Origin of the sequence: Microbacterium meiriae (assembly GCF_040686935.1) — a bacterium.
Taxonomy (GTDB): domain Bacteria; phylum Actinomycetota; class Actinomycetes; order Actinomycetales; family Microbacteriaceae; genus Microbacterium; species Microbacterium meiriae.
On the sequence record NZ_JBFBMF010000004.1, the window covers coordinates 1 to 112230 of the forward strand.

109 protein-coding genes and 1 tRNA gene (1 of these 110 only partly in view) are annotated in these 112230 nt (G+C 70.1%); 58 read left to right on the forward strand and 52 right to left on the reverse strand.

Annotated elements, in window-relative coordinates:
• The first annotated feature begins 101 nt into the window (after nt 1–101).
• Nucleotides 102–875 (forward strand): CHAT domain-containing protein, encoded by a 774-nt coding sequence (locus AB0P08_RS13230; protein WP_363590155.1) that lies wholly within the window; start codon nt 102–104, stop codon nt 873–875.
• A 256-nt stretch (nt 876–1131) separates the two neighbouring features.
• Here AB0P08_RS13230 and AB0P08_RS13235 read toward each other — a convergent pair whose 3' ends face one another.
• From AB0P08_RS13235 to AB0P08_RS13255, 5 genes are read right to left on the reverse strand one after another with little or no spacing between them, the layout of a single operon-like run.
• Nucleotides 1132–1908, reverse strand: coding sequence for a DeoR/GlpR family DNA-binding transcription regulator (locus AB0P08_RS13235; protein WP_259951723.1), 777 nt, complete (start codon nt 1906–1908; stop codon nt 1132–1134).
• Nucleotides 1905–2837, reverse strand: a complete 933-nt coding sequence (locus AB0P08_RS13240; protein ID WP_363590156.1) for a class II fructose-bisphosphate aldolase — start codon at nt 2835–2837, stop codon at nt 1905–1907. The genes AB0P08_RS13235 and AB0P08_RS13240 overlap by 4 nt, the downstream gene beginning before the upstream one ends.
• Complete coding sequence (locus tag AB0P08_RS13245) at nt 2834–3778, reverse strand: 1-phosphofructokinase family hexose kinase (RefSeq protein ID WP_268777545.1); 945 nt, start codon at nt 3776–3778, stop codon at nt 2834–2836. Before AB0P08_RS13245 ends, AB0P08_RS13240 begins: the two co-directional genes overlap by 4 nt.
• Nucleotides 3775–4767: an ROK family protein gene (locus AB0P08_RS13250; RefSeq protein WP_363590157.1), complete on the reverse strand. Its 993-nt coding sequence runs from the start codon at nt 4765–4767 to the stop codon at nt 3775–3777. Before AB0P08_RS13250 ends, AB0P08_RS13245 begins: the two co-directional genes overlap by 4 nt.
• A gap of 25 nt (nt 4768–4792) precedes the next feature.
• Nucleotides 4793–5692, reverse strand: coding sequence for an SIS domain-containing protein (locus AB0P08_RS13255; RefSeq protein ID WP_363590158.1), 900 nt, complete (start codon nt 5690–5692; stop codon nt 4793–4795).
• 276 nt (nt 5693–5968) lie between these two features.
• On the opposite strand from AB0P08_RS13255, the gene AB0P08_RS13260 reads away from it, so the two are divergent.
• From AB0P08_RS13260 to AB0P08_RS13270, 3 genes are read left to right on the forward strand one after another with little or no spacing between them, the layout of a single operon-like run.
• Nucleotides 5969–7216, forward strand: coding sequence for an extracellular solute-binding protein (locus AB0P08_RS13260; protein WP_363590159.1), 1248 nt, complete (start codon nt 5969–5971; stop codon nt 7214–7216).
• A 31-nt stretch (nt 7217–7247) separates the two neighbouring features.
• Nucleotides 7248–8219 carry a carbohydrate ABC transporter permease gene (locus tag AB0P08_RS13265; RefSeq protein ID WP_363590160.1) on the forward strand — a complete coding sequence of 324 codons (972 nt, stop codon included), beginning with the start codon at nt 7248–7250 and terminating at the stop codon, nt 8217–8219.
• Between the two features lie 2 nt (nt 8220–8221).
• On the forward strand, nt 8222–9148 hold the full coding sequence (locus AB0P08_RS13270) for a carbohydrate ABC transporter permease (protein WP_025104200.1): 927 nt from the start codon (nt 8222–8224) through the stop codon (nt 9146–9148).
• Nucleotides 9149–9296: 148 nt separating this feature from the next.
• Here AB0P08_RS13270 and AB0P08_RS13275 read toward each other — a convergent pair whose 3' ends face one another.
• Nucleotides 9297–10460: an ROK family protein gene (locus AB0P08_RS13275; RefSeq protein WP_363590161.1), complete on the reverse strand. Its 1164-nt coding sequence runs from the start codon at nt 10458–10460 to the stop codon at nt 9297–9299.
• Between the two features lie 122 nt (nt 10461–10582).
• Between AB0P08_RS13275 and AB0P08_RS13280 the strand changes: the two genes are divergently transcribed.
• The 4 genes from AB0P08_RS13280 (at nt 10583) to AB0P08_RS13295 (ending at nt 15513) form a co-directional block, all read left to right on the forward strand.
• Entirely contained in the window at nt 10583–11680 is a 1098-nt protein-coding gene (locus AB0P08_RS13280) for an ROK family transcriptional regulator (protein WP_363590162.1), read from the forward strand.
• A 924-nt stretch (nt 11681–12604) separates the two neighbouring features.
• Nucleotides 12605–13198: a short chain dehydrogenase gene (locus AB0P08_RS13285; RefSeq protein ID WP_363590163.1), complete on the forward strand. Its 594-nt coding sequence runs from the start codon at nt 12605–12607 to the stop codon at nt 13196–13198.
• Nucleotides 13198–13740, forward strand: coding sequence for a GNAT family N-acetyltransferase (locus AB0P08_RS13290; RefSeq protein WP_363590164.1), 543 nt, complete (start codon nt 13198–13200; stop codon nt 13738–13740). The genes AB0P08_RS13285 and AB0P08_RS13290 overlap by 1 nt, the downstream gene beginning before the upstream one ends.
• A 66-nt stretch (nt 13741–13806) precedes the next feature.
• Nucleotides 13807–15513 (forward strand): long-chain-fatty-acid--CoA ligase, encoded by a 1707-nt coding sequence (locus AB0P08_RS13295; RefSeq protein ID WP_363590165.1) that lies wholly within the window; start codon nt 13807–13809, stop codon nt 15511–15513.
• Nucleotides 15514–15522: 9 nt separating this feature from the next.
• Here AB0P08_RS13295 and AB0P08_RS13300 read toward each other — a convergent pair whose 3' ends face one another.
• Nucleotides 15523–15822, reverse strand: a complete 300-nt coding sequence (locus tag AB0P08_RS13300) for a chorismate mutase (RefSeq protein WP_025104206.1) — start codon at nt 15820–15822, stop codon at nt 15523–15525.
• A gap of 62 nt (nt 15823–15884) precedes the next feature.
• On the opposite strand from AB0P08_RS13300, the gene AB0P08_RS13305 reads away from it, so the two are divergent.
• Complete coding sequence (locus tag AB0P08_RS13305) at nt 15885–17111, forward strand: AI-2E family transporter (protein WP_363590166.1); 1227 nt, start codon at nt 15885–15887, stop codon at nt 17109–17111.
• A gap of 65 nt (nt 17112–17176) precedes the next feature.
• Here the strand turns inward: AB0P08_RS13305 and AB0P08_RS13310 are convergent, their stop codons facing one another.
• The 12 genes from AB0P08_RS13310 to AB0P08_RS13365 all read right to left on the reverse strand — a co-directional run bounded on the left by AB0P08_RS13310 (nt 17177) and on the right by AB0P08_RS13365 (nt 27158).
• Nucleotides 17177–18097: an ABC transporter substrate-binding protein gene (locus AB0P08_RS13310; protein ID WP_268777556.1), complete on the reverse strand. Its 921-nt coding sequence runs from the start codon at nt 18095–18097 to the stop codon at nt 17177–17179.
• A 34-nt stretch (nt 18098–18131) separates the two neighbouring features.
• Entirely contained in the window at nt 18132–18851 is a 720-nt protein-coding gene (locus AB0P08_RS13315) for an ABC transporter permease (RefSeq protein WP_025104209.1), read from the reverse strand.
• Nucleotides 18848–19531, reverse strand: coding sequence for an ABC transporter permease (locus AB0P08_RS13320; RefSeq protein ID WP_025104210.1), 684 nt, complete (start codon nt 19529–19531; stop codon nt 18848–18850). The genes AB0P08_RS13315 and AB0P08_RS13320 overlap by 4 nt, the downstream gene beginning before the upstream one ends.
• A complete protein-coding gene (locus tag AB0P08_RS13325) occupies nt 19528–20388 on the reverse strand; it encodes an ABC transporter ATP-binding protein (protein ID WP_259954095.1) in 861 nt (286 codons plus the stop codon). The genes AB0P08_RS13320 and AB0P08_RS13325 overlap by 4 nt, the downstream gene beginning before the upstream one ends.
• A gap of 52 nt (nt 20389–20440) precedes the next feature.
• Nucleotides 20441–20743: a DUF427 domain-containing protein gene (locus tag AB0P08_RS13330; RefSeq protein ID WP_060922325.1), complete on the reverse strand. Its 303-nt coding sequence runs from the start codon at nt 20741–20743 to the stop codon at nt 20441–20443.
• 135 nt (nt 20744–20878) lie between these two features.
• Nucleotides 20879–22315, reverse strand: a complete 1437-nt coding sequence (locus AB0P08_RS13335) for a dihydrolipoyl dehydrogenase family protein (RefSeq protein WP_363590167.1) — start codon at nt 22313–22315, stop codon at nt 20879–20881.
• 460 nt (nt 22316–22775) lie between these two features.
• Nucleotides 22776–23354 (reverse strand): biotin transporter BioY, encoded by a 579-nt coding sequence (locus AB0P08_RS13340; protein WP_363590168.1) that lies wholly within the window; start codon nt 23352–23354, stop codon nt 22776–22778.
• 75 nt (nt 23355–23429) lie between these two features.
• On the reverse strand, nt 23430–23618 hold the full coding sequence (locus AB0P08_RS13345; RefSeq protein WP_363590169.1) for a hypothetical protein: 189 nt from the start codon (nt 23616–23618) through the stop codon (nt 23430–23432).
• Between the two features lie 79 nt (nt 23619–23697).
• A complete protein-coding gene (locus AB0P08_RS13350; RefSeq protein WP_363590170.1) occupies nt 23698–24801 on the reverse strand; it encodes a lactonase family protein in 1104 nt (367 codons plus the stop codon).
• 5 nt (nt 24802–24806) lie between these two features.
• Complete coding sequence (locus AB0P08_RS13355) at nt 24807–26093, reverse strand: adenylosuccinate synthase (RefSeq protein WP_060922320.1); 1287 nt, start codon at nt 26091–26093, stop codon at nt 24807–24809.
• A gap of 220 nt (nt 26094–26313) precedes the next feature.
• Complete coding sequence (locus tag AB0P08_RS13360; protein ID WP_363590171.1) at nt 26314–26832, reverse strand: hypothetical protein; 519 nt, start codon at nt 26830–26832, stop codon at nt 26314–26316.
• Nucleotides 26829–27158 carry a hypothetical protein gene (locus AB0P08_RS13365; RefSeq protein ID WP_363590172.1) on the reverse strand — a complete coding sequence of 110 codons (330 nt, stop codon included), beginning with the start codon at nt 27156–27158 and terminating at the stop codon, nt 26829–26831. The genes AB0P08_RS13360 and AB0P08_RS13365 overlap by 4 nt, the downstream gene beginning before the upstream one ends.
• Nucleotides 27159–28499: 1341 nt before the next feature.
• Here AB0P08_RS13365 and AB0P08_RS13370 point away from each other — a divergent pair.
• A complete protein-coding gene (locus AB0P08_RS13370; RefSeq protein WP_363590173.1) occupies nt 28500–29183 on the forward strand; it encodes a Pr6Pr family membrane protein in 684 nt (227 codons plus the stop codon).
• Nucleotides 29184–29262: 79 nt separating this feature from the next.
• On the opposite strand, the gene AB0P08_RS13375 is transcribed toward AB0P08_RS13370, so the two are convergent.
• Entirely contained in the window at nt 29263–30624 is a 1362-nt protein-coding gene (locus AB0P08_RS13375; protein ID WP_363590174.1) for a trimethylamine monooxygenase, read from the reverse strand.
• 214 nt (nt 30625–30838) lie between these two features.
• On the opposite strand from AB0P08_RS13375, the gene AB0P08_RS13380 reads away from it, so the two are divergent.
• Complete coding sequence (locus AB0P08_RS13380; RefSeq protein WP_363590175.1) at nt 30839–31813, forward strand: DMT family transporter; 975 nt, start codon at nt 30839–30841, stop codon at nt 31811–31813.
• Here the strand turns inward: AB0P08_RS13380 and AB0P08_RS13385 are convergent.
• Nucleotides 31740–33005, reverse strand: a complete 1266-nt coding sequence (locus AB0P08_RS13385; RefSeq protein WP_105948988.1) for an MFS transporter — start codon at nt 33003–33005, stop codon at nt 31740–31742. The genes AB0P08_RS13380 and AB0P08_RS13385 overlap by 74 nt on opposite strands.
• Nucleotides 33002–34120: a HesA/MoeB/ThiF family protein gene (locus AB0P08_RS13390; RefSeq protein WP_363590176.1), complete on the reverse strand. Its 1119-nt coding sequence runs from the start codon at nt 34118–34120 to the stop codon at nt 33002–33004. The genes AB0P08_RS13385 and AB0P08_RS13390 overlap by 4 nt, the downstream gene beginning before the upstream one ends.
• A 319-nt stretch (nt 34121–34439) precedes the next feature.
• Here AB0P08_RS13390 and AB0P08_RS13395 point away from each other — a divergent pair, with 319 nt between their 5' ends.
• The 10 genes from AB0P08_RS13395 (at nt 34440) to AB0P08_RS13440 (ending at nt 45868) form a co-directional block, all read left to right on the forward strand.
• Nucleotides 34440–35528, forward strand: coding sequence for an AAA family ATPase (locus tag AB0P08_RS13395; RefSeq protein ID WP_363590177.1), 1089 nt, complete (start codon nt 34440–34442; stop codon nt 35526–35528).
• Between the two features lie 31 nt (nt 35529–35559).
• Nucleotides 35560–36447 carry a DUF58 domain-containing protein gene (locus AB0P08_RS13400; RefSeq protein WP_363590178.1) on the forward strand — a complete coding sequence of 296 codons (888 nt, stop codon included), beginning with the start codon at nt 35560–35562 and terminating at the stop codon, nt 36445–36447.
• Nucleotides 36434–36922, forward strand: a complete 489-nt coding sequence (locus AB0P08_RS13405; RefSeq protein WP_259954116.1) for a hypothetical protein — start codon at nt 36434–36436, stop codon at nt 36920–36922. The genes AB0P08_RS13400 and AB0P08_RS13405 overlap by 14 nt, the downstream gene beginning before the upstream one ends.
• The gene (locus AB0P08_RS13410; RefSeq protein WP_232089139.1) at nt 36913–37899 is read left to right on the forward strand and encodes a VWA domain-containing protein; all 987 of its coding nucleotides are present in this window, start codon (nt 36913–36915) and stop codon (nt 37897–37899) included. Before AB0P08_RS13405 ends, AB0P08_RS13410 begins: the two co-directional genes overlap by 10 nt.
• Nucleotides 37896–38948, forward strand: a complete 1053-nt coding sequence (locus AB0P08_RS13415) for a vWA domain-containing protein (protein WP_363590179.1) — start codon at nt 37896–37898, stop codon at nt 38946–38948. Before AB0P08_RS13410 ends, AB0P08_RS13415 begins: the two co-directional genes overlap by 4 nt.
• 216 nt (nt 38949–39164) lie before the next feature.
• Nucleotides 39165–42674, forward strand: coding sequence for a PKD domain-containing protein (locus AB0P08_RS13420; RefSeq protein WP_363590180.1), 3510 nt, complete (start codon nt 39165–39167; stop codon nt 42672–42674).
• Between the two features lie 129 nt (nt 42675–42803).
• Nucleotides 42804–43553 carry a hypothetical protein gene (locus AB0P08_RS13425; protein ID WP_187664061.1) on the forward strand — a complete coding sequence of 250 codons (750 nt, stop codon included), beginning with the start codon at nt 42804–42806 and terminating at the stop codon, nt 43551–43553.
• Nucleotides 43547–44650: a DUF4064 domain-containing protein gene (locus AB0P08_RS13430; RefSeq protein ID WP_363590181.1), complete on the forward strand. Its 1104-nt coding sequence runs from the start codon at nt 43547–43549 to the stop codon at nt 44648–44650. Before AB0P08_RS13425 ends, AB0P08_RS13430 begins: the two co-directional genes overlap by 7 nt.
• A gap of 24 nt (nt 44651–44674) precedes the next feature.
• Nucleotides 44675–45373 (forward strand): phosphotransferase family protein, encoded by a 699-nt coding sequence (locus tag AB0P08_RS13435; protein WP_363590182.1) that lies wholly within the window; start codon nt 44675–44677, stop codon nt 45371–45373.
• A gap of 87 nt (nt 45374–45460) precedes the next feature.
• Nucleotides 45461–45868 (forward strand): pyridoxamine 5'-phosphate oxidase family protein, encoded by a 408-nt coding sequence (locus tag AB0P08_RS13440; RefSeq protein ID WP_187662849.1) that lies wholly within the window; start codon nt 45461–45463, stop codon nt 45866–45868.
• An 18-nt stretch (nt 45869–45886) separates the two neighbouring features.
• Here the strand turns inward: AB0P08_RS13440 and AB0P08_RS13445 are convergent, their stop codons facing one another.
• Nucleotides 45887–46594, reverse strand: coding sequence for a ZIP family metal transporter (locus AB0P08_RS13445; RefSeq protein WP_363590183.1), 708 nt, complete (start codon nt 46592–46594; stop codon nt 45887–45889).
• A 115-nt stretch (nt 46595–46709) separates the two neighbouring features.
• On the opposite strand from AB0P08_RS13445, the gene argG reads away from it, so the two are divergent.
• Nucleotides 46710–48155: an argininosuccinate synthase gene (gene argG / locus AB0P08_RS13450; protein WP_363590184.1), complete on the forward strand. Its 1446-nt coding sequence runs from the start codon at nt 46710–46712 to the stop codon at nt 48153–48155.
• A gap of 42 nt (nt 48156–48197) precedes the next feature.
• Here argG and AB0P08_RS13455 read toward each other — a convergent pair whose 3' ends face one another.
• Entirely contained in the window at nt 48198–48926 is a 729-nt protein-coding gene (locus AB0P08_RS13455; protein WP_363590185.1) for a GntR family transcriptional regulator, read from the reverse strand.
• 181 nt (nt 48927–49107) lie between these two features.
• On the opposite strand from AB0P08_RS13455, the gene AB0P08_RS13460 reads away from it, so the two are divergent.
• The 5 genes from AB0P08_RS13460 (at nt 49108) to AB0P08_RS13480 (ending at nt 55896) form a co-directional block, all read left to right on the forward strand.
• Nucleotides 49108–49734 carry a TetR/AcrR family transcriptional regulator gene (locus tag AB0P08_RS13460; RefSeq protein WP_363590186.1) on the forward strand — a complete coding sequence of 209 codons (627 nt, stop codon included), beginning with the start codon at nt 49108–49110 and terminating at the stop codon, nt 49732–49734.
• Entirely contained in the window at nt 49731–50492 is a 762-nt protein-coding gene (locus AB0P08_RS13465; protein ID WP_363590187.1) for a hypothetical protein, read from the forward strand. The genes AB0P08_RS13460 and AB0P08_RS13465 overlap by 4 nt, the downstream gene beginning before the upstream one ends.
• Nucleotides 50489–52324, forward strand: a complete 1836-nt coding sequence (locus AB0P08_RS13470) for a YhgE/Pip family protein (protein ID WP_363590188.1) — start codon at nt 50489–50491, stop codon at nt 52322–52324. Before AB0P08_RS13465 ends, AB0P08_RS13470 begins: the two co-directional genes overlap by 4 nt.
• Nucleotides 52325–52459: 135 nt before the next feature.
• On the forward strand, nt 52460–55099 hold the full coding sequence (locus tag AB0P08_RS13475) for a penicillin acylase family protein (RefSeq protein WP_522727318.1): 2640 nt from the start codon (nt 52460–52462) through the stop codon (nt 55097–55099).
• A gap of 35 nt (nt 55100–55134) precedes the next feature.
• Entirely contained in the window at nt 55135–55896 is a 762-nt protein-coding gene (locus tag AB0P08_RS13480; protein ID WP_363590190.1) for an alpha/beta fold hydrolase, read from the forward strand.
• A 43-nt stretch (nt 55897–55939) separates the two neighbouring features.
• Here the strand turns inward: AB0P08_RS13480 and AB0P08_RS13485 are convergent, their stop codons facing one another.
• The 7 genes from AB0P08_RS13485 to AB0P08_RS13515 all read right to left on the reverse strand — a co-directional run bounded on the left by AB0P08_RS13485 (nt 55940) and on the right by AB0P08_RS13515 (nt 63476).
• The gene (locus AB0P08_RS13485) at nt 55940–56461 is read right to left on the reverse strand and encodes an endonuclease domain-containing protein (protein ID WP_363590191.1); all 522 of its coding nucleotides are present in this window, start codon (nt 56459–56461) and stop codon (nt 55940–55942) included.
• A gap of 660 nt (nt 56462–57121) precedes the next feature.
• Nucleotides 57122–57511 carry a monovalent cation/H(+) antiporter subunit G gene (gene mnhG / locus AB0P08_RS13490; RefSeq protein WP_071328007.1) on the reverse strand — a complete coding sequence of 130 codons (390 nt, stop codon included), beginning with the start codon at nt 57509–57511 and terminating at the stop codon, nt 57122–57124.
• Nucleotides 57508–57777 carry an MrpF/PhaF family protein gene (locus AB0P08_RS13495; RefSeq protein WP_187662839.1) on the reverse strand — a complete coding sequence of 90 codons (270 nt, stop codon included), beginning with the start codon at nt 57775–57777 and terminating at the stop codon, nt 57508–57510. The genes mnhG and AB0P08_RS13495 overlap by 4 nt, the downstream gene beginning before the upstream one ends.
• Nucleotides 57774–58367, reverse strand: a complete 594-nt coding sequence (locus tag AB0P08_RS13500; RefSeq protein WP_363590192.1) for a Na+/H+ antiporter subunit E — start codon at nt 58365–58367, stop codon at nt 57774–57776. The genes AB0P08_RS13495 and AB0P08_RS13500 overlap by 4 nt, the downstream gene beginning before the upstream one ends.
• Complete coding sequence (locus AB0P08_RS13505) at nt 58364–59917, reverse strand: Na+/H+ antiporter subunit D (RefSeq protein WP_259954137.1); 1554 nt, start codon at nt 59915–59917, stop codon at nt 58364–58366. The genes AB0P08_RS13500 and AB0P08_RS13505 overlap by 4 nt, the downstream gene beginning before the upstream one ends.
• Nucleotides 59914–60504: a Na(+)/H(+) antiporter subunit C gene (locus tag AB0P08_RS13510; protein ID WP_232089137.1), complete on the reverse strand. Its 591-nt coding sequence runs from the start codon at nt 60502–60504 to the stop codon at nt 59914–59916. Before AB0P08_RS13510 ends, AB0P08_RS13505 begins: the two co-directional genes overlap by 4 nt.
• The gene (locus tag AB0P08_RS13515; protein ID WP_363590193.1) at nt 60504–63476 is read right to left on the reverse strand and encodes a Na+/H+ antiporter subunit A; all 2973 of its coding nucleotides are present in this window, start codon (nt 63474–63476) and stop codon (nt 60504–60506) included. Before AB0P08_RS13515 ends, AB0P08_RS13510 begins: the two co-directional genes overlap by 1 nt.
• Nucleotides 63477–63596: 120 nt before the next feature.
• On the opposite strand from AB0P08_RS13515, the gene AB0P08_RS13520 reads away from it, so the two are divergent.
• Nucleotides 63597–65099 carry a hypothetical protein gene (locus AB0P08_RS13520; RefSeq protein WP_363590194.1) on the forward strand — a complete coding sequence of 501 codons (1503 nt, stop codon included), beginning with the start codon at nt 63597–63599 and terminating at the stop codon, nt 65097–65099.
• A gap of 13 nt (nt 65100–65112) precedes the next feature.
• Here AB0P08_RS13520 and AB0P08_RS13525 read toward each other — a convergent pair whose 3' ends face one another.
• Nucleotides 65113–66174, reverse strand: coding sequence for a LacI family DNA-binding transcriptional regulator (locus AB0P08_RS13525; protein WP_259954141.1), 1062 nt, complete (start codon nt 66172–66174; stop codon nt 65113–65115).
• 60 nt (nt 66175–66234) lie between these two features.
• Between AB0P08_RS13525 and AB0P08_RS13530 the strand changes: the two genes are divergently transcribed.
• Nucleotides 66235–67473, forward strand: a complete 1239-nt coding sequence (locus AB0P08_RS13530; RefSeq protein WP_363590195.1) for an MFS transporter — start codon at nt 66235–66237, stop codon at nt 67471–67473.
• A gap of 301 nt (nt 67474–67774) precedes the next feature.
• Here the strand turns inward: AB0P08_RS13530 and AB0P08_RS13535 are convergent, their stop codons facing one another.
• A complete protein-coding gene (locus tag AB0P08_RS13535) occupies nt 67775–68158 on the reverse strand; it encodes a hypothetical protein (RefSeq protein WP_363590196.1) in 384 nt (127 codons plus the stop codon).
• Nucleotides 68159–68639: 481 nt separating this feature from the next.
• On the opposite strand from AB0P08_RS13535, the gene AB0P08_RS13540 reads away from it, so the two are divergent.
• Both AB0P08_RS13540 and AB0P08_RS13545 read left to right on the forward strand, forming a co-directional pair.
• Nucleotides 68640–68999 (forward strand): hypothetical protein, encoded by a 360-nt coding sequence (locus AB0P08_RS13540; RefSeq protein WP_363590197.1) that lies wholly within the window; start codon nt 68640–68642, stop codon nt 68997–68999.
• 57 nt (nt 69000–69056) lie between these two features.
• Nucleotides 69057–69185, forward strand: a complete 129-nt coding sequence (locus AB0P08_RS13545) for a hypothetical protein (RefSeq protein ID WP_363590198.1) — start codon at nt 69057–69059, stop codon at nt 69183–69185.
• Nucleotides 69186–69187: 2 nt separating this feature from the next.
• Here AB0P08_RS13545 and AB0P08_RS13550 read toward each other — a convergent pair whose 3' ends face one another.
• Both AB0P08_RS13550 and AB0P08_RS13555 read right to left on the reverse strand, forming a co-directional pair.
• Nucleotides 69188–69832 carry a response regulator gene (locus AB0P08_RS13550; RefSeq protein ID WP_363590199.1) on the reverse strand — a complete coding sequence of 215 codons (645 nt, stop codon included), beginning with the start codon at nt 69830–69832 and terminating at the stop codon, nt 69188–69190.
• Complete coding sequence (locus AB0P08_RS13555; RefSeq protein WP_363590200.1) at nt 69829–71025, reverse strand: sensor histidine kinase; 1197 nt, start codon at nt 71023–71025, stop codon at nt 69829–69831. The genes AB0P08_RS13550 and AB0P08_RS13555 overlap by 4 nt, the downstream gene beginning before the upstream one ends.
• A 117-nt stretch (nt 71026–71142) precedes the next feature.
• Between AB0P08_RS13555 and AB0P08_RS13560 the strand changes: the two genes are divergently transcribed.
• Nucleotides 71143–71994 carry a GAP family protein gene (locus AB0P08_RS13560; protein WP_363590201.1) on the forward strand — a complete coding sequence of 284 codons (852 nt, stop codon included), beginning with the start codon at nt 71143–71145 and terminating at the stop codon, nt 71992–71994.
• Between the two features lie 35 nt (nt 71995–72029).
• On the forward strand, nt 72030–72725 hold the full coding sequence (gene nucS, locus AB0P08_RS13565) for an endonuclease NucS (RefSeq protein WP_187662827.1): 696 nt from the start codon (nt 72030–72032) through the stop codon (nt 72723–72725).
• A gap of 2 nt (nt 72726–72727) precedes the next feature.
• On the opposite strand, the gene AB0P08_RS13570 is transcribed toward nucS, so the two are convergent.
• Nucleotides 72728–72976 (reverse strand): response regulator, encoded by a 249-nt coding sequence (locus tag AB0P08_RS13570; protein ID WP_363590202.1) that lies wholly within the window; start codon nt 72974–72976, stop codon nt 72728–72730.
• A gap of 144 nt (nt 72977–73120) precedes the next feature.
• On the opposite strand from AB0P08_RS13570, the gene AB0P08_RS13575 reads away from it, so the two are divergent.
• On the forward strand, nt 73121–73786 hold the full coding sequence (locus tag AB0P08_RS13575; RefSeq protein ID WP_363590203.1) for an HAD hydrolase-like protein: 666 nt from the start codon (nt 73121–73123) through the stop codon (nt 73784–73786).
• A gap of 91 nt (nt 73787–73877) precedes the next feature.
• Here the strand turns inward: AB0P08_RS13575 and AB0P08_RS13580 are convergent, their stop codons facing one another.
• Nucleotides 73878–74084, reverse strand: a complete 207-nt coding sequence (locus AB0P08_RS13580; protein WP_017203899.1) for a cold-shock protein — start codon at nt 74082–74084, stop codon at nt 73878–73880.
• A 487-nt stretch (nt 74085–74571) separates the two neighbouring features.
• On the opposite strand from AB0P08_RS13580, the gene AB0P08_RS13585 reads away from it, so the two are divergent.
• Nucleotides 74572–75387 (forward strand): shikimate 5-dehydrogenase, encoded by an 816-nt coding sequence (locus tag AB0P08_RS13585; protein WP_522727319.1) that lies wholly within the window; start codon nt 74572–74574, stop codon nt 75385–75387.
• Nucleotides 75388–75402: 15 nt separating this feature from the next.
• On the opposite strand, the gene AB0P08_RS13590 is transcribed toward AB0P08_RS13585, so the two are convergent.
• Entirely contained in the window at nt 75403–75840 is a 438-nt protein-coding gene (locus tag AB0P08_RS13590) for an SRPBCC family protein (protein ID WP_363590205.1), read from the reverse strand.
• A 149-nt stretch (nt 75841–75989) separates the two neighbouring features.
• Here AB0P08_RS13590 and AB0P08_RS13595 point away from each other — a divergent pair, with 149 nt between their 5' ends.
• The 4 genes from AB0P08_RS13595 (at nt 75990) to AB0P08_RS13610 (ending at nt 79895) form a co-directional block, all read left to right on the forward strand.
• The gene (locus tag AB0P08_RS13595; RefSeq protein ID WP_363590206.1) at nt 75990–77318 is read left to right on the forward strand and encodes a cytochrome P450; all 1329 of its coding nucleotides are present in this window, start codon (nt 75990–75992) and stop codon (nt 77316–77318) included.
• A 103-nt stretch (nt 77319–77421) separates the two neighbouring features.
• Entirely contained in the window at nt 77422–78606 is a 1185-nt protein-coding gene (locus AB0P08_RS13600; protein WP_268777599.1) for a zinc-dependent alcohol dehydrogenase, read from the forward strand.
• A 69-nt stretch (nt 78607–78675) separates the two neighbouring features.
• Nucleotides 78676–78921 (forward strand): hypothetical protein, encoded by a 246-nt coding sequence (locus AB0P08_RS13605; RefSeq protein ID WP_259954159.1) that lies wholly within the window; start codon nt 78676–78678, stop codon nt 78919–78921.
• Nucleotides 78918–79895 (forward strand): SRPBCC family protein, encoded by a 978-nt coding sequence (locus tag AB0P08_RS13610; protein WP_259954160.1) that lies wholly within the window; start codon nt 78918–78920, stop codon nt 79893–79895. Before AB0P08_RS13605 ends, AB0P08_RS13610 begins: the two co-directional genes overlap by 4 nt.
• Before the next feature lie 8 nt (nt 79896–79903).
• On the opposite strand, the gene AB0P08_RS13615 is transcribed toward AB0P08_RS13610, so the two are convergent.
• Both AB0P08_RS13615 and AB0P08_RS13620 read right to left on the reverse strand, forming a co-directional pair.
• On the reverse strand, nt 79904–80215 hold the full coding sequence (locus tag AB0P08_RS13615) for a hypothetical protein (RefSeq protein WP_187662820.1): 312 nt from the start codon (nt 80213–80215) through the stop codon (nt 79904–79906).
• 149 nt (nt 80216–80364) lie between these two features.
• Nucleotides 80365–80499 (reverse strand): hypothetical protein, encoded by a 135-nt coding sequence (locus tag AB0P08_RS13620; RefSeq protein ID WP_255218720.1) that lies wholly within the window; start codon nt 80497–80499, stop codon nt 80365–80367.
• Nucleotides 80500–80859: 360 nt separating this feature from the next.
• On the opposite strand from AB0P08_RS13620, the gene AB0P08_RS13625 reads away from it, so the two are divergent.
• The 5 genes from AB0P08_RS13625 to AB0P08_RS13645 all read left to right on the forward strand — a co-directional run bounded on the left by AB0P08_RS13625 (nt 80860) and on the right by AB0P08_RS13645 (nt 83997).
• On the forward strand, nt 80860–81126 hold the full coding sequence (locus tag AB0P08_RS13625; protein ID WP_187662819.1) for a hypothetical protein: 267 nt from the start codon (nt 80860–80862) through the stop codon (nt 81124–81126).
• Nucleotides 81123–81437 (forward strand): hypothetical protein, encoded by a 315-nt coding sequence (locus AB0P08_RS13630; RefSeq protein ID WP_187662818.1) that lies wholly within the window; start codon nt 81123–81125, stop codon nt 81435–81437. Before AB0P08_RS13625 ends, AB0P08_RS13630 begins: the two co-directional genes overlap by 4 nt.
• 27 nt (nt 81438–81464) lie before the next feature.
• On the forward strand, nt 81465–81938 hold the full coding sequence (locus tag AB0P08_RS13635; RefSeq protein ID WP_187662817.1) for a MarR family winged helix-turn-helix transcriptional regulator: 474 nt from the start codon (nt 81465–81467) through the stop codon (nt 81936–81938).
• Nucleotides 81935–82738: an SDR family oxidoreductase gene (locus AB0P08_RS13640; protein WP_268777591.1), complete on the forward strand. Its 804-nt coding sequence runs from the start codon at nt 81935–81937 to the stop codon at nt 82736–82738. The genes AB0P08_RS13635 and AB0P08_RS13640 overlap by 4 nt, the downstream gene beginning before the upstream one ends.
• Nucleotides 82739–82860: 122 nt before the next feature.
• Entirely contained in the window at nt 82861–83997 is a 1137-nt protein-coding gene (locus AB0P08_RS13645; protein ID WP_363590207.1) for a calcium:cation antiporter, read from the forward strand.
• A gap of 6 nt (nt 83998–84003) precedes the next feature.
• Here the strand turns inward: AB0P08_RS13645 and uriT are convergent, their stop codons facing one another.
• Nucleotides 84004–85368: a uridine transporter UriT gene (gene uriT / locus AB0P08_RS13650; protein ID WP_363590208.1), complete on the reverse strand. Its 1365-nt coding sequence runs from the start codon at nt 85366–85368 to the stop codon at nt 84004–84006.
• Nucleotides 85369–85543: 175 nt separating this feature from the next.
• Between uriT and AB0P08_RS13655 the strand changes: the two genes are divergently transcribed.
• Nucleotides 85544–86545 carry a LacI family DNA-binding transcriptional regulator gene (locus AB0P08_RS13655; RefSeq protein ID WP_363590209.1) on the forward strand — a complete coding sequence of 334 codons (1002 nt, stop codon included), beginning with the start codon at nt 85544–85546 and terminating at the stop codon, nt 86543–86545.
• 3 nt (nt 86546–86548) lie between these two features.
• Here AB0P08_RS13655 and AB0P08_RS13660 read toward each other — a convergent pair whose 3' ends face one another.
• Entirely contained in the window at nt 86549–87481 is a 933-nt protein-coding gene (locus AB0P08_RS13660) for a nucleoside hydrolase (RefSeq protein ID WP_187662812.1), read from the reverse strand.
• A gap of 49 nt (nt 87482–87530) precedes the next feature.
• On the opposite strand from AB0P08_RS13660, the gene AB0P08_RS13665 reads away from it, so the two are divergent.
• On the forward strand, nt 87531–88391 hold the full coding sequence (locus AB0P08_RS13665; protein WP_363590210.1) for a ribokinase: 861 nt from the start codon (nt 87531–87533) through the stop codon (nt 88389–88391).
• A 24-nt stretch (nt 88392–88415) separates the two neighbouring features.
• Here the strand turns inward: AB0P08_RS13665 and AB0P08_RS13670 are convergent, their stop codons facing one another.
• The 4 genes from AB0P08_RS13670 to AB0P08_RS13685 form a co-directional block, all read right to left on the reverse strand.
• Entirely contained in the window at nt 88416–88883 is a 468-nt protein-coding gene (locus AB0P08_RS13670; protein WP_363590211.1) for a hypothetical protein, read from the reverse strand.
• A 65-nt stretch (nt 88884–88948) separates the two neighbouring features.
• Nucleotides 88949–95677: a CLIPPER-2 domain-containing protein gene (locus tag AB0P08_RS13675; protein WP_363590212.1), complete on the reverse strand. Its 6729-nt coding sequence runs from the start codon at nt 95675–95677 to the stop codon at nt 88949–88951.
• A 120-nt stretch (nt 95678–95797) separates the two neighbouring features.
• Nucleotides 95798–96247: a hypothetical protein gene (locus tag AB0P08_RS13680; protein ID WP_363590213.1), complete on the reverse strand. Its 450-nt coding sequence runs from the start codon at nt 96245–96247 to the stop codon at nt 95798–95800.
• A gap of 99 nt (nt 96248–96346) precedes the next feature.
• Nucleotides 96347–96429: transfer RNA gene (locus tag AB0P08_RS13685), tRNA-Leu, on the reverse strand.
• A 145-nt stretch (nt 96430–96574) separates the two neighbouring features.
• Between AB0P08_RS13685 and AB0P08_RS13690 the strand changes: the two genes are divergently transcribed.
• Genes AB0P08_RS13690 through pknB form a run of 7 tightly spaced genes read left to right on the forward strand, consistent with a single transcriptional unit; the run spans nt 96575 to nt 105450 of the window.
• Nucleotides 96575–97300, forward strand: a complete 726-nt coding sequence (locus tag AB0P08_RS13690; protein WP_363590214.1) for an FHA domain-containing protein — start codon at nt 96575–96577, stop codon at nt 97298–97300.
• On the forward strand, nt 97297–97815 hold the full coding sequence (locus tag AB0P08_RS13695; RefSeq protein WP_315636787.1) for an FHA domain-containing protein FhaB/FipA: 519 nt from the start codon (nt 97297–97299) through the stop codon (nt 97813–97815). The genes AB0P08_RS13690 and AB0P08_RS13695 overlap by 4 nt, the downstream gene beginning before the upstream one ends.
• 7 nt (nt 97816–97822) lie before the next feature.
• Nucleotides 97823–99127, forward strand: a complete 1305-nt coding sequence (locus tag AB0P08_RS13700) for a PP2C family protein-serine/threonine phosphatase (protein WP_060922719.1) — start codon at nt 97823–97825, stop codon at nt 99125–99127.
• Nucleotides 99124–100509: an FtsW/RodA/SpoVE family cell cycle protein gene (locus AB0P08_RS13705; protein WP_187662805.1), complete on the forward strand. Its 1386-nt coding sequence runs from the start codon at nt 99124–99126 to the stop codon at nt 100507–100509. The genes AB0P08_RS13700 and AB0P08_RS13705 overlap by 4 nt, the downstream gene beginning before the upstream one ends.
• Nucleotide 100510: 1 nt before the next feature.
• Complete coding sequence (locus AB0P08_RS13710) at nt 100511–101965, forward strand: peptidoglycan D,D-transpeptidase FtsI family protein (RefSeq protein WP_363590215.1); 1455 nt, start codon at nt 100511–100513, stop codon at nt 101963–101965.
• Nucleotides 101962–103713: a serine/threonine-protein kinase gene (locus tag AB0P08_RS13715; protein ID WP_363590216.1), complete on the forward strand. Its 1752-nt coding sequence runs from the start codon at nt 101962–101964 to the stop codon at nt 103711–103713. Before AB0P08_RS13710 ends, AB0P08_RS13715 begins: the two co-directional genes overlap by 4 nt.
• 45 nt (nt 103714–103758) lie before the next feature.
• On the forward strand, nt 103759–105450 hold the full coding sequence (gene pknB, locus AB0P08_RS13720) for a Stk1 family PASTA domain-containing Ser/Thr kinase (RefSeq protein ID WP_187662803.1): 1692 nt from the start codon (nt 103759–103761) through the stop codon (nt 105448–105450).
• A 19-nt stretch (nt 105451–105469) separates the two neighbouring features.
• Here pknB and AB0P08_RS13725 read toward each other — a convergent pair whose 3' ends face one another.
• Genes AB0P08_RS13725 through AB0P08_RS13735 form a run of 3 tightly spaced genes read right to left on the reverse strand, consistent with a single transcriptional unit; the run spans nt 105470 to nt 107074 of the window.
• Nucleotides 105470–106102: an anthranilate synthase component II gene (locus tag AB0P08_RS13725; RefSeq protein WP_363590217.1), complete on the reverse strand. Its 633-nt coding sequence runs from the start codon at nt 106100–106102 to the stop codon at nt 105470–105472.
• Nucleotides 106099–106254, reverse strand: a complete 156-nt coding sequence (locus tag AB0P08_RS13730) for a DUF4175 domain-containing protein (RefSeq protein WP_136051341.1) — start codon at nt 106252–106254, stop codon at nt 106099–106101. Before AB0P08_RS13730 ends, AB0P08_RS13725 begins: the two co-directional genes overlap by 4 nt.
• A 25-nt stretch (nt 106255–106279) precedes the next feature.
• Nucleotides 106280–107074 carry a class E sortase gene (locus AB0P08_RS13735; protein ID WP_187662801.1) on the reverse strand — a complete coding sequence of 265 codons (795 nt, stop codon included), beginning with the start codon at nt 107072–107074 and terminating at the stop codon, nt 106280–106282.
• 104 nt (nt 107075–107178) lie between these two features.
• Between AB0P08_RS13735 and AB0P08_RS13740 the strand changes: the two genes are divergently transcribed.
• On the forward strand, nt 107179–107418 hold the full coding sequence (locus AB0P08_RS13740; protein WP_363590218.1) for a cell division protein CrgA: 240 nt from the start codon (nt 107179–107181) through the stop codon (nt 107416–107418).
• Nucleotides 107419–107569: 151 nt separating this feature from the next.
• On the opposite strand, the gene AB0P08_RS13745 is transcribed toward AB0P08_RS13740, so the two are convergent.
• On the reverse strand, nt 107570–108463 hold the full coding sequence (locus AB0P08_RS13745) for a rhomboid family intramembrane serine protease (RefSeq protein WP_363590219.1): 894 nt from the start codon (nt 108461–108463) through the stop codon (nt 107570–107572).
• A 21-nt stretch (nt 108464–108484) separates the two neighbouring features.
• Complete coding sequence (locus tag AB0P08_RS13750; RefSeq protein WP_187662799.1) at nt 108485–109042, reverse strand: peptidylprolyl isomerase; 558 nt, start codon at nt 109040–109042, stop codon at nt 108485–108487.
• A 146-nt stretch (nt 109043–109188) separates the two neighbouring features.
• On the opposite strand from AB0P08_RS13750, the gene AB0P08_RS13755 reads away from it, so the two are divergent.
• Nucleotides 109189–109686, forward strand: a complete 498-nt coding sequence (locus tag AB0P08_RS13755) for a hypothetical protein (RefSeq protein ID WP_025102885.1) — start codon at nt 109189–109191, stop codon at nt 109684–109686.
• Nucleotides 109683–110165: an aminoacyl-tRNA deacylase gene (locus tag AB0P08_RS13760; RefSeq protein ID WP_232089133.1), complete on the forward strand. Its 483-nt coding sequence runs from the start codon at nt 109683–109685 to the stop codon at nt 110163–110165. Before AB0P08_RS13755 ends, AB0P08_RS13760 begins: the two co-directional genes overlap by 4 nt.
• Before the next feature lie 10 nt (nt 110166–110175).
• Here AB0P08_RS13760 and AB0P08_RS13765 read toward each other — a convergent pair whose 3' ends face one another.
• Entirely contained in the window at nt 110176–110598 is a 423-nt protein-coding gene (locus tag AB0P08_RS13765) for an NUDIX hydrolase (protein WP_187662798.1), read from the reverse strand.
• A gap of 136 nt (nt 110599–110734) precedes the next feature.
• Here AB0P08_RS13765 and AB0P08_RS13770 point away from each other — a divergent pair, with 136 nt between their 5' ends.
• Both AB0P08_RS13770 and AB0P08_RS13775 read left to right on the forward strand, forming a co-directional pair.
• Entirely contained in the window at nt 110735–111181 is a 447-nt protein-coding gene (locus AB0P08_RS13770; protein ID WP_363446022.1) for a hypothetical protein, read from the forward strand.
• A gap of 50 nt (nt 111182–111231) precedes the next feature.
• Nucleotides 111232–112230, forward strand: partial view of a M24 family metallopeptidase gene (locus AB0P08_RS13775; protein ID WP_363590220.1) — the 5' portion only. Its footprint extends 123 nt past the window's final position; 999 of the gene's 1122 nt are visible here — the first part of the coding sequence; the start codon lies at nt 111232–111234; its stop codon lies beyond the right edge, outside the window.

The following is a 112230-nucleotide window of genomic DNA, read 5'->3' on the forward strand; positions in this document are numbered from 1 at the left end:
GCCTTCTGGCCCGTCGTGATCTACTCGGCCGTCATCGCCGTGGTCGGGGTGATCGCGACGCTCTCGGCATCGATCATCCCCGACGTCGAAGGGGCGGCGCGATGGGGCCGGTGACCGCGCGCGCTCTGACGGCACGCCTCGCAGTCCTGGACGACGAGCTGCTCGGGCCGATGCACCGGGCGGCCGCGGGCGCCGAGCGGTTGGTCGTCACCGTTCCCGGAATCCTCGGCGGGGTGCCGTGGGCCATGCTCCCCGGCATGCACGGCGTGCCGTTCACCCTCGCGACCTCGGTCTCGCGCTGGTTTCACGGCACGACGGCCGCCGCCTCGACCCCGAGCGTGGGCTTCGCGGCGGGACCACGGGTACCGCGGGCGGCGGAAGAGGTCCGGCGCGCGGCGGATTCATGGACGACGCGGGGGGCGACCCGCCTGCTGCAGGGCACCGAGGCGACCGTGACCGCCGCCACGGCACTGGCCGCTTCCGTCGATGTGCTCCACATCGCCGCGCACGGACGCCATGCGGTCGACAATCCTCTGTTCTCCGGCTTCGAGCTCGCCGACGGGGTGCTCTTCGGCTACGACGTCGACCTCATCCCCCGGGTGCCGCGGACCGTGATCCTCTCGGCGTGCGAGCTGGGGCGCTCCTCCGTGCGCTGGGGAGAGGAGGCCCTGGGCATGACGCGGGTCTGGCTGCACGCGGGCGCGGACTCGGTGATCGCGGCCCCGGTCACGGTGCCGGACGACGACGCCTGCGAGCTCCTCACCGCGGTCCACGACGGCCTCTCGACCGGCGCTTCTCCCGCCGACGCCCTGGCGAGCGCCGCGCTGACGACGGGGGTTTCCGCCCCATTCCAGTGTCACGGCAACGGATTCTGACTTTTTTGCCGGACCGAGGTATCAGAATCGCACCCACCCTCTCCTGTTCTTCGGAAGGTGTCGAGCGACAGGCCTCGAAGGGAGAGGCCCGAGGGAGGCGCCGTCGGTTCTGGGGAAACGCCGCTGGGGAGCGGGAAGACGAGACGGACACCATCTGCTCGGGAGCGTCGCGGTATGCAGCCGCGACGCTCCCGCAGGGCCTCGGCGATCTGGGGACGCCGAGGCCCTCGGGGTGTCCGCGGGCGGCCGGAGCGCCTCAGGCGAGGAGGACGCTGTACCCCGCGGCGCGCAGCGCATCGACCGCGGCGCCGTCGGCTCCTCGATCCGTGATGACGGTGGCGAAGAGCTCCGGCCCGCCGACCGTGGAGAACGCCTCGACCCCGAGCTTGCTGCCGTCGGTCACGACGACGGCGCGCCGCGCACGCTCCGCCATCATCCGGTTCACCGCCGCCTCGCGCTCGTCCTGCGTGGTCGCCCCGGCTGCCGCGTCCATCCCGTTCACACCGATGAAGGCGAGGTCCAGCCGCACCCCGCGGAGCAGCTGCTCGACGAACGGGCCCACGAGCTCGTACGTCCGCGAGTGGATGACACCGCCCGTGACGACCACCTTGATCTCCGGCCGGGTGGCGAGCTGAGCGGCGATGTTCACGGCGTTCGTGACCACCGTGATCCCGCCCTCCGCTGCCAGGTCCTCGCGGGCGGCGAGCGCGGCCGCGATGGCCGTGGTCGTCGTGCCGCCGGAGAGGCCGACCACCATACCGGGGGTGACGAGCGCCGCCGCGGTCTGTGCGATGCTCTCCTTCTCGTGCGTGCGGAGATGGCTCTTGTAGCGGAGGGGCAGTTCGTAGGCGACGGTCTGGGCAACGGCGCCGCCGTGCGTGCGGGTGAGCAGCCGCTGCTCGGCGAGGGAGTCGAGGTCGCGGCGGGTGGTGGCCGGAGAGGCTCCGAACCGCTCCACCAGCTCCTCCACCGTCACCTCCCCGTCCGCCGCGAGGAGGTCGAGGATCGCGTGCAGTCGGGCCGCGCGCTTCACCGGTCGTCGTTTCGCGTTGAGGTCGCAGCCGTGCCGGGAACCTCTGCGACCGGAGCGGGATTCTGCGACGGCAGCAGGGCGAACAGTCGCAGCATCCGGGCGGCTTCGTCCGCGAGGGCGGCGCGGGCGGGGGCGAGGTACTTGCGGGAGTCGACGAGACGCTCGTCGGCGGCGAGCACCTCACGGACCGCGCGCGTGAAGAAGCCGTTGAGGTGGGTGGAGACGTTGACCTTCGTCATCCCGGCGCGCACGGCGTCGGCGATCACGGCGTCGGCAACCCCGGAGGAGCCGTGCAGCACCAGAGGCACGTCGGTCCCGTCGGAGGCGGCACCGCGGAGGGCCGCACGCAGTCGGGCGATGAGGTCGAGGTCGAGGGAGGCGGTGCGGTCGGTCATGGCGTGCGACGACCCCACGGCCACGGCGAGGGCGTCCACGCCGGTGGCGGCCACGAACGCCTGCGCCTCGACCGGATCGGTGCGCACGCCGGGGGCATGGGCGCCGTCCTTCCCGCCCACCTCGCCGAGCTCGCCCTCCACGTAGACCCCTGCCGCACGCGCCCGGGCGGCGACCTCGGCGGTCACCGCCACGTTCTCGTCGTAGGGCAGCGCGCCGCCGTCGAACATGACCGAGCCGAAGCCGAGGGCCACCGCCTCGTCGACGAGCTCCGGTCGCTCCGCGTGGTCGAGGTGCACCGCCACCGGGGTCTCCGCGCGTCGTGCCGCGGCGAGCGTCGCGAGGGCGATCGGCTCCAGACCGCCGTGATAGTCGGCGCAGTTCTGCGAGATCTGCAGGATCACGGGGAGCTGTGCGAGTGCGGAGGCCCGCACGAGGCCCTCCGCGGTCTCCAGGTGGATGACGTTGAAGGCACCGATGCCGGTGCCGGCGGTGGCAGCTGCGGAGACGAGCTCCCGGGCGGAGACGAGGGTCACGAAGGGTCCTTCCGGAAGGAGGCGGGGTCGGGGCGGGACACGCGGAGCTGCTCCTCGAGCGCGCGCCAGCGGGGAGAGATGTCGCCGGCGAGCGGCATGAGCACGGCGGCCGCCGACCACGCGGTCGCGCGGCGGAGGATGACCTCGGGATCACGCTCGCCCTCCGCGGAGAGCACGGCGCAGGCCGCGACCGCGGCGTCTCCCGCACCGGTCGGGTTGCCGGAGAGCGGCTCGTCGAGTCGGGCGTGCAGGAGATCGGTCGCGGTCACCGCGAGCATGCCGTCGGCCCCGAGCGACAGGAGCACGAGCTCGGCGCCCCGGGCCAGCAGCGACCGGGCCCCCTCGACGGGGTCGTCGATGCCGGTGGCCTCGGCGAGCTCCGCGGCATTGGGCTTGAGCACGGTGGCTCCGGCGTCGGCGGCGCGCAGGAGGGCCGGGCCCGAGGTGTCCACGATCACCGGGACCCGGGCGTCGGCGCCCACCGCGACGAGCATCGGCACGAGCGATTCCGGCGCTCCCGGGGGGAGGCTCCCGGAGACGACGAGGACCCCGGCGCCGGGAAGCCGGTCGACGATCTCCGCGAGAAGCCCGCCCCACTCGGCATCGGTGGGGTTCACCCCTCGTTCGTTGACGATCGTGGTGTCGCCCGCGGCCTCGTCGACGAGGGCGATGCTGCGACGGGTGTCGGCCGCGACGGGCACGAGCACATGGGGCACGCCGCTGGCCGTGAGCTCCGCGGCGAACTCCGCGCCGACCGGACCGCCGGCCGTGGTCAGCGCGAGGACGGACGCCCCCTCGGCGTGCGCGACCCTGGCGACGTTGAGGCCCTTGCCGCCGGCGCGGGACGCCCCGGTGTCCGTGCGGTGCGTCCCGCCTGCGACGAGGCGATCGACCCGCCAGGTGAGGTCCAGGGCCGGGTTCGGGGTGACGGTGAGGATCATGCGAGCTCCCTGGCGCGGAGGGCGGCGCCGATCAGGCCCGCGTTGCCGGACAGCTCGGCGGGGACGAGCGCGGGGAGGCGGTGGAAGCTGAGGCGGGCGGCGAGACGGGACCGCAACTCGTCGAAGAGCGCGCCGCCCGCCCGCGACAGTCCGCCGCCGATCACCACGGCCTCGGGGGCGACCACGGCGGTCAGCTGCGCGAGCGACAGGGTGAGCGCGTCCAGCGCCGAGTCCCAGATGTCGGCGGCGACCCGGTCCCCGGCGGCCGCGCGGGCGATGACGTCCTTGGCACCGTCCGGGGTCGTCCCCGTGGCCTCCCGGTAGCGGCGCGCGATGGCGCCCGCCGAGGCCACGGCCTCCAGACAGCCACGGGCACCGCACGGGCACACCGGTCCGTCGGCGATCGGGGAGTGCCCGATCTCGCCGGCGTAGCCTCCGGCCGTGTAGGGGTGGCCGCCGACGAGCAGGGCCCCGGCGATGCCGGTGCCGATCACGAGGATCACCGCGTCGTCGTAGGCCCGCGCGCCGCCCAGCTCGTGCTCGGCCCAACTCGCGGCGCGCACGTCGTGGTCGAACGCGACGGGGAGGCCGAGACGCTCGGCGGCGAGCGCGCGCAGCGGTGCGTCCCGCCACCCCATGTTGCTCGCGAACACGCCGATCCCGGCGGCCGCGTCGACGATCCCCGGCACCACGAGCCCGGCGGCGCGCGGCGTCACGTCGGGATGCTCGTCGCGGAGCTGGGTGGCGAGCACCTGCAGCCGGTCGAGCAGCGCGGGGGTGCGGTCCCCGTCGGCCGTGGGGGTGGGCGTGCGGCGGAGGCCGAGCGCCCGCCCTTCCGCGTCGAACAGCGCCGACTTGATGTCCGTCCCTCCGACGTCGAAGGCGAGGACGGGCGACCCGGCGCCGAGCGTGCGTACCGCGGCGAGCTTCTCGCCGGCCTCGTCCCTCGCGACGTCGGGGATCGCCTCCGCCGCGTCGTTCGGGGTCATCGCTCGGCTCCGGGGATCGCTGACGTCATGCATCCAGGATGACGGATCGCGTGAGGTTGCGCGGCTGGTCGGGGTCGAGGCCGCGGGCCACGGCACGGTCGAGGGCTGTCCGGTGCAGGCGCACGAGGTCGGCGAGCGGGTCGATCGCGCGGTGCTCGAAACGGGCGCCCGTGGCGCGCACCTCGGCGGCCAGTCCTTCCGGTGCCTCTCCGAACTGCCACGTCACCCGGCCCGGGGCGGCGATGGCGATCGGACCGTGACGGTAGTCCATCGACGGGTACGCCTCGGTCCACGACTGCGACGACTCACGCAGCTTCAGGGCGGCCTCGTGGGCGAGGCCGATCGTCCAGCCCCGCCCGAGGAACGTGTACTGCTCGGCGTCGCGCAGCTCGGCGTCGTCGCCCTCCTCGGTGAGCACGGCCGTCGCGTCGGCGATGGCTCCGGAGAGGTCCTCGCCCAGCGACGCCCGGAAGAGGGCGAGCGCGGTCGTGGCGAAGCGCGTCTGGACCACCGACTGCTCGTCGGCGAACGGCAGCAGCACGGCGTCGTCGACGAGCGAGACGAGCGGGGAGTCGGGGTCGCCGATCACGCCGATCGTGCGGGTACGCCCCTTGATGCGGTCGACGAGCTCCAGCACCTCGGTCGTGGTGCCGGAGCGGGTGAGGGCGACGACGGCGTCGTAGCCGCGGTCGACGAAGGCCTCGGACGCCGCGAACGCGTCGGTCTCGCCGTGACCGGACGACTCGCGCAGCGCGGCGTAGGACTGCGCCATGAACCACGAGGTGCCGCAGCCGACGACCGCGACGCGCGCACCCCGGGCCGGCAGCAGGGCCTGCTCGGCGGTGAGTTCGGCGGCGGTGGCCCACATCTCCGGCTGGGAGCGGAGCTCTGCGCGCATGTGTGCGCCGGGCAGCGAAGCGGTCATGATGAGGCCTTTCAGACGAGATGTTGCGTACTTGTGATTGTTTCGGGCGTGATCCGATCATAGTATTTCGTCCCAAGAGAGCAACATCTTGATTTGTTTGTTTGCCTGACAAATAATCAGGACGAGTTCCCCCGAGCCCCCGCTCGGACGATCGCGACCACCACGGCGGCGCGATCATCACGCACCGTCGCGTGGAGTGTTCTGCGACTGTGCACCACCCCCCTCTCCGGAGAGCGGACCCCGCCCGCTGGAGCAGCACCCACAGTGAGGAATGCAATGCCCATGAACAAGTCACGGCGATACGGGGCCGCAGCGGTCGCGGCCGTCGCCACGCTGTCGCTCGCATCCTGCGGTTTCGGTGGATCGGGAGGAGACAGCGGCGGCGACGACGCCAGCACGCTCGACCTGCTCGTCCCCAGCTACTCCGACGCCACGAAGGGCCTCTGGGAAGACGTCATCGACGGTTTCAGGAAGGACAACCCCGACATCAAGGTCAACCTCGAGGTGCAGTCGTGGGACAACCTCGAGAAGGTCATCTCCACCAAGGTCCAGGCCGGGGAAGCGCCTGACATCTACAACGGCGGCCCCTTCGCAGGCTTCGTCGAGGACGAACTGCTCTACCCGGTCGAGGAGGTCGTGTCCGACGACGTCTACTCCGACTTCCAGGACTCCTTCCTCGCCAACGCCGAGGTCGACGGCACCGCCTACGCCCTCCCGATGATCGCCTCCGCGCGCGCCCTCTTCGTCAACAACGACCTCCTGTCCCAGGCAGGCGCCGAGGCGCCGACCGACTGGGACTCCCTGCTCGACGCGGCGACCAAGGTGTCCGCCCTCGGCGGCGGCGTCGCGGGCTACGGCATGCCCCTCGGCTCGGAGGAGGCGCAGGCCGAGGCCGCCGTCTGGCTCTGGGGCGGCGGTGGATCCTTCGGCGACGCGTCGGAGATCACCATCGACACCCCGGAGAACCTCGTCGGCGCCGAGCAGATCAAGAAGATGATCGACGCCGGGGCGACCCAGGCCGACCCCGGCTCCACGCAGCGCTCCCCGCTGATGGACATCTTCATCCAGGGCAAGATCGGCATGCAGGTCGGCCTGCCGCCGACGGTCGGCCAGATCGCCGAGAACAACCCGGAGCTCGACTACTCCATCGTCCCGATCCCGACGAAGGACGGCTCGCCGTTCACCCTCGGCGTCATGGACCAGCTGATGGCGTTCGAGAACGACGGCGACAAGCAGGAGGCGATCACGAAGTTCCTCGACTACTTCTACTCGCCCGAGGTCTACGTGCCGTGGGTCCAGGCGGAGGGCTTCCTCCCCGTCACGAAGTCCGGCGCCGAGGAGCTGTCCGGCGAGGAGGCCCTCAAGCCGTTCCTCGACGTGCTGCCCGACGCCCAGTTCTATCCGTCCACGAACCCGAAGTGGTCGGCCGCGGACGGCGCGTTCAAGTCGCTGTTCGGACAGATCCAGGACCAGCCGGCGGCCGACGTGCTGAAGCAGATCCAGGACCAGGTGGACGCGGGCTGACCCGCGGAACGGAGAGGTTCGGGAATCCCCCATGAGCCAGACGACAGAATCCTCGAACCTCGCGGGGGCGGCCACCGGCCGCCCCCGCACCCCGGACGCCGGGAGGGCCGTGCGCGGTCGCCCCGGCGGGCGGGACCTCCTCCAGGCGCTGCCCTGGATCGCCCCCGCACTGGTGCTCATCATCGGCGTGGTGCTGTTCCCCGCCGGCGTCATGTTCTTCAACTCCACGCGGGACATCTCGCTCTCGGGTCTGGACAAGGGCTCGGTCGGCTTCGACAACTTCGTGACCGTCTTCACGTTCCCGGAGTTCTGGCCGATCTTCGTCCGCACGATCGTCTGGGTCGTGTCGGTGGTGCTCTTCACGGTCGTCATCTCGCTCGGCCTCGCACAGATCCTCAACAAGGCGTTCCCGGGTCGCCAGCTCGTGCGGATGGCGGTCATCGTGCCGTGGGCCGCGTCGGTGGTGATGACCACGATGGTCTTCTACTACAGCCTCGAACCGTACTTCGGGGTGTTCAACAAGTTCCTCTACGACATCGGGCTCTCCGACGACGCGGTGGGCTACGGCTGGACGAAGAACCCGACGACGGCGTTCGCCTGGTCCATCGTCATCGCGGTGTTCGTGTCGCTGCCCTTCACGACCTACACGATCCTCGCGGGGCTCCAGGCGGTCCCCGCCGACGCGATCGAGGCCGCGAAGATGGACGGCGCCGGCGCCGCCAGGACCTACTGGTCGATCGTCCTGCCGCAGCTGCGCAGCGCGCTCGCCGTGGCGATCCTCATCAACATCATCAACGTCTTCAACTCGCTGCCGATCCTCAAGGTGATGACCGGGTCCATCCCGGGCTACGGCGCCGACACGATCATGACCCTGATCTTCAAGTACATCGAGCTGCAGAAGAAGGTCGACGTCGCGAGCGCGCTGTCGGTCGTCGCCTTCCTCATCGTGATCGCGATCGTCGCGGCCTACGTCAAGATCGTCAAGCCCATGAAGGAGGTCTGATCATGACCGTGACCGAGACCGCCCTCGTGACCACCGCCGACTCCCGCGGACGACGCACCCCGCCGATCCCCGGCCGTCGGCGCCGCTACACCGCCGACCAGGTGACTCTGCCCCGGGTGATCCTGCGCACCGCCGCCGGATTCCTCGTCCTCGCGATCTTCGTGCTGCCGTACCTCATCATGTTCTTCGGTTCGGTGAAGACGAAGGCGCAGATCCGCTCGGTCGACCCGACCTACCTCCCGGTGGAGTGGCACTGGGAGAACTACCTCACGATGTGGTCGACTCCCGAGACGCCGCTGCCGTACAACCTCGTCTCGACCATCGTCATCTCCGTGTTCGCGACGCTCCTGGTGCTGCTCGTGTCGCTCCCCGCGGCCTACTACACGGCCCGCTTCCGGTTCCCCGGCCGCATGGTGTTCCTGTTCCTCGTGATCGTGACGCAGATGCTGCAGCCGGCCGTGCTCACCTCGGGCCTGTTCCGGCAGTTCACCGTCCTCGGCCTCGGCGACACCTGGACCGCCATGATCTTCATCAACGCGGCCTTCAACCTCTCGTTCGCCGTGTGGATCATGCACTCGTTCTTCGCCGGCATCCCCAAGGAGGTCGACGAGGCGGCGCAGATCGACGGAGCCGGACGCCTGACGGTCCTGTTCCGGATCAACCTCCCGCTCGTCTGGCCGGGCATCGTCACCGCGATCGTGTTCACGTTCGTCGCCTGCTGGAACGAGTTCGCCGCCTCGCTGGTGATCCTGTCGACGGACAAGAACCAGCCGCTGTCGGTCGCGCTCACGAAGTTCGTCGGTCAGTACGAGACGAGCTGGCAGTACGTGTTCGGCGTCTCGATCGTCGCGATCCTCCCCGTCATCATCCTGTTCATGCTCATCGAGAAGCGTCTCGTCGGCGGCCTCACCGCCGGCAGCGTGAAGTAGACCACCCGGCTTCCGGTCCACCCCCGGGTTCCCGTCCGGCACACCTGCACGACCGCGGCGCGCGTGCAGGGGCTCCGGACGGATCCGGTCGTGCGAACGTACCCGGGTCGTGCAGCCGGAACATCCGCCGGCAGAGGTCAGGGGGGGTTCAGGGGCGGGGGCCGCCGGCGCGGAGCTGCTCCGGGCTCCATCGCACGCCGAGGACCGCGGTGAGGGCGGCCTGCGCGGCCCCGGCGGAAGGAGCGACGCGGGGATCGGCATACCGGATCGGCACGTCGGCGGTGCCGCGGGCGGGATAGCCGCTCTCGGCGCGGACACGCTCCAGGAACCGGGGACCGAGCTCCGTCGCGGGACCGCCGATGACGACCTCGATGGGATCGAGCAGCGCCCCGATGAGCTTGATGGCACGGGCCAGGGCCCGCGCGCCGTCGTCGATCAGCGTCTGATCCGCACGGGAGACGAGGGTGCGGACGGCCGGCACGTCCAGCGCGTCCGAGAACTCCTCCCCCAGCATCGGTCCCATCGCGGCCGCCGATTCCAGACAGCCGCGGCGTCCGCAGCGGCACGGACGCGCGGCCTCGCCGAACACCACCTGCACATGCCCGATCTCCCCCGCACGGTCGCGGGGCCCCGGCGCGAGCTCCCCGTCGAGGGTGACCGCGGCGCCGATGCCCCCGCCGCTGTGGATGAACAGCCGGTAGCCCGAAGGAGCGGCGTCGAGACCGGCCTCCGCGATGGCCTCGGCGTCGACGTCGTTGACGAGGAGGACAGGGACGCCGGTGATGCTCTCGAAGCGGTCCGCGAGCGGGACCTCGTGCCACTCCAGCTGCACGCTCTCCAGCACGGTGCGGCCGTCCGTCGTCCCCGGGATCTGCACGCCGACCGCGAGCAGCCGCGCCCCGTAGGTGGCCATCACCTCCGCGACGGTCTCGTCCAGCACGCGGTCCCGGGTCTGCGTCGTGTAGGAGATGCTGCGGCGGGCGACCTCGGAGCCGTCGAGAGCGACCAGGGCCAGGTAGGCACTGGTCGGCTGCACGACGAGCACGAGGATCAGATGGTGCTCCGCATCGATGCTGAGCGTCGTGGCGCGCTTGCCCCCGGTGCTCACCGCCTGCTCGCCCTCCGCGATGAGCCGGTTGTCGATGAGCTCCGCGACGAGGGACGACGCGGTCGCCGCCGTCAGACCGGTCGCCCGCGCGATGCCTGCGCGCGTCTGCGAGCCGGGAGCCTGGAAGACGAGCTGGAGCGCCCGTCGCAGGTTCGCGCGCCGAACCGCCGCCTGGGTGTCCAGCGCGTCGTCGTGGGTGAACATCTGCGAGTTCCTTCTCGGGGCCGAGGTCCGTCGATTGACAGCGCGCGTACTGCTCCGTACGCTCGGTCCGTTAGTTTATTCATTGAACTTAGTCGGCCCGAGCGTCGATCGGGAGGAGCATCGTGCGCTACCCCCAGATCCTAGAGCGCCCCGCCGATCGGGCACGAGCCGCGCAGGCGTCGTCCAACGGCCACGCCCGCGGCATCCGGGAACGCAACCGCGCCCTCGTCCTGCGCACCCTCATGGAGCAGTCGGCTCTCAGCCGCGCCGATCTGTCCCGGCTCACCGGCCTCGCCCGCCCCACCGTGTCGGAGGTCGTGCGCGATCTGCTCGTCGACGGCGTGATCCGGGAGAGCGGACCCAGTCAGGAGTCCCGGCCGGGAAAGCCCGCCGTGATGCTCGAGTTCGACCAGCGCGCCGTGCAGGTCATCGCGCTCGACCTCTCCGTGCCCGGTGAGGTCATCGGGGCGCTGGCCTCGCCCGACGGCCGCCTCTCGCACCGCCTCCACCGGCCGCGCACCCCGGACGCCGCGGAAGCGGTCGACGGGCTCGTCGCGGAGCTGCGGAGCCTCGCCGACGGTCCCGCGCTCGGCATCGGCATCGGTGTGCCCACCGGCTCCTCCGCGCTGCTCGGTCTAGGGCCACGACTCGCGGAGATCCTCGACGCCCCCGTGCACCTCTTCGACGACGCCGATCTCGTGGCCGATGCCGAGCAGCGGTTCGGCTCCGTCGGCACCGACTTCCTCCTCGTCCGCCTCGGCACCCGCATCGGCACCGCGATCCGCGTCGTCGGCGACGACGGCGCTCCGGTCGAACGATCCATCGGTGCCCGCGAGCTCGCGCACGTCGGTGCCGGCGGCGACCCCGGCGAGGCCTGCCTGTGCGGCCGCGAGGGCTGCGTCCACGCGTGGGCCGCGGCTCCCGCCATCGCCCGGCGCCTGGACGCCTCGGGAGCGGACCGCCCGCAGGTGCTCGCCGCCGCGGGTGCGCGGCTCGGCACGTCGCTCTCGGTCATCGCCGCCGCCGTCGACCTGCCGACGATCGTGCTGAGCGGTCCCGACGAGATCGTCGGAGCCGCACTGGTCGACGCGACGGCCACCGCGGTCCGAGCCGCCTCGCACCCCTCTCTCGGGCCCGCCGTGGTGCCGAGCGCGGTCGACGACGCCGTCCTGCTGGGCGCGGCGACCCGCGTGGTGGCCGCCGAGTTCAGCCCGCGCTGACCCTCTCCCCAGGGCGTGGTCAGAACCTGGTGGCAAGCAGCGATAGCGCAATCGTCGCGCACAGCACTGCGCCGGAGCTCGCGATCGCTGCCAGGAGCTTTCGTTTCACGCCGTGAGTCACGACCGCTAGGACAGCACTAGTGACGCTTAGTGCGATTCCGATGGGGAGGGCGAGAACCGCTGAGATCAACGTGAGGATTCCGCCGGCGGCGATCGCAAGGAAGATGACCCCTTCTCGCCTGCTCCGGTCGATGGTCGCTTCATGAGACATGAACGGTCCCCCTTCTAGTAGATGGAGCAGACTACGCTTTGCGACTTGCTGCCGCCCCCGCCACCGTTCAGACGGAGGCAGGGTTGCATCGTCTGAATGTCCCAGCCGCCCGTACCAAAGATCATTTTCCGCTGCGCCCAGATGCGCGCTTGTCCGCTCACAACTCCGGCCCCCTTGCCGATCTGCCCAGCATCACGCCACCCGATCGTTCCGATCGTTGTCCACGACCGCGAGAACGAGGCCGACGTTGCCGTCTTGCCGTTCCCGCACCACTTTCCCTCGGTGTACATGTCCCAGAGCGCAATGTTCACGGAGGAGTAGGCCGTTCTTCGGACGTAACCCCCGAAGCAGCCGCTAGCTCTAGCGACGGCCGCGCTGGCGCTTTCCAGTGACCCGTACCTCGACTGCACGGAACCTGCGTCGATGGCAGCCGCGGCTTCATATGTTCGCCTTGCTTCGGAGGTCGAACATATATTCATACCGATCGGGAAATATGGCAGCATCCTCGTCGCGGGTCAGGGGCATGGTGCTTGAGGACGGTGGCCATCCGTTCCGTCCGTGAGCATCCGCTCCCTCCCGCCCGGAAGGGATGGGAGACTCGATCCCGGGGGCGGCGACCCGTCGCCTCGATCCGTCCTGGGAGAGGAATCCGCATGAAGGCACTCGTGATCGGCGCGACCGGCAGCATCGGCGGGGTCGTCGCCGCCACCCTCGACGTCCGCGGACACGAGGTCGTGCGCGCCTCCCGCTCCGGCGAGCAGAGCGTGGACGTGACCGATCCCGCCTCCATCCGCAGCCTCTTCGAGCGGGTCGGCCCGGTCGACGCCGTCGTGGTCGCGGTCGGCTCGGTGCCCTTCAAGCCGCTTCTCGACCTCGACCGCGACGACTACCTGGCAGGCTTCACGGGGAAGACCCTCGCGCAGCTCGACGTCGTGCGGGAAGCCCTCACCCACGTCACCGACGGCGGATCCCTCACCCTCACCAGCGGCGTGCTCGCGCGAGAGCCGATCGCGACCGGAGCGGCGGCGGCGATGGCCAACGGCGCCCTGGAGTCGTTCGTGATCACGGCGGCAGCCGAGGCGCCGCGGGGCATCCGCATCAACGCGGTCTCGCCCGACGTGCTGGCGAACTCCCCCGGGTACTTCTCGACCTTCCCCGGGCACCGCCCGGTCACCGACGACGAGGTCGGTCAGGCGTACGTGCGCGCGGTCGAGGGCATCGTCACGGGGCGGGTGCTCACCGTCTGATGGCGCTCTCCCTCACTCCCGTCCCCACCCTGACCACCGAGCGGCTGGAGCTCGTCCCCCTCGGACCGACTCATCTCGACGGCACCTGGGCGGCTCTGCAGGAGCCGGAGGTGCTCCGGTTGACCGGCACCCACGCGCGCTTCACGCGCGAGGGCGTGGAGACCTGGCTCCGGTCGCTCGCCGACCGGGAGGACCGGGCGGATTGGGCGATCCTCCGTCGCGACGACGGCGCGCACATCGGCGAGGTGGTCCTCAGCGACCTGGACGAGGAGAACCTCTCCGCAGGGTTCCGCATCGCGCTCGCGGGTCCGCGGTGGTTCGGCGCCGGATACGGGACGGAGGCCACGCGCGCGGTGCTCCGTCACGCCTTCGACACGGTGGGGCTGCATCGTGTGGAGCTCGAGGTGTACGCGTTCAACCCGCGGGCACAGCGCGCCTACGAGAAGGCCGGGTTCGTCGTCGAAGGCCGGCGCCGGGAGGCGCTGCGCTGGGACGGCGAATGGGTCGACGCGATCGTCATGGGCATGCTCGCGGACGGGTGACTGCCGCCGAACGGCGGTGAGCGCAAGGGGGAGGCGGAGCACAGGTCCGTGTCGGAGGATGAGGGTATGACCGACGCGCCGCTGTCCTCCCGTCCCTGGCTCCGCTCCTATGCCGAGGGCGTGCCGGCCGACATCGAGGAACCGACGCAGACGCTGCCGGAGATGCTGGCCGCCGGCATCCGGCAGTACGCGCGACGGCCCGCCCTCGAGTTCTTCGGCGCCGTCACGAGCTACCGGGACCTCGGTGAGCAGATCGACCGCGCCGCGGAAGGACTCCGCCACCTCGGGGTCACGAAGGGCGACCGGGTGGCGCTGGTGCTGCCGAACTGCCCGCAGCATGTCGTCGCCTTCTACGCGGTCCTGCGTCTCGGCGCGATCGTCGTCGAGCACAACCCGCTCTACACGGCGCGAGAGCTGCGCCACCAGTTCGAGGACCACGGGGCCCGGGTCGCGATCGTGTGGGACAAGGTCGCCGACACCGTGGCGGGATTCCCGGACGATCTCCGGGTCGACCACATCGTGAGCGTCGACCTCACGGCGGCGATGCCCCTGTCGAAGCGCCTCCTGCTGCGACTCCCGGTCCCGAAGGCCCGGACGTCCCGGGCGAAGCTGACCGGCACGCCGCGCGCGCGGCACCTGACGCCGTGGAAGAAGCTCGTGTCCCACCGGCGGCTTCCCCGACGGACGCCCGCGCCGTCGCTCGGCGACACCGCCGTCCTGCAGTACACGAGCGGCACGACAGGGATTCCCAAGGGGGCCATCCTCACCCATGCGAACCTGCGGGCCAACGCGATGCAGGGGCGGGCCTGGGTGCCCGGGCTCCGCGACGGCGAGGAGACCTTCTACGCCGTGCTTCCGCTCTTCCACGCGTACGGCCTCACCCTGTGCCTCACGTTCGCCCTGAGCATCGGGGCCAAGGTCGTGCTGTTCCCGACGTTCGACCTGGGCCTCGTGACCGACGCCGCCCGCACGAGCCCGCCGACCTTCCTCCCCGCCGTCCCGCCGATCTACGATCAGCTGGCGCGGGCGGCGGGACGCGGCACCGTCGACCTCTCGAGCGTCCGGTTCGCGATCTCCGGGGCCATGAGCCTCCCCGTCGAGACCGTGCGGCGCTGGGAGGAGGCGACCGGAGGGCTGCTCGTCGAAGGCTACGGGATGACCGAGGCCTCCCCCGTCGCGCTCGGCAACCCGATGGGTCCGACCCGGCGGCCCGGCACGGTGGGAGTGCCGTTCCCGAGCACCGAGATCCGCGTCGTCGATCCCGACGACCCCGACGCCGACGTGCCCACGGGCGAGCCCGGCGAGCTGCTGCTGCGCGGACCGCAGGTTTTCCAGGGCTACTGGGGTCGGCCGGGGGAGACAGCCGAGGCCCTGTTGCCGGACGGCTGGCTCCGTACCGGCGACATCGCGGAGGTCTCACCGGACGGATTCGTCACCATCGTCGACCGCCGGAAGGAGCTCATCATCACCGGCGGCTTCAACGTCGCGCCCAGCGAGGTGGAGAACGCGCTCGAAGCCCACCCGGACGTCGTGGCGGCGGCCGTCGTCGGGCTGCCCCGGTCGAGCGGCGGCGAAGAGGTCGCGGCGGCCGTGGTGCTCCGTGAGGGCGCCGCCAAGGACATGGAGGGGCTCCGCGACTTCTGCCGTACGCGGCTGACCGCCTACAAGGTGCCGCGGCGCATCACCGCCGTCGACGACCTCCCGCGGTCGCTCATCGGCAAGGTGCTGCGGCGCGAGGTGCGCGATCGGCTGCTCGCGGCGCGCGGGGCCTGACGAGCGGAGTCAGCGTCCCTCGGCGGCCTCGGTGTGGTGCCGGATGACCTCGGCGACGACGAAGTTGAACCACTTCTCCGCGAACTCCGGGTCGAGGTGGGCGTCTTCGGCGAGCGCCCGGAGCCGGGCGACCTGCTGCTCCTCGCGGTTCGGGTCGGACGGCGGCATCGCGTGCTCGGCCTTCAGGTGTCCCACCTGCTGTGTGGCGCGGAACCGCTCCGCGAGCAGGAAGATCAGGGCCGCGTCGATGTTGTCGATGCTCGCACGCAGCCGGAGCAGTTCGGCCTTCGGATCCTCAGCGGCAGTCATGCCCCTACTCTAGAGCCGCAGATCACCCTGCCCCCGACGAGGGGCACCGCTATCGTGTGCTCATGAGCAACGACCAGTCGCCGGCCTCCGCTCCGCAGGACGACCAGGGCAGCCGCGCCCCGGAACCCGCCCCCGTCGATGCCGCGCTCGTCGGCGCCGCGGGGGAGGCGCCGGGAAACTCGCCAGTGACCGGGCCGCCCCGGCCCGTGGTGATCGAGCCGACCACGCCGAGCCGCTCGTTCTGGACGCGGATCGATCGGCCGTTCGTCTTCGGGTTCCTCGTGACGCTCGGCGGCCTCGGGGCGATCGTGATCGGCAGCGCGCTCTACAACCTCTCCACCGTGCTCATCTATATCGCGCTCGCGCTGTTCGCCGCGCTCGGCCTCGACCCGGCCGTCCGCTTCCTGGAGCGCCGCGGGCTGTCCCGCGCGCTCTCCGTCGTGGTGACGATCCTCGCCCTCATCGTCGTCGTCGCCCTCATCCTCTGGATGATCGTTCCCATCGTCGTCGAGCAGATCGCGGGCTTCGTGAAGTCGGTCCCCGGCATGATCCAGGACTTCACGAAGTCCGACATCTACGCCACCCTCAACGACCAGTTCGGCGACCAGTTCCAGGACCTCGTATCGGAGGTGGAGAAGTTCCTGTCGGACTTCGGCAACCTCGCGACGATCGGCGGAGGCGCGCTGCAGGTCGGTGCGTCCATCGCGAGCGGCATCTCGGGCGCGATCGTGGTGCTCGTACTGACCCTGTACTTCGTCGCGACGCTCCCGGCCATGCGCCAGGGGCTGCTGCGCCTCGTCCCGGCCCGCGACCGCGGCCGCGCGGACGACATCTCCCAGCAGATCACCGACTCCGTGGGTGGTTACGTGATGGGGATGGTGGTCCTCGCCTTCTGCAACGCGACCCTCGCCCTCATCCTCTACACGGTCCTCGGTCTGCCGTTCCCGCCGCTCATGGCCGCCATCGCCTTCTGCGTCACGCTCATCCCGCTGGTCGGCTCGGTGCTGTTCTGGATGATCGGCACCATCCTCGCGCTGTTCACGAACCCGATCGCCGCCCTGATCTTCGCCGCGATCTACCTCGTCTACATGCAGATCGAGGCGTATGTGCTCACGCCGCGGGTCATGAACAAGGCCGTCGCGGTGCCGGGCTCGCTCGTCGTCATCGGCGCTCTCGCCGGCGGCACGCTCCTCGGACTGCTCGGCGCTCTGGTGGCGGTGCCCGTCACCGCCTCGATCCTCATCATCGTCAAGCAGGTGGTCGTGCCGAAGCAGGACTCTCGCACCTGACACCGGCGGGCGAGAACGACGAAGCGCCCGGACCCTGAGGGCCGGGCGCTTCGCGGGAAGACGACTCAGATGAGGTCGTTGTCCGTGAGCCACTGCTTCGCGATGTCCTCCGCCGACTTCTGGTCGACCGTGCTCTGCACGTTGAGGGCGACGAGCTCCTCGGCGGTCAGCTTGGCGCTGATGCCGTTGATGACGTCGGCGATCTCGTCGGCCACGTCGCTGGACGCGATCGGCACGACGTTGGAGGCCAGGATGATGTTCTCCGGGTCCTCCAGCGCCACGATGTCCTCGGTCTGAAATGCGGGGTCGGCGGAGTAGATGTCCGCCACCTGGATCTCGCCGGCGAGCAGCGACTCCAGCGTCGTGGGACCGGTGGCCGAGAACGCCAGGTCGACGCCGTAGACCTCCTTGGCCGCAGCCGGACCGTACGGGCGCTGCTCGAACTCGGGTGCCGCACCGATCGTGACCGGGGTGGTCACGTCCGCGAGGTCGGCGATCGAGGTGAGGTCGTTCTCCTCGGCGAAGCTCTTGAGCACCGTGTAGGTGTCCTGGTCGGACGCCTCGGCGTAGTCGAGCGCGGTGAGACCGTCCGGGAGCGCGTCCTTCAGCGCGGCGTAGACGTCGTCCGGGCTCGTGGCGGTCGCATCCTTGTCCAGGTACTCGAGCAGGTTGCCCGTGTACTCCGGGAACAGGTCGATCGCCCCGGACTCGACGTCCGGCATGTAGGCGTCGCGCTGGCCGATGCTGAACTGACGGTCGACGTCGAAGTCGGCGGCCTCGAGCGCCTGCGCGTAGATCTCGGCGATGATCTCGTTCGAGTAGTAGGCCTGCGAGCCGATGACGATGGTGTCGCTGCCCCCACCGTCGCCGGAGTCGTCGGTGGGCGCGTCCAGGGGGTTGCTGTTGGCGCAGCCGGAGAGGGCGAGGGCGGCGGCGAGCGCGACGCCGCCGGCAAGGGCGAGGCGGGACTTTCGTGCGGTGAACATGGACTTCCTCTTCTCTGGGGGACGATGCTGTGGGTCAGGCGGGTGCGGCCGCGGGGGCGGTCGCCCGAGCGCGGCGGCGTTGCGGACGGGTGCGCACACCGCGGGGCACCGCGGCGTGCTGGGCGAGCGCGAGCAGGAGGTCGACGAGGAGCGCGAGCACCGCGACGAGGATCGCGCCGCCGAGCACCTGGTCGAAACGGCGGAGCGGGATGCCCTGGATGATCGGCCAGCCGAGGCCGCCGAGGTTCACGTAGGCCGCGATCGTCACCGTGGCGATGACCTGCAGCAGCGCCGAACGGAGGCCGCCGACGAGCAGCGGCATGCCGAGCGGCACCTCGACCTTCCAGAACACCTGCCAGCCGGTCATCCCCATCGCCCGTGCCGCATCGATGGTTCGGCGATCGACTGCCTCCAGGCCTGTGTAGGCGCCGGCCAGCAGGGACGGGATCGCCAGGACGACGAAGGTGATGATCGCCGCCAGCGGCGTGCGCAGCACGCCCAGCAGAAGCACCAGGAGGACCATGAGTCCGAAGGACGGGATGGCGCGGGCCGCTCCGGAGACGGCGACCGCGATCTCCCGCCCCTTCCCGGTGTGCCCGATGAGCCAGCCGAGCGGTACGGCGATCACCGCGGCGATCAGCACGGAGACCACCGTGTAGAAGACATGCTGGCCGAACAGGACGGGGAGGGAGTACGTCCCGACCCAGCGGTCGGGAGAGAACAGCCAGGCGAAGGCCTCGGTGAACACGTTCATGCGGCCGTCCTCAACGTGATCGTCCGACGCGCGGCGGCGGGGGTGGCCGCCGCCCGCGTCCACGGCATGAGGGCACGCCCGAGGAGCACGAGTAGGAGGTCGATGACCAGAGCGATGACGACGACGGCGACGATGCCGGTGAAGACCTCGGCGAGGATGCGGCGCTGGAGGCCGTTCGTGAACAGGTAGCCGAGGTTCGTGACGCCGACGAGGATGCCGACCGTCGCGAGCGAGATGGTGCTCACCGCCGCCACGCGGAGGCCCGCGAGGATGACCGGCCCGGCGAGCGGGAAGTCGACCGTCCAGAAGCGGCGGAACCCGCCGTAGCCCATCGCGACCGCGGACTGCCGGATCGCGGGGTCGACCGAGTCCAGGCCGTCGGACACCGCGCGGACGAGGATCGCGATCGCGTAGATCGTCAGGCCGATGACGAGGTTGGCCGGGCTGCGCGCCGGGTAGCCCGCCACAGACGGCAGCAGGATCAGGAGGGCGAGGGAGGGGATCGTGTAGAGCAGCCCTGTCAGGACGATGACCGGACCCTTCACGAGTTGATAGCGCCAGGCCACCCACCCCAGTGGGAGCGCCAGCACGAAACCGAGCACGATCGCGATCGCGCTCTGCTGCAGGTGCACCGCGGTGAGCTCGAGGATCAGCCCGAGGTTGTCGCCGACCCAGTTCACGGGGCCGCCTTCATCGCATCTGCTCCGTCGACCACGCCCTCCGGCGCATCGACGATCGCTCCCTGCGTGCGGCCCTCGGAGTCGACGACCACGGTCCCGCGCGGGGTCTGCTTGAGATGCAGCGCGCGGCGGCCGCGGTCGGCTCCGATGAACGAGGAGACGAAGTCGTCGGCCGGGTTCTCGATGATCTCGCTCGGGCTGCCGACCTGCACGATCCGGGCGCCCTTGTCGAGGATGACGACCTGGTCGCCGAGGAGGAACGCCTCGTCGATGTCGTGCGTGACGAACACGACCGTCTTGTCGAGCTCGTGCTGCAGCCGCAGGGTCTCCTGCTGGAGGTCGGCGCGGACGATGGGGTCGACCGCTCCGAACGGCTCGTCCATGAGGAGAATGTTCGGATCGGCGGCGAGCCCGCGGGCCACCCCGACGCGCTGCTGCTGACCGCCTGACAACTGGCTCGGGTACCGCTCGGCGAGCGCCTGGTCGAGGCCGACGGTCGTGAGCAGCTCGCGAGCACGCTCATGCGCCTGTGTGCGCTTCACCCCGTTCAACCGCAGCACGGTGGCCACGTTGTCGATGACGGTGAAGTGCGGCATGAGCCCGGAGTTCTGCATCACATAGCCGATGCGCCGGCGCAGGGCGACCGGGTCGCCCGAGAGCACGCTCTCCCCGTCGATCTCGACCTCCCCCGACGTCGGCTCGACCATGCGGTTGATCATCCGCAGCAGGGTGGTCTTCCCGCAGCCGGAGGATCCGACGAACACGGTGGTCTTGCGGGAGGGCAGCACGAGGCTGAAGTCGTCCACGGCGAGCGTCCCGTCGGGGAAGCGCTTCGTGACGTTGCGGAACTCGATCATGAGGATGTCTCTCCGACGGTCGTTCGGACGTGCGGTCGTGCGTCGTGCGGGACTAGGCCGAGACCTCGACGCCAGGGGCGAAGGCGACGTAGCCGGAGAAGTCCTTGCCGACCCGGTCGAACGCCGACGGGTACGGATGCGGGTACGACCACGCGAGATCCTTGTGCAGCTCTCCGTCGACCTGGACGGAGTAGTACTGGCACTCGCCCTTCCACGGACACGTGTACGGGGTGGGGCTCTCGACGAGGGCGTCCGGCGCGACGGATGCCGGCGGGAAGTACCAGTTCCCCTCGATGCGGATGAGGTCGTCCTGGTCGGCCTCGGCGATGACGTTTCCTGCGAGTACAGCCTTCATGGTCCTGCCTCCTCGGATGTGGGTTCGAGCGTATAAGACGGGTGCGACATCCGGCACCGGGTTGCGCGCGGGGTCGTCAATCTGGGACATACTGCGCGTTCTGTTCGTCACGCGTCCGGAATCGGATTGCCCGGATCAGGCCGTGTCGCGGCCGTAGCCCTCCAGCAGCCGCAGCCAGATCTCGCTGATCGTGGGGTAGGAGGGCACCGCGTGCCAGAGTCGGGCGATCGGGACCTCCCCGACGATCGCGATGGTCGCGGCGTGGACGAGCTCGGCGACCTCCGGGCCGACGAAGGTCGCCCCGATCACGACGTCGCGGTCGGTGTCGACGACCAGGCGCGCCTGCCCGGCGAAGCCGTCCTCGTACAGGCTCGCGCCCGCCACCCAGCCGAGGTCGTAGTCGACGGCCCGGACGGCGGTGCCGGCCTCGCGCGCCGCCGCCTCGGTGAGTCCGACCGATCCGACCTCCGGGATCGAGAAGGTGACCTGGGGCACCGCGGCATGATCGGCCGTGGCGGCGTGACGCCCCCAGGGGGCGTCGTCGACGGCGTCGCCCTTCGCGCGGGCGGCGATGACGTCGCCCGCCGCGCGCGCTTGGTACTTGCCCTGGTGGGTCAGCAGCACGCGGCCGTTGACGTCGCCCACGGCGTAGAGCCAGTCGTGTCCGGGGACGCGGAGGGTGTCGTCGGTCTCGATCCAGCGGCCCGGCTCGAGACCGACCACGTCGAGGCCGATGTCGGCGCTGCGCGGGGAGCGTCCGGTCGCCACGAGCACCTCGGCGGCGGCCACGGTCTCCCCGCCGTCGAGCGTGATCGTCACCCGGTCGCCGTCGCGGTGCACCGCGGTCGTGCCGGTGTCGGTGCGGACGTCGACGCCGAGCTCACGCAGGCCGTCGGCCACCCGCTCCCCGGCGAAGGGCTCCATCCCGCCCAGCAGCCCGCTGCGCGCGAGGAGCGTCACCGACGAGCCGAGCGCGGCGTACGCGGTGGCCATCTCGACCGCGACCACGCCACCGCCGATCACCGCGAGGCTCTCGGGCAGCTCCTCGACACTGGTCGCCTCGCGACTCGTCCACGGCGAAGCCTCCCGCAGACCCTCGATCGGCGGGATGACCACGTCCGAGCCGGTGCTGATGGCGACCGCGTGACGGGCGCGCAGCACGCGGGTGCCGCCGTCCTGGTCGGTCACGGTCACCTCGCGCTCCCCGGTCAGCCGGCCGTGGCCTCGGGCGAGGTCGATGTGGGCGGACTCGAGCCACTTCACCTGTCCGTCGTCGGACCAGTTGCTCGTGAAGGAGTCGCGGCGCTCGAACACGGCGCGCACATCGAGGGCCCCGGTCACGGCCTGCGCGGCGCCCGCGACGTGCTGCGCGGCACGGAGCGCCTGGGCCGAGCGGAGCAGCGCCTTCGACGGCATGCACGCCCAGTAGGAGCACTCCCCGCCGACGAGCTCGCTCTCCACGATGATCGCGGTGAGACCGCCCTGCACGGCACGGTCCGCCACGTTCTCCCCGACCGGACCACCGCCCAGCACGATGAGGTCGTATTCGTCGGTCTTGTCGGCAGCAGTCATGCTCGCCCCTCTCGTGGCCGCGGCGGCCCGTGGCCCAGTCTCGCTCATGAGGAACGTCGAGTCACGGGTGAGTTGTTCCCGTCGGCCGATATGCCCGTCTTCCCCGGGGGGTTCCCGTCCCGGGATGCACGACGTTCCTTCCGACGACGTTCCGGGTGCACGACCCGAGTGCGGCTGCACGGCTCGGACGGGACCGATCCGCCGGCAGACGTGACCTGGTCGTGCATCCGGACCAGGTCACGGACTCGTCTCGGCGGGGTACGGGTCCGGGTCCGGGTCAGCGAGCCGGGTCCGAGGTTCCGAATGCACGACGTGGGGACGGTCGCACGATCCGGACGGGGCGATCCGCCGGCAGACGTGCCACGGTCGTGCATACGGAACGGGACCGCGGGACCGACGGAACCGGACGGAGTCGACGGGACGGACGGAGTCGACGGGACCGGAAAGGACGGTCCGAGAGTCAGGCGACGACGGAGGGGACGCGGCGGGTGTCGGCGAAGGCCCGGGGATAGGCGCGACGGAGGGCCACGACGATGAGGGTGGCCCCGGTCACCTTGATGAGGTCGCCGGGAAGGAAGACCAGGGTCGAGAGGGCCGTGAGGTCGAGCGGGACGCCGGTGACGAGGGCCTGCACGGGGATGCCGAAGGCGTAGACGACGAGGACGCCGCCGACGAATGCCGCGATCGCGGCGCGCCACCAGGTCGGGCGGCCGGTGCGCATCAGGAGTCCGATGACGACGACACCGGCGACCCACCCGAGCAGATATCCCGCCGTGGGGCCGACGAAGACCCCGAGTCCGCCGCGCCCGCCCGCGAGCACCGGGAGGCCGATCGCCGCGAGCACGAGGACGAGTGCGACCGACCACGGCGCGACACGCGGTCCGAGGACGAGACCCGCCAGCATGACGGCGAGTGTCTGTCCGGTGATGGGCACCCCGCCGGGCAGCGGGACGACGACCGTGCCGAGCACGATGATGAGCGCGGCGAAGACGGCGACGCGGCCGAAGGTCGCCGAGGTGTCGCGGGTCGTGGGGGTCATCGGTCCATCCTTCCTGAACGGTGTTCACCTGAACACCGTTCATCAGGCTAGAGGGCGGGCCACGCGGGGCGCAAATCACCCCGCGGCGGCCGGGTCGACACCCCTCGTCCGCGGAGCGAGGACGGCCGCTCCCGCCCCGACCACGGCGGCGAGGGCGAACACCCCGGCGAACGGATCCACCCCTGCCGCAGCCCCGAGGGCGACGAAGAGCGAGCCCGCGACGGCGAGGGCGAGCGCACAGTGCGAGCACGACGAGGACCACAACCCCGAGGAAGACCCAGTGCCAGCTCCACACCAAGAATGGTTGAGGTCAAGCCCGGGGTACGCGGAGCCCCGCACAGGCTCAGCGGAGCGGGAGGATGCTCGTCGGTGCGGGAGCCTGCGCCTCGTGCCGAACTCCGAGCGGGGCTCCCGTGCGGTCATCGAGGTCGAGCAGCGTCACGGTGTCGGAACGTTGCCCGGCGACGAGGAGCTTGCCCTGGTAGACGAGGTGATGCCGCGGCCAGTCGACACCGGAATCGGCGAGCGCGACCGGCTCCAGAGCCTCGCCGCTGCCACGCACCCGCAGCGCCGCGATGGTGTTGCTGCCGCGCAGAGCGGTGTAGAGGAACTGACCGTCCTTGGTGCGGGCGAGCTCGGCGGGGAAGTCCACGCCGACCTGTGCGATGGGGCTCGCCGGAGCCGAGGAGACGACGCTCCAGGTGCCGTCGGCGGCCGCTGCGAGCGTGAAGACCTCGCACGAGTACTCCGTGACGATGTGCAGGTGGCCACTCGGATGCATGACCATGTGCCGCGGGCCGGTGCCGCGCGGGAGCACGACCTCATGATCGAGGGCGAGCCCACCACCCTGCAGGCGCCAGAACCGGACGAGATCGAACCCGAGATCGGTCGTCACCACGCGGCCGTCCGGGAGGAAGGCGGCGGCGTGCGCGTGGGATGCGCGGTCCGCGGCGCCGTACGGATCGACCGCGGCGATACCATCACCGGCGGGAGTGACGGGAGCCGCATCCGGGTCGCCGTCGCCGAACAGGGCGGCACGCAGGGCCGCGGCTGCATCCTCCTTCGCCGGGACAAGCTGGCCATCGGCGGCGAGCCCGAAGCGGACGACCCGCCCGTCGCCGTAACAGCTGGCGACGAGCGTCTGGCCGTTCGGCGACACCGCGAGATGGCAGACGCCGTCCCCCGTCGGCACCGGATCGCCCAGCGGGGACAGCGCCATCTCGCCCGTGCGCACGAACGCCTGCACGGCTGCATCGCCCTCCAGCGCCGCGTACACGACGTCGAGGGACGGATGCGCCGCCAACCACGACGGCGACGGCGTCTGCGTCACGGGTCCGCGGTAGGCGAGCGTCGTGGCCTCACGGCCCTCGTCACCGGCCAGCACGCCGATCCCCTCGGCGGAGCCTTCCATCGCCGGGCCGTAGCCCCCGAGCCAGAACCGTGTCATGCCGATCAGTCGAGCAGGTCGTGGCGCACGATCACCTGATCGCGCTCCGGGCCGACGCCGATCACCGAGATACGGGTGTTGCTCATCTCCTCCAGCGCGAGCACGTAGTCCTGCGCCGTCTGCGGAAGATCCTCGAAGGTGCGCGCGGTCGAGATGTCCTCGCTCCACCCGGGGAAGTACTCCAGGATCGGCTTCGCGTGGTGGAAGTCGGTCTGGTTCACCGGCACCTCGTCGAAGCGCTCCCCGTCGACGTCGTAGGCCACGCACACCGGGATCTTCTCGAGCCCGGTGAGGATGTCGAGCTTGGTCAGCACGAGGTCGGTGATGCCGTTGATGCGCGTGGCGTAGCGGGTGATGGGTGCGTCGTACCAGCCGACGCGGCGCGGGCGCCCGGTCGTGGTGCCGAACTCGAAGCCCTGCTTGCGCAGCCAGTCGCCCTGCTCGTCGAACAGCTCGGTCGGGAACGGGCCGGAGCCGACGCGGGTCGTGTAGGCCTTGACGATGCCGACGATGCGGTCGAGTGCGCCGGGGCCGACCCCGGACCCGGTCGAGGCGCCGCCGGCCGTGGCCGAGGACGACGTGACGAACGGGTAGGTGCCGTGGTCGATGTCGAGCATCGTGGCCTGGCCACCCTCGAACACGACGACCTCGCCGCGGCTCAGGGCCTGGTCGATGAGGTAGCCGGTGTCGGCGACCATCGGACGCAGACGCTCGGCGTAGGAGAGCAGGTCGTCGACGATCTCGTCGCAGGTGACGGCGCGGCGGTTGAAGACCTTCACCAGGAGGTGGTTCTTCTGGTCGAGGGCGCCCTCGACCTTCTGGCGCAGGATGTTCTCGTCGAAGAGGTCCTGAACGCGGATGCCGACGCGGTTGATCTTGTCGGCGTAGGCCGGACCGATGCCGCGGCCGGTCGTGCCGATGTTGCGCTTGCCGAGGAAGCGCTCGGTGACCTTGTCGAGCGTGCGGTGGTACTGGGTGATGATGTGCGCGTTGGCGCTGACCTTGAGCCGCGAGACGTCGATGCCGCGGGCGGACAGGGCCTCCAGCTCGGAGAAGAGGACTTCGAGGTCGATGACCACGCCGTTGCCGATGACCGGGTTCACGCCGGGCGACAGGATGCCGGAGGGCAGCAGGTGCAGGGCGTACTTCTCGTCGCCGACGACGACGGTGTGCCCGGCGTTGTTGCCGCCGTTGAACTTCACCACCCAGTCGGTGCGCTCACCGAGCAGATCGGTGGCCTTGCCCTTTCCTTCGTCGCCCCACTGCACGCCGACGATCACGATTCCTGGCATGGGTAACCCCCTGGATGATGCCTCTCGCCGGGATTCCACCGGCGGATGAGCTGGCCCGATCGGGCTCTCCCATCCTATCGGCAGGCCTCCGACAGCCTTCGGAAGCGCGATACGGGACGGAATACACACCGGCCCGAGGCCCTGGAGGCGCGGTTTCGATCCCGTATCGGGCGGTGGCGCGCGTTCGTCGACGAAGGCTCACCGGGGACCGGCCCCCCGTTCACGAGGAAGGGACTCGTAGCGATTCCGGCACGACCTTCGCCTGTGCGATCCCACGGGGACCGCCTGGTGTGGTGTGGACCGAGCCCACGAGATCGGGTGGCGGCCACGTGGTGCTGAGCCCCCGGCGTATCGTGTCTGCCCTTGCCGGTGTGGTGGACCATCGGTGCATGAGCCCCTCCGGGAACTCCTGGATCTCGCCACCTCGGAGACGGGGCCGGACCAGCGCGGAGTACTCCGCGTCGTACCAGGTGGCCCACTGAGGGTCGACCGGCAGCCCTCCCCACGCTCCGTCGAAACCGCGCGGACGCGCCGTCGCGAACCGAGTGTCGTTGAGCTCGGCGAAGGCGAAGAAGCTGCCGACGCGACGTGCCACATCCACGAGGAACCCCTCGACTGCGCCTAACGCGTCCGACTCCACCAAGTGGTCGAGCTCGAAATCGATCGAGATCGTCTGATAGTCGCCACCGATCGCGGTCCATGGAGAGATGCTCGCCGAGAGGAAGTCCTTGCTCGTCATGGCAAGGCTGTCGGCGACCCGAAGCGAACAGGCACAGCGAGCGGGAAGCTCTCCCGGACCGCTTGGAGGTACCGTTCGGCAAGCGCAGTGGCGTCCGCGAGTTCGCCAAACCTTCGGAACCACCGGAGGTGAACGTAGAGCTTCTCCGCCGTCCGCTGTGAACGGTCGGCTTCCTCGTCCTCAGGTGAGGAGACCACCTGAGGATCGACCACCTGCCCGCCGACCGCTGTGGCGAGATCCTCCGCATACTCCTTCGCCGCGCCAAGATGGTGATCGTTGGGCTCGGCACGGAACTCGTCGCCCACGGACTTCACGTCGTACGGCACGCGAACGTGATAGACGCACGCCGATCCGTATGACACCTGTCTTCTCCCCTCGCACTGGCCAGGAAGCTTGACCTCCGAGCGGCCCCACCGACGCTATCGTGCGAGTAGTCGCAGTCACCGGACCTTGACGAAGTAGTCCGATGACAAGAGCGCGACTGGCATCTCGCTCGCGCGAGCCGTCGATTTGCGGTGATTGTCAGGATCCGCCTGAACAGGAACGAACTCGGAGGGGCCCCAGGCCCCCGGCTCCGTCCATGAAGCGCTGACGCTCGTCGCAGGCATGTTCGAGCGATAGAGCATGCCGCCACTCAGCTCGCGATGCGCACCCGCGGTCAGATGCGGGCGGACGAGGTCGGCGTACTCCGTGGAGAACCAGCTCAGCCACGGAGGGCTCTGCGGCAGGCCTGGCCACTCACCCCGTTGCGGCAGCGCCATCGTCGGGGAGAAGCGGGACTGCGTGACCTCGGCGAATGAGAAGAAGCTGCTCGAACGCTGTGCGAGATCGACGAAGAAGCTCTCGAAGGCGCTGACGAACCGAGGCTTGGAGAGCGCGACGCGTCGAAGACGAGCCGGACGCGCTGCTGTTCAGCGATGGACTGATCGGACCACCCACTGACAAATCCCGAGATGAGCGGCTTCCGCCCTCGGAGGACCAGTCTGCTGCGGTCACCATCTTCGCGGTAGATGCGGTCGGCCCCTTCCACCCCGTCCTCGGCGAGCTTTCCTCGTAGTGGCTCGCTGACCCCGAACACGGTGGGCAGTGCGGCCGGAAGATGCTCCTTCGCCGACTCGAGATACATCTGGGCACACGAAGGGCTTTCCTCGTCGAAGCGCCGGAACCACTCGAGGTGCAGGAACTTCTCGCGGCTGGGCCCGGTCCTCCGTGACACGTATCGAGGGTCGGACGTCTCCTCACGACGACCTGTGGGTCGTGCACGACCCCTCCCACCACCCCGGCCAGATCATCCGCGAAACGCAGCGCATGTCCGATATGGGGCTGCGCAGAGCCTTCGACGACGACTGCGCGCCAGCGATCGCGCTCGCTGTGACTGAACCCGTCCCGGTCTGTACCTCGGACGGTGCGAGCCGGAGCTTTCCATACACTTCGATGTCGTACGACATGACTACCTCCGGCGGGTCCGTGGCCTTCGTGACGCCATCTCGACCATCATTGCCGAAGCTTGTCCGCCGGGGAAGCGCGATACGGGACGGAATACGCTCCTCCCGGGGTCGCCGGAGGCACGATTTCGATCGCACACCCGGGCGGAGGCGCGTTCTCGGTCCCGCACCGCGCCGGGAGGGCGCGGTTTCGTGCCCGCTACAGTGGCGACGGAGGTGGCGATGACGCGGTGGTGGCCCTACATCCGACTCGCGGCGGCGGCGCTCGCGGCGGCGGCGATCGTCGCGCAGCTCGTGCGCACCCTGGAGATCGCCCTCGCCGCAGACACCGCGTGGGGCGCGCATTTGCCCACCGTCGTCGTGAACTTCTTCAGCTTCTTCACGATCCTCTCCAACGTCCTGGCCGCGGTCGTGCTGGCCGTCGGCGGGATCTGGGGGCTGACGCATCGCGACGCGAGAGTCGAGCCGCGGTGGCTGGCGACGCTGCTCGTGTGCGCGAGCACCTACATGATCGTCACGGGCATCGTCTACAACACGCTGCTCCGGGGGATCGCCCTGCCGCAGGGAGCCACGGTCGCCTGGTCGAACGAGGTGCTGCACGTCGTCATCCCGCTCGTCCTGCTCGCCGACGTGCTGTTCGCGCCGCGTCGTCGGGCACTCGGATGGGGCACCGTGGGGATCGCCGCGATCTTCCCGATCGTGTGGGTCGTCTACACGCTGCTCCGCGCGAACCTCGTCGTCGCTCCCGCGACCGGCAACGCCTGGTGGTACCCGTACCCCTTCCTCGATCCCGCGCTGAACGGCGGCTACGGCGGTGTCGCACTCTGGGTGCTCCTCATCGCCGCGATCATCCTCGCCACCGCCGCGCTCGTCGTGGGGGTCGGGCGGCGTCGGGCCCGGCCGTGACCCACCCCTTCCCGTGCGCCCCACCCCCTTGCGAACGTACGAAAAGGGGTGGGACGGCCGGAAGGGGGTGGGTCGGCGATCAGACGAGGAGCGCGTCGGCCTCGAGGTAGCGCTCGAGGGAGTCGTCGAGCTCGTGCAGCCACGGCGTGTGGTGCGCGGCGGCGAGCGTCCCGGTCATGACCGAGGGGTACACGCGGTCGCGGTAGCCCATGATGTCGGCCTTCTTGTCGTTCTTCCAGGCGAGGAAGATCTCCACGACGCGATCGAGGTCGAACGCCGGATAGTCAGTGCACTCCAGCAGGTCGCGGATGTAGTCGGCCTGGAAGCGGATCTCCGTCGCCGCCGAGTCGATCTCCGCGAACCGCTTCCGCCACGCGGCGATGGACGCGGCACGCTCGGCCTCGTCGGGGAGGGCGATCCGGCCGAGGATGACGTCGCGCACGGACCAGGCCTGCGCGTCGAACATGTTGAACGTGAACCACTGGTCCTGCGCGCCGAGGTAGGCCAGGCGCGGGTTGCCCTGCCAGAGCACGCCCCGGTACAGCCCGTCGGGGTAGACGTTGTTCGGCGAGGACAGGGCGAGCTTAGCGGGCAGGAACGGGTACTTGTGCAGGTAGCCGGTGCAGAGGATGACCGCGTCGACCTCCTTCGAGGTGCCGTCGGCGAAGTGCACGATGCGGCCCTCGAAGCGCTCGACGCACGGACGCTCCTCGAAGCCCTCCGGCCAGTCGTAGCCCATCGGCGCGGTCCGGTAGCTCGCGGTGACCGAACGGGCACCCATCTTGAAGGCCTGGCTGCCGATGTCCTCCGCCGAGTAGCTCGACCCGATCACGAGCACGTCCCGCCCGGCGAGGGCCTCCGCGCCCCGGAAGTCGTGCGCGTGGGCGACGGATCCGGGGAAGGTCTCGATGCCGTCGAAGTGCGGCACGTTCGGGAAGGAGAAGTGTCCGCTGGCCACGACCACGCGGTCGAACTCCTCCGTGGTCGTGCGCCCGGTCGGCAGGTGCTCGCTGGTGAGGCGGAACACCTCACGCTCCTCGTCGAACTCCACCCAGCGCACCGCCGTCTCGAAGCGGATGAGGTCGCGCACCTGCGTCTTCGCGAGACGCCCGGCGATGTAGTCCCACAGCACCGGACGCGGCGGGTACGACGAGATCGGCCGTCCGAAGTGCTCGTCGAAGGTGTAGTCGGCGAACTCCAGCGCCTCCTTCGGCCCGTTCGACCACAGGTTGCGGTACATGCTGGAGTGCACGGGCTCGCCGTACTCGTCCAGCCCGGTGCGCCAGGTGTAGTTCCACTGGCCACCCCAGTCGGCCTGCTTCTCGAAGCAGACCAGTTCGGGGATCTCCGCCCCCGCACGGGCTGCGGACTCGAAGGCCCGCAGCTGCGCCATCCCCGAGGGGCCGGCGCCGATGATCGCTACTCGTTCACTGTTCGTCACGTATCGTCCTCAAACTCTTCCGTCATGTATCGGGCGCAGCCGTATCCGGGAGAGGAGGACAGTTCTTCCCCGGTGGGAGCGGAACGCTCGACCCGCCCGGACAGTGGCTGCTCTTCGACGTTAGCAGTGCCCCGCGGCGACGCTGGCGGGAATGCGACGACGGCTGTCGCTTCCCCGCATCGCCGATGTCGGCGGCCGGTGCCAGGATCGAACGGTGCGACAGGACATCAGGGCGTCAGAGCGGCTCGACCCACAGGGCTCGCCGGCGCGATCGCGCGGCGCCCTCGTGCTGCTCGCAGCCGGCGTGACCGTCGTACTCTGGGCGTCTGCTTTCATCGGGATCCGTGGCGCGGGGCCGCACTACGACCCCGGGGCCTTGGCGCTGCTGCGCATGGCCGTGGGCACCCTCGTGCTGACGATCATCGCGCTGCGGCACGGCATCAGGCTCCCGGAGCGCCGCCACTGGCTGCTGATCGCCGTGTGGGGCGTCGGATGGTTCTGCATCTACAACCTGGCCCTCAACAGCGCCGAACGCACCCTCGACGCCGGGACCGCCGCGATGGTCGTGAACCTGGCGCCGCTCATGGTCGTCGTCTTCAGCGGTCTCTTCCTCCGGGAGGGATTCCCCCGCCCCCTGGTGATCGGCGCCCCCATCGCCTTCCTCGGGGTGGTCCTCATCGGCATGAACTCCACCAGCAGCACCGGCCCCGACCTCACGGGCCTCCCGCTGGCCCTTCTCGCCGCGGTCATGTACGCGGGGTGCACCCTGCTGCAGAAACACCTGCTCACCTCGGGGGCCGACGCCACCACGCTGACCTGGCTCGGGGCGGCCGCCGGCACGATCGCCCTGCTTCCCTGGCTCGGCGCGTTGATCGCCGACGTGCAGACGGCGCCCCTCGACGCGACGCTGTGGGTGGTCTACCTCGGGATCTTCCCCACCGCGATCGCCTTCACCACCTGGGCGTACGTGCTGCAGCGCAGCACCGCGGGGAAGACCTCCGCGACGACGTACGTGGTCCCGGCCCTCACGATCCTGCTGTCGTGGCTGATCCTCGGGGAGGTGCCCACCCCTCTCATGTTCGTGGGGGGCGCGCTGTGCCTGCTCGGCGTGCTCATCACGCGTCTGCGATGGCACCCGCGGACAGGGGAAGCGGTTCGACCTGGTCGAACTCGCTCCTCCGGGGAATAGCTCCGACCGCCCTGGAGAGCGCAGCGGCCACCGCCGTCCCCGCGAGGATGGCGAGAGGCACCCCGACCGCAAGGTAGTAACCGGCGTACTCCAGAAGCGCTCCGGCCAGCAGAGGCGCGGCACCGCCGGCGAGCGCTCCGAGCAAGGACGAAAGCGACAGCACGCGACCGCGGATCTGGTCGGGGATGATCAACGCGAGGTACGACCCCTGCACGGCGTTGAGAGGTATCAGCGGCATCGAGGCGACGAAGCCGATGACCGCCACAGCGGGAACGCTCTGCGTAACGAGAAGAGCGGTGAACGCCAGAGTGATCATGCAGATCGATAGGCGCACGATCGCGCGCCCGCTGTATCGGCGGAGTATCCATCCCGCGACGGCTCCACCTGCGAGCACGCCTGCGCCCTGCATGGTCTGGATGGTTCCGATCTGCCACGCGGGGGTGCCTGTCTGTTGCTGGCTGAGCACGATGGTCATTCCACAGGCACCCAGGCAGAAGTTGACCAGCACGATCAGACCGATGAGGGTTCGCGGTTGACGCCACACCGCCAGCCAACGACGACCTGCGGCGAGCGATCGCACCCCCGCTTCGTCACCGAGGCCCTCGGGGCTGAGGTCCTTGCGTATCGCGAGGGCGGATCCGACTTCTCCGAGCCGAGCGACCGCCGAGACGATCAGCGGCAACGAAGGGTGCACACCGAAGAGCAGCCCCGATACCGGTGCCGCCGCAAGCCGGATGGCTGCGTCGCGAGACTGGTTGGCTGCGGATGCCTCGGCCAGGAATCGCTTCCCGACGATGCGCGGGAGCGCGACGTCGGTGACCGTGAAGAAGAGCCCCACGACGAGCCCCTCTCCTGCCGCGATCACGATGAGCGCAGCTGTCGTCAGCGTGCCCGTGACGTACATCGCCGACAGCCCTGCGTAGATTGCGAACGCGGACGCACCCGACCAGATCATCAGCCTTCGGGCGTCGAACCTGTCGGCGAGAACGCCACCAGGAAGGGTCGACACCGCCCGCGCGACGGCCGAGACAGTGCCGATCAGCCCTGCGAGAAAGGCGTCGGATGTGACGTAGTAGCCGAGAAGAGTGAAAGCGAAGGCCCCGATGCTCAGGCCGACTTGGGTGAGCGTGTCACCGGCGAACCACGCCCGATAGTCGCGGACGCGCCAGAGACCCAGCCGAGGCGGATTCACAGCGGGTCGGCATCGAAGATGTAGTCGAACTGGGAGTCGCCCGATCCGCACGTCGGGCAGCCCGGGTGTCGATCCCAGTTCATGATGATGCGGAGCGCTCCTGAGATGTAGTTCACCTCGACCTGTCGGCCGAGATCCAAAGGGGCCGCGTATCCGGTGATCAGGCGCATCGCCTCGTCCACGCCGAAGGACGTGAGCCTCTGAATGTGCGGCGCAATCGCCGCGGTCGCCGCGTCTCTCGCCGGCGACATCAGTGCATGGAACTGCCGCAGGAAGCCATCCGTGTTGAGTTCGTCGAAGATGTGCAAGCAATCGAGGCAGCCGGACTCTCGCGGAACCACCGAGAAGAAGCGGCCGCTGGTGTGCTGAGTGAGCATGATGACGACGGGGATTCCGAGTCGCACCGCCGCGGCGTTCGCACGGCGTTGGGCAATGAACCGAGGCTCATCGATGGCGCAGATGATGACGTCGGCTCCCCGCGCGACCCGAACGATGTCGTCCACCGAGGCGACCTTCAGATCGAACACCTCGACATCGACGTCCGGAGCGAACGCTCGACAATACTCTGCGCTTACGTCGGTCTTCTTCCGCCCGATATCACTCGTCCGGAACAGAGTCTGCCGGTTGAGGTTGCTCTCATCTACGACGTCGTAGTCCAGGATGGTGAGCTTACGGAGGCCGCACGCCAGAAGCTGCGGGAGGCTTGCGCTTCCGCCCCCTCCGAGCCCGAGCAGAACGACATGAGACTCGCGGAGAACGTGCTGGGCACGATTCGCCGCTGCCTGCGTATTCTCGGCGGCGGCCACAAAGAACGTCTGATTGGCCTCCAGCCGAACGGGCAGGCTGTCGTAAGAGCACGCGTCCTCGATGAGGCCGCTTGCGTCGAGATACTGGATCCCCTCGCGCACGTCGTCTTCAGACAGGTCGCCGAGGGCTTGGCACGCCTCTCGAAGGACGTCGCCGTACTCACGCCTGCCGTCGAGCAGCGGTAACAGGACGCGCAATTGGCCCTGCGGGTCGGTGAGCTCCTTCGTGATCCCCTGCTGCGCGCCGATGCGGACGACATCGTCAGTGAGCCAATAGATGGGTAGCGCTCTTTTGATCTGCGGTCGCATGAAGTTCCTTCCGGCCCCGTATCGCTCGACCGAGGAGGCCGAGCGATACGGGGTGGCGTGCGCGTTCTCAGAGAACACCCCAGCTGATGTCACGTTCCTTGGTTGCCCGAACTGTGAACGACATAGCTCCTCCTCTCGCATAGTCGGGTCGGTATCGAACGAGCCAAGTATCAGCGGGTAAAACGTTGCATGTCAATGGAGGCGTTGGAGCAGATTCATCCGGCCGCTTAGCGGCGACCTCCGCGCAGGTTGCGATTACGCTGGTCGGCGGAGGGGCGCGCCGTGCGGGCCCGCGTGTGACCGAGGGAGACGAAGACCGATGACCGACGCCGACGCGCCGACCCCGCCGACGATCTCCGCGCCCCCGCCGCCCCCCGCGTCCGCCGCGCCGACCGCTGCCCCGGCACCCGCCGCTGCTTCCGCGGCTCCGAGCGACGCCGAGATGGCGCGCGCCGGTGCCGTGCTGCAGACGATCTCCGACGCGTACTCCGCGAAGATGGTGGGCCAGGAGCGCCTGCGCACCAGCCTGCTCGTGGCGCTCATCGCCGGCGGCCACATCCTCCTGGAGAGCGTGCCCGGCCTCGCCAAGACCACCGCCGCCAGCACGCTCGCCGACACCGTGAAGGCGAAGTTCAAGCGCATCCAGTGCACGCCCGACCTCCTGCCGAGCGACATCACGGGCAACCAGATCTACGACGCCGCGACGGGCAGCTTCCGGACGGTGCTCGGCCCCGTGCACGCGAACTTCGTGCTGCTCGACGAGATCAACCGCTCCAGCGCCAAGACCCAGAGCGCCATGCTCGAGGCGATGCAGGAGCACCAGACCACCATCGGCGGCGAGATCCACCCGCTGCCGAAGCCGTTCCTCGTGATCGCGACGCAGAACCCCATCGAGCAGGAGGGCACGTACGAGCTGCCCGAGGCGCAGATGGACCGGTTCCTCCTCAAGGAGATCGTGGAGTACCCGAGCCCCGCGGAGGAATTCGAGATCCTCAGCCGCATCGACTCGGGCGTGCTCGACCCCGACCGGCACGTGCACAGCGCCGTCACGCTGGACGACGTGCACCTGCTGCAGGACGTCGCGAGCCGCGTCTACGTCGACCCCGCGATCCGCAACTACATCGTGTCGATCGCGTACGTGACCCGGAATCCCGCGCCGTACATCGGGGAGGAGCGTGCGCGCTTCATCAAGTACGGCGCGAGCCCGCGGGCGAGCATCGCGTTCCTCCAGGCCTCCCGCGCTCTCGCCCTCCTCAGCGGCCGGACCCACGTCCTTCCCGAGGACATCCGCGCCCTGCGCCACCTCGTGCTGCGCCACCGCGTACTGCAGACGTTCGAGGCCGACGCCGAGGGCATCCGCAGCGAGGAGATCATCGACCAGATCTTCGCCGCCGTGCCCACGCCCTGACCCGTCGACACGTTCAGGGACCCCGCGCCAGATGCCCAGCCTCATCACGCAGGTGAAGAGCACGCTCTTCATCCACTCGAACCGCAAGTCGCTGCACGCGCTCGACGGCGCCTATGCGTCGCTGCTGCACGGGCGGAGCCTCGACTTCGAGGACCTGCGCAAGTACGAGTACGGCGACCAGGTGCGTGACATCGACTGGCGCGCGACCGCCCGCCTCGGCACGCCGTTGGTCAAGCGGTCACGGGCCACGCGCATGCACACCGTGATGTTCGTCGTCGACACGGGTCGCTCCATGACCGCTCTCGCCGCGGACGAGCGCTCGAAGAAGGACCTGGCGATCCTGGCGACCGGAGCGCTCGGCGTGCTGACGCTCCGGCACGGCGACGACTTCACCGTCGTCTACGGCGATTCCTCGCGCGTCCGTCGCCTGGCACCGGGGCGCAGCGAAGGCGCCCTGGAACACGCGCTGCGGACGATCGACCGCGCGGTCGACGACGCGGCCGCCCCCAGCGATCGCGACGCCCTGCTCTCCTTCGTCACGCGGACAATCGCGCGGCGCATGATCGTCGTCGTCGTCACCGACGAGGCCCCGGTGACGACGGAGACCGAGCGGCTGCTGCGCCGACTGCGCGTGCAGCACGACGTGCTCTGGATCACCCTGCGCGACGCCGAACCGGTGCTCGATCACCGGTCCGCGCGGCTGCGCGCCGACGTCGACAGCCTCTGGGAGGTTCCCGATTTCATCCAGGGCGACCGCACGATCGTGAACGAGCTCAGCGCGCAGCGGGCGGCGGATGCCGCCCGGCTCGCCGACCTGCTCACACGGATGGAGATCAGCCACGCCGCGCTCGACGGTCAGGACCACGCCGTTCCGCAGCTGCTGCACCTGTTGAACCGGAGGTCCGATGCCCGGTTCTGACGAGCTCTACCCCCCGGCGCAGTATGGGTGGGGATGGATGCTGCTCGCTCTCGGCGTCCTGGCGCTGCTGATCGTGGGCGCCTGGCTGCTGTTCCGGCTCACCCGCCCCCGCACCGCCGCCTCCGGAGGGGCCGCGGATGCCGGGCAGCCGTCCACGCTCGATGTGCTGTCCGCTCTGCGCTCGGAGTACCTCGACCGCATCGACCGCGTCGAGCACGACTACCGGGACCGCCGACTCTCCGCACGGCAGGCGAACCTGGAGCTGAGCCGCGTCGTACGCACGTTCGTCAACGAGTACAGCGGTCTGGAGGCACCGGTGCTCGCCCTCGACGACCTCGTGTCCCGCGGCGTCCACCCGGCGCTCATCGACGCGATGGGTCGTCACTACTATCCGAGCATCTTCCGGCAGGGGCCCGCGATCGACCCGGTCGCCGGAGCCGAAGCCGCCAGGACGGTGGTGCGCGCATGGCACTAGCGAACGTCTGGATGCTGGTCCTCGCCGCGGCTGTCGTCGTCGCCGCGGTGGTGATCGGTCTCGTGGTGGGGCTGCGCCGCCATCGGGACCGGCGCGCGGCGGACACGGCCCGCGTGGCCAGGGCGGAGCGGCTGCGGGCGCTCCCGTCCTTCCGTCAGGCGCTGTCCCGTCGCGCCGTCGCCCTGACCGGCCTGCTCGCCCTCGGCGCGGGAGCCGCACTGGCCGCCGGCGTCGTGGCCGCACGCCCGATGTCCGCCCAGACCGTGCAGCCGGTCGACACCAGCCGCGACATCATGCTGTGTCTGGACGTGTCCGGCTCGATGTCCGAGGTCGACGTCGAGGTGCTCTCCGTGTTCGACGAGCTGCTCGACGGCTTCGAGGGGGAGCGCATCGGCCTGACGATCTTCAACAGCTCGCCCGTGCAGATCTTCCCCCTCACCGACGACTACGACTTCATCCGCGAGCACCTCGCGAGCATGATGTCGAGCTTCGACTACGTGGACGAGATCCCGGAGCACTGGCTCGGCACCCTCAACGGCGACGGCGCCTCCCTCATCGGCGACGGGCTCGCGGCGTGCACCATGGGCTTCGACCACCCGGACGACGACCGGTCGCGGTCCGTGATCTTCGCGACGGACAACGAGATCAACGGCGCCTCGATCGTGACGCTCGACGAGGCCGCGGCGTATGCGGCCTCGAAGGACGTGCGGGTGTTCGCGATCAACCCGGTCGAGGGCAAGGACGCCGACGTCAGCGCCGAGCTCGCGGCCGCCGCCGAGGCCACGGGAGGCGCCGCGTACGGACTCCGTGACACGACCACGGTCGGCGACATCATCGACGAGGTGCAGAAGCAGGAGGCCACGGCGCTGCGCGGCGAGGCGCAGGTGGTCTGGACGGACACCCCGAACCTGTGGATCGCCGTTCTCTCGGTCCTCGCGCTCGGCTTCGTCGTCCTGGTGTGGAGGGTGCGCCTGTGATCTTCCAGCCCGTCCTCCCCGTGTTCCTCATCCTGCTGCTGTGCGCCGGCGTCGCCGCGGTGGGCGTCTGGATGCTCGTCCGCGCCCCGCGGGTCGGCGGCGAGGGCGTGACCGATCGACGCGCTCTCGCCGTGCACCGGTCGCTGTGGGCCCTGCGGCTCGTGATGGTCCTCGCCTGCGCCGTGACGCTGCTGCGGCCGGGGCTCCCCGGAGGCTCCACGCAGACGCTGGCGACCGACACCGACATCGTGCTGGTCGTCGACACCACCGCGAGCATCGTCGCCGAGGACTGGGACGACGGCTCTCCCCGGCTCGATGGCGTCCGCGCGGACGTGCGGGCCCTCGTGGAGGAGTACCCCGGAGCCCGTTTCGCCCTGGTCACCTCGGATGCGGCGGCCGAGCTGCGGATTCCGCTGACCACCGACACCACCGCCCTCCTCGGATCGCTGGACGTGCTGCGCCCCGAGGTCACGAGCCAGTCGCGCGGCAGCTCGATCGGCGTGGCCGCACCGCTGTTGAGCGAGACCCTCGCCGCCGCGGCGGAGTCGTCGCCGGACCGTTCGCGCATGGTCTTCTACTTCGGCGACGGCGAGCAGACGACGGGTTCCGCGCCGGAGTCCTTCGCCGACAGCGCGCGCTACACCGACGCCGGAGCCGTCTTCGGGTACGGGACGGCCGAGGGCGGTCCGATGCGCGTGACGACGGGCGGCCTCGATCAGAACGGCTCCGAGTACATCCAGTACCAGGGTGCCGATGCACTCTCCGTCATCGACGACGGGAACCTCGAGACGATCGCCGGACAGCTCGGCGTCGCGTACGAGCACCGGGAGGCGGGCGTCGCCCCGTCGCTCCCCGCCGCACCGTCGAGTACCACCGCCTACGCCGACGCGGGCGAGGTGGGGAACGTGATCGAGCTGTACTGGGTCGCCGCACTGGTCATCCTCGCCGCGCTCGCGGTGGAGCTCACCCGCGCGACGATCCTGGCCGCCCGGCTCCGCGGCCTCCGCGGCCCTCGCGCCGGACGGTCGGTTCCACCCCACACCCCCTGACGGCGCCCGAGGCCCCGGGCTTCCCTGCAGATACGGCGTGTGTGCCGCGCCTTTCGATGGTATTGTGTTACCCGTCGCAGGCTCTTATGCCTTCGACGGGGGTCCGCCGAGGCGGACGACTGCGATACGAGCATCTCTGGGGGAAGCTCTCGCGGCCGGTCGTCCGGCGATGTCGTGCCGACGTGGGGTCGGCCATCAGAAGACTGGGGAACACACATGGGGAACAGTGCTGTCTGGAAGCGCGCGCGCACGGGCGTGGCCGGAGCGATCGCGGGGGTGATGGTCGCCGCGGGGCTGGTCGCCCTCGGTGGGGGTGCTGCCGTGGCGGCGGCCGCCGAAGCCCCGGGCGGCCTGCCTCCGCTGTTGCAGCGGGATCAGAACGTGGTCACGTCCGATCCGATCCCGACCGTGCAGATCGACAACGGGTATGTCTGGGCGCAGACGACGATCGGCTCGATCGTGTACGCGGTCGGCAGGTTCGATAACGCGCGCGAGCCGAAGGCCGCTCCGGGGACGGCGCTGACGGCGCGCTCGAACGTGCTCGCCTACAACATCGACACGGGAGCGCTGCTGCCGTTCGCCCCACAGGTCAACGGCGTGATCAAGGCCGTCGCCGCCTCGCCCGACGGGTCTCGCATCTACATCGCCGGCTCCTTCAACAAGGTCAACGGCAAGGATCGCTGGAACATCGCCGCGATCGACGCGAAGACCGGCGAGCTCGTCTCGGGATTCGTGCCCTCCATCGGCGGATCCGGCGTCTACGCGCTGGCGACGTCGGGGACGACTGTGTATGCCGGCGGCCTCTTCACCCAGGCCAACGGCACACCCCGGAAGAACCTGGCCGCCTTCGACGCCACCAACGGTGCCCTCCGACCCTGGGCTCCGCAGACCGACCTCCAGGTCGATGCCATGGTCATGGACCCGGCCGGCGCGGACACGATCGTCGGCGGACGCTTCTCCCAGGTCAACGGCAACACCGAGATGCGCGGCAGCGCCTCCGTGGACAAGACCACCGGAGCGCTGAACACGGAGTGGGAACTGGTGAAGACCATCAAGAACGGCGCCGGCTCCGGCACGTACGCCGGCCGGGCCGGGACGTTCGGTCTCGCCGTCGACGCCACGGGGGTGTACGGCACCGCCTGGGGTATCGCCGATGTCGCGACGGCCAGCTTGGAGGGCACGTTCGCTGCCGAGCCGGGCACCGGCAAGGTCCGCTGGATCGCCGACTGCCTCGGCGACCACTACGGCGTCTACTCCACCGGCAAGGTCGTCTACACGACGAGCCACACGCACGCCTGCGACACCGCGGGCCTCCACCCCGAGCAGAGTCCGCGCATCCACCGCTACTCCGAGGCGTACACCGCGGACGCCCGCGGTGTACTGGGCTCGCAGGAGCGCCTCGACATCCGGAAGAACTGGGTGGGCACGCCTGCCCCGTCTGCCTACAACTGGACCCCGGATTGGGGCGTCGGAGTGACGACCGGTCTGGGCCAGGCCGGCCTGTCCATCACAGGGACGGGTGACATGATCTCGATCGGTGGTGAATTCCGCTCCGTCAACAACGGGCAGTTCGAAGGGCTCGTCCGGTTCTCGACCGCCCCTCCGGGCGGACCGAAGGACGGACCGCGACTGTCAGGGGACAAGTGGACGCCCACCGCGACGTCTCTCACCTCCGGACGCGTGAAGGTCACGATTCCCGCCAACTGGGACCGTGACGACCTCACCCTCACGTACGAGCTGCGCCGCGGCAACTCGACCACGCCGCTGTTCACCACCAAGAAGGATGCCACGTGGTGGAACCGGCCCCCCGTGACGTTCGAAGACACGACGGCGCCCGTCGGCTCGCAGCAGGAGTACACGTTCACTGCCACGGACAGCGACGGCCACACGGTCTCCAGCAGCACGGCGACGGTCACGGTCGCCGGATCCACGCCGCCATACTCTGACGCGGTGCAGGCCGACGAGCCCGTACTGTACTACCCGTTGGGGACGACAGAGCAGGATGTGGCCGGCACGAACAGCCCGATCTTCCGTTCCGGCACGAAGCCGCTGTCGACGGGCATCCCGAAGAGCGTGACGGGCGCGACGGCGCTCGACGGGACGACGACCGGACGGGTCGACACCACGACGAAGGCTCCAGCGCCCACCTCGTACTCCGCGGAGGTCTGGTTCCAGACGTCGACCACGAAGGGCGGTCTGCTGCTCGATTATGAAAGCGCGGCAGCGGGTTACGCGAAGAACTACGACCGCAACGTCTACCTGACTAACGACGGACGGCTGAACTTCGGCGTCTACAACGGCGGAACGAAGGTGATCACGACGTCGGCGGCGTACAACGACAGCCGCTGGCACCACGTCGTCGCCTCGGTGAGCCCCGAGGGGATGAAGCTCTTCGTCGACGGCATGCTCGCCGCCCAGCTCGCCGGCGTGACCAGCGGCCAGGCCTTCTCCGGGTACTGGCGGGTCGGCGGCGGGAACCTGGCGCACTGGCCGAACACACCGACCGCGTCGTTCCTCACGGGCAACGTCGACGAGTTCGCCGTGTACCCGTACGGACTGAGCGCCGCACAGGTCAAGACGCACTACGGGGTCGGCAAGGGCTCCACGGCTCCGGTCGCCGCCTTCACTGCGACTCCGTCCGGGCTCGACGTGGCGTTCGACGCGAGCACCTCCGTGCCGCCGGCGACCACCACGATCTCGGGCTATCGCTGGGACTTCGGCGACGGTACGACCGGTACGGGCAAGACGCCGTCGCACGCCTACACGAAGCCCGGCACGTATTCGGTCAAGCTCACGGTCACCGACAGCCAGAATCTCGTGGGCTCGGTCACGAAGCGCGTCGTCGTGCAGGGCGCCAACGCGCTGCCCACGGCCTCCTTCACGCTTTCCGCCTCGGGGCTGACGGTGTCGGCCGACGCATCGGCATCGACGGACGCCGACGGCAGCATCCGCAGCTACCGCTGGGACTGGGGTGACGGCACGACGGGCGAAGGCGCGACGGCGACGCACACGTACCCGACGCCCGGGACGCGGACGGTCACCCTCACGGTGACGGACGATGTCGGGGGCACGGCGACCACCACCCGGGAGGCCGTGGTGGCGGAGCCCGCGCCGCTCGCGAGCGACGAGTTCGACCGGACCGCCGGCCCCGGGTGGGGTGAAGCCCTCGCCGGCGGCGCCTGGAAGATCGCCGGCGGGTCCGCGGCCGCGGCCAGCGTCGCCGGCGGCTCCGGGCAGCTGAAGCTGGCCGCGGGAGACACCCGCCACGCGACGCTGAACGCGCCGTCGGTTCCGGACCCGGCGCTGGAGACGACCTTCCGCGTCGATCAGCCGCCGAGCACGGGAGGCTCCTACATCGGGGTCATCGCCCGCGACTCGTCCGCTGGTCGGTATCTCGTCCGCGCCTGGCTTCGCCCTGACGGCACGGTCTGGCTCGTGGCGCACCGCGACGGCACCGTCCTCGCGACCCGGGCACTGAACGGCGTCACGGTCACCCCTGGCACCACGTACACGCTGAAGGCGTCCGTGACCGGAACGGACAAGACGTCGCTCGTCGCGAAGCTCTGGGTCACAGACGCCGCGGAGCCCGCCGATTGGCAGCTGCGGGCGAGCGATCCCACCCCGCTGCCGGCGGGTGGTGTGGGCCTGAGCGGCAGCCGCTCCGCGAGCGCGACCGCGCCCGTCGGCGTGTCATTCGACACGTTCCGCGTCAGGGCGGCGGAGTAGCCGGACAGCCACTCTCCGTCACGAACGCCGGCCTCGATCGGGGCCGGCGTTCGTCGCACACGCCGGCCCGGGCGGATCGTCGCGGATAGGATGTTCAGACGCCGACGACAGGGGAGGAGGTGGGTCGTGATGCCTGCGCAGGACGACCCCGCCGCAGCCCTCCTCCGCTCGAACCGCCGTCGCCGGCTCATCCGCCGGTGGGTCGCGATCGGGACGATCCCGCTCACCCTCGCGGCCCTGCTCTTCGTGGGCAAACTGCTGAGCATGTACGCGTTCGCCCACCAGGCCATCACCGCCTACGTCGTCGACGACTTCGCGGGTTCCGAAGCCTCGGCGCGTGGACAGGACGTCCTGAACTGGTTCGAGCCGTACAAAGCCCCCTACAACATCGGCACCGCACTGGCGGGTGCCGACGAGCTCCCCGCCTCCCGTGCGGAGCTGGAGCGCTCCCTCGACCTCGCGACCGGCCTGGAGGTCTGCCCGGTCCGGATCAACCTCGCTCTCGTCATCGAGCGGATGGGCGACGCCGCCAGGGCCGATGGCGATGGCGCCGGGGCGACCGCCCTCTACGGCGAGGCGCTGACCGTCACGGTCGAGACCCCGGAGGAGTGCCGCAGCGACGAGGCGCAGCAGCAGTCCCCCGACCCCGAGCGCGACATGTCGGACACCCTGGACAACACCGAGGACCGCCTCAAGCAGAAGCAACAGGAGCAGGAGCAGGAACAGCAGCCGCAGGAGCCGCAAGAGGATCAGGAGGAACCGCAGCCGTCCGAGGACAAGCTGCAGGACCTCCAGGACAAGCTCGAGCAGGGGACGCAGGAGCGCGACCAGCAACAGGGGGACGACCCCGGCGGCACGGGGACGGACAGGCCATGGTGAGTGATCACGAGCGGCAGCGCGCCCGCTACGTCGGCGGTACCGAGGGCGCCCCGCCCGTACCGCCGCCCGGAGGCTACCGCGGTGCCCGGCGGCAGCAGCCGATCGACCTCACGCCACCGGTCGATCCGCAGCTGCCCACGGAGGAGAAGAAGACCTCCACGACTGCGCTCGGCTGGATCGCTCTGGTCGCCGCGATCCTCTTCACCCTGATCCTGTTCGGCACGCTCGTGGTCGGCGGCACCGACCTGCTGTACGGAGTGACGATGATCACGCTGCAGCTCGTGGTGCTCGGAGTGATCGTGGCCGCGCTCTTCACCCCCGGCGGACGACGGCTCGGTGTCATCGCGCTCGTCCTCACCGTCCTGTTCAACGTCCCGACCGTGGGGGCACTCAGCGCTCTGCGCACCTCGGCATCCGGGAACTACGAAGGCGTGAAGACCGCGGAACAGCGGCACGCGGAGGCCTACCCCGGGATCAAGGGCACCTCCCCGCAGGAGGCGCTCACCCAGCAGTCCATGGAGGAGGTGCGCGCGGAGGCTGATTCCCTCTTCACCGACATCCGTGAACGGCTCACCGCGGACTTCGGGTTCACGTGGGTCCAGGTCGGCGACGAGGATGTCCGGCCGGAGCGGAACGGCTACGGCGGCGAGTCGATGCTGTCGGAGTACACGTCGGCGGCCTGGGCGACCGAGCAGCCCGTGCAGGGCTACGCGCGCAAGCTCGACGTGATGGCGGCGATCGATGAGGTCGTGGCGTCCCACGGCCTGTGGAACCTGTACTCGTTCAACGATCCGACGAACTCCGGCATCGACCCGTCCATGATCGCCAAGCTCTACGGCAGCGATGACCCTCGCACGCAGACGACGTGGGAGTACTACACGGAGAACTACCCCGACCCGCTGCGCTTCTACGCCAACATCTACGACCTGTCGAACGATGCCGACGGCGGCTTCCGCAGCTCGCGGGAGGCGCAGAGCGCGCGCACCGGCGAACCGATCGAGGGGCTCCAGCTCGTCGTGATCGCCGGCAAGGTGCTGAGCGAGGACGACCGCGCGGAGTTCGAGGAGCGGCTGCAGGACTACCCCGGCTTCGAGTGACCGGCCCGGTGCGAGGATGACGGGATGAGGCAGGGAGCGGTCGGCACGGTGCGGCTCGTCGAGCACGGCGGGCGGCGGCTGGTCGAGAAGCGCCTCTCCGATCCGGCCCGGCACCTCAACGAAGTGCGGGCCCTTCGCGGGCTCGTCGGCTCCGGGCTCCCGGTGCCCGAGGTGGTCGAGGAGCGGCCGGGCGTGATCCTCATGACCGCACTCCCCGGTGCCCGTCTCGACGACGCCGACGCCGACGTCCGGATCGCGGATCTCCGGGCCTCGGCACCCCTGCTCCGCGCCCTGCACCGGCTCGACCCGCCGGACGACCTGCTTCCCGCGCCGGACGACGCGGCCATCATCGAGCGGTATCGCGCCGCCGAGGCGCCGCGCCTGCCCCTGCACATCCCACCCTCGTCCGGAAGCGTCTTCTGTCACGGCGACTGGACGGACGGCAACCTGCTCGCGCAGCACGGACGCATCTCCGGGATCGTGGACTGGGAGGCCGCACACCGCGGCGATCCGCTGCGGGAGCTGGCGCGAGCCGCGTGGGGAGCCGCACGGAAGGATCCGCGCTCGGAGCGGGCGCTCATCGACGGTTACGGTGCGGATCCCGCGCGCGTCCGTGCGTGGTACCCCGTGCACGCCGCCGAGCTGTGGCTGTGGTTCGCGGAAGCCGGCCCTCCGGAGTACCTCGCCGCGCTCACCGCGGACCTGGAGAGGTGGTCGGGCTGACACCTCACCCGGTGATTCCCGGTCCATCCCCTCGATGATCGGCAGCGGCGTGGCTACACTGGCCGCACAGGGGGAGGGAGTGTCCGCATGATCAACGAACTCGATGAGCAGCAGTCCTACGAGTTGCTGGCGACCACCACGGTGGGCCGGATCGGATTCGTCGACGACGGCCTGGTGCAGATCCATCCGGTGAACTTCGTCGTCTCGGGGCACGAGCTGCTCCTGCGCACCTCACCGGACGGCCACCTGGCGGCGCTGTCCCGCGAGGCGGCCACGGTCTCCTTCGAGGTCGACTACCACGATCCGATCGGCGGCCTGGGGTGGAGTGTGCTGATGCACGGGGTCCTGTCGCCGGTTCCGGAGGATCAGGCGGCCGGGGCGGCGGCGCGGGTGCACCCGTGGGCCGGAGACGACCGTGATCTCCCGCTGTCGTTCCGCATCGAGCGCATCACCGGACGCAGCGTCCGCCGCGACCCCCGCACCAGCGGGGTCTGAACGCGCCCGCCGTCCCGTTCAGGAGGCGAAGGCGAGACCCGCGGCGAGCGCGAATCCGAGGACGGTCGCCAGCCCCGTGGACTCCTTCGCCTTCGACTGCGCCTCCGGGACCATCGAATCCACCAGCATGACGAGCAGCGCGCCCGCGGCGAAACCGCTCGCCCCGGAGCGGAAGACCTCGCCGGTCACGCTCGCCAGGGCGAACCCGGCGACGGTGGCCGCCGCGCACAGCACGGCGACCCCGGCCCACAGCAGCAGCACCCTGCTCCGTCGCATGCCGCCGTCGAGCAGGTCGGCGGCGGAGCCGATGGACTCCGGGAGGTTCGAGACGAGGATGGCGACGACGAGCGCGATGCTCACCGGCTCCCCCGAGGCGAGACCGATGCCGAGCACGAGCTGCTCCGGGATCCCGTCGAGGAGCGCCCCCACTGCGAGCTGGCCTCCCCCGGCCTCGCCCTTCTTCCTGGCGGCTCTGGCGTCGAGGATGCGGGCGGCGATGTAATAGCTGAGGGCTCCGAGCGCGACGCCGGTGACGAGGGGGATCGGACCACCGCGGTTGAGCCCCTCCTCCCAGAGCTCGAAGGCGATGGAGGCCATCAGGGCTCCGGCGCCGAAGCCCAGCACGATGCCCAGCCACCGCGGCGGCCACGTGCGCAGCATCGCGAGCGCCGCGCCGACGAACAGCGGAGCCGCCGCGACGGCTCCCCACAGAATCGCTCCACCCATGCGCCCATCTTCCCGCCGACCCACCCCTTTCTGCGCGAGCCACCCCTCTGCGTGCGTCCGAAAGGGGCCGGAACACACGAAAGGGGGTGGGTCGCGCGCCGATAGACTGGGAGCCATGTCCAAGGTCCTCCAGTCCCTGCCCGTCGGCGAGCGCGTCGGCATCGCCTTCTCCGGAGGACTCGACACCTCCGTCGCCGTCGCGTGGATGCGCGACAAGGGCGCCGTGCCGTTCACCTACACGGGCGACCTCGGCCAGTACGACGAGGACGACATCGCCTCCATCCCCGGCCGCGCGCTGGAGTACGGCGCCGAGGCCTCTCGTCTCATCGACTGCAAGACGGCGCTCGTCGAAGAGGGCTTCGTCGCGCTCTCCTGCGGCGCCTTCCACATCCGCTCCGGCGGCAAGACCTACTTCAACACCACTCCCCTCGGCCGCGCGGTCACCGGCACGCTGCTCGTGCGTGCGATGCGCGAGGACGGCGTCGACATCTGGGGCGACGGCTCGACCTACAAGGGCAACGACATCGAGCGCTTCTACCGCTACGGCCTGCTCGCCAACCCCCGCCTGCGCATCTACAAGCCCTGGCTCGACGCGGACTTCGTCACCGAACTCGGCGGTCGCCAGGAGATGAGCGAGTGGCTCGTCGCGCACGGCTTCCCGTACCGCGACTCGGCCGAGAAGGCGTACTCGACGGACGCCAACATCTGGGGCGCGACCCACGAGGCGAAGACGCTCGAGCACCTCGACGTCTCGCTGGAGATTGTCGACCCGATCATGGGCGTGAAGTTCTGGGACCCCTCCGTCGCCATTGAGACCGAGGACGTCTCGGTGACGTTCGAGGGCGGCCGTCCGGTCGCGATCAACGGCGTCGAGTTCAGCGACCCGGTGGCCCTGGTGCAGGAGGCGAACGCGATCGGCGGGCGCCACGGCCTCGGCATGAGCGACCAGATCGAGAACCGCATCATCGAGGCGAAGTCCCGCGGCATCTACGAGGCCCCGGCCATGGCGCTGCTCTTCATCGCGTACGAGCGCCTCGTCAACGGCATCCTCAACGAGGACACCCTCGCGACCTACCATGAGCAGGGCCGGCGCCTTGGTCGCCTCATGTACGAGGGCCGCTGGCTTGAGCCGCAGTCGCTCATGCTCCGCGAGTCCATCCAGCGCTGGGTCGGCTCGACGATCTCGGGCACCGTGACGATCCGCCTGCGCCGCGGCGACGACTGGACAATCCTCGACACGGTCTCCCCGAACCTGTCGTACGGGCCGGAGAAGCTGTCGATGGAGCGCGTCGGCGACGCCGCGTTCGGCCCGGTGGACCGGATCGGCCAGCTCACGATGCGCAACCTCGACATCGCCGACTCCCGCGCGCGCCTGGAGCAGTACGCGGGCCTCGGCCTCGTCGGCGGCGCGACCGGCGAGCTCGTCGGCCGCGTGACCGCCGGCGAGTCCTCCGAGATCACCGAGTCCGTGCACGGCTCGATCTCGGAGGCTGACGAGAACCTCGCCGACGCGGTCGACACGGCCTCCGAGCGCGCGGCCTTCGACTCCGGTACCGACTGAGCGCACGGGGCGCCGCGGGCGACCGTGCACCCGCCCCCGTGATCAGGACGCCGCGGCGAGCGGATGCGCCGGCGCCACGGCGCGGTCGACGATCCCCGGCAGCACGTCGTCGAACAGCGCGATGAGGGCGGCGCGCATCGCCGCCGCGTCGCGTCCCGGCAGCACGACGGCGATCCGTACGACCGCGGCGCGCACGTCCGACCAGTCGAAGACACCCCCCGCGCGACGGGCGACGCACGCGAGAAGCGTCCCCAGGCTCCCGACGAGCTCGGCCCGCTCCGCGTTGCCCTCGATCCGCGCGAAGGCGACCGCGAGAGCGCGCAGGCCGTCGCCGAACGCGGAGCCGTCCCGCCACCGCACCGCCAGTGCCACGTCCTCGACGAGCTCGTCCAGGTAGTCGAGGTCGTCCGCGTGGAGCACTGCCGTCGTGCGTCGGACGGAGCCGATCCAGACGTCGCCGAACAGGGCCACCACATCGCGCGCGCGGTCGCCGTCGAAGGCGGTCACCCACCGGGTGCCGTCGCGGCGCACCGCGATGAGTCCGACAGCGGCGAGGCCGTCCAGGGCACGGAGGACATCCGCCGGCGCGGCACCGAGGGCGGCTGCGAGCCCCCGCTCGTCCACCCGCGTGCCCGGCGCGAGCGCCCCCGAGACGATCGCATCCGTCAGCCTGCCCTGCAGGCCGCCGTGCCGATCCCCTCCCGCCGATGTCCCGCTCACCGCGCGTGCATCATCCTTCTTCTCGATCATGGCGTCCCCCCGCCGTTCCATGGACCGATCCCGCCGGAGCCCCGGTCCGGACCGGTCTCTCCACTGAGAATGCGCCGAAGCGCGACGCGTAACATAACACGACCTTCCCCGGAGGAGCGTCGGCGCCCTGCCTCGCGGTCGGTACGCTGCGAGGTTGCTGAGTTATCTTGCACAGTACTGTGCATGTTATTACCATGGACGGATGACCACTCGCGCCCTCCGTCGCGACGCTGCAGAGAACCGCGCCGGCATCCTGTCCGCGGCTCGCAGCGCCCTTGCCTCCGACCCGCACGCCTCCCTCGACGCGATCGCCCGGACCGCCGGCCTGTCGCGCCGCACCCTCTACGGACACTTCGAGGATCGGGACACCCTGATCCGCGAACTCGTCTCCACCGGCGCCCAGCGCTTCAATGCCATCGCCGCCTCCATCGACGACCCCGACGCCCGCCTCGCCCTGGCCCGACTGGCCGCCCGGCTCTGGGAGGAGGCGGCGCACATCCAGGTCGCCGCCGCGCTCGCCCTCGACGAGGCGCACGTCGAGCACACTGCCGCCGCCCTCGCGCCGTTGCGCCGGAGCGTCGCCGCCCTCGTGCGGAGGGGACAGGAGGACGGCAGCTTCCGCACGGATCTCGCCGCCCCCATGCTCGCCCGACTGATCGAGGAGATGGCGCGCACGGTCGTCTCCCGCACCGACGCGCAGAGCAGTGGCGCCGGAGACGTCGCCGTCCGGGCCGTGCTCAGCATCGCGGGACTCTCCTGGCGCGAGGCGGACGAGCTGCTCTCGTCTCACCCGGACATCACCGCCGACGACCAGGTGGTCCGCGCATGAGGATCACACTGCACGATGTCAGCAAGGGTCGCGCCGGACAGGCTCTTCCCTCCATGAGCCTCGAGTTCCACTCGGGCGCGGTCCGCTACGCGCTCGCGGAGACCGAGCAGCGGCCGACCGTGCTCGGCCTCATCGCGAGCGGGCGGATGCGCCCGGACACGGGCCGCGTCACCATCGATGCGGCGGCGAGCCCGAAGGAACTGCGTCGCCGCGTCGCCCTCGTGGACGCGCCGGACGTCAGCGACCCGCACCCGGACATCACCCTCGCCGGGGTGGTCGGTGAGGAGTTGATGTTCGCCGGGCGCGGTGCGACCCCGCTCCACGCCCGACGCTGGCTCGGCCGGGTGGGATACCAGGAGCTCGCCTCCGTCCCCATCGGCTCGGTCGACCCGGCCGCCCGCGTGCGCATCCTGTGCGAGCTCGCTGTGCTCCGCGAGGGCGTCGAGGGCATCGTCCTCGTCGCCCCGGATCGCCACGGCGGCAGCCCGGACGGATGGTGGCGCATCGCGGCCGAGTTCGCGGACCGCGGGTACGCGATGCTCGTGATCGTCGGCGGTTCCGCCGCCGTCGCTCTCGAGCGCATGCACGAGTTCGATGCGATCAACGCGTCCGGTCCCGTCGAGCCACTGGTCCTCGAGCGTCCCGACGACGAGGCCGTGACCGACGACGACCCGCTGGCCGAAGACGAACCGCTGACCGAAGACGAAGTACCGTCCGAGGACGAAGCCCCGTCCGACGAGGAAGGAGAAGCGCGATGAAGGTCCCCGCCATGATCGCCGCCGAACTCCGCCGCCTGACCGCGAGCCGGATGGGCATCCTCGCCCTCGTGGCCCTCATCTGCGTGCCGATCCTCTACGGCGGCCTCTACCTCTGGGCGAACCAGGATCCGTACGCGAAGTTCTCCGAGGTCCCCGTGGCCCTGGTGGTCGACGACGAGGGCGCTCCCGCCCCCACGACCGGCACCGAACCGGCGAGCGGCGAGACGGTCAACTACGGGGAGGACGTGGCGGAGAACCTGATCGAGGGGAACGCGTTCGACTGGCAGCGCATGACCGAGGACGAAGCCGCCGACGCCCTGCGCCACGGCGCGGTCGACTTCACCGTGACGATCCCGGCCGACTTCTCCACCGCCCTCACCTCCGCGGCGGGCGACGACCCGCACCAGGCCAGGATCGAGCTGGAGACCAACGACGCGAACAACTACCTCGCGTCGTCGATGGGATCGCAGGCCGTCGAGAAGATCCGCAGCTCCGTCGCCGAGATGGTCGGCAGCGAGGCCGCGGAGCGACTGCTGACCGGCCTCAGCGACGTGCGCGACAACCTGGTCTCCGCGACCGACGGCGCCACGCAGCTCGTCGACGGCGCGCGCAGCGCCGCCTCCGGGAGTACGACGCTCGCCGACGGGACGGCGAAGCTCGCCGACGGCTCCGCGCAGCTCGCCTCCGGGGCCCGGACGCTCGCCGACGGCGCGCAGCAGGTGAGCGCGGGCAACCGCCAGCTCGCCGACGTCGCCGACCGGGCCGGAGCCGCGGTACAGGAGGCGACGGACGCGCTGCCGCAGGTGCGCTCGGACATCGCCGACCTCCTGACGGAGCAGGGACTCGCGCCCGAGGAGATCGACGAGGTGCTCGCCCGCCTGGATCCGCTCGGAACCCGGATCGAGGAGGGCAACGCGCAGGTGCAGGACGCCGTCGGCAAGGTCGACCAGCTCGCCGCCGGTTCCGCCTCACTGGCATCGGGGGCGAGCGAGCTCGCCGGCGGCGCCGGCACCCTCGCGACGGGCGCGGCCGCGGCGAACTCGGGCGCGGCCCAGCTCCGCGATGGCCTGAAGACACTGTCCTCCGGGACCGCGGAGCTGCGGGACGGGCTCGCCGACGGTGTGCAGGCGATCCCCGCCTCCACCCCCGACCTGCGCTCCCTGCAGGCCGACACGATCGCGGACCCGGTGAAGGTCTCCAGCGACAAGGTCGCCTCCGCGGAGGACTACGGCGCCGGCCTCGCCCCGTTCTTCGCCGCCCTCTCCGCGTGGATCGGCATCTACGCGCTGTTCCTCATCGTGAAGCCGATCTCCCGCCGGGCCGTCACGGCGCTGCACTCCCCGATCCGGATCACGCTCGCGGGCTGGCTGACGCCGGCGATGCTCGGCGCGGTGCAGATGCTCGGCCTCATGGGGATCCTGGCACTCACGCTCGGCTTCACGTTCGATCATCCGCTCGGCACGCTCGGGGTGATGATGTTCGCCTCGGCCACGTTCGCCGCGATCATCCTCGCCCTCAACGTCTGGCTCGGGTCCGTGGGGCAGTTCCTCGGCCTCGTGCTCATGGTGCTCCAGCTCGTCACAGCGGGCGGGACGTTCCCCTGGCAGACACTGCCCGCTCCCCTCGCCGCGCTGCACCACGTGCTGCCCCTCGGCTACGTCGTCGATGCCATGCGCCAGCTCATGTACGGCGGGGACTACGCGAGAGCCGGCTGGGACCTGGCTGTGCTGGGCGCCTGGCTCGTCGGGGCCCTGTTGCTGGCGATGATCGGTGTCACCCGCATGACGCACCGCCGTACGCTGCGCGATCTGCAGCCCAGCCTCATCGGCTGACCCTCCCGCTCGCCGCGGACCATCCCGCAGCGAGCGCGGGGCGGCTATGATGCGAGAGCGCGTACCCGTGAAACGCGCACTGGGGCTCGGTGGGACTGAGTCTCACCTGGCTACCCGAAAGAGTTCTCGACGATGATGACCGATTCGACGGCGTCCGCCGTTTCCCCGCGCCCCTCTCTCGGCGCTCGCATCGGACGCATCGCGTTCCTCGTGGTCGCCGCCCTCGTGGTGGTGGCCGTCGCGGGCGCGTTCTTCGTGACCTGGACGATCCAGCGCTCCTTCCCGCAGACCTCCGGCTCGACGACGCTCGAGGGGCTGAAAGCGGAGGTCACCGTGCAGCGCGACGCCAGCGGGGTGCCCACGATCACCGCCGACTCCTCGGACGACCTCTTCTTCGCCGAAGGCTTCGTGCACGCGCAGGACCGGTTCTTCGAGATGGACTTCCGCCGGCACGTCACCTCCGGCCGAGTCGCCGAGCTGTTCGGTGCCTCCCAGGCCGGCACCGACGCGTTCCTGCGCACGCTGGGCTGGCGCACGACCGCCGAGGCCGAGGTCGAGGCGATGGACGACGTCACCCGCGGCTACTACGAGGCCTACGCGGACGGCGTCAACGCCTACCTGTCCTCCCGCTCGGGCGCAGAGCTCTCCCTCGAGTACGCGGTCCTCGGACTGCAGAACCCCGACTACGAGCCGGAGCCGTGGGAACCCGCGGACTCGGTGGCGTGGCTGAAGGCGATGGCCTGGGATCTCCGCACCAACGTCGAGGACGAGACCGAGCGGGCACTCCTCGCGGGGCAGCTCGCCGAGGACCCGGAGGTCGATGTGGAGGCTCTGCTCGGCACGCTCTATCCGGACTACCCGTTCGACCGGAACCCCATGATCGTGCCCACCATCTCCACGGTCCCGCCGCTGGAGACCGGCGCTGAGCCCGCCGCCTTCACCGTGCCCGAGGGCAACGACGAGGCGCAGCAGGCGCTCACCACGGTGGAGTGGGAGGAGACGTCGTCCGTCATCGAGGCGGCGAGCATGCTCGTCGGCGACGTCGGCGAGGGGATCGGCTCCAACTCCTGGGTCGTCTCCGGCGACCTCACCGCATCCGGGATGCCGCTGCTCGCCAACGACCCGCACCTCGGCGCCTCGCTCCCGTCGGTCTGGTACCAGGTGCAGCTGAAGTGCTCGACGGTGGACGAGGACTGCCCGTTCGACGTCGGCGGGTTCTCCTTCTCGGGGCTTCCGGGCATCGTCATCGGACACAACCAGCGCGTGGCGTGGGGCTTCACGAACCTCACCACCGACGTCACCGACCTGTACGTCGAGCGCATCGAGGGCGACTCCTACTGGCGCGACGGCGAGCTCGTGCCGCTGGAGGAGAGCACGGAGACCATCGAGGTCGCCGGCGGGGACGACATCGAGCTCACCATCCGCTCCACCGTGCACGGACCGATCATCTCCGGCCTCACGGATGACTTCACCGGCATCGCGGACGACCCGACGCCAGGGCTCACCGCGGAGGGCGCCGTTCCGGCCGCTCCCGGCTCGGATGCCGCCGAGTACGCGGTGAGCCTGCGGTGGACGGCGCTCGACCCCGGCACCACCGCGACGGCGATCTTCGCGCTGTCGACCGCCCAGGACTTCGACGACTTCCGCCGCGCGGCCTCCCTGTTCGACGTCCCGGCGCAGAACCTCATCTACGCCGACGTCGACGGCAACATCGGCTACCAGACCCCCGGCCGGCTCCCGATCCGCGGTGCCGGCGACGGCTGGATGCCGCAGCCCGGGTGGGACAGCAGCTACGACTGGACCGGGTACATCCCGTTCGAGGAGCTGCCGGTGTCGTACAACCCCAGCTCCGGATACATCGTCACGGCCAACAACGCCATCGTGACCGACGACTACGAGCACTTCCTCTCCCGAGACTGGGATCAGGGATACCGCGCCGCCCGCATCGCCCACCTCATCGAGCGCCGGGCCGCGGCCGGGCCCCTGACGGCCGACGACATGCGGGACATCCAGATGGATGGCGAGATGTGGATCGGCACGCAGCTCGTCGCCGCGATGAAGGACATCGAGGTCGAGGGAGCCGGTCCGCAGCAGGCCGTCGAGATGCTCCGCGGCTGGGACGCGCAGAACAGCGCCTCGTCGGCGGGCGCCGCGTACGCGAACGTGCTCTGGTCGAACCTCGTGCAGAACATCTTCGCCGAGCGCGAGCAGCCGCTGCCGATCGACGGTCAGGGCCGGCTGTTCACCGTCGTCGGAGCGATGCTGGAGAACCCGGCGGACCCGCTGTGGAGCAACCCCCAGCTCGATGTCGAGGGCCGGGACGAGATGCTCGCACTGTCGGCCGAAGAGGCGTACGACGAGCTGTCCGCGCTTCAGGGCACGGACGTCGCGCGGTGGAACTGGGGCGATCTGCATGCCCTCACCCTCACGAGCGACACGTTCGGCTCGTCAGGCATCGCCCCGATCGAGGCCCTCTTCAACCGTGGTCCGTATCCGGTCGGCGGCGGCGCCTCCGTGGTCGATGCGACCGGGTGGCAGCTCGGCGTCTCGTACGCCACAACCACCGTGCCCTCCATGCGGATGGTCGTCGATCTCGCCGACTTCGACGACTCGACGTGGATCCACCTCACCGGAGCCTCAGGGCACGCCTTCCACGAGCACTACGTCGATCAGACCACGGACTGGTCGACGGGGGTGCAGCGGTCGTGGGCGTTCACACCGAAGGCCGTGAAGGCGGCAGCGGTCGACACCCTGACGCTCACGCCCGCCGGCTGAGAGGAGCGTGGAGGGTGCTCGGCTAGCGTGGACAGGTGCCCACCAGCTACCTCGCCCCGAAGGGGACGCCGGCCACCCTCCTGGAGTTCGAGCACGGAGGAGCGACCCTGATCGCCGAGACCTTCGGCGACGGACCGCCCACCTACCTCCTGCTGCACGGCATCGGCATGGGGCGCAGCGTCTACCTCGACCTCACCCAGCGGCTGCAGGGGCGGGTGATCGCGCTCGACCTCCCCGGCTTCGGTGAGGCGCCCGAGCCCACCCGCACCCTGACCATGCAGCGGCACGCCGACCTGGTGGCCGCCTATCTCCGGCACGTCGACGCGGACCCGGTGGTGGTGATCGGGCACTCGATGGGGAGTCAGATCGCCGCGGAGCTCGCCGCCCGGCATCCCACCCTCGTCGCCGGAGTCGTGCTGGCGGGTCCGACCGTCGACAAGGCCGCCCGGAACGTGGGCGCCCAGGCGCGATACCTGCTGCAGGACCTCGTGGGCGAACGACCGCTCGTCATCTGGCGCGGTGCCCGGGAGTACCTTCGCGGCGGCCCGCATCTGATCCGCAAGATGCGCGCGACCATCGTGCACAAGCCCGAGAAGGCCTTCGTGCGCATCAAGTGCCCGGTGCTGGTGCTGCGCGGGGAAGACGACCCGCTGGCGCCGATGAGCTGGTGCCAGGTCATCCTCGACGCGATCCCCGGCGCGGAGCTCGCCGTCATCCCCGACCACGGCCACGGCACCCTCATCAGCGACTCGGAGCCCGCCGCCCGCCTGATCGAGGCCTTCGCCGCCCGCACCTGACCCTTCGAATCGCTGCCCGCACCCCCTCGGGTCCGTCGGCCGTTCATAACTCAGGAGATCGCGGCGCGTTGGGGCGGCTCGGCGGCCGAGGCAGGCTGCGGCTGCCCTTTCTCCTGAGTTGTGAACGGCGCGCTCCGACGAGCCGGGGCCCGAGCGCCTCGATAACCTCCCGCAGCGCCTCTCGCGTGCCTGCGGGGTCGGAGAGGATGTCAGCGGCGAGCGGCCGGATCGTGACATAGCCGAGACGAGCGGCCGCCATGTCCCGCGCACGATCCCGCTGCTGCTTCGCCCAACCCTCGTGAAAAGCGCGGCTGTCGCACTCGACGATCAGCCATCCATCGACGACGAAGTCGACTCGACCCACGCCGGGGATGTGGACCTGTGTCTCGAATGAGGCACCGAGTGACCGGAGGAGGAGCCGCACGAAGGTCTCCGGCCCCGACTCGGATGACGCGTCGGCCAGGGCGAGCACCGCGCCGAACCGCTGCGGCAGCCGAGCGAAGATCGCGCGCAGTTCGTCCATCGTGATGAGGCGCTGATGAAGGAGGCTGTCCAGGGTGGCCACCGACGCCCGAGGCGACTGGCATCGGACGGCATGCCGTACGGCCGCATCCAGGGACGTGACGTGCAGCGTACTCGCTGCGCCGTCCTCTGCCCAGTGCACCCTGTGAGCCTCCGCGTCTCGGCGCCCCAACCGCGAGCGATGGGGCTCGACCTGCACGTGCACACCGTGGGCCGCGAGCACGAACACCCCGAGCATCTGGAGAAGGGAGACGCAGGTGACGCGACCTCCGATCCGCACGGCCTCCGCGACGACAGGATCCGCATCCGGACGGGCGTATCGGTCCCGGCGCAGTCGCAGAAGCCGCCCGCTCCGCACCAGGGCGGTCAGCTCGCGCCCCCTCAGCCCCGCGGAGCGAAGATCCGCTCGAGTGAAGACCGTGGAGTCGAAGACCTCTGTTGCGCGCTGGGGTCCGGAGTGGGCGATCACATCCCGGAGGATGCCCGGCGCGACACGGCGGCACGGGGAGTGAGGCCGGGTGTGGAGTGTCCGCTCCGGATCGCGAGGCGGTGGAGGAGAAGTGGGGGGCCGCGCACGGCGTTCACAATTCAGGAGAATCCGTCCCCCATCCGACCTGAGCGCACGCGCGGCCCGATGACGCCGCAGATCTCCTGAGTTGTGAACCGACGGCGGGCGGAACCGGCTACGTCGGCGCCGAGGCGGTCAGCCGGCGGCGGGAGGGGTCTGCTTCGACTCGGCGAGCTCGTCGACGACGAGACCCCGCTGCTCGATCGTGCCGTTGCGGTAGGCCTGGCGACCGACCATGTGCGCGGACAGGGGGGCGGTCGCGAACTGCATGAGTACCACGGGCGCCACGAGCACGAGACCGAACAGCACGCCGCCGATCGACCGCTGCGACAGAGCGATCGCGACGCAGATCAGCAGCAGCCCGAGCACCTGGGGCTTCGTCGCGGCGTGCAGTCGCGTCGGCACATCGCGGAAGTGCAGGAGCCCCACGGAGGCGGAGAGGCAGAGGATCGCCCCGAGCAGGATGAGGACGAGCACCGCCACATCGACGACGGCATCCGGGATCATCAGACCGAACACGTTCATGGTGTCGTGTTGTCCCTTCTCGCGACGAACCGGGCGACCGCGATCGACCCGAACACGCCGACCGCCGCGATGATGAGCAGCACGGGGATGTTGCGGGTGTGGCCGTTGATGGCCATCTCGGCGCCGAGCACGCACATGACCTCGGTCAGCAGCACGTCGGCAGCGACGGCGCGGTCGAGGATCGAGGGGCCGCGGACGATGCGGATCACGGCGAGGATCGCAGCCACGGCGAACACGGCGAGGATGATGAGGAGCAGGGTGTTCATCGGGCACCGCCGATCGTCGCGGGGTCGATGCGGCCGGCGCGCTCGTCGGACTTGAGCGCACGGTACTGGGTCGGGTTGCCGAGCGCCCGGACGATGCGCTTCTCCCAGCCGAGGACGCCCTGCCGCTGCTTCTCGACGTCCTCCTTGCTGCGCACGCCGATCACGTGCAGATAGAGGATCCCGCGGTCGCGGTCGGCCTCGACGACGAGGGAGCCGGGGATGAGCGACGACACCACGGCGACGTGGGTCATGACGAGGTCGTCGGCGTAGCGGAGGGGTACCGCGACGATGGCGGTACCCGGCTGGCGGCGGAAGTCGAACACCTGCGCCGTCACGGAGAGCGCGCCGCGGAGGATCGCGAACAGGAACTGCACGACGAACAGGGCCCCGTACCAGAGGTTGACGCGCCCCGAGAGCTCGACCGTGGGGAGGCGGAACACCCGCGTCACGAAGATCGCCACCACGAGTCCCGTGAGGAAGGACAGCACCGTGAACTGGGCCCACAGCAGCATCCACAGCACGATCAGCCAGGCGAGGAACGGCAGCTGCATGCCGATGTCCCGCCAGACGCGCTTGGTGTCCGGGCTCATCCCTCCACCTCGTCTTCCAGCTGTACGAGGTTGACCGGCTGCAGCAGGCCCGCCCCGATACGGTCGCACAGAGCGTACAGCGGTCCGGCGAAGATCGTCAGGGCCAGTGTGACCGTGACCATGCCGGCGGTGGCCATGGTCATGATCCTCGGAATGTGCCGGCGCTCCTGCTGCTCATCCGCGGCGGGGGCTCCGGTGAGGTAGGAGATGCGGCCCTCGGTCTCGGTCGAGTCCTCCTCCTCGCGCCAGAAGGCGAGGTTCCAGGCGCGCATGAGCGCATACAGGGTGAGCAGCGAGGTGATGATGCCGCCGAAGATGAGCACGATCATCAGCGGCGTGCCCACGGAGGCCGCGGCCTCGAACAGGGCGAACTTGCCGATGAACCCGGAGAACGGCGGCAGACCGCCCAGGTTGATGGCGGGGATGAAGTACAGCAGCGCGATGACGGGGGCGATCTTCAGCAGGCCCTTGACCCTCAGGATCGACGTGCTGCCCGCGCGACGTTCGATGAGTCCCACCGCCAGGAACAGGGTGGTCTGCACGACGATGTGGTGGACGATGTAGTACACGGTCGCGCCGATGGCGGCCGGGGTCGCGATCGCCAGACCGAAGATCATGTAGCCGACGTGGCTGACGAGTGTGAACGACAGGATCCGCTTGAGCTCGGCTTGCGCGACGGCGCCGAGGACACCGACGACCATGGTCGCCAGCGCGATGATGAGCAGCAGGGTGTCGATGCTGTTCGAGGCGAACAGCTGCGTCTCGGTCCGGATCAGCGCGTACACGCCGACCTTGGTCAGCAGGCCGGCGAACACGGCGGTGACCGGCGCGGGGGCCGTCGGGTAGGAGTCGGGCAGCCAGAACGACACGGGGAAGATCGCGGCCTTGATCCCGAAGGCGACCACGAGCATGAGGTGCAGGACGAGCTGCGTGTCCTGTGGGAGCTCCGACATGCGCTCGGCGATCTGGGCCATGTTCACCGTGCCGAGGGCACCGTAGATCATCGCGATCGACGCGAGGAACAGGATCGACGACACGAGCGAGACGACGATGTAGACCGCCCCGGTGCGGATGCGGGACTCGGTGCCCCCCAGGGTGATGAGCACGTACGAGGCGACCAGGAGGATCTCGAACCCGACGTACAGGTTGAACAGGTCGCCCGCGATGAAGGCGTTGAAGATACCCGCGGCGAGGATCAGGTACGAGGGGTTGAAGATCGAGATCGGGGTCTCGTCTGCACCATCAGCGACGCCCTGACCGATGGAGAAGAGGAGGACCGCGAGCAGGACGATGCTGGAGACGAGCACCAGCAGAGCGGCGAGACGGTCGACGTAGAGGACGATGCCGAACGGCACCGGCCACCCGCCCACGGACACCGCGAGCGGGGAGCCCGCGTCGACGACGACGAGCAGCACGGCCGCGATGACGGACACGACCGCGAGCGTGGCGACGGTGACGAACACCTGCAGGCGCGCGTTGCGACCGAAGACGAGCGTGATCGCGGCACCGAGGAGCGGCAGGGCGACGAGGAGGGGGACGAGCGTGGTCATGGCCTGCCCTCCCCGTCTGTCGTGTCGTCGTCCCGGTCCGCGTCGGCCTCGTCCGCGCCGTCGGGTTCCGGCTCCGGCTCCGGCACGTACGGCGCGTCGTACGGCGCGTCATCGTGGATCGCCGGGTTGTCGCGCATGTGCAGGACGGTGATGGGCGCGGTCTGCACGCCCACGAAGTCGGTCGTGGCGTCGTCGTCGTCCGTCTCGGACTCGTCGTCCATGAGGTCTTCGTCTTCGTCGGTGCGCTCCCGCAGCGCGATGTCGGCCTCGTCGTCCTCGACCGTGTCCGCCTGACCGAGCTGCCAGGAGCGGTAGATGAGCGCCAGCAGGAAGGCCGAGACGGCGAACGTGATGACGATCGCGGTGAGCGTCAGCGCCTGGGGCAGCGGGTCGCTCAGGTCGCCCTCCGTGCCGAAGAACGGTGCGTTCCCCGGTACGCCCATGACGATGAGCAGGAGCAGGTTCGTGGCGTTCCCGAGCAGGAGGAAGCCGATGAGGACGCGGGTGAGGCTGCGCTCCAGCATCGCGTAGACGCCGCAGGCGAAGAGCACGGCCATGATCGCGATGAGGGCGAGCGAGACGTCCATCAGCCGTTCCCCCCGGTCCTCGAGGAGAAGTCGACGGCGGTGCTCTCACCGGGGCGGAGCGCCGCCTGCCGGTCGACCTCGGCGCCGAGGCTGCGGAGCACGTCGAGGACGAGTCCGATCACGACGAGGTAGACGCCGATGTCGAAGATGGTCGAGGTGACGAACTCCATATGCCCGATACCGGGGATCTCCCACTCCCAGAAGGTGCTGGTGAGCGGCGCCATGCCGAAGAACAGCGGCACGACGGCGGTGCCCACGGCGAGGATGAGGCCCGCGCCGAGGAGTCTTCCGGCATCGGTCGGCGCGGCGGCGCCCAGCTCCCAGCGGCCTCCCGCGATGTAGCGCATCACGAGGGCCATGCCCGCGACGAGCCCGCCCGCGAAGCCGCCGCCGGGGAGGTTGTGCCCGGCGAAGAGCAGGAAGATCGACACGACGATGATCGTGTGGAACAGGATCCGGACGATCACCTCGAGCAGGATCGACCGGTTCTCCGGCTTCATCTTCTGGCCGCCCACGAGCCAGGCGCGCGGTGCCGAGCGGTTCTCCGCGGTCTGGAAGCGCACGCCGTCCGTGGTCTCCACCAGCGGCCGGCTCCGTGCCGACTTCCGCACCGAGCGGGGCAGGGTCTTCGTGGCGGCGAGCAGGTCGGCGCGGTGCGTCACGAACACGAGAGAGGCGACACCGGTCGCGGCGAGCACGAGCACGGACAGCTCGCCCATCGTGTCCCAACCGCGGAGGTCGACCAGCGCCACGTTCACGACGTTCTTGCCGTGGCCGATCTCGTACGCGATCTCCGGGAAGATCGCCGAGATGGGGTCGGCCACGCGGGACTGGGTCGCGACGACGGCGACGAACGCCATGGTCAGGCCGACGCCGATCCCGAGGAGGGCGCGCGGGATGCGGCTGACGGAGGCGTTATGCTCGCCCATCCGCGCAGGAAGGCGGCGCAGCACCAGGGCGAAGGTCACCATCGTCACCGTCTCGACGAGGATCTGGGTGAGCGCGAGGTCCGGTGCTCCGCTGGTCGCGAAGAGGACGACCATGCCCAGGCCCGTGACGGAGGCGAGCACGACCCCGGTGTAGCGCTTGCGGGCCCGCACGGCCACGACGCCGGCGACGGCCATGATCGGGGCCACGGCGAGCTGTGCCGGCGTGTGCCAGAGCGAGAGCTGATAGCGGTCGATGTCGCTCGCCACGAGCGCGGTGACCTCGGCGGCGACGAAGGCGACGAAGATCGTCCCCACGTAGACGGGCAGCGAACCCCGCTGGGTGAGCGTCGTGCTCAGCACCGAGAGCCGGTCGATGCCGCGCATCACCACGTAGTAGGCGTCGGCGGCCGTGAACGGCAGCAGTCGCGGACGACGGTCCCACCCGGTCCGGCGGGTGAGGAGGAAGAGGCCGATGCCGAGCAGGATCGACAGGATCGAGATGCCGAGAGCGGGTTCGAGGCCGTGCCAGAGCGCGAGGTGTCCCGGGCCCTCGACGGCAGCGCCCTCGTGGTCGAGTCCGGGGGTGGCGGTCAGCGCATAGGGCTGCAGCGCGACGTCGAGCGCGGGGGCGCCGATCCCCGCGGCGAGCGTCACCCCGGCGAGGATGATCGGTGCCGAGAGGAAGCCGACCGGCGGATCGGGCCAGACCGTATCGGGCTGCCGCTGTCCGTCGGCGTCGCGCTTGGTCCAGAACGCGCCCCAGAGGAAGCGGACACCATATGCCGCGGTGAGCATGGATCCGAGCGCGACGCCGATCAGGGCGACCAGACCCCACACGGAGCCGCCCAGCGCATCATCCAGCAGCGCCGTGAGCGTCGACTCCTTCGCCACGAATCCGATGGTCGGAGCCACCCCGGCCATCGAGGCCACGGCGATGAACGCGGCCGTGGCCATGACCGGCGCCTGCCGGCCGACGCCGGAGAGTTCGGTCACGTCACGGGTGGAGAGCTGGCGGTCGATGACGCCGACGATGAGGAACAGCGCCGACTTGAACAGCGCGTGCCCGATCACCAGCGCGATGCCGGCGAGGGCGGCCGCCTGCGTGCCGTAGCCGACGACGACCGCGAAGAAACCGAGCTGGCTCACCGTGCCGAACGCGAGCACACGCTTGAGGTCGGTCTCCCGCAGCGCCTGGATGCCCCCGAGGAGCATCGTGAGGATGCCGAGGGTGAGCACGATCGGCCGCCACGTCGGGCTGAACGCGAAGATGGGTGCGAAGCGGGCGATGAGGTAGATGCCGGCCTTCACCATGGCCGCGGCGTGCAGGTAGGCGCTGACCGGTGTCGGGGCCGCCATGGCGCCCGGGAGCCAGAAGTGGAAGGGGAAGAGCGCCGACTTGCTGATGGCGCCGATGAGGAGCATGACGATCGCCGCATCGACGATCGGACCGGTCGGCGCGATCGCGAGGATCTCCCGGATGCTCGATGTCCCCGCGTCGACGACGAGGAGCACGACGCCGACGAACATGACGAGTCCGCCGAGCGTGGTCACCAGGAGCGCCTGGAGCGCGGCACGTCGGCTGGCGGCGCGACGTCGGTAGTGGCCGATGAGGAGGTAGGAGAGGATGCTCGTGGCCTCCCAGAACATCACGAGCATCACGAGGTCGTCGGTGAGGACGAGACCGTACATCGCGCCGGCGAAGGCCAGGAGGACGCCCGCGAACTGCCCGATCCCGGCCGCCTCGTCGTGGAAGTACCAGCGGCAGTAGAGCAGCACGAGCGCGCCGACGCCGGTGACGATGAGCGTGAGCACCCACCCGAGGACGTCCATGTTCATGGACAGGTTCAGCCCGAGCTGCGGGATCCACGGCACCGAGACGAACGGGACCGGGCCGTCGAGCACCTGCGGCGTGAGCACGAGGGCGTGCACGAACGCGGCGGCCGGGACGAGGGCGGCGACGGCGAAAGCCTGAGCTCCCAACCAGCGCACCAGAACGGGCATCAAGAGCGACCCGAGAAGGAACACTGCGAGGAGCATCAGCATATACGCGGCTCCTCGGGGCTCGTCGGCCGTACGGCTCAGGCGGGCGGTGTCCGTCCAGTTTACCGGGCCGAGGCGCCTGTCGGCTCCGCGAGCTTCGAGATCGCGTGTCAGAGTGGTCGCATGCGGCGGGTCCGGGGGCGGGAGCTGGCGGGGTGGGTGGCCGCGCTGGGACTCGCGCTGATCGCCGTCGGATACCTGGCGTCGTCACCCCGGTCGACGTTGATGTTCGACGACGGGGACTCGCTGATCGTGGCTCTGGTCGCCCGATCGATCCTGGACGGCGGCGGGGGCGACTGGGCGATGTCCAGTGTGCTCTTCCTTCCCGAGATCGCGGTGTTCACGGCCCTCGACGCCGTGCTGCCCTTCGACGTGGACGGCGTGCTGGCGGCCAACGCGGTGGTGAACGTGCTCGCGCTCTACGGGGCGATCCGCCTCGCCGCCGGTCGGCGCGTCGAGGGTCGGGCGCCGGTCGCCTGGTCGGTCGCGGCCCTCGCGACGTTCTGTCTCCTCATCCTCACCGAGTCGTCGACGTCGCGCGACGCGCTCGAGCTCGCGTCGCTGATGCTGACGACCACGTACTACTCGGCCACGGTCGTGGGCGTGCTCCTCGCCGTGGCTCTGTGTCGGCGCGTCCTCGACGACACCTCTGGAGGCGTGACGCCGGCGATCGCCCTCGGTGCGGTCGCGGCGGTCGCGACCATGAGCAATCCGCTGTTCGCCGCATGGGCCACGGTGCCGCTCTCCCTGATCCTCGGCGCTGTCTCCCTCGCTGCGCCCCCGGTCCGGCGTCACGCGCCGGCCCTGATCGGGGCCCTGGTCGGGGGCAGCGCTCTGGGCTTCCTCGGTCGCATTCCGTTCTCGGCATGGATCGCGAACTCCGGCGCGGGCTACGTGCAGCCCTCGGAGTGGGCCCACGCCGTCGAGTACTACGCGGGACTCGCGATCGAGCGCCTGTCCACGCCCGGCGGCGTGCTGGTCGCGGTCGTCATCGTGACGCTGACGGTGCTCGCGGTCGTGCGGACGGCGCACGCGTCGGACAGCGGCATCCGCCTCGTGGCGATGGCAGCCTGGGTCCTCCCGCTCTTCGTGATCGTCGGCGGCATCGCGGCGGGAACCCACGCGGCCCGGTACCTGCAGCCGCTCGTGTTCGCCCCGATCCTCGCCCTCGTCGCACTCCCGCGCGTCCGGATGCCGCGAGCCGCGGTGACTCGCGTCGTCCCCACCGTCGTCGCCATCGCCCTCCTCGTCGGCAGCGCGGCGGCCGTGCCGCGCATCGTGCAGGCGGCGAGCGCGCCCGACCGCGATCTCGCCTGCGTGACCGACTGGGTGAACGCGTCGGGGCGCACCGGTGCGGGACAGTTCTGGACGATCCGACTGCCCAAGCTGCACGCGTCGGATCCCGCCCGGCTCGTGCAGGTCGATCACGAGCTGCACGGCTACGCCTGGCTCGTCGATCGTCGGGACTTCGCCGTGGGTGCGGTGTCGTTCCTCGTCGAGGACACGCAGACCGTGCCGTGGAACCTGCGGACCGCCGCGGAGCCCACCGCCCTCGTCGAGTGCGGGCGGTACCGCATCCTCGACTACGCGCCGGCGACGCTTCCCCTCGGGCCCGCGCGTTCGTGACCGGTGCGCGCTGTCAGCGCGAGGGGGGCGGTGCGGTCGTCGTGCCGGCGCGGAACACGCAGTGCAGGTCCTGGGTCACGCCCGGCTCCCCGCGCAGCATCCGGGCGACCTGCTCCCCGGCGGCCCTGCCCTTCTCCACCGCGGGCTGCACGCTCGTGGTGAGGGTGAGATCGCCGAGGCCGTCGAGCGGGATCCCGTCGAAGCCGGCCACCGAGAGGTCTTCGGGGACACGGAGTCCGAGTTCCTCCGCGGCACGGATCACGCCGACGGCGAGCAGGTCGCTCTGCGCGAGCACGGCGGTCGGCCGGGTGGCGGGATCGGCCAGCAGCATCCGGCCGACGAGGATGCCCTCGTCGATGAGGCTTCCGGAGGCCGAGATCGCCGGGGCGTCGGGGAAGATCTCACGCATCCCGGCGAGACGGTCGACCGTCACGTCGACGGTCGCGTTCGCCAACCGCTCCGGCGTGATGAGGGTGCGCTCGCGCTCCGCGTCCAGCGAGAGGGTGACGAGCGCGACGTCCTGATGACCGAGGTCGCGCACGTGACGGGCGATGTCGGCGGAGGCGGCGACGTTGTCCAGCGTGATGCGCGGCACGTCGAGCCCCGCATCGCCCTCGATGACGACGACCGGGAGACCACGTCCGAGCACGATCTCCAGGGACGCGCGGGTGCGCCCGGAGCATCCGATGAGCACCACGGCGTCGACGGGAGCGCTCGCGATGGCAGAGCCGTCCTCCCCCGGCTCGTCGCGCATGAGGAGGATCCCGGCGCTGAGGTCGGCGAGGCCGTCGGTGAGGCCGTCCATCATCGCGGTCGTGACCGGATCGAGGAAGGCCGCGCGCAGATGTCCCTCCAGGACCACCGCCACGATGCCGCTGCGCCCGCGCCGGAGGGAGGCGGCGCGCGGATCGGGGCCGGTGTAGCCGAGGTCGGTCGCGGCGGCGAGCACCCGGTCCCGGGTGGCGGGTGCGACCTTGGCCTTGCCGCTGAAGACGACGGACGCGGTCGAGGTGGCGACCCCCGCCTCGCGAGCCACATCGGCGATCGTGGGCCGTCGCGGCGTCTCCCTGGTCATACTCCGAGGATAGCCCGGTTCCGTCACCGAAGGTCGAATCGATTCGATAGGCTGTCCGCCATGGACACCGCCCTCACCCGCTCGCAGTTCGTGCGCTGGCGCACCGCGATCTTCGCCATCTTCCTCGCCAGCGGCCTCTCGATCGCGACCTGGGCCTCCCGCGTGCCGGGGATCAAGGAGGCGCTCGACCTCGACAACGCGCAGGTCGGCCTCATCCTGCTCGGCATGGGCGTCGCGTCCATCCTCGGCATCTCCACCAGCCCTGCGGTGATGGCGCGGACCGGCGCGCGACGCGGCATGCTCCTGGCGATGCTCACGTTCGCGACCGGCATCGCGCTCGTCGGCCTCGGCGCCACCGTCTTCGGGTCGGTGCCGGTCGTGCTCATCGGCATGGTGCTCTTCGGTTTCGGCAACGGCTGCGTCGACGTGATGATGAACGTCGAGGCCACCGCCATCGAACAGCAGATGGGCCGCACCATCCTGCCGGTCTTCCACGCGTTCTTCAGCTTCGGCACCGTGCTCGGCGCCGGCATCGGCGCCCTCGCCGCGGCCCTCAAGGTCGACGTCGGCACGCACGCCGTCTCGATGGGCGTCCTCATCGCCGCGATCGCCGTCGTCTGCTTCTTCCAGGTCCCGGTGCGCGAGGCCGCGCTCGACCCCGAGGACCACGAGAAGCCCCCGTTCCGTCAGCGGATGCACACGGCGCTCGAGGCCTGGCGCGAACCGCGCACCTACCTGCTGGGAACCGTCATGCTCGGCATGTCCTTCGCGGAGGGCGGGGCCAACGACTGGATCGCCCTGGGCACGGAGCAGGGGCACGGGTTCGCGGAGGGCACCGGGGCCGTCGCCCTGGCGGTGTTCTCCGTCGGGATGACGGTGGTGCGCCTCTTCGGCGGACCGCTCGTCGACCGGTTCGGTCGGGTCCTCGTGCTGCGCATCCTGGCCGCGACCGCCGCCACCGGGATCCTGCTGTTCATCCTCGCGCCCACGCTGCCGCTGGTCCTCGTCGGCGCAGCCCTGTGGGGCATCGGCGCGTCGCTCGGCTTCCCCCTCGGCATGTCGGCGGCGGCGGACGACCCGGCCAAGGCCGCTGCACGGGTGAGTGCGGCAGCCACCATCGGCTACGTGGCGTTCCTCGGCGGCCCTCCCGTGCTCGGCGTCATCAGCGAGCACATCGGGCTGCTCAACACGCTCTTCATCCTCGTCGCGCTCGTCGTGCTCTCCGGCCTGTTCTCCGGCGCCGCCCGCTCTCTCCGCGCGGGGGAGAAGACGGAGGTCGCCCGCACGCGCGAGGGCTGACCTCAGTCCTCGACGCCGCGGACGAGCGCCGCCGCGTGCGACCGGCTGCACGCCCCGAGCGTGTCCGCATGGGGGCCGGACACAGTTCAGTGGCTGCTATATATCGGTGACGAAGCGCGTCCTTTCAGGAGTTCACGAGGCTGTCCCCCGAGTGGTGGACAGACAGTGCCAGTGGCGGCTGCTTACCGTGGCTCCGCGTCAGCCTTCGGCGTTGGCGCCAGAAAGGAATGGGATGTCGCGAAGGAAGCTGGGGATCGTCGGCACTGTCACGGCGGTTGCTGCGCTTACGGTGACGACGGTTTCACCGGCCGATGCGGCGGATGACTCCGTCGATCACGCTGAAGTGGTGACTGCGACGATCGAAGCCGCTGCGCCGACAACGGCGCTGTCCAGCCCGGGCGAGGTTGTTGCTGGCCAGCTTGTGACGGATGCGGGTGATGTTGAGTCGGCGGTGCCGCTGTCGTCGGACGATGAAGTCGTCGTGACAAGGACGACCGCGGACGGAGAGCAGGCGGCGAGTATCGCGCTTCCTGACGAGCTTCCGGTTGATGCTGGGGTTGTTGCTGCCGACGGGACCGTCGTCTATGCCGCCGATGACGGCTCGGATGATGCTCTTGCCGTTCAGACGCTCGAAGACGGGTCTACACGTATTCAGACGGTGATCGGAAGTGGGGACAGTGCTCACGAGTTCGGCTACCGGATGGACGGGTATCAGCCCTATCAATCCGATACCGGGGAAGTGATCTTCATCGACGGTCAGAACAACGCGATCCCGGTGGCGGCTCCGTGGGCTACGGATGCGGACGGGCGTGCCGTCCCCACTCGGTACGAGATCCGCGGGGACGAACTGTTTCAGGTGGTCTTTCCCAGCGCCTCTACGAGCTATCCGATCGTTGCGGACCCTACGTGGCAGTGGACGGGCCCCGCTTGGGGGATGAAGCTGAGCCGATCAGAACGTCGCGCGTTCGTGACTATGCTGCCGCGATCGGCATGTGTGGAATCTTCGCGAAGACTGTCGCTGTCAGGGTGTGCGGGGTCTTCGCGTCCTACATCGTGGCGCAGGCGAATCTTGCGCAGGGGGAGAATCCCAAGACTTGTCTGTTCTTCACTGCTGCCCCGATCCCCGGCGTAATCTGGAGGGTCAAGTGCTGAACGGAGAACCGCTGATGGTGAACGAACCGATCATCTACCTCCTCACCGTTCTTCTCGGAGCGAGCGTGGGTATCAGTTTCGCGTCGACCGCAGTGGGACCGTTTCGCTGGCTGGGTCGGGTGGCGGGGCTCCTGGTCCTGAGCGTTGTCGTCATCGCTGGCCTCATCATCGGCGCGCAGGCTGTGTGGATCGGGCCCCTCTTCGTGCTCGCGCTGTTCGTTACGAACGTGATGGTAGGGGCTTCCCTACGGCGAGACGACCCCGTGTTCCTCGCCCAGACGTACTGGCGGCGTGTCCTCCTTGTGAGTAGGGGCTACAAGAGCGAGCCGAGCGCCGCTGCGGGAGAACCTGACCGTTCCAACGCTCAGATTTAGGAGGTCATAGCTCAGCGCCACGTTGCTCCGCGCGATAGACCCCGTGGGTGCCGCCCTGTGGGCATCGGCGCCTCGCTGCTCTTCATCCTCGTCGCGCTCGTGGTGCTCTCCGGCCTGTTCTCCGGCGCCGCCCGGCCGCTCCGCACGGAGGAGACAGCTCCAGCGGTTCCGATCACCGAGGGCTGACGTCAGTCCTCGACGCCGCGGACGAGCGCGGCCGCGTGCGACCGGCTGCGCGCGCCGAGCTTGGTGAGGACGTTCGACACGTGGGTCTTCACGGTCGGCACCGAGATCTTCAGGCGCGCGGCGAGCTGGGCGTTCGACCACCCCTGCAGGATCCCGTCGAGGACGTCCCGCTCCCGCGGCGTCAGTTCCGGGAGCACGAACGTCGTCATCGGCGGCGGCTCCGGAGCGGACGCCGCCACCGCGGCGAGCGCACGCCGGGTGACCCGGGGGTCCAGCGCCCCCTCTCCGGCAGCGACAGCACGCACGGCCTGGACGAGGGTCGGCGCGTCGACGGTCTTCAGGAGGAAGCCGACGGCCCCGGCGCGGATCGCCGCGAGCACGAGCTCGTCCTCGTCGAAGCTCGTCAGCACGAGGACATCTCCCAGTCCGCGCTCCACGATCTCGCGGGTGGCCGATACCCCGTCACGTCCCGGCATGCGCAGGTCCATGAGGACCACGTCCGGCCGGAGCGCCGCCGCGTTGCGGACCGCGACCTCCCCGTCGGCCGCCTCGCCCACCACCGCGATGTCGTGCGTCTCCAGCATGATGCGCAGGCCCGCCCTGATCGCGCCGTGGTCGTCGGCGAGCAGCACGGTCGGCGCGGTCATGCCCGCACCTCCACCGGCAGTCGTGCCTCGACCAGCCAGCCGTCGGGCTCCGGCCCGGCCCGGAACGTCCCGCCCAGGGCGGTGATGCGCTCCCGCAGCATCTGCAGCCCCCACCCGTCGCCGCCCTGCCCGGCGGTCGCGGTCGGCGCCCCGCCTCGCGACCGCACCGCGACGCTGGCCACCCCGTCGGCCGGGCCGATCGTGACCTCGACCACCGCGCCGTTGGCATGGCGGACGCAGTTTCCCAGCGCCTCGCGCACCACCCGCACCACCGCCTGCTCCCCGCCCCCGCCGAGCGCGCCCGGATCCTCGACGGCGAGCCGCACGTCCAGCCCCGAGCGCCGGGCCTCGGCGGCGAGGCGGTCGAGGTCGGCCCATCCCGGCGTCGGAGCGAGCGCCCCGTCGCCGCGGCGCAGCACTCCGATCATGGTGCGCAGGGCTCCGTGCGCGTCCAGCCCGGCATCCCGCACGGCCTGCAGCGCGGCGCGGTCGTCTGACCGGTGAGGCGGAGCAGCAAGTGCCGCCTCCGCCCGGATGGCCATCGCCATCACGTGCCCCGCCACCACGTCGTGCAACTCCCTGGCCATGGTCTCTCGCTCGCGCTGCACCGCCTGCACCCGGTCTCTGGCGGCGGTGGCCGCGGCGTCTTCGGCGCGCTGACGGTGCAGCTCGGCCAGCTCATGCGCCTGCGACACCGCCACCGCCCACCAGTAGTCGGTGCCGAAGATCGCTCCGAACTGCACGCCGAACAGCAGCGCGACCGGTGGTTCTGCCCCCGAGAAGAGCAGGGCGGCGAGGAAGAGCGCGATGGTCCCCGTGCCCAGCAGCACCAGCAGCACGCGGCGCCCACGCGGGCCGGCGAGGAAGGCCGCCGTCCACAGCACGTCCAGCAGCACCACCAGCGTCCCGACGCCGCCGACGGTGACAAGGTCGGCGACGAAGAGCACGGTGACGAGGGCCAGCACGGTCCACGGGTGCCGACGCTTGCCGAGGGCCAGAGCGCAGGCCGGGATGGCGAGCACCAGCGGCCACCACGGCGAGACGTCCTCGGGCAGCAGCGAGAAGGGGCCCCAGATCCCGTGGAACCCGAGAGCAGCCATGATCGTCGCGAGGACGGCCATGCCGACGGGGTCCACCCACCATCGGTGCCGCCGGTACCAGGCGGCGGGCCCTCCGTCGGCCGGATCGTGCATGCCCTCATGCAACCACGGCCCGCACTCCGTCGCATCCGACCAAAGGATGAGGGGGGTCTGAACGACCCCCGACTTTCGCCCGATCCGCGTTCGCCCAGGGGTCGGGATCGTAAAGGCATGGAACTCTTCGGTGGGCTGCCGCTGCCCCTCTCCCTCGCCGTGCTCGCGCTCATCGACGGTCTGAGCGTCGGGACACTGCTCATCCCGGTCTTCCTGCTGCTGCACCCCGGGCGTGTGCGCGCCGGGCGGATCCTCCTCTATCTCGCGACGATCGCCGTGTTCTATCTCGTGGTCGGACTCCTCTTCCTGTGGGGGCTGGTGAACCTCGTCGACGTCGCCTCCGACTTCCTGAGCTCCCCGGCGGGAATGATCACCCGCCTCGTCGTCGGCGCCGCCCTCCTCGTCACGGCGTTCGTGATGCCGACGAAGCCCGCCGAAGCAGCGCAGGGCGGGGCGCCCACGGCCACCGTCGCGCCGCCGGATCCCGGCATGCCGGGCAGAGACCCCGTGTCGGCATCGGGCGCGCAGATGCAACCTCCCGCTCCGTCCGCCGCCACCGCGACGGCCGCGCCCCGGCCCGGACGGATCACCCGCTGGCGGGAACGGCTGCTCGACCCGAAGACGCGCGGGTTCGCGGTCATAGCCGTCGCCATCGCCGCCGGCCTCGTGGAGGTCGCGACGATGCTCCCCTACATCGTGGCGATGACGATGCTGGCGGACGCCGGCGTCGACACCTCGCTGCGGATCCTGTCCCTGGCCGGATACTGTGCGCTCATGATCGCGCCGGCCGTCGTGCTCCTCGTGCTGCGACTAGTGGCGGCCCCGCTCGTGCAGCGGCCGCTGGAGCGCTTCGCCTCCTGGATGGAGCGGACGGGCGCGGAGAACACCGCCTGGATCATCGGCATCATCGGCTTCCTCATCGCCCGGTCGGCCGCCACCGAGCTCGGGCTCTTCGGCGCGATCTTCTGACCGCGACCACGGCGACGACGAAGTAGGCTCGTCGGGTGCGTCTCGTCATCGCCCGCTGCTCGGTCGACTACACCGGTCGGCTCAACGCCCATCTTCCGCTCGCCACCCGCCTGCTCGTGCACAAGGGTGACGGGAGTCTGCTCGTGCACTCCGACGGGGGCAGCTACAAGCCGCTGAACTGGATGAGCCCGCCGTGCGTGCTCGCCACCGAGGACCCGGGCGAGGAAGAAGCCGGCGCCGGCGTCGTCGAAGTGTGGCGCGTGACCCACAAGAAGACGGGCGATGCCCTCCGCGTGCAGATCTACGAGGTCATCCACGACTCCAGCCACGAGCTCGGGATCGACCCCGGGCTGCAGAAGGACGGCGTCGAGGCGGACCTGCAGCGCCTGCTCGCGGAGCAGGTGGACCGCGTCGCCGAGGGTGCCACTCTGGTGCGTCGCGAGTACCCCACGGCCATCGGCCCGGTCGACCTGCTGGTGCGCGACGCCGACGGCGTGGCGATCGCGGTCGAGGTCAAGCGCCGCGGCGACATCGACGGCGTCGAGCAGCTCACCCGCTACCTCGAGCTCCTGGGTCGCGACCCCCACCTCGCTCCGGTGCAGGGCGTGTTCGCCGCCCAGGAGATCAAGCCGCAGGCCCGCGTCCTCGCCGAGGATCGCGGAATCCGCTGCCTCGTGCTCGACTACGACGACATGAAGGGCATCGAGTCGGGCATCCCCCGCCTCTTCTGACCTCAGCGCGTCGAGACCAGACGCGGCTGCGGACCCTCGAGCCGCGCGATCGCGATCTTCACCTCGGTGAGCTCGTGCTCGATCCGGTCGAACTTCGCGTCCTGGATCGCGAACCTCGCGTCGACCTTCGTCTCCATCGCGGCGAAGCGCGCGTCCATCCGACCGATCATCCAGCCGAACCCGCTGATGATCGCGACGAGAGTCGTCGCGGCCGTCGCCAGCATCGTGAGGACTTCCACCGACACGTACATGCCCCCATTCTCACCCGTGATCCCGCCGCTGTCACGACTCTAGGTCGACGTGAAGGGCCTTCCCGCGTTCGGTGGATGAACCCGTTTCGTGCACACCTGTGCAGGACGGGCGGGCACCCGTTCGCGGGACCCTAGGCTGGAGGCATGCCCTCTTCGCCTTACTCGTGTGTGCTCTGGGACGTCGACGGGACCATCGTCGACGCCTCGGTCGGGATCCTGCGTCGCCTGAACATCGCCCTGACGCACTTCGGCCACCCGGCGCCGACGCGGGACGAGCTCGTGCATTGGATCGGCCCTCCCATGTTCCAGTCCTTCCAGGATCAGGCGGGGATGACGCCGGAGCAGTCGGCCGAGGCCGTGGCGTTCTACCGCACCCTCGGCAAGGCCGACGGGTACACGACCGACGTGCGGACGTATCCGGGCGTCGCCGAGCTGATCCACGACCTGCACGCGGCGGGTGTCCCCCAGGCGACGGCGAGCTCGAAGCCCGAGAACCAGGTCGACGCCCTGGTGGATCACTTCGGACTCCGGCCGTCGTTCCTCACGACCGTGGGCGCCACGCCGGACGAGGCCACGCTCGCCTCCAAGACCGACATCGTGGCCGAGGCGCTGCGACGACTGCGCGAACTCGGCGCCGACACCTCCCGCCCTGTCCTCGTCGGCGATCGGCACCATGATGTCCAGGGCGGTCTCGCCAACGGCGTGCCCGTGATCTTCGTGGGCTGGGGATTCAGCGACCCGCACGAGGGCGACGACGCGGCGTTCCGCGTCGCGACCGTCGACGAGCTGCGCGCACTCCTGCTGCCCTGACCGGCCCGAGGCCGCCAGGGAAGACGAAACTCCCCGCCGGGTCAGCGCCTGCGCGTGATTCCGACGGGGAGTTCCCGGTGTTGCTTCCGCCTCAGACGGGGCGGATGTTCTCTGCCTGCAGGCCCTTGGGGCCCTGCGCCACATCGAACTCGACCCGCTGGTTCTCTTCGAGAGAGCGGTAGCCGGATGACTGGATGGCGGAGTAGTGCGCGAAGACGTCAGCGCCTCCGTCGTCGGGGGAGATGAAGCCGAAGCCCTTCTCCGAGTTGAACCACTTGACCGTGCCCTGGGTGCTCATGTACTGCCTGTTCTGCTGATGTAGAAGCCGACGCAGGGGTGCACCGACATCGCTAACGCTAGTGGAGGGGACCCCCAGCGGAATAGTCGTTGCGAGAAGGTAATCCAAATGTTGCATGAGCAGACGCGCCCGGAAAATGGTGTGGCCCTCACCGCGGGGGGAGCGATGAGGGCCGAAGACGACCGGAGGGTGCGTCAGAAACAGCCTAACCCCTCCACGCGCTTCTTGTCCCCCTTTTGGGGGACAAATCTGAAAAATCTTCGTGACGACCGGCCGGAGAGCGGCCCTCTCGAGGAGTTCATTGGGGACTGAACTACTCGAGAGGGCCCAATCGCATGCACGGATCGTCCGGCCCGTGGGGAGGGCCTCCGCCTCCTGGGGAGAGGCGTAGACGATCGATCCCCTTGCATGCACTTTCACCCTAGGGGAGGACGCGATCTCCCGCCATGGACCTTGACAGACGCAGGGGTAGCCTGAATCGGTGACCATGCTGAACAAGGACATGACGCTCTGCATCTCGCTGTCGGCACGGCCGAGCAACAACGGCACGCGCTTCCACAACCATCTGTACGAAGCCCTCGGTCTGAACTGGATCTACAAGGCCTTCGCTCCGACCGATCTGAGGCAGGCCATCGCGGGGGTGCGCGGCCTCGGCATCCGCGGGTGCGCGATCTCGATGCCCTACAAAGAGGACGTCATCGCCCTCGTCGACCGCATGGACCCCTCAGCGCAGGCCATCGATTCCGTCAACACGATCGTGAACGATGACGGCGTGCTCACGGCCCACAACACCGACTACTCGGCGATCGCGCAGCTGATCGCGGAGAACGACCTCGACCCCGCGTCCTCGGTCCTCCTCCGCGGTTCGGGCGGCATGGCGAAGGCCACGGCAGCCGCGTTCCGCGACGCCGGCTTCACGGACGTGACGATCGTCGCCCGGAACGAGACGCCCGGCCGGGCCCTCGCCGAGCTGTACGGCTTCGCCTGGCGCGCGGAGGCCGGAGACACCACCGCCGACGTGATCGTGAACGTCACCCCGATCGGCATGGCCGGGGGTGCGGAGGCGGACGCACTCGCCTTCCCCGAGTCCACGGTGGACGCCGCTGGAGTCGTGTTCGACGTCGTCGCCCTGCCCGCCGAGACCCCGCTCATCGCCGCCGGTCGGGCCGCGGGCAAGACGGTGATCACGGGCGCCGAGGTCGCGACGCGACAGGCGCTCGAGCAGTTCGTCCTCTACACCGGGATCCGTCCGTCCGCAGAGCAGGTGCGCGCCGCCGAGGAGTTCATGCGGGCGGGAGCGTGAGGCGATGAGCCCGGGTCAGGACGCGCGACCCTCGGCCAGGTAGCCCAGGCGGTGCAGCGTCTCGGCGTTCCGCCAGCGGAGCATCGGCGTCGTCAGGAACCGGGGCACCATCGTCGCCGGGCCCTTCACCGGCTCCTCATCGATGCGCACCTGGCAGCCGGTCGGAGTCGACCGCGCGCGGATCGTCACCTGCGCCTCGCCGACCGGCCAGCCGCGTGCCCGCATCACGGCGCGGTGCGGAGGGCGCCACTCGACCAGCTCCGTCGTGTCGTCGAGGAGCGCGGGCCATGTGCCGACCGAATGGTGCAGCTGGGCCCCGGCCGCCGGCCAGGAGTCGTCCACGTCACGCATGCGGGACGCGCCGACCACCCACGCGGGGTAGAGCCAGCCGTTCGCCAGCACGCGGAACACGTCATGAGTGCTGCACGTCAGGTCGCGGGTGTTGGTGGCCATGGTTCCTCCGTTCCCTGCCCATCCTGGGTGCTCCGAGCGTCGGTCGGACAGGTGCTTGACATCGGCGGCACCGACAGCCCGGCTAGCACAATCGATCCGAAGTCGCCTCCCCCTTGGGCCCCCTCGCGGCCACGTGACAGGGTCGGATCATGCTTCAGCGACTGACTTCCCGACTGTCCGACGGCCTCGACGCGGTCCTGCACGAGGACTCGCCGTCGCTGCTCACCCGGGGCTACGACTTCGGCGAGCGCATCTGGCGCCGAGCCCGCCCCGGCGCCCGCTCCGCCCCGATGCGCCTCCTCGGGCACCCCGCCGCCTTCGTCCGCGGAGCCGAGGGGGTGGCGCTGTTCTACGACGAGAGCCGCATCGCCCGCGCCGGCGCCATGCCGGGGGTCATCCGCGAACCGCTCTTCGGGCACGGCTCGGTGCACGCGCTCGACGGCGCGGCGCACCGCCACCGCAAAGCCACCTTCGTGGAGGCCGCGTACGAGGATGCCCAGGTCGAGCGGCTCACGCCCTTCCTCGAACGGGAGTGGGCGGCGGAGCTCGAGGACTGGCGCGCCGGCGGCACCCGGACCGCGTACGACGCCGCCGTCGGTGCGTTCGGTCGCGCCATGATGCGGTGGGCGGGATTGCCCGGCACGGCCGCGGCGCACACCCGATGGGCAGCCCGACTCGCGCAGATCGTCGACGGATTCGGTGCTCCCTACTCCCCCGCCTATGTCGAGGCCTTCGCGAACCGCATCTTCTCCGACCGCCATGCGCGACGCCTCATCGAAGCCGTCCGCGCCGGCGATCTGTCGGCCCCCGAGGGCACGGCACTCGCCCTGTGGGCCGCGCACCGCGACGAGACCGGGGCGCTCCTGCCCACCCAGGTCGCCGGCGTGGAGCTGCAGAACAGCATCCGCCCGATGATCGCCGCCGCGCGGTTCGTGGCTTTCGCCGCGAAGCAGTTGCACGATCACCCCGAATGGCGCACTCGGATCGCCGCCGAGACCACCGAGCGCGGGGCCCTGGTCGGGGGGACCCTGGCGACGATGTTCGCGCAGGAGGTGCGGCGCACGGGGCTGTTCGTGCCGATGCTGCCTGGTCGCACCACCACCGAGGTCGAGATCGAGGGCGTGACCGTGCCGGAGGGCGGCCGGGTGGTGCTCGACATCCTCGGCACGAACACGGATGGGCGGTCGTGGTCCCACCCCGAGCGCTTCGCCCCCGAACGCTTCACCGACGTGGACGACTACGAGGACCTCGTGACCTTCGTCCCGCAGGGCGGGGGCGACGTCGCCACCGGACACCGCTGCCCCGGGGAGAAGCTCGTCATCGCCGGCCTCTCCGCCGCCGTCGCGGTGTTGAGCGACCCGGAGCTGACGGTGCTCGACGAGGGACTCGACGTGAACCGTCGCCGCCTTCCCACCAAGCCCTCCTCGGGTGGGCGGGTGCGTGCCGCCGGTTCCGGGCGCGGCTGCCCGTTCCACTGAGTCCTGGGATCGCACGTCGTCCACGACCTGTCAACCGGGTGGCCATGCTGCCGCTCGCCCGAGAGCGTGGAGGGACGACGGACATCGAGACGTGGAGGACATGATGAAGGCACTCACCTGGCAGGGCAAGCGGAACGTGACGGTGGAGGAGGTCGCCGACCCGGTCATCCAGCAGCCGGCGGACGCCATCGTCCGGATCACCTCATCGGCCATCTGCGGGTCCGACCTGCACCTCTACGAACTGCTGGGTCCGTTCCTCGACCGCGGGGACATCCTCGGGCACGAGCCCATGGGCGTCGTGGTGGAGGTCGGCGCGAACGTCACGAAGCTGAAGCCCGGCGACCGCGTCGTGATCCCGTTCAACATCTCGTGCGGGGTGTGCTTCTTCTGCCTCCGCGGGCTGCAGTCCCAGTGCGAGACGACCCAGGTGCGCAAGTACGGCAGCGGCGCGGCACTCTTCGGCTATACCAAGCTCTACGGCCAGGTCCCCGGCGGGCAGGCCGAGTACCTCCGCGTGCCGCTGGCCGACTACAACCACATCCCGGTCGGGCCGGACCTGCCGGATGAGCGCTACCTCTTCCTCAGCGACATCCTGCCGACGGCATGGCAGGGCGTGGAGTACGCGCAGCTTCCCGAAGGCGGGACGCTCGCGGTGATGGGACTCGGCCCCGTCGGGCAGTTCGTCAGCCGGATCGCCCGGCACCGCGGCCACCGCGTCATCGCGGTCGAGCCGGTGGCGGAGCGGCGCGCGATGGCGGAACGGCACGGCATCGAGACGCTCGACCTCACGGACACGGCCGTCGAGGAGATCCGCGATGCCACCGAGGGTCGTGGTGCCGACGCGGTCGTGGATGCGGTGGGCCTGGAGGCACACGGCAACAGCGGCGTGGAGTTCCTGCAGAAGGCGGTCGGACTGCTGCCCGATCCCGCGGCACGGCAGATGCTCGACAAGGCCGGGATCGATCGTCTCGCCGCCGTGTACGCCTCGATCGACGCCGTCCGTCGTGGCGGCACGGTCTCGCTGAGCGGTGTGTACGCCGGCGACGCCGACATCCTGCCGATGAAGACCCTGTTCGACAAGCAGATCAGCATGCGCATGGGACAGTGCAACGTGAAGAACTGGATCGATGACATCCTCCCGCTCGTGGAGGACCCGTCCGACCCGCTCGGCGTGATGGATCTGACGACGCACCACGCGGCCCTAGAAGACGCCCCGGACCTGTACCGGACGTTCCAGGAGAAGAAGGACGGCTGCATCAAGGTCGTGCTGCACCCCTCCGCCGCCTGACGGATCGTCGAGGGGCTCCAGAAGCAACCCGGGTTGACAGCATCGCTGCCAGCAACCTAGGTTGACATCATGGAGTCCCTCGACATCGCCCGCGCCGCCGCGGACACGACCGATCCCCGTGCGGGGCTGCGCGCAGTGGCCTCGTTGCGGACGCTCGCCGACGCTCTCGAACTGCGCCAGGTGGAGGCCGGGCTCCGCGCCGGGATGAGCTGGCAGGCCGTCGCCGACGCCCTCGGGGTCACGCGGCAGGCCGTGCACAAGAAGCACAGTCGTCGCATCGATCCGACGATCCCGGTTCCGCGGCGGAACGCATGAGCCGGTTCACGCAGGCCGCTGCGACCATGCACACCCTCTCGCTCGCGGCGATGGAGGAGGCGTCACGCCTGGGTGTCCGCGATGCCGACATCGATCACCTGCTGCTCGCGCTCACGCTCGATGCCGACACCGGCGGACAGGTCCTGCGGCGTGCGGGCGTCGATCTCGACGCCACCCGGACGGCGGTCGAGGCGCAGCACGCCGGACAGCTCCAGGCCGTGGGCGTGGACGCCCCTTCGATCGGCCCCGGTCGCATCGTCTTCCACGAGACCGAGGGCTACGACTGGACGGACCGCGCCCTCGCGGTGCTCCGCGCCGCCACAGGGGGCGGCCGACAGGGCGACTCGGCCGCCGTGCTCCGCGCCCTTCTCGAGGAGCCCAGCGGCCTGATCACCGCCATCCTCGACCGGCTCGCCGTGACGGCGGACGACATCACGGTGCAACTGGATGAGGTCGAAGCCGCAGCACGCCCGCTGCAGCGACGGCGGGAGATCTCCGGGATCTCCGGGTCACGCTCGATGTTCATCCCGGCCGCCATGACGGATGTCTGGACACTGCTCTCGACCGCCGACCGTCTCCCGGATTGGGATCAGAGCGTCGCCACCATCCTCCCGGGACCCGAGGACGGTCCGTGGGAGGCGTTCGCCCCCACGACGGCCCCCGACGGACGACCACTCCGGCGCAAGCCGGCATTCCATCGCCTCCGGGTGACCCGTTCGGCGCCGCAGGATCCCACACACGTGGCCTGGCGCTTCGAGCATCCCGACGCCCCGAACGCGAACCCGCGCCTCCTCGCCCTCGCGCTCGAACCGGCGGCGGGCGGCACACAGCTCCGGGCGACGCTGACATGGGAGACCAGGCCACGCGGGCCGATCCGACGAGCGCTGCGGTCGCCCTTCGCGCCCCTCCTGCGCGGGCTGGTGTTCATCCAACTCGTGCAGGTCGAGAGCGGAATCAGTCGGGTCTTCCGCTGATCGGTCGCTCAGCCCTCTTCATGCCGCGGACCGACGCCGGGCTCCTTGCTGTGGGTCGACTCATAGGCGGGCTCCGGTGGATTCTTCGACGCAGGGTCCACGCGGGCCGCGTTTCCCGCGCCGGCGTCGGCTCCGGCCCCGCCGGCCGGCACGTCCTGAAGAGCGTCCGGATCGTCGCCTCCGCGCTCGGCGAGGTGTGCCGCGATGCCTTCTCGCGAAGGCTCCTCATCGGACTCGACGACGTCCTCCTCCTCGGGTCGCAGAGGCTCCTCCGGCTGCAGCGGCTCATCCGGATACATGAAGGCTTCCGGGTTCGACATGACGCGCTCCTCTCGTGACGGAGACTCCAGCGTGCGTCGGATCGGCGCTCGGGACAGGCCCGTTGACACAGCGGCGGCACCCCGGTAGCCCATCGCCCGGGTACCGGCGGGTGCCACGATCGAGCGCCGCACCCGCCGGGCCGGAGTCCTCAGCTCTTCGCGCCCTTGCGAGGCTTGAGGAACTCGTCCGGGGCGTTCTTCGCGCGCTTCGCCGCCCGCTTCTCCTTGAGAGAGAGCTGCGGCGCCTTCTTTCCGGCGCGACCCGGTGTGGACTTTCCTGACATGGCGCTTCCCCTTTGTGACTGGCTGGCGTAACCCCCGACCATACCCGGAAGCACAGGGAAGTCAAATTTCCCGCTGAACGGGAGAAAAACGCCTGAGCGAATCGCTCTGCAACCCTGTACGGAACCGTGATCGTCTCTCACTTCTTTTGAATGACTCAAAATAACATGGTACGGTCGGATGACAGCAACCGGTCAGGCAGACCGCTCCGCACGCCACTCAGAGGGCCGCCTGCGGAGGCGCGCCGCCGCAGCCCGTGCGCCGGAGTCGGGGAGAGCACCCCCGCGGTCCGACGTGCGCAGCGCGAGGGACACACGTCCCTCGGCGCGAGCCTGCCCATCCGCCCCGAGAGAGGAATCCCCATGCCAGAGACACGACCCACCGACCATCGCCGCACGGGGTTCACCTCGATGCCGCACTCCCTGGGTCGCGGCGGCCGCGAGGACATCGTCTGGGAGGCGCTCGAGCGGGTGGACGGGAAGCCCGCGCCCGCGATCGGCGTCATGCAGGCGGCGATGGGCACGGAGGCGCAGATCCGCCTGACCCAGGACGTGATCCGCGCCTACCTCGATGCGCAGGGCGTCCGCGACACCCGCGAGTGGGCGGCACGCCGAGGCGGTGTCGCATGAGGCGTCGACTCCGCTCCGACGTCCGGGAGCACTCCGACACCGTCCTCCGCCTGCAGCCGGCAGAGCTCCACGAGACCGCACCCTTCGCACCCGGCGACGACCGCTTCGTCGCCGAACTCGCCTCCCCCGGCCTCGGGGCGTGCTCATTCGTCCTCGGTCCGCAGGGCACACCTCCACCCGCGTGGATCGTGCTCGATTATGCCGACGGGCAGCAGCGCCGGTGGCGGCGTGCGCGGCGGGCAGGCGATCGGCATTTCTTCACCCTCGCGGAGGACACCGCGAGCGCGGGATACATCACAACTGTTGCCTGAGGCAACTTTGAGGCGTACCCTGGACACATGACCACCGGCGAAGACGTCGCCGGCATCCACCTGGCCCTCGTCCGCGTGGTGTCGGAATGGAGTGAGAGCGATCTGCAACGCCAGGTCGCCGAGGCCGTCGACGTCGCCCTCGATCCGTCCGCCATCCGCGCGCTCTACCTGCTCGGGATGAACGGCGGTGCGATGGGCTTCGGCGACCTGGCCGCGCACGCGACACTGTCGCGGCCGACCACGTCGAAGCTCGTCGCCCGCATGGCGACGCAGGGCGTCGTCGACCCCGTGCGCTCGGGACGCACGGTCGAGGTGCGCCTGACGGACGCGGGCCGGACGGCCTATACGCGCCTGGTCGAGGCCGGCCATCGCATGGTCGGCGATGCGGTCGCAGGCTGGTCACCGGACGAGATCGACGGATTCCGCCGCCAGCTCGGCCGCTTCGTCACCGCACTGTCCGGCACGCCGCCGGTCGTGTCCATCAAGGAGGAAACCCCATGACCCGCACCTATGTCGTCACCGGATCCGCATCCGGCATCGGCGCCGCCACCGCCGAGCTGCTCCGCTCTCAGGGCCACACCGTCATCGGCGTCGACCTCGCCGGCGTCGAGGTCGACGGAGATCTGTCCACCCACGAGGGGCGTCTGGCCGCGGCGAGCGCCGTGGTCGAGGCGGCCGACGACGGGATCGACGCCGTCATCGCCTGCGCCGGCATCTCGGCTCCGATCTCGAAGACGATGTCCATCAATTTCTTCGGCGTGACCGAGTTCCTGACCGCGCTGCAGCCCACGCTGAGCCTGGCCGATGCGCCGCGCGCCGCCGTGGTGTCGTCGATGGCCTCGCTGCAGCCGGTGTCGCCCGAGCTCGTCGACGCGGCCCTCGCCGGCGACGAGGCGCGCGCGATCGAGATCGGCGACCGCCTGGCCGCGACACCCGAGGCCGGGTTCCTCAACTACTCGTCCAGCAAGCGCGCCCTGTCGCGGTGGGTCCGTCGCGAGAGCATCACCCCGGCGTGGGCGGGAGCGGGCATCCCGCTGAACGCCGTCGCCCCCGGCACCGTCATCACGGCGATGACCGCGGGCCTGCTCGACTCGCCCGAGGGTCTGGCCATGGTGGACGCCGCCGTGCCGATGCCCCTGAACTACCACCAGCCGGCGTCCTCCATCGCCGAGCTCCTCGTCTGGCTCACCAGCCCGGTCAACACCCACATGGCGGGTCAGACGATCTACTGCGACGGCGGAGCCGACGCCGTCCTGCGCGGCGACGACATCTGGTCCTGGAACGACGCCCCCCAGAGCTGAGACCTGCACTGCTCAGCCGCTGTTCCGGGAGCGCGGGTATCCTGAGGGTGTCTCCGGCACCCGGAGCAGCGGACGAGGGAGCAGTACCCGCACACGACGACTGACTCATGAAGGAGTCCGTCATGATCCGGTCGTTCATCACCCGCACCGACCTGCTGCGTGTGGCCCTGGGCTGGGGCGCGGTCGTCGCCCTGCTCGCTCTGCACCCGTTGCTCGCGCCTCCCGTGCCGGGACCGCTCCTGGTCGTCGCCCTCCTCGCGATCGTCGCCGTGATCCTCGTGTGCGCGTTCGGCGTCGTGAAGCAGGCCGAGACCCTCGCCCACCGGCTGGGCGATCCCTACGGATCCCTGGTGCTGACCCTGTCGATCGTGCTCATCGAGGTGATCCTCATCTCGGCTGTCATGCTCGGGCCGGGCGAGCACGCCACCATCGCGCGCGACTCGGTCATGGCCGTCTCCATGATCATCCTCAACCTCGTCATCGGCCTGGCCCTCCTCCTCGGCGGACTCCGCCATCGGGGCATGGCGCACAACCGCACCGGCACATCCGCGTACCTGTCGATGCTCGTGGTCCTCGTCGCTCTGGCGTTCGGACTCCCGGGGCTCATCGGCCACGGCGGTGCGTACACGGTCGGCCAGGAGATCCCGATCATCGTGCTCACACTCGTCCTGTACGCGTTCTTCCTGTTCCGGCAGATGGGTGCGCAGGCCGATGACTTCACCGAGGTGGACGAGAGGCTGCGGCCGGCCCACACGGCGGCGAACGCGGCACCGCGGACCCCCATCCGCGCGGTGCTCGCAGCCCACCGCGTCGAGGTGCTGACCCGCCTCGTCCTCCTCGTCGTCACCGTCGTCCCCATCGTGCTGCTCTCGCACGACATGGCGGCCCTGCTCGACGACGGTCTCGGCCGGCTCGGCGCTCCCGTCGCCCTGGCGGGGCTGCTGATCGCCGGCATCGTGTTCCTCCCGGAGTCGATCACCTCGATCCGCGCGGCCCTGAACGGCGAGGCCCAGCGCGTGAACAACCTCTGCCACGGGGCGCTCGTGTCGACGGTCGGCCTGACCATTCCGGCGGTCCTCCTGATCGGCATGCTCACCGGGCAGGAGGTGGTGCTCGCCGAGTCGCCGGCCAACCTCCTCATGCTCGCCGTCACCCTGCTGCTGTCGGTGACGACGTTCGCGGCGAAGCGGGTCACCGCGATGCACGGGGCCGCGCACCTGGCGACCTTCGCCGTCTACGTGCTCATCCTCTTCAGCTGAGCCGCCTCAGCGGGTCAGCTCGGCGTGGACGGGCTTCGGGATGAAGAGGGAGAAGGTCAGCGCGCCGGCGAGCACGACGGCGCCGGTGAGGAGCGCGGCGGCGTAGCCGCCCGCCGCATCCCCGCTGCCGCCGAACGAGGTCTGGGCCGCGTAGATCACGACGAAGCTCAGTCCCGCCCCGAGGTTGATCGCGCCGGTGTTCAACCCGGGGAGCGATCCCGGCCGCTCCTTCGGCGACAGCACGACGCCGAGGCCGTTCAGCATGATGTTGCCGATGCCGGCGTACGTGACGCCGGCCGCGACCGAGAGCAGCAGCAGGGTGACCCGGGAGGACGTCCCGACGTTCGCCACCATCAGCACGAGCACGACGATCGTGCCGATCAGTCCCACCCGGAGCATCGCGCGGTAGCCCACGGTCGCCGCGAGCCGTCCGGTCAGCGGTCCCATCAGCAGGCCGGCGAGCGCGTACGGCATCAGGATCCAGAACGACACCTCCTCGGCGCTCATGGACAGACCCATGCCGGTGTCCTGCGCCAGAGCGGGGACCACGCCGTTCATCACCGCGAAGATGCCGGAGAGGGTCAGCAACGAGGTCGCGGAGAGCGCCCAGGTGGAGCGCTGCTTCAGCTGAGCGGGCGAGACCAGCGGGTCCCGCAGCGCGCCCTCCAGCTTCCAGAAGGCGAGGAACGACACCACGGCCACGACAGCCAGCACGATCACCAGGAGCACGTCCGCCTCGGCGAGCTTCCCGAGCTCGTTCAGGGCGACGAGCATCGACCCGACGGAGACGACCAGGAGCAGCGACCCCCACCAGTCCATGCGCGGACGGTCCTCCGCCATCGTCTCCGGGGCGAGCAGGCGCACGACGAGTGCCGCGGCCACGGCGACACCGGCCATGGTCCAGAAGATCGAGGCGAACCCGTGATTCGTGGCGAGGTAGCCGCCGAGCAGCGCGTCGCCGCCCGCGATCCCGCCGTTGACGGCCGTGACGACGCCGAGCAGGGTGCCGTACATCTTCGGGTCCGCGACGGCCGCGCGCAGCATGATCAGGCACAGCGGCACGACGGGACCGGAGACGCCCTGGATGAGGCGGCCGACGAAGAGCATCGGGACGTTCGTCGCGAGCGCCGCGACCACGCAGCCGACCGCCATCACCACGAGCATGCCGACGAGCACGCGCCGCCGTCCGATGAGGTCGCCCAGCCGCGGGAGGAACAGGGTGAAGAGGGCGGCGGCGGTGAAGAACACCGTCTGGGTCGCCGCGATCTCCGATGGCGTCGCGTCGAGCTCGCGCTCCATCGTGACCAGGGCGGGGCTGAGCATGCTCGCGTTCAGCTGGAACGCGAGGCACGCCGCGAGGAGGGCGACCATCAGGGGGCGACGGCCGTCCGGGGCCGGAGGGCGGTGGTATGCATATCGTTCTCACTTCTTCGTGTCGGTGCGGGGGCGCCGGAATGCGTAATCCTTTACGCGCGGCTTATCTTGGGAGTCGAGGCGCCGGTGTCGGCGCCCGACGGGAGTCGAGGTGCGGATGAGGAAGCCGTCGGTGACGCTGCATGATGTGGCAGCCGCGGCCGGGGTGTCGATCGCCACGGTGTCCCGCGCGCTGAACGGCAAGGAGCGCGTCTCCGGAGCCACCGCCGCGCATGTGGCCCGGGTGGCCGAGCAGCTCGGCTATCGGGTCAACCTCATCGGCCGCGGTCTGCGCGAAGGCACCGGCGCGACCATCGGCGTGGTCGTCCCGGTGATCAGCAACCCGTTCTACGGTGAGCTCGTCCATCGCCTCGAGGACCATCTGCAGCGGCGGGGATTCGACCTCGTCATCGCGGACTCGCACGGCGAGGTCGACCGCGAGCGCGCCCGTCTGCGCATGCTCGTCGAGCGCCGCGTCGAGGGGGTCTTCGTGGTCCCGTCCGATGCGGAGCTGTCGTTCGACGCCGTCGCCGATACCGCCCAGCGCCTTCCCCTGGTCCAGGTGGACCGGAGGGTGCTGGACCTGGATGCCGACTTCGTGGGGGTGGACAACGATCATGGCATCGGGCTCGCCGTCGACCATCTGGTCTCCCGCGGCGCCTCTCGCATCGTCCTCGTGTCGGGCAACGACGTCACGTCGGTCGGCCGCGAGCGCCGCGCCGCGTTCGAGGCGATCGTCCGCGCGCGGTCGCTGCCGGTCGAGGAGAACGTGTTCGGCGAATACCTGCTCGCCTTCGGCGAGTCCGCCGTCACCGAGCTGCGAGCGCGCGGTCCGCTCCCGGACGCGATCGTCGCGGGCGACGACCTCGTCGCCGCCGGTGCCGTCGCCGCGCTGAAGCGCGCAGGCCTGCGCGTCCCGGGCGACATCCTCATCACGGGATTCGACGGCACCATGCTGGCGGACGTGTGCGAGCCGCGGCTCACGACCGTGGTCCAGCCGTTCGACGAGCTCGCCGCGGAGGCGGTGGAGGCTCTCGTGCAGCGGAGGGAGGATCCGGACGCCCCGTACGCCCTGCGCCGCGTGGCTCCGACCCTGCGCGTGGCCGAGTCGACGTCGCCCCCGCCGGGCGCGTGACCCTCAGGCGAGTGCTGCGACGGCATCCGTCACCAGGTTCCAGAAGGCCGGCACATCGAGGGTCAGCGCGACGTCGGCGTTCGGCTCCTTGCCGAGCATGTCGTGGAGGTCGACACACGTCGCCCCTGCCGTGAACTCGCCGGCCGTCTCGATGTCGACGTGGCAGCGCTGCACCGTGGCGACGGCACGATCGATCGCGATGGCGACGGTGATGGGGTCGTGGAGCGGTCCCTCCGGCATCCCCTCGGCCTTGTCGTACGACGCGGAGAAGAAGCGCAGCAGTTCCACGCCGAACGCCGCCGTGCGGTTGCCGACCGCCGCGATCCGCTGGACGACCTCTTCGGTGATGAGCGCCTGGTGGGAGATGTTGAGGCCGACCATGGTGAGCGGCAGACCGGAGGCGAACACGACCGCCGCGGCCTCGGGGTCGGCCCAGGCGTTGAACTCGGGATAGGCGCCGACGTTGCCGCGTCCGGTCGATCCGCCCATCCAGATGATCTCCTTGATGTTGCGGGCCGCCTCCGGGTGCTGCTGGAGGAGCAGGGCGATGTTCGTCAGCGGGCCCGTGGGGATCACCGTGATCGGCTCCGCGGAGGCCTTCAGGGTCTCCGCGAGGAAGTCGACGGCGTGCCGCGGGTCGAGCGGGACCGTGGGCTCGGGGAGGACGGGTCCGCCGAGGGCGTTGTCCCCGTGGATCCAGGCCCCCGGGGTGAGCTCGCGGCGGAGCGGCTTGTCGGCTCCCGCAGCTACGGGGACGCCGGTCACGCCCGCAACCGTGAGGGCGATCTGCGCGTTCCTGGTGGTGTGTTCCAGGTAGCCGTTGCCACCGACGGTCGTGACGCCGCGGAGGTCGATGCGCTCGTCTCCCGCCGCCAGCCAGATGGCGAAGACGTCGTCGTGGCCGGGGTCGCAGTCGAGGAGGACGGGGACGGGCATGGGGTGCTCCTTTGCAATCGGGTGTGCGTAAACGTTTACACTCTTTCTCATGAACGTCAAGCCGGACGCTGTCCTCGCCCCTTCCCTCGTCGTCGTCGGGAGCGCCAATGTCGACCTCACCGCCTTCGTCGATCGGCTGCCGACCGCCGGCGAGACCGTCGCCGGGGGCCGGCTCTCTCGCGATCTCGGCGGCAAGGGCGCCAACCAGGCCGTCGCGGCGGCCAAGCTGGGCGGCCGGGTCCGGATGGTGGGGGCCGTCGGGGCCGACGCCGATGGCGCCTGGATGCGCGATGAGCTCGGCCACGCCGGCGTCGACACCGCGGACCTGCGCACGGTCGCCGCGCCCACCGGGACGGCCCTCATCGTCGTGGGTGCCGACGCCGAGAACCAGATCGCGGTGTGCCCCGGCGCGAACGAGCTCGTCTCCCTCGAGGGCGTCGCGGTCGGGCCGGACGAGGCCGTCCTGCTGCAACTGGAGATCGCGATGTCCGTCGTCGAGAGCGTCGTCGCCCGCGCCGAGGGGTTCGTCGCCGTCAACGCCGCCCCCGCACAGCCCCTTCCCGACGCGCTGCTCCAGCGGGTGGATCTGTTCATCGTGAACGAGACCGAGCGCGAGCTGATGCCGGAGCTGGCCGATGCCGCCCTCGTCGCCGTGACCTACGGCGCCGCGGGGGCTGCCCTGTTCCGCGGCGGCGAGGAGATCGCACGGGCGGACGGCGTGCCCACCCGCGCGCTCAACACCGTGGGGGCGGGAGACGCCTTCTGCGCCGCGCTCGTGCTCGCCCTGCAGAGCGGACTGCCGCCGCAGTCGGCCCTGCAGACGGCCTGCGCGGTGGGCGCTGCCGCCGTCGCGCACCTCTCCTCGCAGCCTCCCTTCGACCCGCTCGCGCACTACGTCCCCGCGCCGTAGCGGCGCCCGTCGACGGCGGTCGGTTCAGGACGCGGCGCCGGCCCCGCGCAGCGCGCAGCGAAGATCGCTCGGCGGCACGAAGTCCGCGGTGAGAGACCAGTCGGCTTCCTCGCCGGCGGGGACCTCCACCGTCGCCTGACCGGACCCGACGACCGTGGCCGCGTCGGTGGTGAAGAACACGGTCACGACGTACGTCGCATCCTCGTCGGTGGGATTGCCGACGACGCCCTCCGCCGTCCCGCCGCCGTCCTCCGTCGTGCAGGTCGTGATCTGAGTGCCCGCGCGCACCTCCGGGGCATCCGGCACGTCCTCCGGCACGCTCGTCGCTCCGACCACCCCCTCGTCCTCACCGGGGATCTGCGGCGCCCCCTCCGCGGCCGTGCGCGTCGGGGCCGGCTCCTCGGCGGCGGAGGAGCAACCGCTGAGCAGGAGACCGAGGATCAGGATCGGTGCCGCGAGGCGCGCGGTGCTGCGGTGGCGTGTGGACATCATGGGCTCCTCCTTCGACCCAGGCCGTCCGTGGCGGGTGGACGCACCCGCCACGGACGACCTGTCGGTCAGCGCTGTTCCTGTTCTTCCTCTCGCCGTCGCATCCGCGTGAGACCCAGGCCCAGGCCGGCGAGGATCATCACGCCGCCCAGCAGCAGGCCGCCGGCGGCGAGCGTGCCGCCCGTGACCGCGAGCCCGGTCGGCGGCGTCGGCACCACGCGGGTGACCGTCTGCGAGGTCGGCGGATCGATCGGCCCGCCCAGCGTGTTCCCGCCCACGGTCGCGACGTTGCGCACCTCACCGCGACGCACGTCGGCGGCATCGATGGTGTGCGGCGGCACGGTGCACGTCATCCGCTCCCCGGAGGCGAGGCTGGTCGCCGGACACGTGACCGCGCCCGCGGTCGGATCGGACACGACGATGTCGGAGACCGTCTGCGCCCCGATGTTGCTGACGACGATCGTCCACTCCACCCGGTCGCCGAGGTCGACGATCCCGTTGCCGTTCACGTCGACGGTCGTCGCCCGCTTCTCGATCGCGAGCTCGTTCGTCCCCTCGAAGGGCACCTCGACGGTCGACGGCGGCGACACGGGCGGCGTGCCCGACGGGGGTGTGCCGGTGGCCTTTGCCGTGTTGCTCAGTCGGCCGGAGTCGACGTCCGCCTGGGTCGTCGTGTACGTCGCCGAGCACGTCACGGTCTGCCCGGGGATGAGGCGCGCGGCCTCATCGGGGCAGGCGATGGCCGAGAGGTCTCCCTGGCCGGAGAACGCCGTCTCCTCGACCACCACGTCGGCCAGCGTCACGTTGCCCGTGTTGGTGACCACGAAGGAGTACTCCAGAGTCTCCCCCACGGTGGTCATCACGGCCGGGGTCGCGGACTTCACGATGTTCAGTCCCGGGGTCTGCAGGGCGGGGACGCGCGCCTCGGACGGCGGCGACACCGGGGGCTGCAGGTCCCCGGGGGGCACACCGGTCGCGGTCGCGGAGTTCGTCACCTGGCCGGCGTCGATGTCCCCCTGCGTCAGCACGTACGTCGCCGTGCAGATGAGTTGGGCACCCGGGGCCATCGACGCGGTCCCGGCCGGGCAGTCGACCGCCGACAGCGGTCCCGTCCCGGAGAAGGCCCCCTCATCGACGGTGACGTCGGTCAGCGTGACGTTGCCGGTGTTGGTCACGACGAACGAGTAGGTGATGTCCTGGCCCACGACGTAGGCCGCTGCCGTGTCGGGGCTGGCCGACTTCACCACGGCGATCGCCGGGTTCCGGTCGCCGGGGACCTCGACCGTCGACGGCGGCGTGACCGGCGGCTCGCTGGTCGGCGGTCCCGTCGGGGGCTCCCCCGTCGCGACAGCCGTGTTCGTCAGCCGCCCGGCGTCCACATCGGCCTGGGTGACCACGTACGGCGCGGTGCAGGTCACCGTCGCTCCCGGGGCCAGCGATGCCGCCTCGGCAGGACACGTGACCACCGGCGCGGTTCCCGTCCCCGAGAACGACACCTCCTCGACACCGACGTCCGTCATCGTCAGATTGCCCGTGTTGGTGATGAGGAACGAGTACGTGATCGTCTGCCCTGCGGCCGAGATCTCGGTGAGGTCCGCCGTCTTGGCGACCGTGAGGGCCGGCGACCCGTCTGACGGCACCCTGACCGTCGACGGCGGCGACACCGGCGGCTCCCCGGACGGCGGCGTTCCCGTGCCCGTGGCGGTGTTGGTCACACCGCCCGCATCGATGTCGGCCTGCGTCACGACGTACGGTGCGGTGCACGTCACCGCCGCCGCCGGAGCGAGCGATTCGGCTCCCGCGGGGCAGGTCACCACCGGCGCGGTGCCGGTACCGGTGAACGAGACCTCGTCCACGCCCACCTCCGTCAGCGTGACGTTGCCGGTGTTGGTGAGGAGGAACGAGTACGTGATCGTCTGTCCCGCCGCGGTGATCTCGGCGCGATCAGCCGTCTTCGCCACGGTCAGCGCGGGTGCCGGATCACCGGGGACCAGCACGGTCGAGGGCGGTGATACCGGGGGTTCGCCCGAGGGCGGCGTGCCGGTCACGGTGGCGGTGTTCGTCACTCCGCCGCCATCCAGGTCGGCCTGGGTGACCACGTAGGGCGCGGTACAGGTGACCTGGGCTCCCGGCGCGAGCGATGCGGCTCCTGCGGGGCAGCTCACCACCGGAGCCGTACCGGTACCGGTGAAGGTCGTCTCGTCCACCGTCACGTCGGCGATCGTCACGTTTCCCGTGTTCGTCACGAGGAAGGAGTAGGTGATCGTCTGGCCAGCTGCGGTGGTCGTGGTCCGGTCGGACGACTTCACCACCGACAGTCCCGGTGCCGGCGTCGACGGCACCTCGACCTCGGACGGCGGCGACACCGGCGGCTCCCCCGACGGCGGAGTACCCGTCACGGTCGCGGTGTTCGTCACACCACCCGCATCCACGTCAGCCTGCGTGACGACATACTCGGCCGTGCACGTCACCTCGCCCGCGGGAGCGAGCGACGCCACCGCGGCCGGGCACTCGATGACGGGTGCCGTCCCTGTGCCGGTGAACGAGGCCTCCGTCACCTCGACATCCGTCAGCGTCACGTTGCCGGTGTTCACGACGAGGAAGGAATAGGTGATCGTCTGGCCGGCAGCCGTGATCTCCGTCCGGTCCGCCGTCTTCGAGACCGACAGGCCGGGCGACGGCTCCGACGGCACCTCGACCTCGGACGGCGGCGACACCGGCGGCTCCCCCGACGGCGGCGTACCCGTCACGGTCGCCGTGTTCGTCACCCCGCCCGCGTCGATGTCCGCCTGCGTGACGACGTACTCGGCGGTGCACGTGACCTGGGCCCCGGGAACCATCGTGGCGGCACCCGCAGGACAAGTCACCACCGGAGCAGGACCCGTACCGGAGAAGGTGCCTTCCTCCACGGTGACGTCGCGCACCGTGACGTTGCCGGTGTTCGTCACGAGGAACGAATAGGTGATCGTCTGTCCCGCAGCGGTGATCTCCGTCCGGTCCGCGGTCTTCGCCACGGTCAGCGCCGGAGCCGGGTCCCCAGGGATCTCCACCGTCGTCGGCGGCGACACCGGCGGCGTCCCCGAGGGCGGCGTACCCGTCGCCGTCGCCGTGTTCGACAGCTGCCCGGCATCGATGTCGGCCTGGGTCAACGTGTACGTCGCGGTGCACACGACCTGCGCCCCCGGCGCGAGCGACGCCGCCCCCGCCGGACACGAGATCGCCGACACCTCGCCCGAACCCGTGAACGCCGTCTCGTCCACCGTCACGTCGGTGAGGGTCACGTTGCCGGTGTTCGTCACGACGAACGTGTAGGTGATCTCCGTGCCCACCGTGTAGTCGGCAGCGGTGGAGGGGTCGGCCGACTTCACCACGGTGATGCCGGGCGTCTCGATCGACGAGACCTCGACCTCGGAGGGCGGCGACACCGGCGGCTCGAGGGTTCCGGGCGGGTCACCGGTCACGGTGGCGGTGTTCGTCACGCCACCCGCATCGACGTCGGCCTGTGTCACCTCGTAGGTCGCGGTGCAGATCACCTGGGCCCCGGGCTCGAGGGACGCGGCGGCTGCGGGGCAGGTGACGACGGGAGTCGCGCCGGTTCCCGTGAACGACACCTCGTCGACGGTCACGTCCGCGATGGTCACGTTGCCGGTGTTGGTGATGAGGAAGGAGTAGGTGATGGTCTGGCCCGCGGCCGTGATCTCCGTCCGGTCGGCCGACTTCGCGACCGTGAGGGCGGGGCTGCTCGGCACGGTGACGATCGCGGTGGAGGGGGTGGAGACCGGAGGCTCGAGGTCGCGCGGCGGCGTGCCCGTCGCGGTGGCGGTGTTGGTCACCTGACCCGCGTCGACGTCCGCCTGCGTCGCCTCGTAGGACGCGGTGCAGGTGACCTGGGCCGCCGGAGCGAGTGTGGCGGCCGCCGGGCAGGTGACGACAGGCGCCGTGCCCGTGCCGGAGAACGCGGTGTCCGTCACGGTGATGTCGGTGAGGGTCACGTTGCCGGTGTTCGTGACGAGGAACGCATAGTCGACGGTCGCGCCGGCGGCGGTGATCGACGTCGGGTCGGCGGTCTTGACGAGGCTGATCGCGGGCGTCTCGTCCGCGGGGACCACGACGGTCGACGGCGGCGACACCGGCGGCTCCCCCGTGGGCGGCTCCCCGGTCACGGTCGCGGTGTTGGTCACCCCGCCCGCGTCGATGTCGGCCTGGGTCACCACGTAGGGCGCGGTACACGTCACCTGCGCGCCCGGGGCCAGGGAGGCGGCGACCGCGGGACAGGTGATGACAGGAGCCGTACCCGTGCCGGTGAAGGTGGTCTCCGTCACCCCGACGTCGGCGATCGGCACGTTTCCGGTGTTGGTGATGAGGAAGGAGTAGGTGATGGTCTGTCCGGCTACGGTGATGTCCGTGCGGTCCGCCGTCTTCGCCACCGTGAGCGCCGGGGCGGCGGTGACGGGGATCTCGACGGTGGACGGCGAGGACACCGGTGCCGTGCCCGTGGGCGGGGTGCCCGTCGCGGTGGCCGTGTTCGTGAGCGCCGAGGTGTTGTAGTCCGCGGCCGTCACGATGTAGCTCGCGGTGCAGGTCACCTGCGCTCCCGGAACGAGGGATGCGGCGCCGGCGGGGCAGGTCACGTCGAGGGCACCCGTTCCCGAGAAGGACTCCTCGTCGATGCCGACGTTCGTCAGGGTCACGTTCCCGGTGTTCGTGACGAGGAAGGAGTAGTCGATCGTCTGCCCGGCGCCGGTGATCGCGGTCGTCTCGGAGCTCTTCTCCAGCGAGATCGCCGGAGCCGGGTCCACCGGCACGCGCACGGTCGACGGCGGAGACACCGGAGGCGTCAGCGACCCCGGCGGCACGCCGGTGGCGGTCGCGGTGTTGCTGACCGATCCCCCGTCCACGTCCGCCCGGGTCAGGGTGTAGCCCGCGGTACAGGTGGCCTGCGCGCCCGGGGCGAGCGGTGCCGTCGGGCACTCGATCGTCGACAGGGAGCCGGAACCCGTGAACGCCGTCTCGTTCACCGCGATGTTCGAGACGGTCACGTTGCCCGTGTTGGTGACGATGAACGAGTAGTCGATAACCTGTCCGACCGTGAAGTCGTCCGGTCCGGACGGGGTCGCCGACTTCACGACCGTGAGCGCCGGGGTGCGGGTCGTCGTGACCGTCGCGGTGCTCGGGTTGCTCTCCACGCCGGTGTTCGCTTCAGAGGTACCGGTCGCGAGCGCGGTGTTCGTCACCGTGCCCGCATCGATGTCCGCCTGCGTCAGCGTGTATGCAGCCGTACAGGTGGTGTTCTGCCCCACGGCGAGCGTCGTCGCCGCGCAGCTCACCGCCCCGAGCGTCCCGGTGCCGCTGAACGCGGACTCGCGAATGCCGAGACTCGAGACGGCGACGTTGCCGGTGTTGGAGACCGCGAACGAGTACGTGACCGTGTCCCCCGCCGCACTGGCGGTGGTCGGCGTGACCGTCTTCGTCAACGTTAGAGACGGCGCCGGAGCCGTGATCGCGAGGGCGTAGTCCTCCACCTCACCCGGGCCGCCGGTCCCCGTCGGGGTCGCCGTGGTCAGCCCCGTCCCGCTCTGGATGCGGAACCGCGCGAACGTCTGCCCGCCCACCGTCTGGGAGGCGATGCCGGACCAGTTCAGCGTCACCGACGAGCCATCCGCCGTCCCTGCGGGCACCGCCGCGGTGGCACCCTCATTCGCATCGAACACGCCGTTGCGATTGAAGTCGATCCAGCCGACCAGGGTCGCCGGCACCCCCGGCACCTTGTTCGACGCCAGCACCGACACCGAGTACGTGTTGGTCACGCTCGCCATGATCGGCCCGAACGACGCCACCCCCGTCTCGTCGTTGATGGTCTGGTTCGGGGCCGTACCGCCGACCGCGTTGTCACCCGTCGCGTTCGCGCTGTACTGCATCGCACTCTCGGCATCGGCCGACCACCCCAGATACGTCGCCGCGTTCAGCTCCTGGGAGACCGAACCGTAGCTGGCCGGCGCATCGCCGAAGTCGTCGGGGATCGTCGTACAGGAGGGGTTGAACCCGTCGATGCCTTCGCCACCGCTCTGAGCCCGGTAGCCGCGCACGACGATGTCGCTCGTTCCGGTCGTCCCGGCGGGGCCACATCGGGGTGTCGGCGTGTCCAGGCCGCCGTTGGTGTTGAAGTTCTGGCCTGCGGTGAGGACGGTGGGGGTCGCCGCGAGGTTGACCCGCAGCTCGCCGGTCGCCGTGAAGGTCATCGGACGACACGTGATCTGCACCGAGGAGGGCCAGCGGGCGCCATTGTCGCCGACGAAGGTCGTACCCGTGATCCGGTGCACGAAGGTGTTCGCCGGACACGTGGCGGTCTGCACGTTCCCGCGACCCTGGTCGTAGACCGGACCCTCGATCCAGGGGGGGTTCACCGCCGAGGTGATGACGCCGGCGCTGCTCACGGTGATCGTCGAGCACTGCAGGCTGAAGCGCGTGAGGATGGAGTTCGCTGAGGACCCCGGCGCGTCCGCGGTGCGGTTCTCCGTCCGCACGGCCCTGAGGACGGAGTTCGTCGGGCACTCCGTCGGGGCGGTCAGATCCTTGTCCGAGCCGACGACGGGTCCTTCGTACGACACGCCGAGGTACAGCTGAGCCGGGTCACCCGGGGCCGCCGTCGCGGGGAGCACGGGCGCGACGAGCGATCCGAGCACGAGGGCGAGCATGGTCGCCATCGCCCACGGACGCCGCGGCGACAGCAGCTGCCGTCGCGTTCTCCGGTCCTTCTTCTCTTTGCGCTCGGAATTCGTATGCAGAGAGAACTGCATGAGGACTCCCCTGTTCCGTTCCCAGCCCACCCACCCCTCCGAACTGGGATAGGGCCGAGAGTAGGGCGGCCCTGGACGGAACTCCAGCCACCTTTGGTCGCTACAGGATGAGGACTTTCGTCACTGTCCCGGAGGGGAAGGCGCCTCGAGTCGACGGCGCAGAGCCGTCGCGCGTTCCTCGAGTTCTGCGCGGATCTCGTGGGCGGCGAGCGAGCCACCGGAGAGGAAACCGGCCTCCAGCGCCTCCCGCCACCGACGGTTCACTTCTTCCAGCTCGCGGGTGAGGCGCTCCCTCTCCTCGGCCGAGAGCGGCTCCGGCGGGACGGCCTCCTCCACCTCGCCCTGCGGCACGACGTACCACCGGAAATCCTCGCGACCGCGCGCGTTGTTGAGTCGCCAGAGCACTGCGAGGGACACCAGGACCCCTGCTCCCCCTGTCACGATCATCGCCCAGGCGAACCCGGGCGCGTCGTCCCGTTCGAGCATGCCCAACCAGAGCAGCAGCCCACCGATGAGGCCCAGGGCGCCGGGGAAGACGATGCGGACGAGGACGAGTCCGACGGTGTGCATCCAAGGCGTCATGCGTGAGACCGATCGATGGGCGTTCGCGGCGGAGAAGAAGAAAGAGCCGGTCAGACTCTGACCGACTCTTTCATGAATGTCTCGCTGTGCGCGAGGGGGGACTTGAACCCCCACGTCCATAAGGACACTGGCACCTGAAGCCAGCGCGTCTACCATTCCGCCACTCGCGCGAGCGTCCCGTTCCGAAGAACTCAACTTTCCGAGGATATCACGCGTTTTCGGCCTCGTTGCACACCCCCGGGAGGGGCGTCGGCGGCGTTCCCCCAGGTCACCTGGCTACGATGTCCCTACCGGTCGGCATGCCAGAGGAGCCCAGTGGGACTACTTGACAGCTTTGAGAAGGGTCTCGAGCGCGCAGTGAACAGCGCGTTCGCGAAGACCTTCCGCAGCGGCATCCAGCCCGTGGAGATCGCTTCGGCGCTGCGACGCGAGGCGGATACCACTGCGGCCGTGGTGAGCCGTGACCGCATCATCGCGCCCAACAACTACGTCGTGCGTCTGAGCCCCGACGACGCGGAGCGCATGCGCGGGCTCGGCGGCGCGCTGACGGACGAGCTGCACGCCCTCCTCACGAAGCACGCGAAGTCGCAGGGCTACAGCTTCGCCGGCCCGCTGTCCCTCACACTCGAGGCGGACGACAAGGTCGCCACCGGCACCGTGCGCGTCACCTCGGGCACCGTCGAAGGACGCGTGAGCTGGCAGGCCGTGGTCGACGTCGACGGACGCCGGCACACCCTCACCCGTGCCCGCACCGTGATCGGCCGTGGCTCGGACGCCGACATCACCATCGCCGACGCGGGATCGAGCCGTCGTCACGCCGAGATCCTCTGGGACGGCGAGCGCGCCATGCTCCGCGACATGGGATCCACCAACGGCACGAAGGTCGACGGGCAGAAGCTCCGCGAAGCCGCCCTCCCCTCCGACACCACGATCACGATCGGTCGCACCGACCTCGTGTTCCGCATCGTCCCCGTCGCCACCCCGTCGCGGTCGTCCCGCCCCGGCGACGACGCGACCCGCGTGTTCGGAGCCCTCGGATGAGTGAACTGGTCCTGCTCCTGCTCCGCATCGGCTTCCTCGTGCTGATGTGGTTCTTCGTGTTCGGGGTCGTCTACTCCCTGCGCGCCGACCTGTTCGGGGTGCGTGCTCGCAAGCTCCCCGCCGAGGCCACCGCGGGAGCACCCGCTGCTGCCGCTCCGGCACCGGCCGCTCCGCCCCGTCCCTCGTCCGCGCGACCGTCGACCGGCCCCGCCACGGTGGCCACGGCGAAGCGCCTCGTGATCACGTCCGGGCCGAAGGCCGGTCTCGAGCTCCCCCTCGGCTCCGACGCGATGACGATCGGCCGCTCCAGCGAGTCCGCCCTGGTGATCCGCGACGACTACACGTCCAGCCATCACGCCCGGCTCCTGCTCCGCGGCGACACCTGGGCGATCCAGGACCTCGACTCGACGAACGGCACGTTCGTGGCCGGCCAGCGGGTGACGGGCGGCCCGGTCTCCCTCAGCCTCGGCACCCCGGTCAAGGTAGGCGCGACGACGTTCGAGCTGAGGGCCTGACGCCGGCATGGTCTTCGAAGGCTCGAGCGCCGCGATCTCCCACACCGGGAAGGTCCGCTCCAACAACCAGGACTCCGGGTACTCCGGGGCGAACCTGTTCGTCGTCGCCGACGGCATGGGCGGACACGCGGGCGGCGACGTCGCCTCCAGCATCGCCATCCAGCGCATGGAGCCGCTGGACCAGCCGTACTCCTCCACGGAGGATGCGCAGGCCGCCCTTCAGGCCGCCGCCACGACCGCCGCGGGCGACCTCATCCGCGCCGCCAAGGATCGTCCGGAGCTCGCCGGACTCGGCACCACGCTCAGCGCCATCATCATGGTGGACGAGTATGCCGTCATCGGTCACATCGGCGACTCCCGCATCTACCTCTACCGCGACGACGCGCTGACGCAGATCACGGCCGACCACACCTTCGTGCAGCGCCTGGTCGACTCCGGCCGCATCACGCCGGAAGAGGCCAGGTACCACCCGCGGCGCTCCGTGCTCATGCGCGTGCTCAGCGACATGGACGCCGACCCCGAGCTGGACATGTTCGTCATGCACGCGCAGCCCGGCGACCGCTGGCTGCTGTGCTCCGACGGCCTCTCCGGTGTCGTGGACGAGGCCCGCATCCTCAAGGCCATGCAGCTCGGGCTCGCCCCCGGCCGCACGGCGGACAACCTCCTCAAGCAGGCCCTCGACGGCGGCGCCCCGGACAATGTCACGATCGTGATCGTCGACGTCGGCGGTCAGCACCCCGTCCACTCCGGCACCGCCACGATCGTCGGAGCGGCATCGAACCCGTCGGGTGTCTACGTGCCGCCGGTGCGGGCCCCGCGTAGCAACTGGCTGCACCCGGTGCGGCAGGCCGCGAATGAACCGAGCCACTTCGAGCCGGCACCCGAGTACCTCGAGGAGCTGATCGAGGAGGACCGCCGTCGCGCCAAGCGCCGCCGGCTGGGCTGGATCGCCGGCACCCTCGTCGTCCTCGCGATGCTGGGCTTCGCAGCGTTCGCCGCCTACAGCTGGACGCAGACGCGCTACTTCATCGGCGCCGATGAGGACAGTGTCGTGATCTTCCAAGGTGTGCAGCAGAACATCGGTCCGATCACGCTGTCGACGCCGGTGGAGGACACCGAGATCCTCCTCGCCGACCTGCCCCCGTATCAGCGGGCCTCGGTCGAGCGCACGATCAGCGCACGCTCGCTCTCCGACGCGATGGCCATCGTCGACCGTCTCCGCACGGGCGCCGAGGCGAACATCATCGAGCAGACCCCGCTGCCCACACCGCTCCCCTCCCCGAGCGCCACACCGTCGGGAGGTGCCGGGTGAGCACCGACGTCCAGGCCGACACCACGGTCATCAAGGCGCTGCGCCGGCTGCGCATGCCGCAGACGCAGCGCAACCGCGAGTTCTGGCTGCTCCTCTTCGCCTGTGCGATCAGCGGCGCCGCCCTCACCCTCGTCCAGCTCGGCGCCCTCGGCACCATCGACCCGATGATCCTGGCGATCGGCGGCGGCCTGGCAGCTCTGGCGTTCGCGCTGCACATCGTGCTCCGCTTCGTCGCCGCCGACGCCGACCCCTTCGTCGTCCCGATCGCGACGCTGCTCACCGGACTCGGCGTCGCGATGATCTATCGGATCGACATCGCCTTCGCGAACACCGGGTGGAACGCGTACTCCACCAAACAGCTCGCCTGGACCGCCATCTCGCTGGCCGGGGCGATCACGGTGGTCATCCTGCTGCGTAACTACCGGATCCTGTTCCGGTACACCTACATCTTCGGCCTCGCCGGAATCCTCCTCCTGCTCCTGCCGTTCGTCCCCGGTCTGCGGATCCCGGACGCCAACGCGCAGGTGTGGGTCTCGCTCGGCGGCATGTTCGCCTTCCAGCCCGGAGAGCTCGCCAAGATCTGTCTCGCGATCTTCTTCGCCGGCTACCTCGTGCGCACGCGGGAGAGCCTGACGTCGGTGGGCAAGCGGGTGCTCGGGATCACCTGGCCGCGGATGCGCGAGCTCGGTCCGGTGCTGGTCGTCTGGCTCGTCTCGCTCGGCATCATCGTCGTCCAGCGCGACCTCGGTACCGGAACGCTCATCTTCGGCATGTTCGTGGCCATGCTCTACGTCGCGACAGGCAAGACGAGCTGGGTACTCATCGGTCTCGGCCTCGTGGTCGCCGGCGTCGCCGTCGCCTCCCAGATCCTCAGCTACGTGCAGGGCCGCTTCGTCAACTGGCTCTTCTTGTTCGACTCCTCGAAGGTCGACCCCGACGGCGCCGGATACCAGCCCATGCAGGGTTTGTTCGGGCTCGCCCGCGGCGGCCTCATCGGCACCGGCTGGGGGCAGGGCCGCCCGGAGATCACGCCGCTCGCGCACAGCGACTACATCATCACGAGCCTGGGCGAGGAGCTCGGCCTCATCGGCCTGTTCGCCATCCTCTGCCTCTACATGGTGTTCGTCAGCCGCGGCGTCCGCATCGGTCTCGCCGGTCAGGACGATTTCGGCAAGCTGCTCGCCACGGGCCTGTCGTTCACCATCGCGCTGCAGGTGTTCATCATGGTCGGCGGCGTCACCCGGGTCATCCCGCTGACCGGTCTGACCACCCCGTTCCTCGCCGCCGGTGGCTCGTCGCTCGTCGCGAACTGGCTCATCGTGGCACTCCTCCTCCGCATCTCCGACGGCGTCCGCCGTCAGCCCCGGGTGGTGATCGGCTGACATGACACGAGAACTCCGCAGACTCAGCATCGTCATGCTATTCATGTTCATCGCGCTGTTCGCCGCGACGAGCTGGATCCAGGTCGTCGAGACCGACGGGCTGTCGCAGAATCCGCACAACAAGCGCACCCGGCTGGACAGCTACGAGATCCAGCGCGGCGCGATCATCGTCGACGGCACCGCGATCGCCAACTCGGTCCCCAGCGACGACACGTACCGGTTCCAGCGCGTCTACACCGACGCCGAGATGTGGGAGCCCGTCACCGGCTACTTCAACCCCGCGCTCGGCTCCAGCACCGGCATCGAGGAGGCGATGAACGCCGATCTCTCGGGCACGGGCTCGAACGCGTTCTTCGCGGAGATCGAGCGGATCCTCTCCGGTCAGCCCCAGCGCGGGTTCAGCGTCGAGCTGTCGTTGAACACCGCTGCGCAGCGCGCCGCCACCGAGGCCCTGGACGGCCTGCAGGGCGCCGTCGTGGCGATGGATCCGAAGACCGGACGCATCCTCGCGCTGGCGTCCACCCCCGGCTTCGACACGAACAGCATGGCGACCCACGACGCGAACGCCGCCAACGCGACCTATGACCAGCTCGTGGCCGACCCCGGCACACCACTGTCGAACCGGGCGATCGCCGGCGACCTCAATCCCCCGGGGTCGACCTTCAAGATCGTCGTGGCGGCGGCCGCCTACGCCAGCGGAGAGTGGACGCCGGAGTCGACCCTCCCCAACCCCGCCTCGTACACGCTGCCGGGCTCGAACAGTCGCGTCTCCAACGCGTGGGGCGGCACCTGCGGCTCCGGCGCGACGGTCACGATCGCCGAGGCGATCCGTCTCAGCTGCAACATCCCGATGGCCGAGCTCGCGGTCGAGCTCGGCGATGACACGATCCGGGAGATGGCGGAGAAGTTCGGGTTCAACCGCAGCTTCGACATCCCGCTCACCTCGACGCCCTCGAGCTACCCCCAGGGGCTCGACGACGCGCAGACCGCCCTCACCGGATTCGGGCAGGGGCAGGTGACCGCGACGCCGTTGCAGATCGCCATGGTCTCCGCCGGCATCGCCAACGACGGCGTCGTCATGAACCCGCAGATGGTCGACGCCGTGATCGGCAACGACCTTTCGGTGATCCGGTCGTTCGACAGCACCGAGTTCGGTCGCGCGATGGAGCCGGACGTCGCCGACGAGGTGACCTCCGCCATGGTCGCGAGCGTCTCAAACGGCGCGGCGCAGGGTGCAAGAATAGACGGGGTCGACGTGGCCGGTAAGACCGGAACGGCGGAGAACGGAAACAGGCCGCACACGCTGTGGTTCACGGGGTTCGCCCCCGCGGACGACCCCGCGGTCGCGGTAGCGGTCGTCGTCGAGAACGGCGGCGGACAGGGTCAATCAGGAAGCGGGGACACCATCGCCGCTCCGATTGCGAAGAAGGTCATAGAGGCGGTGCTGGGCAGATGAGGCCGACGCAGGGTGTGTCGTTCGGTGGTCGCTACGAGCTGCAGTCGCGGATTGCGATCGGCGGCATGGGCGAGGTGTGGGAGGCGACGGATCACGTCATCGGACGCACCGTCGCCATCAAGATCCTCAAGGACGAGTACATGGGGGACCCCGGGTTCCTCGAGCGGTTCCGCGCGGAAGCGCGTCATGCTGCGCTCGTCAACCACGAGGGCATCGCCAGCGTGTTCGACTACGGCGAGGAGAACGGCAGCGCCTACCTCGTCATGGAGCTCGTGCCGGGTGAGGCCCTGTCGACGATCCTGGAGCGGGACGGCGCACTGAGTGCCGACAAGACGCTCGACATCGTCGCGCAGACCGCTTCGGCCCTCCAGGCCGCGCACGCCGCGGGTCTCGTGCACCGCGACATCAAGCCCGGGAACCTCCTCATCACGCCCGACGGCCGTGTGAAGATCACCGACTTCGGCATCGCCCGGATCGCCGATCAGGTACCGCTCACCGCGACCGGTCAGGTCATGGGCACGGTGCAGTACCTGTCGCCGGAGCAGGCGTCGGGTCACCCCGCCTCCCCCGCGACCGACACGTACTCGCTCGGCATCGTCGCGTACGAGTGCCTCGCCGGCAAGCGCCCCTTCACGGGCGAGTCGCAGGTCGCGATCGCCATGGCGCAGATCAACGAGCAGCCGCCGCCGCTGCCGCCGACGGTCCCGATCCCCGTGCAGAACCTGGTCATGGCGATGATCGCCAAGAAGCCGGCGGATCGCCCCTCCTCCTCGGCCACGGTCGCCCGTGCGGCCCAGGCCCTGCGTCGCGGAGACCTGAACTCCGCGGCCATCGCCGTGCCCGCCATCGCGACGGGCGGCATCGCCGGCGACGACGACGCCACGCGCATGCTCACTGCGACCGGTGACGACGGCACGACACGCATCCTGCCCACCACCGCCCAGTTGCCCACCGATGAAGCGGCCGCGGAGGAGCAGGAGAAGAAAAAGAAGAAGAAGAGCGCCTGGACGTGGCCGCTCATCGCGCTGATCGTGCTGCTGCTCGTCGTGGCCGTCCCCACCCTGTGGGCGCTGTTCGGCAACCAGGGCAAGGATGCCGACCCCGACCCCACCGGGTCCGCGAGCCGCACCCCCACGCAGACACAGACGCAGACGCCCTCGCAGGAGCCCACGCCCGACGAGACCCGGGTCGACGTGACCGCACTCGGTCTCAACGGCATGGACTGCGGCACGGCGACCGCGACGCTCAAGGAGGCCGGGTTCTCCGACATCGCCTGCGGTGAGGGCGACCCCGCCCCGAGCGACGGCGACGTCGGCAAGGTCTACCGGGTGCAGCCGGAGGGGAACGTCGCGACGACCACCCCGATCGCGCTCACGGTCTACGCCGGCCGCACGCCGCTGCCGACGCCGACCGACCAGCCGACGATCACCGGCGACCCGGTCGCGGGCAGCACCGTGACGATCTCCTGGGGCACCGGTTTCACCTGCCCCAGTGGCACGACGCTGTCCGGCTACGTCGTCTCGCTGCAGAACGGCACCTTCGTCTCCGGCGGCCCGAACTTCCAGCCGACGCAGCGCAACGCTCAGGTGACGGTCGGCGACGCCGTGGGACAGCAGCTCATCGCGACGTATCAGGGCCTGTGCTCCGGTGGCGACCAGCGCACGTCGAACGCCTCTCCCCCGCTCTCCGTCACGATCGTGGCACCGGAGGACGGCGAGGGTGACGGCGGCGACGGCGCCCAAGGGTAGCCTGAGTATCCAGTCCAGCCGCAGTCGTTTCCAGGGGGGTCATCCGTGTCCACAGAGCCACAAGTCATCGCGGGCCGGTACCGCGTCGACGAGCTCATCGGACACGGCGGGATGGCGAAGGTGTACCGCGGGTACGACCTGACTCTCGGCCGCGAGATCGCGATCAAGATCCTCGATCCCGATCTCGCCCGCGACACCAGTTTCCGCACGCGGTTCCGCCTGGAGGCCCAGTCGGCGTCGCGCATGTCGCACCCCTCCATCGTGCGGGTGTACGACGCCGGTGATCCGTCGACGGTCGACAGTTCCTCGGACGAGCCGCCGTACATCGTGATGGAGCTGGTCAAGGGCACCCTGCTCAAGAAGATCATCGCCGACGGTCCGGTTCCCGTCGAGGACGCGGTGCGCTACGTCGACGGCATCCTCGAAGCGCTGGACTACTCGCATCGCGCGGGCGTCGTGCACCGCGACATCAAGCCCGGCAACGTCATGGTCACCGACAAGGGCCAGGTGAAGGTCATGGACTTCGGCATCGCGCGCGCGGTGTCCGACTCGTCCTCGACGGTGGCCGAGACCACTCAGATCATCGGCACCGCCGCGTACTTCTCCCCCGAGCAGGCCAAGGGCGAACCTGTCGACGCCCGTGCCGACCTCTACTCCACCGGGGTCGTGCTCTACGAACTGCTGACGGGGCGACAGCCGTTCCGTGGCGAGTCGCCGGTCGCCGTGGCCTACCAGCACGTCAGCGAGACGCCGGTCCCGCCCTCCGAGGTCAACGAGGAGTCGCCCGCCGCCCTCGACCCGATCGTGCTGCGTGCCCTCGCCAAGGACCCGTACCAGCGGTACCCGGATGCCGCGCACTTCCGCGCCGCTCTGGATGCCGCGGTGACGGGCGCCGCACCCACCCGCAAGCAGATCGGCGCGCTGACCAGCGAGCTCTACGGCCCGAGCCCCCGCCAGGCGCAGGAGACGGCGCGGTCGCTGCGTCAGCTCAGCACCGACACCACGATGGCTCGCACGCAGTCGGGACCGCCCGTCGCCTGGATCTGGGCGGGAGTCGCCCTGCTGGCGGTGCTCCTGGCCTCGGTGCTGTTCTGGGTCTGGACCATCAGCATGCGTCCCGCCGACGTGCCCAGCACCTCGCGAGTCGTCCCCGACCTGACGAACGTCGCCTCCGAGCGCGCACAGGACGATCTCGCTGAGCTGGATCTCTCCTCCAAGATCGTCATCGAGTCGAGCCCGTCGATCGCCGAGGGCAACGTGATCCGCACCGACCCCGAGGGCGGCGTCTCCGTGGAGCAGGGTTCGACCGTCACCCTCTACGTGTCCTCCGGCGAAGAGACAGTGGTCGTGCCGAAGCTCGAGGGAATGTCCCTCGATGCCGCGACGAAGGCGTTGAAGGCCGCCGGCCTCGAACTCGGCACCGTGACGCAGCGCAACGACAAGGGCCTCGCAGCCAACACCGTCATGACGGCGAGCGAGGAGGCGGATGCCGAGGTCGCTCCCGGCACCGTCGTGAACCTCGAGGTGGCCAGCGGGAAGGTCACCCTGAACAACGTCGTCGGCTGGTCCCTGGACTCGGCCACGCAGGCGCTCGAGGACCTGGGGCTCACTCCGGTGCCGACCGAGGCGCCGGAGTGCCCGGCGACGGATCCGGAGACCGTGCACTCGATGTCCGTCGCGCCGGGCGACGTCCCCGTCGGGTCGTCGGTCGAACTCCGCTACTGCACCGGATCCTGACGCGACACTCCGCAGCGGTTCAGCGTGCGAGCGGATCGAGGCGGACGGAGCGGGCGACGGCCTCCTCGTCGCCGCACAGCCGGAGCCAATTGGCGAGGAGCCGGTAGCCCCCTGGGGTGAGGACGCTCTCCGGGTGGAACTGCACCCCGTGCACCGGCAGTGTCCGGTGCGCGAGCGCCATGACGGTGCCGCCGGGAGCGGTCGCAGTCACGGTGAGGTCGGCGGGAAGGTCACTCGCCGCGAGAGCGAGCGAGTGGTAGCGCCCGACGTCGAAGGGTGAGGGCAGACCCGCGAACAGCTCGGAGCCGTCGTGCCGGACGGCCGAGACCATGCCGTGCATGACCTCGGGGGCGGAACCGACGGCCGTGCCGAATGCGGCCCCGATGACCTGGTGCCCGAGACATACTCCGAGGGTGGGCACTCCCCGCCGCATCGCGATGCGTGCCGCGTCGACCGAGACGCCGGCATCGACGGGCGCCCCCGGCCCCGGAGAGAGCAGGAGGGCGTCATGCGCGCCGAGAAGCGCGTCGATCTCGGCCGGGTCGGTCGCGTCCGACTCCACCAGCGTGGTGTCGGCGCCGAGTTCCCGGAGGTAGCCCACGAGGGTGTGCACGAAGCTGTCGTGGTTGTCGACCACGAGCACCCTGGTCATTCGACGTCGACTTCGCCCGGCGCGATGAGCGGGCTGACCCACGGGAACACGTACCAGAACAACGCGTAGAGCACCGCGGCGATCACCACGAGCAGGATGAGGACGCGCAGCCACCACGGGCCGGGCAGCAGGCGCCAGAGTGCGGCGTACATGGGTCTTCTCTCTCCTGGTGGCGGGTCAGACGGACGGCGCGGCCGGCGGAGGCGGTGGGTCGGTGAGGGCGGACGGAGGCCCCTCGGCCCGAGGCTGGAAGCTCTCGAACACCCCGTAGGCGACGATGCGCTCGGCGAGCGAGTACAGCGGCGAGCACGCCGTCAGTGTGATGTACTGCTCGCCGGTCTGCTGCTCCGGCATCTGCGGCACGTCGGCGAGCACGTCGGTCTGCGTCGGCTTCACATACTCCAGGGTGCGGAACCGGTAGGTGTACCAGCCGTCGGGCGTCTCCACCACGATCGCGTCGCCCACGTGCAGCTTGTCGAGCTGGTTGAACGGCTTCCCCCAGGTCGTCCGGTGGCCGGCGAGCGAGAAGTTCCCCACCTCTCCGGGCATCTTCGACTGCGTGTAGACGCCGATGCCCTTCTGGTCGAGGGTGCGCGCGCGACTCGTGCCCCCGTAGATGCCGAAGTTGTAGTCGGCCCCGAATCGGGGGATGTGCATCTGACCGAACCACTCCCCGTCGGCCGGCGCCGTGGGGACGGGCGCCTCGTACACTGTCTCGCCGTCGTCCGTCTCGACCAGCGGCGGCAGTTCCGGTGCCTCCCCCGCGGCGAGCTGCTGCGAGATCGCGGCACCTTCCTCGTTCTTCTGGGCCGCGATGATGATGTCGCCGATCCACATCTGCCAGGCGACGAAGAGGAGCACGACGACGCCCGCGGTCAGGAGCAGTTCGCCGAGCACGCTCGCGAACGTGGCTCGCGACCGTGGTCGCTGCCGCCGTTCGCGCCGCCCCCCAGGCGCGACAGATGCAGTCATGGGCGTGATCATATCCGTCCGACCTGTGCAGCAGGAGACGGGGCATCGCCGATCCGCCCCCTGACGGCTCGTCGGCGCCGAGGTCTCCCGGGTACAATGACGGCATGGCACGTGACCGCAAGACCGAAGAACCCGCCATCGAGCGCGCCGAAGGCGACGCCGCTCCCAACGCCGTGTGGTTCAAGCCGGTGATGATCGGCTTCATGCTCCTCGGCCTCGCGTGGATCCTCGTGTTCTACATCTCGGGCATGCAGTTCCCCATCCCCGGGCTCGACAACTGGAATCTGGCCATCGGCCTGGGCATCGCCCTCATCGGATTCCTCATGACGACACGCTGGCGCTGATCGCGCAGAACGACAGAAAACCCCTCGCCTCTTCGGCGGGGGGTTTTCGTCTGTGGAGCGAAGCGGAAGTTATCCACAGGTTATCCCCACACTGGGGAGAATTACACCGATGTTATTCACAGGGGTTAACAACCCTGTTAACAACTCGGGATCAGGCCAAAAGGATCAGCGGCGGTACCACGGCGACCACGACGATCAACAGCACCACCAGGGCTGCGAGCGACACGATCTGCCAGGTCCGCTGATCGCGGCGCTTCGTGCGGACGTAGATCAGCGCCACGAGCGCACCCGTGATCGCGCCGCCGAGGTGCGCCTGCCAGGAGATGCCGCCCGCGAAGAATCCGAAGGCGAAGTTGATGCCGAGGATGACGAGGATGCCGGTGACGTTCGCCCCGATGTGCCGTCCGATGATTAGGAGCGACGCCAGGAGTCCGAAGATCGCCCCCGAGGCGCCGACCGTCCACGTCTCCGGCGCGAGAACGGCCACCATGACCGAACCCCCGAGACCGCTGATGAGATACAGCGCGAGGTAGCGGACGCGACCGAGCATCGGTTCGAGATTCTGTCCGAGCATCCACAGCGCGAGCATGTTCAGGGCGAGATGCACGAAGCCGCCGTGCACGAAAAGCACCGTCAGCAACCGCCACGGCTCGAACGGCAGGAGGGAGAGGTTCGGGTACAGGAACGGCGCGTAGAAGGCGAGGGCCTGGATGATCGGGGCGTTGAGCCCGGGGATGAGCTGCACGAGGCCGATGAACGACGTCACCGCGAGCAGCGCGTACGTGACCACGGGCTTGCCGCTGCGCACGGCACCCATGGTGGCTGCCCCACCGCCGCGCCACCGACGCGCGGCCTTCTTCTGCGCAGGGGTGCGGTTCTTGCGCTCCGCGTTCATGCACTCCGGGCAGATGACGCCGACCGGGGCAGGCGTCTGGCACTCCGGGCAGATCGTCCGAAGGCACCGCTGGCAGAGCACGAAGCTCTGCCGATCCGGATGCCGGTAGCAGAAGTTCTCACGGTTGTTCGTGAACTCGGGCGTCGTCATCCGGATCGGCCGTCGCTGTCGTCAGGCGGCGACGATGTCGATCGACTGCAGCACGACCGGCTCGATCGGGCGATCGCCCGCCGCGGTCGGAACGGCGGAGATCGCGTCGACGACCTTGCGCGACGCGTCGTCGGCGACCTCGCCGAAGATCGTGTGCTTGCCCTGCAGCCACGGCGTCGGGTCGGTCGTGATGAAGAACTGCGAGCCGTTCGTGCCCTCGACCTTGCCGGTGATGGCGTTGCGGCGAAGACCCGCGTTGGCCATCGCGAGGATGTAGGGCTCGTTGAAGTTGAGCTCGTTGTTGATCTCGTCGTCGAAGTTGTACCCCGGACCGCCGACGCCCTGACCGAGCGGGTCGCCGCCCTGGATCATGAAGTTCGGGATGATGCGGTGGAAGACGACGTCCTTGTAGAGAGGACCCTCGCCGGGCTTGCCGGTGGCGGGGTGCGTCCACTCCTGGGAGCCGTCGGCGAGGCCGACGAAGTTCTTGACCGTCTTCGGGGCGTGGTCGCCGAAGAGGTTGATGACGATGTCACCGTGGTTGGTGTGCAGAGTTGCGACGTGGGAAGCGTGAACCATGCGTTCATTCTCGCAGAGCTTCCGGTGAGCGGGCCGGGCGTGTACAACGCAGGGGCCGATGATGCAAGGGGCGGGCGATTCCCTCGCCGCATCCAGCCTCTCGTGGCAAGATGGGGAACCCGTACTCCAATGGACAGGAGAGCATCGTGAGCCTCAGCCGCAAGCGGAAGAAGCAGCTTCGTCGTCTTCAGAAGGACGCGAATCAGCTGTGGGAAGACCAGCAGGTGCTCGTCGGCCACGCTGCCGACGTCGCTCGTGAGGCGGGTCGCCAGCTCGGCAACTTCAATCGCGAGCAGATCGTCCCGGTCGTCCAGGACACCTACAACCGCCGCGTCGCCCCGGTCGTCGATCGTTCGGTGAAGGCCGGCAAGCACGTCGTGGACGACAAGGTCGTCCCGATCGTCGGCGGTGTCGTGGGTACGGCGCTGACCGCCTGGGACGTCGCGAACGCCAAGCGTCACGGCGTCGAGTACAAGGCCCGCAAGGCCGTCTCGCAGAAGAAGGGTCCTGGTCTCGGATCCGTCATCGCCATCGTCCTGGGTGCCGCGGCCGCGGTCGGCGTGCTCTACGCCGCCTGGCAGGCGCTGCGGGCCGACGACGAGCTGTGGGTGGCCGACGACCCGCTGTCGGCTCCCGACGCGTGACCACTCCCGACCCGCACGCGCGGGTGCGGGATGCTGCGGCCGCCCGCGGACTCGACATCGAGATCCGCGAGCGGCCGCAGGCGCGTAGCCTCGTCGAGGCCGCCGAGATCCTCGGCATCCCGCCGTCGGGCATCGTGAAGACCCTCGTGGTGAAACGCTCGGACGACACGTATCTGTTCGCTCTCGTCCCCGGCGGACGATCCATCTCCTGGCCCAAGCTGCGCGCCCTCGTGGGAGTCAACAAGCTGCGCCTCCCGGAGCCCGAGCTGGCCCTCGCGGCGACCGGCTACGAGCGCGGGACCATCGTGCCGATCGGCAGCACCACCGACTGGCCGGTCTACGCCGACGCATCGATCGTCGGTCAGCGGGTGGCGATGGGCGCCGGCACGCACGGCTACAGCCTCTTCGTCGACGCCGACGACCTCATCGCCGCGTACGACGCCACCGTCGCCGACATCTCGGTTCCCGACGAACGCTGACGGTCGACTCCTAGAGGATGCCGGCCATCCGCAACGCGATGTCGACCAGGCGAACGCGCTGCAAACCCGCGACCGCGGGGAGCGGGAACCATTCCGCGCGATCGGTGGATCCCTCCGTCTCCCAGCGGAGCTTCCCGCCGGATACCTCCGCCCGGTAGACGATGCGCAGGGTATGCAGCGGATCCGACGACTTCTGCACGCGCCGCCCGGCGGGGATGACACGGGAATGGATACCGAGCAGCGACCCGACCCTCACCGTGTAGCCCGTCTCCTCGCGGATCTCCCGGCGCACGGCATCCTCGGGCGCCTCGCCCGGCTCCAGCCCGCCGCCGGGAAGGGTCCAGGCCACTCGCCGGCCCTCGGTCCATCGCGCCAGGAGGAGGCGCCCACCCTCATCGGTGACGACCCCGTATGCGGCGACGCGCAGGTCCATGGAGACACCCTATCCGGGTATCGAGCCATCCCCCGCCGCGTGACGGGACCGGCGGATCGATCACGAATCGAGAAGCACGGGAGCGGTCGGCGTCCCTACGCTGAGACCATCATCGAGGCCGCACGAGAGGACCATCATGGCCGACACCGAGAAGAACTTCACCACCGAGGAGCGCGAGGCCATGCAGGCCGCCGCGAAGGAGGCGCGCACCCGACGCTCCCGAGCCAAGAAGTCGCCCGAGGAACTGCGCGCCGCCGGCGAGGCCGATCTCAAGGAAGCCGTCGCGAAGCTCACCGACGAGGACAGGCAGCTCGCCGAGAAGCTGCACGCGCTGGTCTCCGAGGTGGCTCCTGAGCTCGTGCCCCGCACGTACTACGGCATGCCGGCGTGGGGCCGAGACGGCAAGGTGCTGTGCTTCTTCCAGCCGGCGAGCAAGTTCAAGGTCCGCTACGGAACCTTCGGGTTCGAGCCGATCTCCCACCTCGATGACGGCACCGTCTGGCCGACCGCGTATGCGGTGACCGCGCTCACGGAGAAGGACCTCGAGTTCCTCGCCGCGCGCATCCGCCAGGCGATCAGCTGATTCGCGGTGAAGGCCTGATGCAGCGGTGTCGCTCGCGTTAGCGTGGTGGTGTGAGCACCCTCCCCTTCTCCGCCGCCGTCTACGCCCGCCGCCTGGAGCGCGCGCAGGACCTCGCGCATGCTGCCGGTTTCGACGCGATCGTCGTCGGCCCCGGCCCCGACCTCCAGTACCTCCTCGGCGTCGAGGGCGACACCATCGAGCGGCTGACCGCGCTGGTCCTTCCTCCCCGGGGCGCGGCTACGGTGGTCGTGCCACGCATGGAGCTCGCCAAGGTGCGCAGTACGGCCATCGGCGAGCTGGGACTGACGGTCGCCGACTGGGTGGACGGCGAGGACCCGTACGCCCTCGTGGCCGCGGCGACGGGTTCCGTCTCCCGCGTCGGCGTCTCGGATGCGCTTCCCGCGCTGCACGTCGTGCCGATCGGGGAGCGGCTGCAGGCGCGGCTCGAACTCGCCACGCCCGTCCTCCGGGAGGGCCGGATGATCAAGGATGACGAGGAGATCGCCGAGCTGCGTCGCGCCGGCGCGGCGATCGATGCCGTGCACCGCCGCGTACCCGCCTGGTTGCGCGCGGGGCGCACCGAGCGGGAGGTCGCCGCCGACATCGCCGCCGCGATCGTCGAGGAAGGCCATCGGACGGTCGAGTTCGTCATCGTCGGCTCTGGGCCCAACGGCGCGGATCCGCACCACGAGGTCTCCGACCGGGTCATCGAGGAGGGCGACGTGGTGGTCGTCGACATCGGCGGCGCCGTGCCGAGCGGGTACAACTCGGACAGCACGAGGACCTACGTCGTCGGAACTCCCGATCCGGTGGCAGCCGATCGCATCGCCACCCTCGTCCGCGCCCAGCAGGCGGCGGTGGATGCGGTGCGCCCTGGAGTCACGGCGGCGGAGGTCGACGCGGCCGCCCGTTCGGTGCTCGCGGAGGCCGGGCTGGGGGAGGCGTTCCTGCACCGCACGGGTCACGGGATCGGCGTCTCGGTGCACGAGGAGCCCTACATCGCCCCCGGCAACGACCTCGTGCTCCGAGAGGGCATGGCCTTCAGCATC

Bases quoted from the DNA above. Each gene is read 5' to 3' on its own strand.
- AB0P08_RS13525 (WP_259954141.1), bottom strand. From the start codon at position 66,174: ATGACCAGGGAGACGCCGCGACGGCCCACGATCGCCGATGTGGCTCGC.
- AB0P08_RS13635 (WP_187662817.1), top strand. From the start codon at position 81,465: ATGACCACCGGCGAAGACGTCGCCGGCATCCACCTGGCCCTCGTCCGC.
- AB0P08_RS13630 (WP_187662818.1), top strand. From the start codon at position 81,123: ATGAGGCGTCGACTCCGCTCCGACGTCCGGGAGCACTCCGACACCGTC.
- AB0P08_RS13255 (WP_363590158.1), bottom strand. From the start codon at position 5,692: ATGACCGCTTCGCTGCCCGGCGCACACATGCGCGCAGAGCTCCGCTCC.
- AB0P08_RS13550 (WP_363590199.1), bottom strand. From the start codon at position 69,832: ATGACCGCGCCGACCGTGCTGCTCGCCGACGACCACGGCGCGATCAGG.
- AB0P08_RS13575 (WP_363590203.1), top strand. From the start codon at position 73,121: ATGCCCTCTTCGCCTTACTCGTGTGTGCTCTGGGACGTCGACGGGACC.
- AB0P08_RS13520 (WP_363590194.1), top strand. From the start codon at position 63,597: ATGCGGCGGGTCCGGGGGCGGGAGCTGGCGGGGTGGGTGGCCGCGCTG.
- AB0P08_RS13700 (WP_060922719.1), top strand. From the start codon at position 97,823: ATGGTCTTCGAAGGCTCGAGCGCCGCGATCTCCCACACCGGGAAGGTC.
- AB0P08_RS13620 (WP_255218720.1), bottom strand. From the start codon at position 80,499: ATGTCAGGAAAGTCCACACCGGGTCGCGCCGGAAAGAAGGCGCCGCAG.
- AB0P08_RS13665 (WP_363590210.1), top strand. From the start codon at position 87,531: ATGAACGTCAAGCCGGACGCTGTCCTCGCCCCTTCCCTCGTCGTCGTC.
- AB0P08_RS13680 (WP_363590213.1), bottom strand. From the start codon at position 96,247: ATGCACACCGTCGGACTCGTCCTCGTCCGCATCGTCTTCCCCGGCGCC.
- AB0P08_RS13590 (WP_363590205.1), bottom strand. From the start codon at position 75,840: ATGGCCACCAACACCCGCGACCTGACGTGCAGCACTCATGACGTGTTC.
- AB0P08_RS13740 (WP_363590218.1), top strand. From the start codon at position 107,179: ATGGCACGTGACCGCAAGACCGAAGAACCCGCCATCGAGCGCGCCGAA.
- AB0P08_RS13310 (WP_268777556.1), bottom strand. From the start codon at position 18,097: ATGTTCACCGCACGAAAGTCCCGCCTCGCCCTTGCCGGCGGCGTCGCG.
- AB0P08_RS13390 (WP_363590176.1), bottom strand. From the start codon at position 34,120: ATGCGACCGCAGATCAAAAGAGCGCTACCCATCTATTGGCTCACTGAC.
- AB0P08_RS13475 (WP_522727318.1), top strand. From the start codon at position 52,460: ATGACCGATTCGACGGCGTCCGCCGTTTCCCCGCGCCCCTCTCTCGGC.
- AB0P08_RS13750 (WP_187662799.1), bottom strand. From the start codon at position 109,042: ATGGTTCACGCTTCCCACGTCGCAACTCTGCACACCAACCACGGTGAC.
- AB0P08_RS13715 (WP_363590216.1), top strand. From the start codon at position 101,962: ATGAGGCCGACGCAGGGTGTGTCGTTCGGTGGTCGCTACGAGCTGCAG.
- AB0P08_RS13430 (WP_363590181.1), top strand. From the start codon at position 43,547: ATGGTGAGTGATCACGAGCGGCAGCGCGCCCGCTACGTCGGCGGTACC.
- AB0P08_RS13445 (WP_363590183.1), bottom strand. From the start codon at position 46,594: ATGGGTGGAGCGATTCTGTGGGGAGCCGTCGCGGCGGCTCCGCTGTTC.
- AB0P08_RS13530 (WP_363590195.1), top strand. From the start codon at position 66,235: ATGGACACCGCCCTCACCCGCTCGCAGTTCGTGCGCTGGCGCACCGCG.
- AB0P08_RS13295 (WP_363590165.1), top strand. From the start codon at position 13,807: ATGACCGACGCGCCGCTGTCCTCCCGTCCCTGGCTCCGCTCCTATGCC.
- AB0P08_RS13420 (WP_363590180.1), top strand. From the start codon at position 39,165: ATGGGGAACAGTGCTGTCTGGAAGCGCGCGCGCACGGGCGTGGCCGGA.
- uriT (WP_363590208.1), bottom strand. From the start codon at position 85,368: ATGGTCGCCCTCCTCGCGGCGTGCCTCGCGTTCCAGCTGAACGCGAGC.
- AB0P08_RS13460 (WP_363590186.1), top strand. From the start codon at position 49,108: ATGACCACTCGCGCCCTCCGTCGCGACGCTGCAGAGAACCGCGCCGGC.
- AB0P08_RS13605 (WP_259954159.1), top strand. From the start codon at position 78,676: ATGGAGTCCCTCGACATCGCCCGCGCCGCCGCGGACACGACCGATCCC.
- AB0P08_RS13735 (WP_187662801.1), bottom strand. From the start codon at position 107,074: ATGACTGCATCTGTCGCGCCTGGGGGGCGGCGCGAACGGCGGCAGCGA.
- AB0P08_RS13645 (WP_363590207.1), top strand. From the start codon at position 82,861: ATGATCCGGTCGTTCATCACCCGCACCGACCTGCTGCGTGTGGCCCTG.
- AB0P08_RS13770 (WP_363446022.1), top strand. From the start codon at position 110,735: ATGGCCGACACCGAGAAGAACTTCACCACCGAGGAGCGCGAGGCCATG.
- AB0P08_RS13335 (WP_363590167.1), bottom strand. From the start codon at position 22,315: ATGACTGCTGCCGACAAGACCGACGAATACGACCTCATCGTGCTGGGC.
- AB0P08_RS13455 (WP_363590185.1), bottom strand. From the start codon at position 48,926: ATGGAACGGCGGGGGGACGCCATGATCGAGAAGAAGGATGATGCACGC.
- AB0P08_RS13765 (WP_187662798.1), bottom strand. From the start codon at position 110,598: ATGGACCTGCGCGTCGCCGCATACGGGGTCGTCACCGATGAGGGTGGG.
- AB0P08_RS13510 (WP_232089137.1), bottom strand. From the start codon at position 60,504: ATGGACGTCTCGCTCGCCCTCATCGCGATCATGGCCGTGCTCTTCGCC.
- AB0P08_RS13640 (WP_268777591.1), top strand. From the start codon at position 81,935: ATGACCCGCACCTATGTCGTCACCGGATCCGCATCCGGCATCGGCGCC.
- AB0P08_RS13325 (WP_259954095.1), bottom strand. From the start codon at position 20,388: ATGATCGAGTTCCGCAACGTCACGAAGCGCTTCCCCGACGGGACGCTC.
- AB0P08_RS13585 (WP_522727319.1), top strand. From the start codon at position 74,572: ATGCTGAACAAGGACATGACGCTCTGCATCTCGCTGTCGGCACGGCCG.
- AB0P08_RS13340 (WP_363590168.1), bottom strand. From the start codon at position 23,354: ATGACCCCCACGACCCGCGACACCTCGGCGACCTTCGGCCGCGTCGCC.
- AB0P08_RS13505 (WP_259954137.1), bottom strand. From the start codon at position 59,917: ATGACCACGCTCGTCCCCCTCCTCGTCGCCCTGCCGCTCCTCGGTGCC.
- AB0P08_RS13725 (WP_363590217.1), bottom strand. From the start codon at position 106,102: ATGACCAGGGTGCTCGTGGTCGACAACCACGACAGCTTCGTGCACACC.
- AB0P08_RS13560 (WP_363590201.1), top strand. From the start codon at position 71,143: ATGGAACTCTTCGGTGGGCTGCCGCTGCCCCTCTCCCTCGCCGTGCTC.
- AB0P08_RS13230 (WP_363590155.1), top strand. From the start codon at position 102: ATGGGGCCGGTGACCGCGCGCGCTCTGACGGCACGCCTCGCAGTCCTG.
- AB0P08_RS13610 (WP_259954160.1), top strand. From the start codon at position 78,918: ATGAGCCGGTTCACGCAGGCCGCTGCGACCATGCACACCCTCTCGCTC.
- AB0P08_RS13350 (WP_363590170.1), bottom strand. From the start codon at position 24,801: ATGACACGGTTCTGGCTCGGGGGCTACGGCCCGGCGATGGAAGGCTCC.
- AB0P08_RS13435 (WP_363590182.1), top strand. From the start codon at position 44,675: ATGAGGCAGGGAGCGGTCGGCACGGTGCGGCTCGTCGAGCACGGCGGG.
- AB0P08_RS13660 (WP_187662812.1), bottom strand. From the start codon at position 87,481: ATGCCCGTCCCCGTCCTCCTCGACTGCGACCCCGGCCACGACGACGTC.
- AB0P08_RS13600 (WP_268777599.1), top strand. From the start codon at position 77,422: ATGAAGGCACTCACCTGGCAGGGCAAGCGGAACGTGACGGTGGAGGAG.
- AB0P08_RS13300 (WP_025104206.1), bottom strand. From the start codon at position 15,822: ATGACTGCCGCTGAGGATCCGAAGGCCGAACTGCTCCGGCTGCGTGCG.
- AB0P08_RS13710 (WP_363590215.1), top strand. From the start codon at position 100,511: ATGACACGAGAACTCCGCAGACTCAGCATCGTCATGCTATTCATGTTC.
- AB0P08_RS13270 (WP_025104200.1), top strand. From the start codon at position 8,222: ATGACCGTGACCGAGACCGCCCTCGTGACCACCGCCGACTCCCGCGGA.
- AB0P08_RS13555 (WP_363590200.1), bottom strand. From the start codon at position 71,025: ATGCACGATCCGGCCGACGGAGGGCCCGCCGCCTGGTACCGGCGGCAC.
- AB0P08_RS13245 (WP_268777545.1), bottom strand. From the start codon at position 3,778: ATGATCCTCACCGTCACCCCGAACCCGGCCCTGGACCTCACCTGGCGG.
- AB0P08_RS13400 (WP_363590178.1), top strand. From the start codon at position 35,560: ATGCCCAGCCTCATCACGCAGGTGAAGAGCACGCTCTTCATCCACTCG.
- AB0P08_RS13745 (WP_363590219.1), bottom strand. From the start codon at position 108,463: ATGACGACGCCCGAGTTCACGAACAACCGTGAGAACTTCTGCTACCGG.
- AB0P08_RS13595 (WP_363590206.1), top strand. From the start codon at position 75,990: ATGCTTCAGCGACTGACTTCCCGACTGTCCGACGGCCTCGACGCGGTC.
- AB0P08_RS13495 (WP_187662839.1), bottom strand. From the start codon at position 57,777: ATGAACACCCTGCTCCTCATCATCCTCGCCGTGTTCGCCGTGGCTGCG.
- AB0P08_RS13625 (WP_187662819.1), top strand. From the start codon at position 80,860: ATGCCAGAGACACGACCCACCGACCATCGCCGCACGGGGTTCACCTCG.
- AB0P08_RS13305 (WP_363590166.1), top strand. From the start codon at position 15,885: ATGAGCAACGACCAGTCGCCGGCCTCCGCTCCGCAGGACGACCAGGGC.
- AB0P08_RS13580 (WP_017203899.1), bottom strand. From the start codon at position 74,084: ATGAGCACCCAGGGCACGGTCAAGTGGTTCAACTCGGAGAAGGGCTTC.
- AB0P08_RS13730 (WP_136051341.1), bottom strand. From the start codon at position 106,254: ATGTACGCCGCACTCTGGCGCCTGCTGCCCGGCCCGTGGTGGCTGCGC.
- AB0P08_RS13675 (WP_363590212.1), bottom strand. From the start codon at position 95,677: ATGCAGTTCTCTCTGCATACGAATTCCGAGCGCAAAGAGAAGAAGGAC.
- AB0P08_RS13670 (WP_363590211.1), bottom strand. From the start codon at position 88,883: ATGATGTCCACACGCCACCGCAGCACCGCGCGCCTCGCGGCACCGATC.
- AB0P08_RS13330 (WP_060922325.1), bottom strand. From the start codon at position 20,743: ATGAAGGCTGTACTCGCAGGAAACGTCATCGCCGAGGCCGACCAGGAC.
- AB0P08_RS13275 (WP_363590161.1), bottom strand. From the start codon at position 10,460: ATGTTCACCCACGACGACGCGCTGGACACCCAGGCGGCGGTTCGGCGC.
- AB0P08_RS13500 (WP_363590192.1), bottom strand. From the start codon at position 58,367: ATGAGCCCGGACACCAAGCGCGTCTGGCGGGACATCGGCATGCAGCTG.
- AB0P08_RS13260 (WP_363590159.1), top strand. From the start codon at position 5,969: ATGCCCATGAACAAGTCACGGCGATACGGGGCCGCAGCGGTCGCGGCC.
- AB0P08_RS13355 (WP_060922320.1), bottom strand. From the start codon at position 26,093: ATGCCAGGAATCGTGATCGTCGGCGTGCAGTGGGGCGACGAAGGAAAG.
- AB0P08_RS13405 (WP_259954116.1), top strand. From the start codon at position 36,434: ATGCCCGGTTCTGACGAGCTCTACCCCCCGGCGCAGTATGGGTGGGGA.
- AB0P08_RS13250 (WP_363590157.1), bottom strand. From the start codon at position 4,767: ATGACCCCGAACGACGCGGCGGAGGCGATCCCCGACGTCGCGAGGGAC.
- AB0P08_RS13695 (WP_315636787.1), top strand. From the start codon at position 97,297: ATGAGTGAACTGGTCCTGCTCCTGCTCCGCATCGGCTTCCTCGTGCTG.
- argG (WP_363590184.1), top strand. From the start codon at position 46,710: ATGTCCAAGGTCCTCCAGTCCCTGCCCGTCGGCGAGCGCGTCGGCATC.
- AB0P08_RS13410 (WP_232089139.1), top strand. From the start codon at position 36,913: ATGGCACTAGCGAACGTCTGGATGCTGGTCCTCGCCGCGGCTGTCGTC.
- AB0P08_RS13615 (WP_187662820.1), bottom strand. From the start codon at position 80,215: ATGTCGAACCCGGAAGCCTTCATGTATCCGGATGAGCCGCTGCAGCCG.
- AB0P08_RS13285 (WP_363590163.1), top strand. From the start codon at position 12,605: ATGAAGGCACTCGTGATCGGCGCGACCGGCAGCATCGGCGGGGTCGTC.
- AB0P08_RS13370 (WP_363590173.1), top strand. From the start codon at position 28,500: ATGACGCGGTGGTGGCCCTACATCCGACTCGCGGCGGCGGCGCTCGCG.
- AB0P08_RS13570 (WP_363590202.1), bottom strand. From the start codon at position 72,976: ATGTACGTGTCGGTGGAAGTCCTCACGATGCTGGCGACGGCCGCGACG.
- AB0P08_RS13290 (WP_363590164.1), top strand. From the start codon at position 13,198: ATGGCGCTCTCCCTCACTCCCGTCCCCACCCTGACCACCGAGCGGCTG.
- AB0P08_RS13265 (WP_363590160.1), top strand. From the start codon at position 7,248: ATGAGCCAGACGACAGAATCCTCGAACCTCGCGGGGGCGGCCACCGGC.
- AB0P08_RS13540 (WP_363590197.1), top strand. From the start codon at position 68,640: ATGGTGAACGAACCGATCATCTACCTCCTCACCGTTCTTCTCGGAGCG.
- mnhG (WP_071328007.1), bottom strand. From the start codon at position 57,511: ATGAACGTGTTCGGTCTGATGATCCCGGATGCCGTCGTCGATGTGGCG.
- AB0P08_RS13515 (WP_363590193.1), bottom strand. From the start codon at position 63,476: ATGCTGATGCTCCTCGCAGTGTTCCTTCTCGGGTCGCTCTTGATGCCC.
- AB0P08_RS13315 (WP_025104209.1), bottom strand. From the start codon at position 18,851: ATGAACGTGTTCACCGAGGCCTTCGCCTGGCTGTTCTCTCCCGACCGC.
- AB0P08_RS13465 (WP_363590187.1), top strand. From the start codon at position 49,731: ATGAGGATCACACTGCACGATGTCAGCAAGGGTCGCGCCGGACAGGCT.
- AB0P08_RS13360 (WP_363590171.1), bottom strand. From the start codon at position 26,832: ATGACGAGCAAGGACTTCCTCTCGGCGAGCATCTCTCCATGGACCGCG.
- AB0P08_RS13440 (WP_187662849.1), top strand. From the start codon at position 45,461: ATGATCAACGAACTCGATGAGCAGCAGTCCTACGAGTTGCTGGCGACC.
- AB0P08_RS13470 (WP_363590188.1), top strand. From the start codon at position 50,489: ATGAAGGTCCCCGCCATGATCGCCGCCGAACTCCGCCGCCTGACCGCG.
- AB0P08_RS13395 (WP_363590177.1), top strand. From the start codon at position 34,440: ATGACCGACGCCGACGCGCCGACCCCGCCGACGATCTCCGCGCCCCCG.
- AB0P08_RS13425 (WP_187664061.1), top strand. From the start codon at position 42,804: ATGCCTGCGCAGGACGACCCCGCCGCAGCCCTCCTCCGCTCGAACCGC.